Consider the following 115,343-nt stretch of genomic DNA (forward strand, 5'->3'; position numbering starts at 1 on the left):
CATTCAACAACGCCACTGTCGGACCGAACAGCTTCTCCGGCTGGCAGGCCATTCACGCCGAGGCTTCAGGTGGCGGCTACCGGGTATTGTGGAAGAATTCGGACGGAACTTACGGTGAATGGGTCACGGATTCCAATGGTGTATATGTCAGTTCCAACACCGTCCCTGACGTGGTCGCGGTCGAAACTTTCTATGGCTTTGATATCGATGGCAGTGGGACAGTGGGATACGGATTGCCCAAACTCGCTCGGTTTACTGAAGGCGATCAGAAAACGCCGATGGGCGAAGAAGTTTTGGGTGTGTCGGATTGGGATGAAACGGTCGATATTCTAAAGTTCGTCCCTGACCTTGAGGCTCCCGAAGACGTAGAAGACGACTACATACTGGTGAACTTGCATCAGGCTCAGGACGGGGCGCTTAACGTTTCCGAAGACTCATTGGCCGCCGTATTGAGTGGGAACTTGGACGTCAAGGATGACGAGGCCAGTCCGACACTTACACCCCATTTGGACGAAGACAGCTTTTGGATTTAAAGATCCTTTGGCGCTGGAGGCGGCCCGTTCGGTTAAACTGACGGTGCCGTTTCTGGCGTAGATCGGCGAATAGGTTTGCGATTTCGATCGGTGTCCCGGCCCTGCAGTCCCGCCTTGTCAGCTCTGTCAAACCAAACAGCAGAGTGAAAGCAAATCGCCAAGGTTTGAGCGGAGCCGTAGCAACATACCCTGCCGCCAGCAAGCAACCACCGGTGTTTCCAGGCAGTTCTGGCAACATCTTAAACCCATAGTGTGCCGCGTGAAGTTCCGCGATCGATCACGGTGATACTCCAAACATCTTTGCGAGGAGGTATTACTCGTTTGTCCTATTGGCCCTGATAGTCTGTGCGGTCGCGCTGCTGAAATGCGCGAATGCGCATCTTCTGGGCGGCCTGAATAGGTGCTCTCATTTCGATCTCGGGCGCTGATCCAGGCTTTGCAATCAGTCATCACCTGATGCGCATCGTGTGGGCCATCATTGGCGTATCCGTCGCCGACAACCTGACCTTGCGTTAGCCCAGACCTCGGAACTGGTCAGGTGCTTTGGGCCGCGACCGCATAGTTACTGTGCGTCGGAACCACCGCGTTCAAACGTTGAGACAGTCTTTGCGACGTTGGCCAAAAAGTGCTTCTTCCAGCCCGCTGTCTGCGGTTTCTTGCTCAAAAAAACATGTGCAAACTTGGCAATGCTGAACTAACTTTCTAAATGCGGCGATGCCTGTCCGAATGATGTGGATTGTAAACTGTGAAACCTCAACACCGCCTATCAGCGGCCCCTCGCCATGAATTGCGCAACGTGCGCAATCAGGGCATTGCCTTTCTGGCCTTGGCGTTTTTGTTCAGCATCTTCGTCAACCTGCTCATGCTGACAGGTCCGCTGTTCATGCTGCAAGTATATGATCGGGTTCTTGGTTCACGGGCAGTTGAAACTCTGACAGCACTGTTTTTGCTTGTTGCGTTGCTTTATGCGCTGATGGCTATGCTGGACTATGCACGCGGTCGCATCGTTGCCCGCTTTGGTGCACGGTTCCAGTCACAGCTGGATGAACGTGTGTTCGAAGCGACAATGCGTCGGTCTCTGGTGCCCAAGGTGCGATCGGCTCCGGCAACTGCACTGCGGGATCTCGAGGCCATTCGCACCTTGTGCTCTTCGCCCGTGTTGCTTGCAGTTATGGATATTCCTTGGACGCCTGTCTTCCTGGGGGCAATTTTCATTTTTCATCCACTGCTTGGCTGGTTGGCCGTTGCAAGTGGCGTGCTGCTTGTGGTGATCGCATTGCTCAACCAGGCCCTGACCAGCCGTAAGGTGGCCGAGGCACAATCCGCGGCGGCTCGGGCGAATGCCTTTTCCGAACACGCAAGGCAAGCAGCAGAGGTTGTGCGCTCTCAGGGAATGCAGGCGGACGTGACCAGGCGGTGGTTGAACCAGCGTTCCGAAGCTTTGCGTCAAAGCATTTCCGCCAGTGACTGGACTGGTAGCTTCACATCGCTGACGAAATCGCTTCGGCTTTTCCTGCAATCTGCCATGCTGGCTTTGGGCGCGTGGTTGGTACTACAAAACGAAATGACGCCCGGGGCGATGATTGCGGGCTCGATTCTCTTGGGACGTGCCTTGGCCCCGGTGGAACAGGCTGTCGGCCAATGGAGTTTGGTCGAACGGGCACGCACGGCCTGGAGTTCGTTGAACCGGTTTCTGGACCAGACGCCGCCAGAGGAACAGCGGATTCGTTTGCCGATCCCCAAATCCCAATTGGAAGCCAAATCCCTGACGGTAATCCCTCCGGGTGCCACTGCGCCAACACTGCGGAACGTTAACCTGAAACTGGAACCGGGAAAGGCGCTTGGTGTGATCGGGAAAAGTGGGTCGGGCAAGACGACCCTGGCCAAGGCTCTGCTTGGGCTTTGGAGACCGGCGGCTGGCGAGATCCGGTTGGGCGGCGCCACGTTGGACCAATACGATCCCAACGATCTGGGCAGCCATATAGGATACTTGCCGCAGCAGGTGACCCTGTTCAACGGAACCGTTGCTGAAAATATTGCGCGGATGTCGGAAAACCCGGATTCAGAAGCGGTGGTTGCGGCGGCCAAGAAGGCCAAGGCGCACGAACTGATCCTGTCATTGGAAAAGGGCTACGGCACTTTCCTTGAAGGCAATGACAGTCAGTTGTCGGGCGGTCAGAAACAGCGTATTGCGTTGGCCCGTGCGTTGTACGGCGACCCGGTCCTTCTCATTTTGGACGAGCCGAACTCGGCCCTCGACGCAGATGGCACCGAAGCTTTGAATGCTGCCGTGCGCGGCCTCAAGGAAGCGGGAAAGGCCGCCATCATCATGACGCACCGCCCGCAGGCCATTTCGGAATGTGACGATCTTGCTGTTGTGGAAAAAGGCCAGGTGGTGAGGTTTGGCAGTCGCGACGAGGTTCTGAACGCAATGGTCCAGAATGCGGGCGCGATTAAGCGCAAGCTTAGCCCCGTAGGTGAATAATGGCGAAAAAATCAACCAGGACACCCGTCCCCGTCTGGGGCATCAAAATACCTGCGCTGGTGGGATTTCTTGCCCTTGGCATTCTGGTCGGCGGGTTGGGTCTTTGGGCCGTGAAAACGCGGCTGGCCGGGGCAATTGTATCTTCGGGCGTCATCGAAGTTCAAAGCAACCGTCAGGTCGTTGAACATCCTGACGGCGGCGTGGTCGGCGAGATTTTCGTGCGCGACGGTGATACGGTTGCCTCGGGCGATTTGCTTTTGCGGTTGGATGACACATTTCTGTCTTCGGAACAGACGATCGTAGAATCTCAACTCTTTGATCTGCTGGCCCGCCGTGCCCGGCTGGAGGCCGAGCGGGATGGCCTGACATCCGAAGAATTGGCCGCGCGCCTGGCTGAGGTTCAAAAAGAATACGATATCGATCCGGACCTGATTGCAGGGCAACAGAACCTGTTCGATGCCCGGCTGGAAACGCTGTCCAAGCAGGACGAACAACTGCGCAAACAGTTGGTTCAGATAGAAAGCGAGATCGCAGGCACGCAGGCTCAGTTGGTCTCGTTGCGCCGCCAGACAGAGTTGATCGAGGCGGAGTTGAAGGATCAGCAAAGCCTGTTGAGCAGGGGTCTGACACAAAACAGCCGCGTGCTGGCGCTGCAACGCGAAGAAGCCAGTCTGATAGGCGAAATCGGCAAACTTGAAGCCTCCGTTGCGCGCCTGAAGGGACAGATTGCATCAACCGAGATCAAGATTGTCGAACTGACCGCGACCCGGCGGGAAGAAGCGATCACCACTTTGCGGGACGTTCAGGCGCAGGTGGCAGAGCTGTGGGAACGGCGCCTGTCCCTGGCGGAACGTCTGGCCAGGCTTGAAATTCGCGCACCTGTCAGCGGAACGGTTTACGGCAGTCAAGTTTTTGCCCTGCAATCGGTCATCCAGCCGGGCGAACCCATGATGTATGTGGTTCCGCAGGACACGCCGCTGTTGGTGGCAGCGCGGGTGGATGCGATCCATGTGGATCAGTTGCATGTCGGGCAATCCGTTGCCCTGCGCTTTCCGGCGTTCAATCAGCGCGAAACGCCCGAACTCGAAGGACAGGTCAACAATGTCTCGGCGGATACGTTCACGGATGAACAGTCCGGTTTCACCTTTTACCGCGCCGAAGTGGTGCTGAACGACGGTGAGATCGACCGGCTCAACGGCCAGGAGCTTTTGCCGGGTATGCCGGTTGAGACACTGATCAAGACCGACGAACGCACACCGTTGTCCTATCTTGTGAAACCGATGGCAGACTACTTCAACCGCGCGTTTCGCGAATGATGCGGACGCGGTTATCGCTGGATGACCGCGTTTTCCCATTCAGCCAGAAAACGGTGGCGTTTCAGCCTGTCCAGAAATGTCATGAGCCCCGGGTCCAGTCCAATCATTTCGCGATCGGTGCCAGTTTCGTGCGGGGCCAAGGGCGGCAAGGTAACGGGGTCGCCTACCCGTTTGGTTTGGTTGGAAATCAGGTGTTTGAGAAAAGACGTGGCGGCGTCCGGTTGCGGGGTGCCATTCAGCACCATGGCCGTGCGCATCATGGTCGTCTGAAAATCCGACGGCAGAATGATTTCCACCGTGTCCTTGCTTCCGGCGCGGGCTTCGGCGTAGCTGCCCAGAACGTTGTAAGCCACTGCAATCTCACCTTTGACGAGGTCATCGATCATATCCGCCGAACAACAGTACAGGCGTACGTCCAATCCACCCATCACCTCCATAAGCCGCCAATACGTCTCGGACGCGCGGGCATCCTGCGTTGCGAACAGATAACCCAGACCGGATTGACGGATGTCATAGGTGCCCACACGGCCCCTGAAATCATCGGGACGAAAACGAAGGATTTCGATTAGTTGTTGCCGGGTCTCGGGGATGGGGCCGCCGGCAAAGGCCGCGCGGTTAATCACGATTGTCGCCGGTTCCGATGTGAACGCGAACAGGCTTTGATGCCATTGGGCCCAGGATGGCAGCGGTATGTCGTCGATGATACGCCCGAAACCGTCGTTTGCCAGCTTCAGTTGCAGATCCATCGCGCTGGATATGACAACATCGAAGTCTTCCGGCGCGGCGCGGACTATTCGGTCGATATCTGCGGTGCCGGTCACCAGGTATTCGACAGAGATACCGGGGTTTTCTTCGATGAAACCCGCAATCAAGGGTTCGAACAGAAAGGTGTCCGTGCTTGAGATCACGCGTAGATGCGCCTCATTTGCCGAGGCGTTGAAAACCTGCCTGTCCTCCCAGGTTTGGGCGGCAACAACGACAGGAAGGCTGAAGAAAATCAAAGCGATAAGATAACGCACGCGCCGCCCTCCTGCCGATTGGTCAATTCCAGTGAGCCACCATGCGCAGATGCCACGTCCTGAACGATTGTAAGGCCCAATCCGGATCCGATGGTTCCGCTTGCGTTCTTCCCGCGCTCAAAACGGCGCGTCAAAGTGCCGATCTCGTCAGGAGGAAACCCCGGCCCAAGGTCTTTGACAATTATCTGAATGCGTGGCTCCGAAACAACCTCGATGCGTACGACACTGTCCGCTGGGGCATACTTCAGAGCGTTGTCGATCATGTTGCGCACAGCGTTTTGAATAAGAATCGGATCACCCGAGTAGGAAACCTTTGGATCGCCACTCAGGGAAAGCGACAAGTCCTTCATCTCGGCGATTGGCGTGAGACGCTGCACCAGATCACGGACCAAAGCATTGAGATCAATGTCTTCGCGCTCCAGATGATCGGCGCGGAACGTGATCATCGCATGATCCAGCAATTGCCCCGCCGCGCGCGAGCTTTCATCAATCGCCCGCACCATTGAGCGCAATGCTTCGCGATTTTCTTCCTTTTCAACCCTCTGCAACGTGGCATCGGCATAAGATCGAACGGTTGCCAAAGGGGTGCGCACCCGGTGGGCGGCTTCGGCGATGAAATCCTCCGATTGGCTCAATGACTGATCCAGTCGCCCCATCAAAGAATTCAATGACGCCACCAAAGGCGCCATTTCGCGGGGTACGGGCTTTTTGAACGGGCTCAGGTCCTGTGGACCGCGCCGGGTGACAGAGGTCGTAAGCCTGTTCAATTGGCCAATCGTGGACGAGGTGGCCCAGAACGACAGCGCAGCGGCAAGGGCAAAGAACCCGACGCCCAAAATCGCCGCGTTGCGTGAAATCTGGTCGAGAGTTTCCGCAAGCGCATCCTGTGTTTGGCCCAACGCGACCTCGATAACGGTTTGTTTGTTCAGGCCCACCAGGGTCCGCCGAGCACTGACCTGGCGTATGGTTTCACCCCTTATCCGACTGGTTTGAAAGCTCCACTTTCCGTCGAATTGCCCTGTGGCCGGCGGCAGATCTTCATATCCTGACAGAAACGCGCCATCCTGAAAAATCGCGTAAAAAACCCGGTCGTCGGACGGTGTGCTGAGCATGGCGAAGGCTGCATAGGGAATATCAACCTCCAACTGACCGTCGCGCAAGGCAGCCGCGTCCAGAATTGAGGTGACCGACGCCCCAAGGATGTTGTCCTGCCCTTGCTGCGCGACCTGTGCGGCATAGTTGCGAACCGCGATAAACAGAAGAAACGCCAATATCGCGGCACCACCGATCAAAGTCAGGACCAGCCTGTTCCGAAGCGATCCTGACACATAGGGATCAGGAGGGAGATCAGGAGGCATGATCCAGCCTGTATCCCAGTCCGCGAAGCGTGGTGATCTTCAAGTCCGACGGTTCAAGATGTTTGCGAAGGCGGCCAACGTAAACCTCGATTGCATTGTCCGAGACATCGTCATCATAAGAAAAAAGCCGGTCGGTCAGTTTCTGTTTCGAAAAAACCTGACCAGGCGCGCTGATGAACAGTTCCAGAAGGCGCAGTTCCCGGTTGCGCAACGAAACAGTCTCATCCCCTACGGTCAGATGACCTGCCAATGGATCAAAGATTATTCCGCCCACTTCAATCGTTGTCCGGGAATTCCCGGATTTGCGACGCAGAACGGCGCGGCAGCGGGCCTCAAGTTCGGCGTGGTCGAACGGTTTGGTGACATAGTCGTCGGCCCCCAGATCCAGCGAACCGATTCGATCCGAAACCTGGCTGCGTGCGGTCAAAACGATCACGGGTGTGTCCAGATGACCTGCGCGATGCCGTTTGAGAAAGTCGCGCCCGTCCCCATCCGGCAACATGATATCCAACAGAATAAGGTCGTATTCCTGAGTTTCGGTAAAGGCGGTCGCCTCGTCCAATTTAGACGCATGATCAACCACATGGCCGTCTAACCTCATGCGCGAACAGATGGCGTTCGCCAGATCAAGATTGTCTTCCACAAGAAGGAATTTCATGGGATTTTTGCTATTTTTCGTGCGTGACAGGTTGATGTCAGGTTGATGTGTTTTTGTTCCACCCAATCTGAGCCGCCATGCGGCTGGTTGTCAAATGGGAGGACATCATGACGACATTCACACTGGGCCGTCGCGCCCTGATCGCAGCTGTGGCCGCAATTGGCCTGACAGGGCCGGCTTCGGCTGATGGCCATCAGGTCGTGGACAGCATTCACTTTCTGATCCCCGGAGGCGCCGGTGGCGGCTGGGACGGAACCGCGCGCGGCACGGGCGAAGCGCTGACAAAAGCTGGCCTTGTCGGCACGGCGTCATACGAAAACATGTCGGGCGGCGGTGGTGGCAAAGCCATTGGATATCTGATTGAAAATGCCGACAGCAACCATGGCACTCTGATGGTGAATTCTACGCCGATCGTGATCCGCTCATTGACCGGTGTATTTCCTCACAACTTCCGCGATCTGACGCTGGTTTCGGGCACTATCGGCGACTATGCCGCGATCGTTGTAGGCAAAGACAGCCCGATCAACTCGATGGCGGATCTGCTTGCCGCTTTTGATGCGGACCCAGGCGGCACAGCGATCGGTGGCGGCTCGGTTCCCGGCGGCATGGACCATCTGGTCGCCGCGATGGTGATGGAAGCAGCGGGCAAGGATGCGCTTGGCGTGAAATACATCCCCTATGATGCGGGCGGCAAAGCCATGGCGGCCTTGCTGTCGGGCGAAATCGCCGCCTTGTCCACCGGTTTTTCGGAAGCGGTCGATCTGGCGAATGCGGGTGAAGTCAAGATTATCGGCGTGACATCCGATGAGCGCGTTGATGCGGCTCCTGACGCGATGACGATGAAGGAACAGGGTATTGATACCACTTTCGTGAACTGGCGCGGCTTCTTCGCGGCCCCCGGCCTGCCCGAAGAAAAACTGGCCGCCTACCAGGAAGCGATTGCCAAGATGTACGACACCCCGGAATGGGAAGAGGTTCGTGCACGCAATGGTTGGGTCAACATCCACAACTCGGGCGCAGATTTCCAGACGTTCCTGGAGCAGCAGGAACAGCAGATCGGCGATCTGATGAAAAAGCTGGGCTTCCTCTAAGTCCATTTTCGGCAGAGCGGATCCGCCGCTCTGCCTTCCCACGAACAGGAACAGGGAGGGCTCTCATGGCGCTGGATCGCTGGATCGCGCTCATTCTTCTGGGTGTGTGTTTGACATATGGCTACGCCGCCTGGTTCACGATGGACGGCAGCCTGCCCCCTTTCATGCAGAGAAACCCGATCTGGCCCAGCACCTTCCCCAAAGTGCTGTCGGTTCTGGGTGTCGTCACCACCACGATCATTTTGCTGGGCTTTGAAAAGGCGGAACCAAAGGAAGCCGATATCGATTACCGGCGGCTGGGGGAATACCACCTTGATCAAGCACTTATGTTGCTGGCCTTGATGGTGATTTACGCGCTTTGCCTGCGCCCTGTTGGGTTTCTGATCTCGACCTCGGCCTTTCTGATCCTCGGGTCTTTCATTCTGGGTGAGCGCAAATGGCACGTCATGCTACCCGTCGCGCTGATCGCCACAGGCGCGGTCTGGTATCTGGTTCAGGAAGTTCTTGGCATCTACATGCGCCCATTGCCGGGCATTTTCGGAGGCTGACATGCTCGAAGGACTTCTGATCGGTCTGCAAACGGCGTTTTCAATTCAAAACCTGCTGATGGTGATCGCAGGGTGCCTGATCGGCACGTTCATCGGCATGCTTCCGGGTCTTGGGCCGATGTCGATCATCGCCATCATGATCCCGGTCGCGATTTCCATGGGCGACCCGTCCGCAGCGCTGATCCTGCTGGCCGGAGTGTATTACGGCGCCATCTTTGGCGGTTCGACATCTTCGATCCTTCTCAACGCGCCGGGGGTCGCGGGCACTGTTGCGTCCAGTTTCGACGGCTATCCGATGGCCCGCCAGGGCAAAGCGGGCAAAGCGTTGACTGTTGCAGCTATTGCAAGTTTTGCCGGCGGTACGATCGGAGCCATTTTGTTGATGGTCTTTGCCCCTGCTCTGTCGTCGGTGGCACTGCTGTTCCACTCGGCCGAATATTTCGCGCTTATGGTCGTGGGCCTGTCGGCAATCGCAGCCTTCGCAGGCACCGGTCAAGTGGCCAAAGCCGTCATCATGACGCTACTTGGGTTGATCATGGCAACGGTCGGTGAAGGTGCATTGTTCAACCTGCCGCGTTTCACAATGGGTATCATGGATCTGCAATCGGGCTTTGGCTTCATCACGCTTGCCATGGCCATGTTCGCCCTGCCCGAAGCGCTGTTTCTGGTGCTCAAACCCAAAAACCTTCAGGGGGATGACGGCGAGATCAAGGACCTGCGCATCACAGGCAGTGAAGCCAAGGCCATCGCACCGGTGATCGGCCGCCAATCTGTACAGGGCTTCTTCATCGGGGTTCTGCCCGGTGCGGGGGCAACGATTGCCAGCTTCCTCGGCTACGCGGTCGAGCGCAACATTGCCCCGAAAGAGGAACAGGACGAATTCGGCAAAGGGTCAATAAAAGGTCTGGCTGCGCCCGAAACGGCGAACAACGCGGCATGTACCGGTTCTTTCGTGCCGCTGCTGACACTGGGCATTCCCGGGTCCGGCACCACCGCGATCCTGCTTGGCGCACTGATTGCCCTGAACGTGACACCCGGCCCACGGCTGATGCTGGACGAGCCGCAGATATTCTGGGCCGTCATCATGTCAATGTTCATTGGCAACCTTGTTCTGCTGATCCTGAACCTGCCGCTGATCCCATATATCGCAAAGGTTCTCTCGGTTCCGCGCAATTACCTGATCCCCTTCATTTTGTTCTTCACTCTGATGGGGGCCTATATCGGGCAGAACAATGCGACCGAGCTTTTGATTCTTGTTGGCTTCGGTGTTTGCGCCACGGCGTTGAAATTTGCCGACTACCCGCTTGCGCCGCTGCTGATCGGTTTCATCCTCGGGGGGATGATGGAGGACAACTTTGCCCGCTCGATGCAGCTCTATGACGGTATTGCTTTCATCTGGGAACGTCCAATGACGCTGGGTCTGCTTGTTGTCGCGGTGCTGCTGGTGCTGTTGCCCAGCTATCGCGCACGCCGCGCGCGTGCCCGGGCCGCAGGGGTTGCCGACGGTGACTGAGCCATTGGCAGGAATACGGGTTCTCGATCTGACGAATGTCCTCGCGGGTCCGTATTGCTGCTATCAACTGGCGCTCATGGGCGCCGAAGTGATCAAGGTCGAACGCCCTGACGGTGGCGACCTTGCCCGCGTTCTGGGTACTGATCCTGCCAGAAACAAGGCCGGTATGGGCGTCAGCTTTCTGGCGCAGAATGCTGAAAAGAAGTCTATCACGCTCAACATGAAATCAGAACGGGGCAAGGCGCTTCTGAAACGCCTTGTACAGACGGCCGACGTATTGGTAGAGAACTTTCGCCCCGGTGTGATGGATCGGCTTGGACTTGGGTATGGCGTCTTGCGCGATGTGAACCCCAGCCTGATTTACTGTGCTATAAGCGGGTTCGGTCAGGATGGCCCGCGCCGAGGCGATCCGGCCTATGACCAGATCGTGCAGGGTATCAGTGGCGTGATGTCTGTCACCGGCGGTCCTGACACCGCACCCTATCGCGTTGGCTATCCTTTGGCGGACACGATCGGTGGGGTGACGGCCGCTTTTGCAGTGTCCGCCGCCCTGAACGCGGATCCTCGCGGGGCCTATCTGGATGTGGCAATGTCCGAAGCCGTGATCTCGACAATGGGTTGGGTCGTGTCGAACTATCTGATCGCCGGTGCCATTCCCGGGGCCCATGGCAACGAAAACACGACGTCAGCGCCATCAGGAACATTTGCAACCTCTGACGCGCCCATCAACATTGCCGCCAACCGCGACGAACAGTGGCAGGCACTGGCCCGGCATCTGGGCCGGCAAGACCTGCTGGCCCACCCGGACTATGAAACGCGCGAAGACCGCAAGCGCAATCGCCACGCCCTGCGCGCGGCGCTGGAGGAGACCTTGCGGACCAGAGCGGCATCAGACTGGGTCAGCGAACTCAACGCAATCGGAGTGCCGGCCGGGCAGGTATTGACCGTGCCCGAGGCGCTTGATGACGAACAGCTTGCCGGTCGCGGCCTGATCGGGTCTTTGCGGGTGCAGGGCGAAGACATGAAACTTGCAGGCAGCCCTATTGTCAGGGACGGCGAACGGCAAATGCCCCAAACCGCGCCGCCTGAACTTGGGGCAGACAATAACGCGATCTGGTCTGAAATTGGGTTGTCCGGCGCGGAAATTGACGCTTTGAGCAAGGAAGGCATCATATGAGCGATGTGTCCGATTGGTGGACGACTTCCATCATCGATATGGAACCGGGCCGGATCGACCTGCGCGGAGAGCCGATTCAGAGTTTGATCGGACATCTCAGTTTCAGCGAGATGATCTGGTTCATAGTTCGTGGCGACCGACCATCTGGGGCGCATGCCCGGTTGTTCGAGGCCGCGCTGGTCGCCGCCGTGGACCACGGACCTCAGGCCCCTTCCATCGCAACGGCGCGCATGGCCGTGACCTGCGGGCTGCCCCTGAACAACGCGATGGCGAGCGCTGTGAACATGTTGGGGGATATTCACGGCGGGGCTGGCGAGCAAGCGGTTATGCTGTACCATTTCGTGGCGCAACATCCTGGCCGGTTGGATCAAACGCTGGACGAGTGGATCGAGCGTGAAGGAAAGATATTGCCGGGTTTTGGCCATCGTTTCCACACGCCAACGGATCCGCGCGCACCACGTCTGATGGCGTTGGTCCGTGATGCTGTGATGGACGGGGCTTGCGATGGTCAGTTCCTACAGATCGGGCAGGCGATCGAAGCAGAGTTGGCCCGGCGCAAGGGGAAGCCCGTTCCAATGAACATAGATGGTGCCACCGCGGTGATCTATGCCGAGTTGGGCTTTGCGCCCCCACTGGCACGCGGTCTGTTTTGCCTATCCAGATCTGTTGGCATTCTGGCCCATGCGTGGGAACAGATGCAGCAAGGCGGCCGGAACAAGGGACCGACCCCGCCTGCCTATCGCTGGACCTATGTCGAAACGTAGATCGCTAGGCAGTTCTGAGCCGTGGGCGTTTGGCCAACAGGTCAGCCGCCGCACGGGCAATGACCAGTTCTTCATTGGTCGGGATTGCCATCACCACGACGCGGGACAGATCGGTTGAAATGATCCGGTCATTGTCCGCATTTGCGTCAGGATTGAGCTCGATGCCCAGCCATCCCATCCCAGAGCACACCCGGTCACGCACCAGACGTGAGTTTTCTCCGATCCCACCGGTAAACACCAAGGCGTCGATACCGCCGAGAATGGCCGCCATCGCGCCAAGCTCGCGCCGGATACGGAAGGTGAAATAGCTGATCGCCTGTCGGCTTTCGCGTGTGTCCGCCTTTTCCAGAGTACGCATATCGTTGGACAGCCCGGACAGGCCCAACAGCCCAGATTTCCGGAACAACAGGTCTGAGATTTCGTCAGCGCTCAGCCCTTCCTGGTCCATCAGATACAGGACCACGCCGGGATCAAGTTGACCACAGCGTGACCCCATCGGCAGCCCGTCCAGTGCCGAAAACCCCATGGTCGATCCGACGGAACGCCCTCCAATCATCGCACACATCGATGCACCATTACCCAGATGGGCCACGACCACGCGCCCTTCGTGCAAAAGCGGCGCTGTCTTTGCCATGTGATCCGAAATGAATTCATAGCTGAGCCCGTGAAAGCCATAACGCCGAACACCTTTGTCGTAATACTCGCGCGGCAAGGCAAAAACGTCATTCTCCCACGGATGATTGCGGTGAAAGGCCGTATCGAAACAGGCGATCTGAACCGCATTCGGAAAACGTTCCATCGCGGCCCTGGCTCCGGCCAGATTGTGCGGCTGATGCAAAGGCGCGAATGGCGACAGCTTTTCCAGCTCTTGAATGGACGCCTTGGTCAATGGCACCGGAGCGTCGATGTCAGGTCCACCGTGGACAACACGATGCCCGACCGCAGTCACGTCGCTGTTTGGAAATGAGCGCGCAAGCAGGTTCAAAACCCAGTCCAGCGCTGCGGCGTGATCGCGTATTTCTCCGGCGGTACCGCTAGCAAGGACACTTCCGTCGGAAGACTTCGCCTTGACAAACGGCTCTGGCTCTCCAATCCTCTCGACCGCGCCGGTGCACACCATGATCGGATCGTCATCGGTCAGCTCGAACAGACCAAATTTCATGGAAGACGATCCAGCGTTCAGTGTCACGACATGTGTCATGCGGGTGCTCCGGTGCGCGGTAAGGAAAAGGCTTCGTGCAGTGCCGCCACGGCACAGGATGCCAGCCGGGCTTTGTCGTCATCGGCGCGGCTGGTCAAAATGATCGGAGCTTTGGCCCCCATGACCAGACCGGCCCCTTCTGCATTGGCGATATAGGTCAGCTGCTTGGCCATCATGTTCCCGGCATCCAGATTTGGCACCACCAGAATATCGGTTTTGCCCGCGACATCCGACACAATCCCCTTGGAACGCGCAGCCGCAAGGCTAACGGCATTGTCCATGGCAAGCGGGCCATCCACAAGCCCGCCCTTGATCTGACCGCGTTCCGCCATTTTCGACAGCAAAGCCGCATCAACCGAGGATCGGATCGCCGGATTGACGGTTTCGATGGCAGACAGAACACCCGCCCTGGGGTTTTCGATCCCCAGAGACAGGGCCAGGTCGATTGCGTTCTGGACAATATCAATCTTGGTTTCAAGGTCCGGCTCGATATTGATCGCCGCATCCGTCACCAACAAAGGTCTGGGTTGTCCGGGCACGTCCATGACAAAGACATGGGTAAAGCGGCGGCCGGTGCGCAGGCCGTTTTCACGCCTGAGCGCAGCCTTCAGCAATTCATCCGTATGCAGATGCCCTTTCATCAGCGCTTTCGCACGACCTTCTGCAACCAGGTCGACCGCCGCATGGGCCGCACCGACGTGATCCCTCTGCGGTATGATTTCAATCCCATCCAACGACGCTCCGATTTCGGCGGCCGCGTTCGCTATCTTGTCCGGGTCACCGATCAGAATGGGTGTGATGATCGTCTCATGCGCGGCCAGCAGCGCCCCACCCAAGGCATTGGGCTCTTCTGGGGCCACAACGGCAGTCGGCATGGGCGGCAGCGGGCGCACCTTTTCCAGCATGGCATCAAAGTGACGATGACGTTTCACCACCAGCCCGGGCAAATCCAACTCGGCGAACACCATCTCTTTCTCCGGCGCGATCACGACGGCCTGCCCGCTGACGATCACGGCACCGTCCGATGGGTGCGTAACGACCGTTTCAAAGACAACCTCCCGGTTTGGTCGCTTTTCCAGAACGGTGACTTTGGATACCAGCTCATCACCGGCATGCGCCCTTTCCACAAAATCAAATCGCTGCGATTTATAGAGCGTCCCTGCCCCCGGCAGAACGTTCCCCAAAACGGCCGAGATCAGGGCCCCCACGAACATGGCAGGGGCAACCGCTTCGTTGATGTGGTCGCCGTCGCCGTCTTCGCTGGCCAGATGAAGCGGATTGTGGTTGCCGGAATTGTTGGCGAACACATAGAAATCATCGACCGAGCACGTGCGGGCCAGCTCGGCAGTATCACCGACCTGAAGCTTGTCGTAAGGCGTGTTGTGGTACTGCATGAACTGTCGTTTCCATTTCGATCCGATTGGCGACGCTGAGAACTCTCTTGCTGATACCCAGTTCAGCGCGCAATGAAAACAACGCATGCCGGCTGCCCGTATCGGTCTGCACGCTATTTCCGGCGGGTAACGCCTTCATGTCGTTACGCCCGGATAATGTGCAGATTGCAGATCAAGCGCGCCGCTTTCCGCCGCCGCCCTGTTTGCGCATCGAAAGCCCGATCCGTTTTCTGGGTACATCCACCTCGACAACGCGCACTTTCACGACTTGCCCGGCCTTGACAACCTCGTGCGGGTCCTTGACGAAGCGGTCGGCCAACTGGCTGACGTGAACCAGACCGTCCTGATGAACGCCCACATCCACAAAGGCCCCAAAGGCCGCCACGTTTGTCACGGTGCCTTCAAGAACCATTCCGGGCTTCAGATCGGTTATCTCTTCGATGCCATCCGCGAAAGTGGCCGTGACAAAGCTGGGCCGGGGGTCTCGTCCGGGTTTCTCAAGCTCGGCAAAGATATCCAGAACCGTGGGCAGGCCGAAATCTTCGGTTACGAATTGTTGTGCCCGCAAGCCTTTCAAGGCCCCCTCATGGCCCATGATGTGCCTGATATCCCGCCCGCAGGCCGACACGACGCGGCGGGCGACTTCATAGGCTTCGGGGTGCACCGACGACGCATCAAGCGGTTCGGCGCCGTCCCTTACGCGAAGAAACCCGGCGCATTGTTCAAAGGCACGCGGCCCCAGCCCGGCAACGGACAACAGGTCCTTGCGCGATTGGAACGGCCCGTTCAGATCACGATGAGCGACGATGGCTTCGGCTTGCGCGGGGCCCAGCCCCGAAACACGCGCAAGCAAAGGTGCAGAGGCCGTGTTCAGGTCAACCCCGACCGCGTTCACGACATCCTCGATCGCGGAATCCAGGGATTGCGACAGGCGGTGCTGGTCAACGTCATGCTGATATTGCCCGACGCCGATGGATTTCGGTTCGATTTTGACCAGTTCTGCCAAAGGGTCCTGCAGCCTCCGGGCGATGGACACCGCCCCACGCAGCGAAACGTCCAGATCGGGAAACTCTCGTGCTGCCATCTCCGACGCGGAATAGACCGAAGCCCCGGCTTCGGACACTACCACCTTGGTCGGCGCTTTTACCGCCTTGGGGAGCAGAGCCAGCGTATCTGCAACCAACCGTTCGGTTTCCCGGCTCGCTGTTCCGTTTCCGATGGCGATCAGTTCGATCTGATGGGCCGAGATCAGATTCAGGATGGCAGCCTGCGCTCCGCGCAAATCGTTTTTGGGTTGAAAGGGATATAACGTGTCAGTGGCCACGACCTTGCCCGTTGCGTCAACCACCGCCGCTTTCACGCCGGTGCGGATGCCGGGATCGAGGCCCAAAGTGGCCTTGGCACCCGCCGGAGAAGCAAACAGCAAGTCTTTGAGGTTGCGTGAAAAGACCTGAATTGCCTCGTCCTGTGCCCGACTGCGTAGTTCGGCCATCAGTTCGACCATCATGGACAGCGAAAGCTTGACCCGCCATGTCCACCCGGCCACCTTGCGCAACCAGGCATCACCCGGTCCTTGGCCACGGGTCTGCAAATGCGCGGCCACGATGGATTCGGCCCGGGCTGCCCCGAACTCCGGTTCCGGCGCGATATCAAGTGAAACAATGCCCTCTTTTGACGCCCGCAGCATTGCCAATGCCCTATGCGACGGAACATCCGCCCATCGTTCGGAATGGTCAAAATAATCACTGAACTTGGCGCCTTCCTTTTCTTTCCCGTCGACAACCCTTGCACTGAGCAGCGCCTCGCGCTGCATGAAGGCCCGCAACTCACCCAGCAGAGTCGCATTTTCCGTCAATCGTTCAGTCAGAATGTCCCGCGCGCCGTTCAGCGCGTCACGAGGGGTGGCAACGGCCTCGCTCAGGTATGCCCCGGCCAGTGTTTCCGGGTCCGCATCGCGATCGGCCAGAATGGCTTCGACCAAAGGTTCCAGCCCGTTTTCACGCGCGATCATCGCCTTGGTGCGCCGCTTGGGCTTGTAAGGCAGATAGATGTCTTCCAGCTGTGCCTTGGTTTCTGCCCGAGCTATCGATTTACTCAGATCTTCGGTCAGCTTCCCCTGTTCTTTTATCGACTTCAGGATGGTTTCCCGCCGTGCCTCAAGCTCACGCAGATAGGTCAAACGCTCGGACAGAAGGCGCAATTGGGTGTCGTCCAACCCACCGGTTGCTTCTTTCCGATAGCGGGCGACAAAGGGAACCGTCGCTCCGTCGTCCAATAGATTGATCGCAGCACCGACCTGATCGGGACGTGCATTGATCTCGGTGGCTATGGTGCGGGCGATACGGTCCAAGGGGGCCTCCTGAAACGGCAGTGGAAGGGCTTCTTAACCAGCCGTTTCAGCAAGGGAAAGTCCCATGTGCCGGTCCGTCGAAAAGCATCGGCAAATAGCGACTGTTTTCGCGGCTATTCGACATGTCTGAGCCATCGGACGAAAACACGAGCCTGCAAGGGCCTCAGCCCCACGGCATCAGCCCGCAATACCCTGTGCGCGCGCCTACATTGTGCGCCATTTGCGCCAGCGTCGTCAGGTCAAAGACCGGCAGTTTCAGGTCTTCCTGAATGCGTTTTGCATAAGGCGGAAGATCCGTGCATTCCAATACCACAGAGCGTATTTCAGGTGTTTCGCGCTTCAGCCTGCGTGCAGCGTCCAGCACTTCGGCCTCGATCAGATCTGTGTCCATACGGGTGCGCGCGTTGCGCAGGATGACTTCCGCAAACTCACTGGTGTGTTCCAGACCCTGTACGGCCACCGGAACACCCCCCGCTCCAACGCCTTCGAAATGGCGTTGCGTCAGCGCTGACGAATCTGCTGTAATCACCCCGACCGGTGCGGTGGCCCCGGTCATGTGAAAGGCCAACGGCACCTGTATCAGGCTCGAAGCGAAGACAGGCACCGATACGGCCGCAGCCAACTCTTTTTGGAACAGGGCGAGAAACCCGCAACTTCCGGTAATGGCGCGCACGCCCTCAGCCTCAAGCCGTTGCGCGCCTTTTATGAAGGGGTTCAGAAGATCAGGCGTCGGATTGTTCAGCAGCGTAGGCACCGTGACGCCATCTATCATCTCGTACAGCACCGGGAATGGCAGGCTGGAAGGGTTCTTGATATGACCGGGAGGTTTGGGAAAATAGCTTTCCAAACACAAAACCCCGATAGAGGCTCCGCAGATATTCTGTCCACCCTGGTAGATTGGCATGACGGGGTAATCCTTCTTCGAAACGGTGGTTGTTGCGCGTCAAAATCGCGACAAGGCGAATGAATCCAATGGGATGTTGAGGCGTTGCCCTGACACCAGGTCAGCCACCAACTCACCTGTTTTGGGGGCCATCATCAAACCGTAATGGGAATGACCAAAGGCGGTGAACAGGCCCTTGTGTCCTTCAACCGGACCGATCGCAGGCAAACTGTCGGGAAAAGACGGGCGTCGGCCCATCCAGAACTGTGTATCCGTGGTGTTCAGATCCGGCATCATTGCGCGGGCCTGTGCGGTCAGAAGCGACTGTTTGCGTGGATCCGGCGGCGCGTCGATGCTGCCGAATTCGGCCGTGCCCGCCACACGCAGACCGTCCTGCATTGAACTGGCCACCACCTTGGCGTCCACGTCCATCACCGAGTTTTCCAGGCTGGCAGAGGGGGTCGGGAATTGGACATGGTATCCACGCTCGGCCACCAGTGGCACGGGCAAACCCAAAGGTTTCAGCAACCCGGCAGACCAAACCCCGGCGGCCAGCACGACAGTATCGGCGTGAAGCGCGCCGGCCGGCGAGGTCAAATGCCATTGTCCGTCTTCCATGCGCTTTAGTTCTTTGACTTCTGTCCGCACGAACTCGGCGCCTTGTTGACGGGCCTTGTCGGCCAAAACCGCACCGACCCGGCCAGGAGACGTGACCCGCGCCTGTCCCTTGATCAGGATCGCAGCCTTGAAATCTCGGGACAACGCAGGTTCGATCCGGCGCAATTCCGGTCCGTCGATCCGCTCTAGATGTCCGCCTTTTTCCTGCCGGATCAGATATCCCAGTTCTTTCAGGTCAGCCTGATCCGGGTTGCGAAACGCGTGGATATAGTTGGAATCAACAATAAGGTCTTCGTGCCCGGTATTTTGCAGATGTCTTCGGTACAGATCTATCGAAGGGCGGCACAGCACCTCCATTGCGTCCGAGATATTGCGTACGGATTTCACGCTTGAATTCTTCAGGAACCTCAGGCCCCAGGGTATCATCCTGGGCCAGTACGAAGGTCTGACGGTCAACGCGCTTTTCGGGTCCAACAGCATCCCGGGGATCGTTTTCCAGATACCCGGCGTGGCCTGTGGAATGACCGACCAGGGCGAGACGACACCGGCATTGCCGAACGATGTCTCCTGCCCCGGTTCTCCACGGTCGATCAGACGCACGGCAATACCGCGCTCCTGCAACGAGAGCGCACAGCACAGACCGACGATCCCGGCGCCGATGATGGTCACTTGTTCAGGCATGTCAGACCGTTGCTTGAAATCGGCTGCGGGCGATCACCTGTGTGACGATGACAGGAGACGCCACCGCCAATGCGATCAGGTCAGCCGTTAGCGTGGGCGCCACGAAGATAATCCCGGCAATGGCCATCAGGATGCGCGACACGAGGTTGAGTGGCTGCAACCAATACCCCACGACCGCTGCCGAAAGGGCGATGACACCGGCAATACAGCTGGCGGCGGTATAGGTGAATTCCCAAAGATCGAACCCGGTGGAAGACACGAACAGCAAAACCGGCGCATAGACGAACGCCATTGGCGCGATGACCTTGCCCAGTCCCAGCGTAAAGGCGGACAGCCCGGTGCGGAACGGGTTGGAATTCGCAATCGCCGCCGCCGCATAGGCCGACGTACAGACCGGAGGTGTGATCTCGGAGACCACGCCGTAATACAACACGAACAGATGGCTGGCGATGGGTGGAACCCCCAACTGCGCCAGCGCCGGCTGCGCCACCGAGACGAGCATGATGTACAGCGCCGTGGTCGGGATGCCGGCACCCATCAGGATGCAAACGATGGCAATGAAGACCAGCGAGATAAACAATTGCAGGTCTTCCATCGCAAACAATTGCCAGCTGCCGAACGAAATCATGTTGTAAAGGTCCGCGGCGAGGTTTCCTGCGCCCTGAGTAACCATGAACCCGATGCGGAAACCGATACCGGTTGTGTTGATCACACCAACGACGATACCTACCGCAGCGGCTGCAGCGCCCACGGCCAGAGAGTATTTCACACCCAACTCAACCGCTTGCAGCATCTCGGGCACTTCGATCCGTTTCTGCGGGTTCAGCGTGGCGATTACCGACAATCCGCACAGAATCGCCGTCATGGACAGGTCGAACCCACCGTCGGAGAACTTCCAAAGCACGAACGCAAGAAACGCCGCTGCGTAGATCAGTGTTGGCGGTTGCTTGATCCGCGACATGCCCGCGATCACCGCCAGAGATATGCCGCAGAAGGCCGACATGAAGGGCGTGTATCCAGTGAACAGAACCACCAGCAGACCGATCAGCGGCACGATATTGGCCCAACCCTCGGCCCAGACGGCCTTGAGCTGCGGCAATTGCTCTTTCGCCAGACCTTGCAGGTTCAGCTTGCGTGCCATCAGATGCACCACGGCAAAGACGCCGACATAGTGCAGGATCGCCGGAAAGATCGCTGCGATCACGATTGTGGTATAGGGCACCTCGAGGAACTCGGCCATGATGAAGGCCGCAGCACCCATGATGGGCGGAGTGATCTGACCACCGGCCGAAGACGCGGCCTCGACCCCGCCTGCAAAGTGACCGGGGTATCCAAGGCGCTTCATGTTGGGAATTGTCAGCGCGCCGGTCGAAACGGTGTTAGCCACCGAAGAGCCCGAGATCGTGCCGAAGAAGGCCGAGGATACCACCGACACTTTGGCCGGACCGCCCGTATAGCGACCCGCCAAAATGGTTGCGTTATCAATGAACAATTGTCCAAGCCCCGTTCGCTGAGCGATCACACCGAACAGGACAAAGTGGAACACGATGGTCGAAACGACCCAAAGCGTCACGCCGTAGATTCCTTCCTGCGGAAAGTACATTGACGATACGAAGGTTTTGAAGTTCACGCCCGGATGTTGCAGCAATCCGGGAAAATAGGGGCCCATCAGCGCGTATGAGATGAATACGCAGATGATCAGCGGCAATACCCAACCAAGCGTGCGGCGCGCAATGTCCAATACCAGAAGGATGATGATGACGCCGAGGATCACATCATAGATGTTTGGGTTGCCCATGCGGAAGGTTTGTTCCTCGATCCCCAGGAACGGGATGCCGCGCCAGGCGAAACCCACGTAAAGTGCGGCGATGATACCAAGCGCCATGAACACCAGATCATAAAGAGGGACGTTGCCGATGCGGAAGCGACTGACTTTGAGAGCATAGAGGCTTTTGGCCCCGACAATCGGGATCGTGGCGTAGACCAGAATGAACAGCAGAGCCAGATAGATGCCCATATGCCAGTGGTCGGCAGGCAGACCGAACCCAGCCGTGAAGAATTCGTAGAATGCAAAGATCAGGGCGACGACACGCAACACCTTGCCTGCCGTGGGCGTGACCTGCCGGACAGCGGCGCCTTCGTCGAACTGTTCTTCGATGGCCGCCAGTTCCTCGGCCGTCAGTTCGTGGTCATCAAGTTTCTGGGTCTCGGACATGATGGCCCCCCGATTTCGCATAATTCCAGAGTGCGGTGCCCCAAGAAGGGGCACCGACGACAGGTTTCAGTCAGGTGTGGTTATTGAAGAAGACCGGCTTCTTTATAGAATTTCTCGGCACCCGGATGCAGCGGAACACCCAGCGCCTCGACGCCGTCGAGCGCAGTGTCAGGCGTGATCTGCTTGCCCTTTGCGTGGCCGTTGTCCAGCAGCTTGCGCGTGTTGTCGTTCCACAGGGCCTTGGTCAGCTGATAGACCAGATCTTCGGACAGATCCGATGAAACAACCAGCATCGCGCTTACCGCGGGGGTCTTGGTTTCGGAATCGATGCCCTCATATACACCGCCCGGGATAGCGGACGGGATATAGGCAGGGATGATCTCGTTGATCTTTGCCAAATCTTCATCGCTGAAGGAATGCAGGTTCATGCCCTTGGTCGAAGACAGCTGCACCATTGCGGCAACCGGCCATCCTGCTGCGTAGAAATAGGCGTCCAGTTGGCCATCGGCCAGACGTTCGGCACTCTGGCTGTTGTTCAACTCGGCCTCATCCATGTTGTCACGGTTGACGCCCCAGGCTTCCAGCATTTGCAACACGGCCACCTGCGTGCCGGAACCAGCCTGAGCAATACCAACGCGCTTGCCTTTGAGATCACTCAGATCGTTGATCGTCTGGCCTGCGGGAAGAACCAGGTGCAGGTCTTCCGGGAACAGGTTTGCGACGATGCGCAGTTTCGGGTGGGGCTTGCCTTCAAACTTGCCCTCACCCAGATACATCGAACGGGTTACATCTGCCGCGGCCAGGCCGGCCTCAAGCTCGCCGTTTTGCACGGCGGCATTGTTGAAGACTGACGCCGTTGTCGACTGTGCGATCGCGATCAACCCGGGCACGCCGCATTGGCCGCCCTCTTCGCAGGGGCGTGAGCCCGGAGGGGCCGAAATTCCGTTGGCGATGGTCCCGCCGATCGGAAAATAAGTGCCGCCTGCACCGCCGGTGCCGATGCGGAAAAAGGTTGGGTCCTGTGCAAGCGCCGGTGCAGCCAATGCACCCGCCAAAGCCAAACCCGTCAGGCATTTCATCAATCTCATCGTAAGCTCCCAGTTGTGGATCATTGGATTCGGTTTGTCCGAATTCTGATCCGTTCAGCCTATGGAGTTTTAGCATAAATACAAATTTGTTATATTTAACAAAACGAAAGTTTCGCTTATATATTAAACATGAACCTTGCTCAATTGACCGTTTTTCGTGAGGTGATGGAAACCGGGTCCATCTCTCAAACCGCAAAGAAGCTGAACAGGACACAACCTGCTATCAGCCTGGCAATCAAGAACCTGGAAAGAAGTCTTGGACTGACCCTGTTCGAACGAAAAGGCCGGCGTCTGATCCCAGTGCCAGAGGCGCATTACCTGCTGGCCGAGACCACCGGAATACTGGACAGATTATCTACGGTTTCCAGCACGATGCACGGGCTTCTTAAAGGAAGTTCGGGCAATCTGAACATTGCCGCCATGCCGGGACCGTCCATTTTTGCCTTCCCGAATTTCATCAGCCGTTCAGTTGGCGGGAACCCGGACATCCGGGTTACGCTGTCGACCCGCAGTTCGCCACAGATAATGGAACTTGCAGGCACTCAGAACATTGATTTCGGGTTTGCTGATTTCGAACACCCGGTCGGAAAGAAGCCGCAATTCACGGCAGAGATCATCAGCGGAGACTGCTTTTGCGCAATGGATCGGGACAACCCGTTGGCGCAAGAAAAGGCCGTTACGATTTCGGATCTCGATGATGTGCCAATGGGTGGACTGTATGACACCCATCCTTTTCAGAAGAAAGTGCGACGCGCTTTTCAGATGGTTGCCGCCACTTACAAACCTAGTGTGACGTGCCAGTATTTTCTTCCGCTCATTCCGTTTGTTGGATCGGGGCAGTGCTGCTCGATTGTCGATCCGTTGACCGTTGCAACCGAACGGAAGCTGAACATCTCGCATGGCCGTGTGGTATTCCTGCCTTTCAAGGACCCCCTCAGATATGAATACGCCATCCTGTCGCCGGATCACCGTCCCCCGTCGCAATTGGCGCTGAAAATAAAAGCGGGATGGAAGGCGGAAGTTGTGTCGATGCTGGATCAGACCAACGCCAACCCGCGGACGGAAGACTTCTGAAAGACACCCGACCGCACTGCGAAATGGGCGACAACCGGAAGAACTCAGATGCCGCGCGCAACAGAGGCCTCCAGCGTCGATTTGAGCAGTTGCGGATCTATCGGTTTGTAAAATAGCGGCAGCTTTGCTTGTTTGCATTGCTGGACAAGCTCTTGTGATCGATTGGCTGAGATAATACAGCCGGGCAAATGCCCGAATTCATCCGTCAGGGCGCGCATGGCGTCCGTGCCTGTTTTTCCGTTGTTCAATTGATAGTCGGCGACAACAAAGTCTGGCAGGATGCCTATTTCGCGCAGAAGGCCAATCGCTTCGCTTTCGCTTTCGCATTCCAGAACCTCGACGCCCCAGGATTCGATGGTCATGGTCAACGCACCGCGCAGGTTTTCATCGTTTTCGATCAACAGAGCGACGGTGTTGCCCAGCACATTCGAGTTTGGTTTTTGTACCACTGAAGAGCAGAGAGAAACCTCTGGTTTCGCCCGGGCTAAAGGTATTTCGACCGAAAACCCCGTGCCCTTTCCAACTTCGGAAAACAGGTGGATGGGGTGTTGAAGCAACCCGCAGGCCCGCTCGACAATCGCAAGACCCAATCCCATGCCTTCGGCGGCGCTGGCATCTGAATGCAAACGCTGAAATTCCTGAAACACGATATCTCTTTGATCTGATGCTATGCCGATGCCCGTGTCCCAGACTTCCAAAGCAATTGCGTTCTTGCGATGCCTGACACCAACAAGAACTTTCCCGGTCTCGGTATACCGGATCGCGTTTGAAAGCAGGTTCTGCAATATCCGCCGAAGGTAACTGGCATCGCTTGTGACCCGAGCCTTTGTGTCAACAAAACGCAAACTCAAACCCTTGGCCTGGGCGACGGGCTTGAATGCGTCTTCCATCTGCAAGAAAAGCTCGCCCACCGACACCGTGGACAGATGCGCCTTGGCCCGCCCGGAATCCAGCTTTGAGATGTCCAGCAGGGCCTCGAGAATGTGTTCGACACTGTTCAGGGCGCTTTCTGCTTTTGCTGCAACGGTCCGGGCGGTGTCAGTGTCCAAACCGCTGCCCAGTGACGCAACATAGAGCTTTGCAGCAGACAGAGGTTGCAACAGGTCATGGCTGGCGGCGGCCACAAAACGCGATTTTGACGCGTTCGCCCGTTCAGCCTCGTTCAGCGCGTCCGCAAGTTCCATTGTGCGTGACGCCACACGTTGTTCCAGAAGCTCCTTGGCTTCATACAAGGCCTGCGCAGACCTCCGTTCCGCAGTTACATCGGTAAAGGAAATCACAAAGCCCCGATCGGGCATTTCCTGGGCAAAGACCGACAGGATTTTCGATCGCCCCCGATGCATCTGGAACTGAAGAGGGCGGCGATAGGTTGGTCGGCTGACCCAATCCAGCAGATCCGCCTCGGTTATGCCTTTCTGAAAGCTGATGTTGTCGCCCAGGCGATTGGACAGGGTTTCAAACCGCGTGCCCATCTGAAACTGAGTGATCGGTATGGCCAAAAGCTCGCTTGCGCGGGTGTTCCACCCGATCATGCGGTGCTTGTTGTCAAAGATGCAGACGCCCTGATCGATATGTTCAAGCGTGGCGCGGATCAGCCGCGCCTTATCGTCAAGAATGCGATCCCTTTCTTGCCGTTCGATCCGCATGATATCTGTCACGTCGGTTTGCAGGATCACGGTGCCCCCGTCTGGGGTGCGGTGTTCTGACACCTGCGTCCACCGATTGCCCGAAAGACGAACATTGAACACCACGTGGTCATCTGCGTGACGATCCAGACGGCTTTTGGCCCAGTCTTCTGGGGTCATTGTCTCTGGCAAGGACAGGAACCCGGATTGGCTGACCAGTTCCACGTAGTCGGCAAAGCGCAAGCCGGGGTTCAGCTGTTCCTGAATGTCGGGCATATGCATCCCGAACCGGCTGTTGCACAGCACCAGTTCTTCGTCACGATTGAACAGGGCAAAGCCTTCCTGCACCGTTTCGATCGCATTTGCCAAATCTGCGCGCGCCGCTTCGGTTTCCTTGTTGGCCTGCGCCAGCCTGGCGTTGGAGTCATTCAGAAGCTCAAGCGCACGCTCAAGGTCATCCGTACGGGCGCGGACCTCTTGTTCAAGCACCGCCGCCCGTTGGAACTGAGCATAAGCCGCGCCAGAGGCATTGGTGGATTCTTCGACCCGCCGCATCAGGGCTTCGGCGATTTTCCTAAGCTTCTCGTTCTGACGATCAAGTGAGTCCGAGGGGTCTGTGAGATGCTCGATCATACCTTACTCTTTCTCGGGCGGGTATATCGCCACGCCGGTCAGGGTCTGGTTCACATGGATCGAATTGAATTGCTCTCCATAGGTCGAGAAACCGACCACGTGATGGCGGGACAGGATGTCCGAGATCGCGTGCGTCTTCTGCTTTTGCTGGGCCTCCAGCCGACGAAGGATGCAGTCACAACCCAAAATGGTGTCGGGTTGCTGCTTCTCGGTCAACAGGCTGATTTCTTCCTGTAGATGTTCAACCATGTCCCGAGGTTCTGCCAGCGTCAGGACCAAGCCTTCGTCAATCGCCGAAAAAAAGACGAGATCGCCATTTCCCGCCACCTGCTGGATCGCGCGGACATGGTGTTGCCCGCCTATTTGCACAACGACTGGATGGGCCGCGAATGTGAATGTGGTGAGTTGTTCCGGGTCTTTGCCGAGAATACGGGCGTATTCGCGGGCAGCGGGTTCGGCATTGATTTCCTGAACGATGCGTTTTGCCGGGTCTGCCTTGGTCACGACCATGCGATGGGCGGTGGGCAGAAGGTGATCGGTCTTGAACACCTTGATCGGACACGGCGTGCGAACCTGCGTGAGTACGGCTGCGTTGCTTCTTGCCTGCCCCTGATACAGAACATATGTGCGCCCGAATTTGGTTCCATCCCCCGCCGAACCGCCGAACAATGGCACCGGTCCCAGCCCCACAGCCAATTCCGACGTCAGTTCATCTTCTTTTGTCGACAGCCCGTCAATCATCAGGAACGTGAATTCATGGCTCCAGTCGGGCGCGTTTACCATCATCGCATTTCTGTTGTGGATCATCTCTTTGATGATGCTGTCGGAATCGAATTCGTTCAGATCCGGAACAAGAACCGTGCGTATGTCAAAATGGGATTGCGGCAGGCCGATCGCGACGATCTGATCTTCGCAATACCCATTATCCGCCAGCTCTCCGGCGGTGGTGCAACCAACAATCGGGGTCGGCGCAAAGGCGCGTTCGGCATCCGCGATCACCACGGATGCATCGGCGTTCGGGCTGACAAAAAGAATGACAAGCGCAAGTGCGTCATCACCCAACTGGCGTTTGAGTGTCTCGATCGACTGCCCGGTGTCGTGGCGTGCAAAAGCCGTTTTGACGATGCCTGGCGTACGGGCCCGGGCTGTTGCCCACCCGACTGCTTGGTCCATCGTGCCTCCTCCCTAAAAGCGCGACGATGACGTGAGAGTATGACGCTTAGCCTTGGTCTTGCAAGACACTGGCAAAGGACGCTTTCTTGACGATCAGAACCGCCTGCGTGCGGCTTTGAACACCCAGTTTTCGCATTATTGCTGTCACGTGCGCTTTGACCGTCGTTTCCGCAATCGACAAGTCATAGGCGATTTGCTTGTTCAGTTTGCCTTCGCAGATCAGTTGCAGGATGCGCGCCTGCTGATTTGTCAGTGTCGCCAGTCGTTTTACGGCTTCGCCGTGTTCGTCCTCTTCCTCTGCGTCAATCAAAACACAGCCCTCCGGCACGAAAACGTCACCGGCATGCACTGTCTCGAATGCAGTGCGGAACACGTCGCGCTGACTGTGCTTGGGGACATAGCCTGATGCGCCGGCCTGTATCACCTGGCTGACAACGCGGTTATCCGTCAGCGACGACACCACGATCACCGGTGCGTCCGTGGAAGCCTTCAAGCGGATCAGACCTTCCAGACCGTCCACATCCGGCAAATTGAGATCCAGCATGACCGCATCGGGCTTCAGCCCACTTGCCAGCAGATCCAAGGCGTCCTCCAGTCGGTCTGCCGTATGGACTTCCCGGATCTGAGCCACACTTTGCAGGGTCATCGACAAGGCGTCGCAAAACAACGGATGGTCATCAACGATCAGAACGTTATCGAAGTCATTGCGCGCGGCGGATTCAGCAAACATCTGGTATAGCCTTTTGCATTCAAATGGTCTCCAGCCTAACCAATCCTAGCAACGAATGAAAACCACGCATACTGGCGGAAGGTCGTATAACAACGCGCACCCCGGATCAGGGGTACGCGTCAGGGTTTTGTCGGATCCCGGATCAGTTCACCGAAGCCAGTTCCTTTGGCAGGCGGAAGATCCACAAGGTACCACCCTGGTTCAGATAGTTGACCTTCTTGACCACATCACGCCCCAGAACGAGATCACCAAGTTGCCGGCCTTCGGAGATCTGTTGGGCCAAAAGGCCGCCCGGGCCATTCGCACCTATATCGAAACACGCCCCGACGATGGTGCGCTGGACGATTATACGGATCGGCTGAAAGAAATCCGTGACCTGCTGGCATCCATGGCCGACGGTGGAGAAGGTGATGCCGCAGCGCTTCAGTCGGATCTCAGCCAGATTGCCAGCACAGTGGAAACAGGATCGGGCGCCCTGTCGATGACAGCGTGGCCTTCCGCGAAGCTGTTTTGATCTCAGCCGGCAGCCCTGATTTCTCATAGGCGGCGAAACAACTCACAATTGGATTGTCTGCCGCGTAACAGGAAGGCAGACTGAGGCACATGATCGGACGCACGTTTTCTTTCTCCCTGTTGGCTGCCGCTCTTTCAACCGGAATGGCGATGGCCCGATGCGAGGATCGTGTGTCTCAACCCAAACCACAAAACGCCAGCCGGGATATCCTTGGCGCTGATCTCGATACCATCGTCGCGCGCGGCTATATCAAATTTGCGGCTTATGACGACTTTGCCCCGTGGTCCTATGAGAAAGACGGCAAGATACAGGGCGTGGATATCGACACCGGAACATTGATCGCCGAAGAGCTGGGTGTTGACGCGCGTTTCAATCTGGTGGCTGCCGGCGAAAACCTTGAGGCCAGGCTGACGCCGGAGCTTGACTTCAATACCCCACCCCTTCCCGGTTTTGCCGTCAGTTCATGGACCGCTGGCGTGGACGTTCATTTCGCCTATAGCGGCCTCAGCTATGCTGTTGACGACGCCATTTATGCGGCATTGCAGGACAGGCGCATCGCCGAAATCTCCAAACGTCGCGGCCTTACACATTCACCCCCTGCCCTGCGGTGACTACACCCAAGGTCTTATAGGCAAGGCTGCGGACACCGCGTAGCGTAACAAAAATATACTTGGAGAAGTGAAATGGAACTCAGTGACAGCCGCGTCATCGCCGCGCCGCGATCCAAAGTCTGGGCCTCGCTCTTGTCGGCAGAAGTTCTTAAGGAATGCGTGCCGGGATGTCAGGAGATGACAGGTTCGATCGAAGACGGGTTCGAGGCCACCGTCGTGCAAAAAGTAGGCCCGGTCAAAGCGACGTTCAAAGGCTCTGTAACCCTTTCTGATCTCGTGGAGCTTGAAAGCGTGAAGTTATCGGGTGAAGGTAAGGGAGGAGCCGCCGGATTTGCCAAAGGCGCGGCCGACGTCACCTTGTCGGATGCCCCCGAAGGCACACTGCTGACCTACGCGGTCGATGCACGCGTCGGTGGCAAACTGGCTCAGTTGGGGGGGCGCGTGATCGATGGGGTTGCCAGAAAAATGGCCGACCAGTTCTTTGAGAACTTTCAGAATGCGGTCGAACCTCAGGATGCGCCCGAGCCCGAAACCTCGGAAGAAGGCGAGTCCGGGGAAGAAAAGAAAGGTTGGATCAAGCGCGTGTTAGGCGGTTAATCCTTTGGAATTCAGGGAGGAGAAAGTCATGAAAATTTCCATGACCGTGAACGGCAAAGCCGTAAGCGGAGACGTCGAGGGCCGGACATTGCTGTCCGGTTTTCTGCGCGATCATCTGTCTTTGACGGGCACGCATGTGGGGTGTGACACTGCGCAATGCGGCGCTTGCGTGGTGCATGTGAATGGCGAAGCGGTGAAATCGTGCAACATGCTGGCTGCCGAAGCAGATGGGGCTGATGTCGGCACGATCGAAGGTCAGGCCAATTCGGATGGGTCGTTGAACGTGATCCAGCAGGCGTTTCAGGATCACCACGGTCTGCAATGCGGATTCTGCACTCCGGGCATGGTGATGAGCGCCGCCGCGCTGCTGAAAGAGAACCCGCGCCCGACCGAGGCCGAAATCCGGAAGTATCTGGAGGGCAACCTGTGCCGCTGTACCGGGTATCACAACATCGTCAAGGCGATCATGGCCGCATCCGGCCAGGACGTGGGCAGCATCGCTGCGGAATGATGCCGCTGCGGGCGTCGGAAGCACGCCCGTGGGATGAGTGAAGGATGCAGCAGCATCCGTTTATGGGAGGAGAACAAGCAATGCCCAAAGACAGTGGCATCGGAGCCAGTTCCAAGCGGCGCGAGGACGTGCGCTTTCTGACCGGAGCAGGCAATTATACCGACGACATCAACGTACATGGCCAGGCCTATGTGCATTTTCTGCGGTCCGACATCGCGCATGGCCGGATCAAATCCGTGGACACTTCGGCGGCCGAAGGCATGCCGGGTGTGGTCAAGGTGTTTACCGGCAAGGATTTCGAAGGCGTGGGCGGCATGCCCTGCGGCTGGGAAGTCACCGACAAGCACGGCGCGCCGATGCAAGAGCCGCCGCACCCCATTCTGGCGCAAGGCAAAGTGCGTCATGTGGGCGACCCGATCGCAGCCGTTGTGGCCGACAGCCTTGAGCAGGCCCGCGACGCGGCAGAGGCCATCGAAGTGGATATCGAGGAACTGCCCGCGGTGATCGAAATGAAGGCAGCCGCGCAGGATGGCGCGACGTTGGTCCATGACGATCTGAAGAACAACATCTGCTATGACTGGCAACTGGGTGAGGCGGACGATGCCAAGGTGAACGAGGTGTTTGCCAACGCCGCGCATGTCACCACGCTGGAGCTTGTGAACAACCGTCTGGTCGCCAACCCGATGGAACCGCGCGTGGCCGTGGCGGAATACAGTCGGGGCACGGATGAATACACGCTCTATACTACGTCGCAGAACCCGCATGTGATCCGGCTGCTGATGTGCGCCTTTGTGCTCGGCCTGCCCGAGCACAAGGTCCGCGTCGTGGCGCCGGATGTGGGCGGCGGTTTCGGCACCAAGATTTTCCACTATGCGGAAGAGGCATTCTGCACCTTCGCCGCCAAGGCCTGCAACCGCCCGGTCAAGTGGACGGCCAGCCGGTCCGAGGCGTTCATGTCGGATGCACAGGGCCGCGACCATGTCAGCAAGATCGAGCTGGCGCTGGATGCCGACAACAATTTCGTAGGCCTGCGTACCAACACTTACGCCAATCTGGGCGCGTATCTATCCACCTTCTCCAGCTCGGTCCCGACCTGGCTGCACGGCACGCTGATGGCGGGCAACTACAAGACGCCGGTCATTCAGGTGAACGTGAAGGCAATGTTCACCAATACGGTGCCGGTGGACGCCTATCGCGGCGCAGGCCGCCCCGAGGCGACGTACCAGCTGGAACGTGTGATCGACAAAGCCGCGCGCGAACTGGGTGCCGATCCGATCGCCCTGCGTCGACAGAACTTCATCACGCAGTTCCCCTACGACACGCCGGTGGCGCTGACCTATGACACCGGGGACTACAACGGAACGATGGACAAGCTTGAGGCCGCCGCCGATCTGGCAGGTTTTGCAGCGCGGCGCGCGCAAAGTGAAGCCAACGGCAAGCTTCGGGGTTTGGGCATTAACTGCTATATCGAGGCCTGCGGCATCGCGCCTTCCAACATTGTCGGCATGCTCGGGGCCCGAGCGGGCCTCTATGATGCAGCAACTGTTCGGGTTAATGCGACAGGCTCCATCAGCGTCATGGTCGGCGCGCACAGCCATGGACAGGGACACGAGACGGCCTTTCCGCAGGTGGTGGCCGACATGATCGGTATCGACGAGTCGATGGTCGAGATCGTACATGGCGATACCTCGAAAATCCCGTTCGGTATGGGCACATACGGTTCGCGTTCGCTGGCGGTCTGTGGCTCGGCCATGGTCAAGGCGACCGAAAAGGTGATCGACAAGGCCAAGAAGATCGCCGCCCACCTGCTGGAGGCATCCGAGGCCGATATCGAGCTCAAGGACGGTCAGTTCAGCGTTGCGGGTACTGATAAGTCAGTGGCCTGGGGCGATGTGACCCTGACGGCCTATGTCCCGCACAACTATCCGCTGGAAGTGGAGCCCGGATTGGAGGAAACCGCTTTCTATGATCCGGCCAACTTTACCTTCCCGGCAGGCGCCTATGCCTGCGAGGTCGAGGTCGATCCGGAAACCGGTCAGGTCAGCATCGAGAAATTCACTGCGGCGGATGATTTCGGCAACATCATCAATCCAATGATCGTGGATGGTCAGGTCCATGGCGGTATCGGTCAGGGCATCGGGCAGGCGCTGCTTGAGAACTGTGCCTATGACGAAAACGGCCAGCTGCTGAGTGCGTCCTTCATGGACTATGCGATGCCGCGTGCGGATGACGTGCCATTCTACGGCGTAGATCATTCCAGCCAGACACCATGTACGCACAATCCCTTGGGCGTAAAGGGCTGTGGCGAAGCCGGTGCGATCGGGTCGCCACCTGCGGTCGTCAACGCGGTTCTTGACGCGCTGAATTCGGGCGGCAAGGCGGTGGACCATATCGACATGCCGGTCAGCCCCTCGCGCGTTTGGGCGGCGATGAACGGTTGAGTGGAGAGAGCGGACCGGGGGCCGGCCCGTCGCCATTGGTTTCTCGGACCAATGACGCAACCAATAACGACCCCCGGGATATTTACAGCCAGATGAAGGGCGGATCCGCGCCTTTCGGAAAGGAAAGACGAAATGTACAGTTTCGAGTTTGAGAAACCCTCGACCATTGCTGATGCGGTTGCTGCACTGGCCGCCGAGGATGCGCAGGCGTTGGGGGGCGGACAGACGCTGATCCCAACATTGAAGCAACGGTTGGCGGCCCCGTCCAAGTTGGTGTCGGTCAGCGGAATTCCCGAGATGCAAGGCGTTTGCATCGAGGATGACGGATCGGTGTCGATCGGTGGCGCGACGCCCCACGCTGTCGTCGCCCGCGAGGCCGCAGGGTCGTATCCAGCGCTTGCAGCGCTGGCCGGTCAGATTGGCGATCCGGCAGTCCGCAACCGCGGGACGATTGGCGGCTCGGTTGCCAACAATGACCCTGCGGCCTGCTATCCGGCAGGCGTATTGGGATCAGGGGCGACTATCGTGACCAATACGCGCCAGATTGCCGCCGATGACTTTTTCCAGGGAATGTTCACGACAGCACTGGATGAGGGTGAAATCATCACATCAATCCGTTTCCCGGTACCGCAAGCCGCGAGCTACCGGAAATTCCTTCAGCCAGCGTCGCGTTTTGCGCTTGTTGGGGTCTACCTGGCTCGCTTTGCGGACGGCGTACGCGTCGCGGTTACCGGCGCGAGCGAGGACGGCGTTTTCCGGTGGTCCGAGGCTGAACAGGCGCTGAACAATGAGTTTCGCCCTGATGCCCTTATGGACCTGCGTGTAAACCCGGCAAACATGATTGCGGATCTGCATGGGAGCAAGGCGTATCGGGCGCATCTTGTTTCGGTCATGACCAAACGCGCGGTTGAAGACTGCTTGTAAAGAATTGGTCGGGAAAATCGAAAAGTCCCGGTGTTAACCGGGGCTTTTTATCCTTGCAGCGTCACCACTTTCCCATTGGGGCGTACACAGATCGCGATGCGCTCGCCGGCTGCCCGCGCAAGGGTCGCTGCTATTTCAGCCTCAGAAGCATGACAGAATGCCGTTGAAAGCGCGTCTGCCGTTGTAGCATCCGGTGCCTGGACACTGACCGTTGACCAAAGCGGAGCGTTTTCGCCCATCGGGTCGATTACGTGAGCACTGCCGGACCGCAGACGCATGGCGCCGGGACTGGACGTAGCGATGGCGCGGTCTTTCAAATGCGTGACTTCGACAGGTCCGTACACTGGATCCGAGACACCCAGCAGCCACTGATGGCTACTTGCATAATACTCTCCGATATTGACCAAAACCTTGCCCCACCCAGCCTTGCGCAAGGCGCGAACGACCAGATCGGTGGCGAAACTTTGAGCGATGCCGTTCAAGGTAAGCGCTAGTCCCTGCCCATAGCACTAAGGCGGCCCTGCAACCTAAGTTGCAACCGCAAGGAAATCGAACTTGGCGGGTGTAGCTGGCGGGTGATTCGGCCCTCGCCGGTCCGGTGTGCAAAATGTCACCACGTCAGCCAAGGGCGACGGACGTACGGGGTATTCGGCCGGTCGACAGGGGGCAGGTTTGGTTCGCCGATCAGTGCGGCTTTGGCCTCGGGGTGATATTGGGGTTTTTCACGTCAAAGGCGACGCTTTGCCAAATAAGAACAGGCCGCCCAGATGGGGCGGCCTGACCAGGTTTTATTTCTTTTGCCTACGCGTTACTCGGCTGCCTGCGTGCTGCTGGCAGAGTGCTTGTCACGCTGACTGTCGCGGAACAGCGCCTTGGCCAGCGATACGCACATCAGGCCCATCACCATGGTGAACGGAAGCGCACCGATGATCATGGCATTGCGCAGCGCGTCCATAGGGTTGTTTTCACCCGCCGCCAGGATCAGCGCACCGATCACTGCCGTCAGGATCACACCCCAGATGATGCGGTGCTTGATACCGGTTTCCTGGCTACCACCTGACATGATGGTGTTCATCACCAGAATACCCGAGTCCGCCGAGGTCACCAGGAAGGTCATGATCAGGATCACGCACATGACGTTCAGCATGGACAATAGCCCACCGTCGATCATGTAGGACAGTGTGGTGAACAGCTTGTTGGTGTTCGATGCACCGATGATCGCACCTTCTGCCGCGCCTGCCAGTTCCAGATCGATCGCTGTGCCGCCGAGAACGGTCATCCAGGCAAAACACACCAGTGCAGGTGCGAACACGCAGCCCAAGATGAACTCGCGAACGGTACGACCTTTGGAGATGCGCGCCAGGAACAGACCCACGAAGGGCGAGAACGCGATCCACCATGCCCAGTAGAAGGTGGTCCAGCCTGCCTGCCAGCCGAATTGACGACCTTGCTCACCCGCAGCATAAGCCGCGGCCAAGGTTGCTTCGTCCAACTCGGCTGCTGCACCTTCCAGACCGCTTTTGAAGCCGTCGAAGCTGCCCCAGGCGTTGGTCGCCCCACCCATCAGGTCTGCGGCATGTGCTTGCGCCTCGGCCGGCAGGGCCGCTGCGAATGCTTCGGCCGACAGCGGACCATAGGCGTTAAAGCTGAGTGACAGGAAGTGCAGGATGTAATCGACCATGGCAGTACCATAAGTGGTCATGGCAAACACAAACGAGCCGAAGACCACGAAAGTGCCCAACAAGATGATCGACAGCACCAGATTCAGGTTGGACAGGTACTTAACACCCCGGCCAACACCGGATACCGCCGAAATGATCGACAGGCCCATGATGACGACCAAGCCTGAAATCAGACCAACCTTGCTGGGGGTCGGCACCTCGCCACCCAAATCCATGATCCACTGCATGCCGGTGATCGCATAAAGTCCGTCGATGAACTGGCTGACGCCATAACCAATGGTTACGGACACACCGAGGATCGTCGCGACAACGCCCAAAACGTCGACCACGTGGCCGAAAAAGCCGTTGACGAAACGGCCAAACAGCGGAGTCAGCGCCGAGCGGATCGTCAAAGGCATGTCGCGTGTGTAAGCGTAGTAAGCCAACGACAGGCCGGTCACCACGTAGATCGCCCAAGCGTGGAAGCCATAGTGTAGAAAAGTGAAGCGGTAAGCCGATTGCAATGCCTCAGGTGTGTTACCTTCGACCGCGCCGGAAACGACAACCGGGTTAGATCCCCAAAGGCCCAGCGGTTCTGCTGTGGCGAAAACCATGAGCCCCACACCAAGACCGGCACCGAACATCATGGAAAACCATGAGAAGTTCGAAAACTCGGGCTTTTCCCCCGGCGTTCCCATGATCCGACGACCCGTGGACGGAATGATCGCAACAACGGCCAGGAAGAAGAAGAAAAAACCGACAATGACGATGTAGAAGCTGTTGAAGACCTCCAGCAACTGGCTGTTCAGGCTGCCCAATGTGCTGTTTGCATTCGCTGGGAAAACCAGGGCCCACAGGACCAGCCCGACCATGATGGCCTTGCTGATCAGGGCAATTGGGACGCTGTAGTTTTCATAGAATCCGGAATCAGCCGTTTCTATTTCAACGTCCGTGAAAGGTTCGGGTATCGACATATCGCGCGTTCCTCCTCGAGTGTGTCGTTTTTGTTCTTCTGAAAAAGTGCTGGAAAACATCGCGTTGCACGACGTGGACAATCATGCACGTTGCACAAACCGATGCTGAGTTGTGTTCAGCCCAAACTTGGGCTTGCAGTAATAACGCGTGCTCCCATTACGTCTCTTACTGCAAATTTCCTCCGATTACTTGCTGCCTGCTGTCATCACCGGTCCTGGTGGTAAGTCAGCCTGAGGTTGAATATCGTCGCAGCATCCAAAGTGGTTGTTGGGTTTCCAGTTTCGAAAAACCTATAGCAAGGGTGAGATGTTCTAACTTGAGAATCCGACACTTCGATCACATGAAGCGACCACCGAATTCACTCGATTGCGATGTTAGCGAGAACACTACGGCGACATGATTTGTTGTGACCACTGCGTCCTTCACAGCTTCAAGACCAGTTTATCGGACTTGGCCCGCGAAACGCAGGTGCACAGGAATTCGTGGCTTTCCTGCTCTTGCGGTGTGAGTATTCCGTCGCGGTGATCGACCTGCCCTGACACTACGTCAACAATGCATGACCCGCACAACCCTTCAGAGCAGCCGAAATCGACCTGCACGCCGTTGCTTTGCAATACTTCGAGAATGGTTTCCTCCTTTCCGACCGGGTAGACCGCTCCGGTTGACTGGATTTCGATCTGAAATTCCGCGTTTGGGTCGTGGTCGATGTCAGAAGCGGGTGCAAATCGTTCAAAATGGATTGCCCCGCCACGCAAGGATGCACCTGCTTCCAAAACAGCATTCAGCATCGGTTCAGGTCCGCAGGTATACACATCCGCACCGACGGGCATCGATTGCATGACCGATGCCAGATCAAACCTGCCGTCTGTGTCGTCGCAATGCAAATGATACCATTCCTCCAGCCCAAGGGACCTGAACTGCGCGTCCATCGCTGCAAATTCTTTCGATCTTACAAGGTAGTAGACCTGAAAATCCTGCCCGCGGTTCATCAGTTCCCGCGCCATTGCAACCAGCGGAGTCGCCCCGATGCCGCCTGCGATCAACGTGACATGCCGATCGTGGTTTTCGAGTTTGAAGTGATTCCGCGGCCCGCCGATTTCGACCATCGCCCCTTCTTGAAGCGCGTGCATGGCCACCGAGCCGCCACGCCCTTCATCTTCGCGTTTGACGGCGACATTGATTACACGGCCGTCCTGACTCCAGCTCCACAGTGAATACTGCCGCACCAGATCGTCGGCCAGATGGATATCGACATGTGCGCCGGGTTGAAGGCTTGTGAAGCGGCCGTTTTCGATTTCAAAGCAAAAATCGGACGTGTCCGGGCTCAGCCGTGTTTTGCGCACGAGGCGGGCAACTTGTGTATCCATCACACATCCTGTTCGTTCTCGGTCGACTTTGGTTCTGTACCCGATCGCAAACAGCAGGAAAAAACATAGATTTCAATTGCAAAATTTCTCACATTCGGATGAATGTAACTCACCTCTACCTTTTGAGCTACGCAGCACCCATGTCACGACGCCACTATAATCTTCCACCACTCACGACTTTGTCGGCCTTCGAGGCCGCCGCGCGGCATCTCAGCTTCAAAGAAGCGGCCGGCGAACTGTCGGTTACGCCAGGCGCTGTCAGCCACCAGATAAAAGCGCTGGAAAGTGAACTGGGTTCGGCGCTGTTCGTCAGAAAGCACAGGGGCGTAGAGCTGACCGAGGATGGCCAGGACCTGTTTGAAGTGCTCGGTTCGTCGTTCCGGCAGATATCGAAGGTGCTTGAAAAGATTCGCAGCGGCGATTCAGAAAATCCGGTGACGGTCGGGTCCACTACCGCAGTGGCGGCGTTGTGGCTTTCTCCGTCGGTCATCCGGTTCTGGCAAGACTACCCGCACGTAAAAGTGAACCAGATGGCGCAAGACAAGCCATTCTCGGACAGACCGGATATCGACTTTTTCATCCGTTACGGTCGTGACGTGAACTCGCAGCTGAACCATACTAAACTGTACCGTGATACTCTGACGCCGGTCTGTAGCCCCGAGATGGCCATGGAACTGAAGGGGGCAAGCCTTGAAGACCTGGTCGAACGTCGCCTGATCCACCTTGAAACGCAGGACAACACCTGGACCACTTGGCCGTCTTGGTTTCACGACCTCGGATATACCGGAGTTGTACCGGTGCAGTCGCGCGTAAACAGCTATGCGTTGGCGTTACAGTTGGCCCGGAAAGGGGCCGGGCTTGCATTGGGGTGGAAACGCTTGATCCAGCCCATGCTGACATCAGGAAAACTTGTTGCGCTGGAAGAATTCAGCCTCCCTGCCCCGAACAATTTTTACCTCGTCGGTCGCCCGGACGACCAACTGACAGAAGGTGCCCTGGCGCTGAAAAACTGGTTGCTGGATGAATTGTCCGGGGGTTCGGTTTAGTCTGCCTCAATCGGCCATGAGGTTTTTTGATATTGAATGAAGCCGGCTCGACCGGCCAATGGGAGTAACGTTCAACACATTCCGAATTACTCAGGAGCAACCGATGAACAAGCATTCAGCGCTTTCGTCTGTTCTGACCCCGGTAAACACCGCCAAGGGCCTGCCGAACGAGCATTATATCGATCCCGATGTCTTCGCCGAGGAACGGGAGGCGGTCCTGTTCGCGAACTGGTCGGGCATCGGTTTTGGCAAGGACATTCCCGAAGCGGGAGATGCCTTTCCGATCGACTTCCTCGGTGTGCCGCTTCTGATGGTGCGCGACCGTGACGGGCAGATCGGCGTTTTCCAGAACACCTGCCGCCATCGCGGAATGATTTTGGTCGACAAGCCGCAGAAAATCCGCGGCGCGATCCGATGCCCCTATCACAGCTGGTGTTACGGCCTGAATGGCGAACTGCGCACTGCGCCGCATGTCGGTGGCCCCGGACAGAACACACATGAAGATCTGGACTTTGCTGAACTGGGCCTGATCCGCATTCGTTCCTATGTCTGGCGCGACGTTGTCTTCGTAAATGTGGATGGCAACGCCCCGGAGTTCGAAGAGGTCCATCGCGAATTGATGGAACGCTGGAAAGATTTCGAACAGCCCATGTATCATGGCGGTGCCGGCGCGTCTGTCCGGCTCGAGCTGGAGTCGAACTGGAAACTGGCGGTCGAGAATTTCTGCGAAAGCTATCACCTGCCCTGGGTTCACCCGGGTCTCAACAGCTATTCGCGTCTGGAAGACCACTACAACATCAATGAACTGGGCAAGTATTCGGGTCAGGGCACCTACGTCTATCGCCAGTTTGAAGGTCAGAACGGCGAAAAACTGGATGACTTCCAGAATTTGAGCGAAAAGTGGAACGAAGGGGCGGAATACATCGTCGTGTACCCGAACACCTTGCTGGGTGTTCAGCGCGACCACGGATTCGCGTTCATCATTGATCCGATCACGCATGAGCGGTCGAACGAAAGGATCGAGCTGTACTACGCCAAAAAACCGGAAGACGCACCCGAGCACGAAGCGTTGCGCGCAAAGAACGCGCAGCTTTGGAAAACCGTTTTCGAAGAGGATGTGTTCGTGGTCGAGGGCATGCAGAAAGGCCGTCATGGTGTCAAATTCGACGGCGGCCGTTTCTCGCCCGCGATGGATGGCCCAACGCATTGTTTCCACCACTGGGTGGCCACTCAGATCGAAAAAGCCCGTGCCGAGGCATAGGCGGCTTTCCGGCCGGATCATGGGCCGAGGGCGCCACGGATGTATCCTGCTCGGTCATTTGCAATCAGGAACATCGCAGATGCAGGCGATGTTCCGCGATCGCGCAAAGACGCATGCGGATGCGTCTGATGGGTTCATCAAGGGCCGGTCCGCATCGTTAACGGCGCTGGGAAATCAGAACTCAGGCGCAAAAAGGTAGAAAGCGTATGATGATTACGTACAGACCAACACACGTCGCGTTTCCGGTAAGAGGCTGACCTTGGATCTGCAAGAACTCGACAAGCACCTGTTGCAGGCTCATGCGGATAATGATGTGCCTGCGCTGATCCGGCTGTACCACGAGGCAGCCGACCGGGCCGAGCAAAACCAGGATCTCGACGCTGCTTGTTTTTACCTTACACATGCGTTTGTGTTCGCGCTGGAATACGGCGCGCCCGAAGCGGATGAGTTGAACCGAAAACTATACGAGCGCGGCCGCGCCCATCGTTTGGTGTTCTGACGAAATCGGTGTAGTTGGGGTATCGTGCTGGCAAAGAGACAAAGCATGACCCATTTTACCTTTCTGTGCCTCGAAGATTTCCCGCTTGCTGCCTTGTCCATGGCCATCGACCCGCTGCGCGTGGCCAATGAGATCAGCCGCAGCGATGGTCTTGGCTGGACTGTCGTTTCGGAAGATGGGCAACAGATCATGTCCAGCTCACGCCTCAGCATCAACCCTGACAAGGCATTGTCCGAGGTGGAGGAAACTGACGTCGTGCTGGTCTTTGCCGGGGCCTCAGCCCGGTTGAAGGATCGCAAGGCTTCGGGCGGAGCGCTGCGGCGGCTTTTGTCCCGTGGCGCGCGGATCGGTTCGGTCAGCGGCTCACTTTTTGCGCTGGCGGAAGAAAAGTTCTTCGATGGTTACAGCTGTAGCGCGCATTTCTGCTATACTGCTGCTTTGAAGGAACAATTCGACAGGGTGAACCTGTGCGACACGCTCTATACGATAGATCGCAACCGAATGTCCTTTGCCGGGACTTCAGCGGTTTTTGAATTCATGCTGGGCGTGATTTCGGATGAGGTGTCCGATGCGGTTGCCGTCGAAACGGCCTGCTGGTTCCAATACGCGACTTTGCGTGATGCCGATACATTGCAGGTTTTGCCAGGCTACAGCAAAAATCAGACCCGCAATGCCCTGCCGCGCCCGGTTCGGCGGGCCATCGAGTTGTTTGCAAACAACATCGAAAACAAGATCTCGATCGAGCAGGTTTCGAAACGCGTTGGCATGTCCATCCGGCAATTGGAGCGGCATTTCAAGAAGGAAACCGGGATCAGCCCCGGAGGCTACTATCGCAGGCTGCGACTGGATGCGGCGCGGCAGAAACTGCTTTACACCGACCAGCCTTTGCAGGAAATCGCGCTTTCGGTCGGGTATGACAGCGCCAGCTCGTTTTCAAGCAACTATCGGCGCGAATTCGGTCTGCCGCCGACTCAGGAGCGCAAGGACCGAAGCCGCGGCGCCAGACACGCGGCTTTGTCCTTCGGGCACCGTCCTTCACAGGGCCCTGGCCACCTCGATCAGCATGTGGTGAACTGAAATCGCATAGCTGCGTGGCGCGTAGATCGAAAAATCCGTTCCCGCTTCATTGCAGCGCAGCAGGCATCCCACATGATGGATTGCGGTGCGGTTGAAGGCTCCGGCCTGCATCTGTTCGACATCCAGAACGGTCAGTCGTTGCAGCAAGCCTGTTGCACCCTGCCCGGTCATGTCGATGCGTGTAAACGCGTCCGACTGATCGGTCACCGACGCTATGCCGGCCAGCTCGGCTTCCATACACCTGGCCAGGTCCAACGGGCCTGCAAAAGCTTCTTCGCACAGGTACTGATCCGGGCCCAGCCAGTGCAGGCTGCTGGTTTCGCCCTTTTCCCACCGCCCCGCCTCAGGCGCCGGGATTCCGCAAACGGTTTGAAGTTTGGCTTTGACGGTTTCCTCCTGTCCCAACCGGGCCGAGACGGATGCCAGCGCCACATCCTCCCGTTCCTGAAAGGTCAGAGTTCCGACCACGTCCCGTTTGGGTTCACTGCCGCCAATGGCGGTCTTGGTAACAAAATCACGCACGGAGCCGTTCTCCTTCGGGGTCAACGAAATGCGCGCTGACAAGCGTCGCTTTGATGTTGGTGTCATCCACCGGGCTGACAATCTGCACGGTGTCGCCCAATCGCTGCGCCCCGCGTTTTACAAAGGCCAGGCCGATGCTGCTGGACAGGTGCGGCGAATAGGCAGCCGATGTGACATAGCCCAGATCGTTTTCCGGCAGGTGTGGCGCATCCTCGTCGAACACATGGCCGCCTGCCAGCACGGTATCGGCGTTGTTGACCGGCTGAATGCCGACCAAAGCCAGGCCATCCGGATCGGTCAGTGCTTCGCGTGCGCTGAGCGTCGCACCGATACTGTCTTTCTTGGCTGAGACCATGCGCCCCATGGCCAGATTGTGGGCGCTGGTGGTTCCGTTCAGTTCGTTTCCGGTGGCATGGCCCTTTTCAATCCGCAGAACGCCAAGCGCTTCGGTGCCATACGGCGTTACGCCAAAGGGCTCTCCAAGCGCCATCAGATGTCGGATCAGCGCGTCACCGTACCGGGTAGGCACAGCCAGCTCATAGGCCAACTCGCCCGAGAACGAGATGCGGAAAAGCCGCGCCGGGATCCCCCCGGCAATGGTCACCTCGCCACACGCCATAAAGGGAAAACCTTCGTTGCTGATGTCATGGCCGTCATCAACGACCTTTTGCAGCAACTCGCGGGATTTCGGGCCCGCTATGGCATATTGTGCCCAGGCGTCGGTGGTCGAAATCATCTGCACATCCATGTCCGGAAACAGGCATTGGCGCACGAACTCCATGTGGCGATAGACACCAACCGCGTTTGCGGTTGTGGTGGTGACCACAAAGTGATCCTCGGCCAGGCGGGCGGCGGTGCCGTCATCCATGGCAATACCGTCTTCGCGCAGCATCAGACCATAACGGGTCTTGCCCACCGGCAGTTTGGCAAAGCCGTTGCAATAGATCTTGTTGAGGAACTCTGCGGCATCCGCGCCCTGCACGTCGATTTTGCCCAGCGTGGTCACGTCGCAGACGCCGACACCGCTGCGTACGGCCAGAACCTCGCGATCCACGGATTCGCGCCAATGGGTCTCACCAGCCTTGGGGAACCATTGCGCACGCAGCCAGGGGCCCACCTCGACGAATACCGCGCCCTGTTCTTGGGCCCATTGGTGGCTGGGCGTCAGTCGCGTAGGTTTGAATTCTTTTCCGACCGAGCGCCCGGCCCAGGCCCCCATCGCCACGGGCGTGTACGGTGGCCGGAAGATGGTCGTGCCGGTTTCGGGAATGCTCTTGCCGGTGATCTCGGCCATCACGGCCAGCGCGCCGACATTCGCGGTTTTGCCCTGATCCGTCGCCATACCAAGGGTGGTATAGCGTTTCAGATGCTCGACACTGCGGAAGCCTTCCTGTTCGGCCAGTTTGACATCCTTGACGGTCACGTCATTCTGGAAATCCAGCCAGGCGCGGCCTTTGCCGGGCACATGCCACAACGGGGTGATACGGATCTCATCATCCTCGGCTTTCGGCAGGTTGACCGGACAGGCCCTGATCCCCAGGCCGTCAAGCGCCGCAAGTGCCGCATTGGTGCCCGAGGAGATCGCCCCGTGGCTGGTCAGGTTGCCCGCGGCGGCACCGGCGACAGCCATACCTTTCGGCAGCTCAGCCGGTGGGATGAAGGCTGCAAGCGGTTCGAACCATTGCGGGCGGCCGCGCTGATGGCATGTCAGCTGCACATTCGGATTCCACCCACCCGAAACGCCCAGACCGCTTACTTCGATGGGGCGGGTCTGACCATCGGCCATCTGCACGGTGATCGATTTCAGCCCCAAACGGCCCTGCGCGTTCGTGACCTGCGCCCCGGCCAGCAATTCACATTCGGCAATGCGCGGTGCATCGTGGCGCGGGTCGATCACGGCAACAACTTTGATCCCGGCTTTGATCAAATCCTGTGCGGCGCGGTGTCCTTCGTCATTGTTGGTGAAGATCGCCACGCGCTGGCCCGGTGTCGCAGCCCAGCGGTTTGCATAGGCCCGCATCGCGCCCGCCAGCATTATGCCCGGTCGGTCGTTGTTTTCGAAAGCAATCGGACGTTCGGTAGAGCCGGCACAAAGCACCGAGTGCTTCGCGTAGATGCGCCACAGAATCTGGCGCGGTTTCCCCGCCTCGGGCACCGCAAGGTGATCCGAGACCCGCTCAAGCGCGCCGTGAATGCCGTGATCATAGGCGCCGAACACGGTGGTGCGCGTCAGAAGGCGCACATTGTCCATCGACGCCAGCTCTCCCAGTGTCAGCGCGACCCAATCGGCATTCGAAATGCCCTCGAACCGATCACAGTCAGACAACAGACGCCCACCCATCCGGCTGTCTTCGTCCGCCAGAATGACCCGCGCGCCAGACCGCGCCGCCGTCAACGCCGCGATCAGGCCGGAAGGACCGGCGCCGATAACCAAGACATCGCAATGCAAATAGCCCTTGTCGTAGATATCCGGGTCGGCCTCCTGCGTCAGGCTGCCCAGACCGGCCGCCTTGCGGATCATCGGTTCATAGAGCTTTTCCCAGAACGCCTTGGGCCACATGAAGGTCTTGTAATAGAAACCCGCCGTCAAAAAGGGCGAAAGCCGATCATTGATCGACAGCGCATCGAAGGCGAGCGAGGGCCAGCGGTTCTGCGATGTCGCCTCGAGCCCATCGAACAGTTCGACCGTGGTCGCGCGTGTGTTGGGCTCCTGCCGGTTGCCCGTACCCAGCTCGACCAGCGCGTTGGGCTCTTCCGAGCCCGAGGCCAGCACACCGCGTGGACGGTGGTATTTGAACGAACGGCCAACCAACCGCACGTCATTGGCCAGCAGCGCCGAGGCCAGCGTATCACCCTTATAGCCTTCGTAGGATTTGCCATCGAAGGTAAAGCGCAGCTTTTTGGACCGGTCGATCAGACCGCCCTGCAAACGATTGTTCTGGGTCATTTTCCCCGTCCCGTCTTGCGGGCTACATCCCGCGCCAGTTCTGTTGCCAGAATTTCATGGGTCAGCGTGTCGCGTGTCACAACCAGCCACGAGCGGTCGCCCTGCTCGTGAAACCACAGCTCTCGGTGGGTTCCTGCCGGGTTCTCGCGCAGGTAGACATAGTCGTGAAACTCGGCGGCGGCCGTGTCGGATTGCCAGTCGGGCCGATTGATCAGGCTCGCGTCGCCCAGATAGGTGAATTCGGACGCGTCTCGCGGGCCAAGCAGTGGATGATTGATGATCATGTGCGGGCCTCCTCAGTGCAGGTTGGGCTGTGCGCCCACACCTTTTTCGTCAATCATCCGGCCGGTTCTGAACCGGTCCAGCCGATAGGCAGTTGCAACGTCATGCGGTCGGTCGGTGGCCATCAGATGCGCGAAACAAAAACCAGATGCTGGGGTTGCCTTGAAACCGCCGTAGCACCAGCCACCATTGAAATAGAGCCCTTCAATTCCGGTGTGATCTATGAACGGCGAACCATCCATCGACATATCCATCACGCCGCCCCACATCCGCAGCAGGCGCGCGCGGCCGATCATCGGCATCAGGGACATGCCGCCTTCGGCCACGTCCTCGACCACGGGCAGGTTGCCGCGTTGTGCATAGGTATTGTAGCCATCGATATCGCCGCCAAAGACCAGACCGCCCTTGTCCGATTGGCTGACATAGAAATGTCCGGCGCCATAAGTGATCACCCCGTCAAGCACCGGTTTCAGCCCTTCCGTCACAAAGGCCTGGAGCACGTGGCTTTCGATCGGCAGGCGCATCCCCGCCTGTGCCATCACGCGCCCGGAAGACCCGGCAACCGCCACGCCTACCTTCTTGGCGCCGATGTAACCCCGTGTGGTTTCAACACCCAGCAGTTTTCCGTTTTCGATGCGGAACCCGGTGACTTCGCAATTCTGGATGATGTCGACCCCCCGTTGATCCGCGGCACGGGCATAGCCCCAAGCGACACCGTCATGACGCGCCGTACCACCGCGACGATGCAACAGACCGCCCTTGATCGGAAAGCGCGCATCGTCAAAGCTCAGGAACGGATACATCGCACGAACGCCCTCTGCATCCAGCAGTTCCGCCCCAGAGCCGGTGAACATCATCGCGTTGCCACGACGACGATACGCGTCACGCTGCGCGTCCGTATGACAGAGGTTCAGAATACCGCGCTGACTGACCATCGCATTGTAGTTCAGGTCCTGTTCAAGATTTTCCCACAGTTTCAGCGACAGCTCATAGAATGGCTGGTTGCCATCCAACAGGTAATTGGCGCGAATGATCGTTGTATTGCGCCCGACGTTGCCGCCACCGATCCAGCCTTTTTCCAGAACCGCCACCTTGGCGGCGTTGTGTTCCCTGGCCAGATAGTATGCCGTCGCAAGGCCGTGACCGCCGCCGCCGATCACGATGAAATCATAGCTTGATTGAGGCTCGGGATCGCGCCAAGCCGGTGTCCAGCCCCGGTGCCCTTTCAAAACCTGCCGCATGATCGCGAGTGCCGAATACCGCATGAATATGTGTCCTTAACCCTCAGTGCGCCGAAGCATCATGTGCCGCCGGGAAAGCCCCAGTCACGACGTAATCCGTCACGGAGTTTATCGGTTGCGACAATTTTCAGGCCGGTATTCGGATTGATTGGCGCGCGATCGGGCAGTTTTCCGGGTGCCCACCATGACCGCGGCGTTGCAGTTGCAAGATAAATCGCATCGCACCTGTTGCGGGGATCAGAACCTCAACAATTCAATCGAATGCCCGGCGGGCAGGTCTTCGATCTCGGCCGGTATGATCGCCAACCCGTCTGCCTGCGCCAGCAAGGCAACACGTCCACTGTAGGAGGGCGCCATCAGACGTACATTGGGAAGGCCACGCGGCGAAGTGCCGTCAATCTGGACCGGACGATACTCCTGCCGACCCGCGCGACGCTGCACGGGTTCAGCCAGCACGGCCTGAACAGGTATCTGAGGTCTGTGGCACAAGCCTGCGCGCCGCGCCATCATCTGCGACCCGATTATCTGCCATGTCACATAAGCTGACACCGGGTTGCCGGGCAGACCAACGTAAAGAGCGCGCCCGCGCCGCCCGAACATGACCGGTTTACCGGGCTTCATCGCCACTTTCATGACATCGGTTTCACCGCCAATCGCGCTGAACAGCCGGGGCATGTGATCTTCATCCCCGACTGACACGCCCCCAGTCGTGACGATGAGGTCCGAGGCATCGCATGCCTCGCGCAGAACCTGTTCCAGACGGGTCGGGTCATCCTCGACCGGTCCCCGGTCGGTCAGTTCGATCCAGGGTTTTTGCAACAGCGCCAGCAGCATATAACGGTTCGAGTTGTAGATTTGGCCGGGGCCGAGGGGTTCGCCCGGTTGACGCAGTTCGCTGCCTGTCGAAAAGATCGTGACCTTCAGTTTTCGAAACACCAGGACCTCACCATACCCTGCGGATGCCAGGGCGGCCATCTCGCGCGGTCCAATTTGACAGCCCCGTCGCAGGACCGGACTCCCGGCACAAAGATCTTCCCCCGCACGCCGGATATGCTGGCCGGGTTTCGGGCGGCGGCTGAATCGAATCCTGTCGATCAGAAGATCGCAATCTTCCTGCATCAGCACGGCATCGAATTCAGGCGGCACCGGAGCGCCCGTGAAAATGCGCAAAGCGCTGCCTTCGGGGGCATCATGGTCGCCGCAGTCACCCGCAGCCACGCGCCCGGCGATGGGCAGCTCGAACACCGGCCCGTCACCCAGATCACCGGTGCGGATAGCATAGCCATCCATGGCCGAGTTGTCGAAGGCAGGCATATCGACCTTGCTAGCGCAATCCTCGGCCAGAACCCGGCCTATAGCCTGTTCCAGCGGCAAAATCTCGGTTTCGGTAACAGGATCGGCGACGGAAAGACCGCGCTCAAGGGCGTCCTCGACAGTCAGATACATGTGGGCGTGGCGGTCACAGGCACATCCATCAGCCATTTTGAGTCTCCGAAAGTATTAAGCGTCCTGCAAATCCCGGCTGTTTGGCCGGATCGGGATTGGGCAGGTCGGCCTTGAATCTTTCCAAATCCGAGCTGGGATCAGCAACGAACGGCAGCGTACCCATGCCATACCGTCCATGCGCGGCGCGACCTATGCCGTCATCGCCTTCTTGCTCGGACGACAAATCTGGCTCGGGTTGGCCGCAAAGCTCAGACACGCGCGCGCAGTCAGAGTTCATGCCAAAGGTGGACGTTACGGTGGGCAGCCCCGCCAACCTCTCGAAGCCCTCGGTATCCCCGGCAGGGATTGGTGCAGATAGCGTCAGCCAAGTGTTCATCCGTCCCTCCGGAGCTCAGGCCACCCGGCGGGAAACCCCCAGCAGGTTAGCCGAAACGCTGATCATCACCGGCAAAAGGACGCGATGGTTTTTGTCGCACGGTCCGGCCAGAAATTCCCGGCCAATGGACAGCAAGGCGGGTTTACTGTCATTGACATAGGTCATGATCCGCGTTCGGGCGCCCCATCAGGAAGGGCACATTGCCGCCTCTGTCGGTTCCGCAGGTATTGAAATCACAACCGCAGCGCTGGGCTGGCCCTTTGGTCGGTTTCGAAAGGAAAAAGGCCGGCTTGGTCGCGAAAAGTCGACAAGTGAAGGTGTCGGGATCTTTTTCAGCAGATCTTGACCGAATGCCAGACGTTCTTGACCGTCATGTAATTCTCAAGGCCTTCGGTTCCGCCTTCCCGACCATAGCCACTGGATTTCACGCCCCCAAAGGGCGTTTCCGGCATCGATGCTTCAAGCGTGTTGATCGACAGATTGCCGACCTCGACCTCGTCAATCAGACGGTCGATGTAATCCGCCCGATTGGTGAAAGCGTACCCCGCCAGCCCGTAGGGAATTGAATTCGCCAGATCGACCGCCTCATCCAGCGAAGCCACCGGGTTGATCACCGCAACCGGTCCAAACGGCTCTTCGCGCATGATCCGCGCCGCTTTAGGAACGTTCAATAACACCGTGGGTTCAAAGAAATATCCCCGCTCACCAAGCCGCGATCCCCCTGTGGCAAGCGTTGCCCCCTGTGCCACTGCGTCTTCAACCAGCTCTGACAAGGCTGGCACGCGCCGGTCGTTGGCCGTTGGGCCCATTTCAACGGTTGCGTCAAGCCCATTGCCGACAACCGTGACCTTGGCCCTTGCAACAAACCCGGCCGCATAGGCGTCAAAAATGCTCTCATGCGCGAAGAAACGGGTTGGCGAAGTGCAGACCTGACCGGCATTGCGCATTTTGCGGACCGCGCCTGAAACGGCCGCAGATTGCACATCCGTATCTTCGCAAACGATGACCGGCGCGTGGCCGCCCAGCTCCATGAGCACTCGGGTGTCGTGTTGGGCCGCCAAAGTGGTCAAATGACGCCCGATGGTTGTCGATCCGGTGAAGGCCACCAGGCGAACGGGGTCCTGCGGGATCAGATGGCCGGATATCTCGGATGGTTCACCGAACACCAAATTCAGAACCCCTGCTGGCAGACCGGCATCTTCGAACGCTTTTGCTATGTGCAAAGCGCCGGCAGGCGTTTCTTCTGCCGCTTTCAGGATCACCGAACAGCCCGAGGCCAAAGCACCGGCGATTTTCCGGGCAGGTTGGCTCATAGGGAAGTTCCACGGCGAAAATGCCGCAACAACACCGACAGGCTGGTGATGAACTGCAAATTTGTGACCCTGCGCCGCCGGAATGATCCTTCCATAGGTCCGCATCGCCTCGCCCGCATCCCATTCAAAGAACTCGGCGCCGCGAATGACCTCCAGCCGGGCCTGCTTCAGAGGCTTGCCATGTTCCAGAGTAATGGAATGCGCGATTTCTTCCTGCCGCTGACGCATGAGGGCTGCCGCCCGCAGGATCGTATCCGCACGTTCCCGCGGCGATGTGCGGCGCCACAGCCGAAAGCCCTCGACGGCCGCTTGCAGCGCGTCGTCCAGGTCTTTCACCGATGCGCAAGGCAATCGACCGAGTTCTTCCTCGGTTGCCGGGTTGACAACCGGGATATCGCGCCCGGTTTTTCGCCACGTGCCGCCAATGAACAGCCTGAGCTCTGGATACATGAAACCGGCGCCTCCATCTGCCTTGATTTTTTGATCGCGCGATGCCTCGCATGAGTTCAAGCGCATTGCGCGAATACGGATATCAAATTGGCGAATATCTGGTCTGTCTGCTCTGCGCCGCCCGATGCAGGGCCGTTTTGAAAGCGCGCCCCGCAGGCGACAGATCGTCGTCGGCACGGAAGGACACTCCAATCGGCCCCTGCCCGAAAGGAACCTCCCAGGCGAGCTGGGCAAGATGGTTGTTTTCGATATCCTGGACGACGACCTCGGCAGGCATAAGGCCGATCAGGTCGCGGGATTGCAGCAGCGCCCGGTTCGTCAGGTAGGACACGGATTCAATGGCGACCGGTGGCACATATTGCTGTTGGCCGACGAAAAAATGATCCGCCTGACGTCGCAACGTGGTCTCTTGCGGGGGAAGAATCCAGCCAAACGGCTTGGTTTGCGCAAAGGTCACGGCGTCCCGCCCTGCCAGCGGGTGTTGAGGGCCGACAATGGCCAATATCCGATCCTCGAACAGTTTTTCCTGTCGAATCTTGTCGCGATGCCGGTGCGACGGCAGGCGTCCTACAACCATGTCGATCTCACCCGACAGCAGCCGGGGCATGAGCACCTCGTTGGTCCCTTCGCTGATCTTGACTGCAACGTTCGGGCGGTCTTTCAGCAGCAGTTCGATGGCGGCGGGTAGCAGGCTGGTTGACGCCGCAAGCAACGTGCCCACCACGACACGGCCGGAATTTCCTTCGTTCAGATCGTCCAGTTCCTGCGCGGCGTTGGAAACCTGAGCAAATATCAGCTTCCCGTGACGTATGAGAGTTTCGCCAAAAACCGTTGGCACAACGCCTCGGTTGGTGCGCGTGAACAGCTTGACTTCGAAATCCAGTTCAAGATCCTGAATCATCTTGGTTGCCGCTGGCTGAGACATTCCCAGCTCACGCGCGGCATTCTGAATGTTCCCATGCGCGCCAACTGCAACCAGCAGACGCAGCTGTCGCAGCTTCAGGCGGGTCAAGGCGCGGTCAACGATGCGAGAGTGGCGTCCAACCATGGCTACAGAACAATCGGCTTGCAAAGCTGATCCAGCTTGGACAGCACGCTCATGGCCGCAAGCGCCGAGCTTCGCGGGTTGTCGGGCAGCGCGGTGCCGCTGATCCGGAACTGAAACGTGCCGAAATCGCCTTCGGCCTCGACCTCGTGAATGTTCTTGTGGATCGTCGGATCGGCGATCAGACGAACCTGTGTGTTATCGAACCCCACACCCGCCAAGGCGACGGCGGCGGCGACATTTGCGTTCTTGGGGTAAGCCAGCGCCGCCTCTCGTGCGGAACCCTGAAAATGGGTTTCAGCCGCGGTGATGTTGCCGAGGTCAAGACTGTGTTCGGCAAGTGATCCCTTCCATCCCGCCGGCGGCTTGCGCCCCACATATGTGACGGATTTGAGCGGCCCGACCGCTGCGGCGCTGAGACAGTCCAGCCCGCCTATGGCACCGCTTGCCAGATGCAGCCGCGCCCCGCCCTTTCGCGCGGCCCTGTCCAGCCGGTCACTGACCTGCTGATCCGCAAGTGCGCCGGCAGAGACACTGATGATATCCAGCCCTCGTGCCAGAATGTCCGGACCCAAACCGGCCAATGCCTCGTGCCCCGCGCAATCCAGAACCATTTCGATCCCGGCCGGCAGGTCATCAACCGAACCGACTGACTTGGGCGATTTTGGATCAACGCGGTGTGGTCTGACCAGAATGGCTGCCAATTCATGCCCATGTTCTGGCAACATGCGCTGCACAAACTGCGCGATTGCGCCGGTTCCGATGACTGCGATCTTCATGTCTGGACCCTAGACCAGCATTGAAAAAATCTGAATTGGTAAGTTGGTGGTATATTTTTTTCAGATATCCATTTCCCTGAAATGGCACTGGACCGACCCGCCTGGTGTGTTTTGTTCCTGTTGAAGCCACGGGGACCACGTTGGAAATGAAATACTCAAAACACGACGCGAAGGCCTATGCACGCGAACATATGACTGGGATATGGGCAGCGGCACTGAACCCGTTCAATGATGACCTGTCTCTGGATGAATCGGGACTGCGCGCCAACATCCGCCATTGGATCGACGATCTGGATATTCAGGGCCTCTTCGTCGCCGGCAAACAGGGCGAATTTTTTTCAATGAGCATCGAAGAGCGCAAGCGCAACTTCGAAATTGCCGTTGACGAATGCGCGGGCAAAGCCGGAGTAATTGTCTCGGTTTCGGATCAGAACATGAATACGGCCTTTGAACTGGCCCACCACGCTCAGAATTGCGGTGCCGACTACATCGTACTTCACGCCCCGGTTCTGAGTTTCGTACAGGATCGTGGCGAGGTCTTGTACCAGTATTACAAGCGCTTCTGCGATGAGTTGGATATCGGCATCGCCATGTGGAGCCATCCTGACAGCGGCTATTTGATGCAACCTGAAGAATGCGCCCGCATTGCGGATTTGCCGAATATCGTAGCCATTAAGTATTCGGTTCCGCGTGAGATGTACGTGAAGCTGACCCATATGGTGGGCGACAGGATCCACGTCTCGACCTCGGCCGAACATGAATGGCTGGACAACATACTGGAACTGGACTGGAAGCTGTATCTCTGTTCGTCCCCGCCCTATCAGTTGCAAAGCAAGGTCGATCAGCGGATGAACGAATACACGCGCCTGGCCCTTGCGGGACAGGCCGATGAAGCGCGGCGTGTCTTTGACAGCCTGAACCCTGTCCGCGATGCGATGAAACGCACACGTCCTGCGGGCAAACCCACTGCATTCGGAAAATACTGGCAAGAGTTGCTGGGTCAGGTCGGTGGCCGTGTGCGCCCGCCGATGCTGGAACTGACCGACGCGGAAAAAGCGATCATTCGCAAAGCATTTGATGAAAGCGGGCTGCGCGTCTGAGCCGGGTGAGGCCTGGCAGTATAAGGAAATCGGATAGCGAGATGCTGATAATTTCTTTGCGGTTGTGGAAAAACGCGCCAAACTTTCCGGGATAGGGAGTGGGACATGTCAAAACTGAAAGCGTTCAACTTTAAGGCCTGGATCGACGAGCATCGCCATCTGCTCAAGCCGCCCGTAGGGAATCGTCAGGTTTGGGAAGACGCCGATCTGATGGTCACTGTTGTGGGTGGTCCGAACAAGAGAACCGATTACCACGATGATCCGGTTGAAGAATTCTTCTACCAGCTTGAAGGCGACATGGTGCTGAAAATCTATGACGGAGAGGAGTTCTATGATGTTCCGATCCGTGAAGGCGAGGTTTTCCTTCTGCCTCCGCATGTGCGCCATTCACCACAGCGCCCTCAGGAAGGCTCGATCGGGCTTGTGATTGAACCCAAGCGCCAGACCGGAGAGCTGGACGCCATCGAATGGTATTGCTTTGAATGCGGATCACTGGTGCATCGAGCGGAAATGCAGCTAAAGTCCATCGTTGATGACCTGCCTCCGGTTTATCAGAAGTTCTATGCCTCGGAACAAGACCGCACCTGCCCCAATTGTCAGGCTGTGCACCCGGGAAAGGAACCGCCCGAGGGCTGGGTCACGTTGTAAAACAAGATCAAACAGGGGAAGTAATGAGACATTTCGCAAAAATCGCCGCCTCTGCGGCTGCGTTGGCACTGGCGTCCGTGGCCGCTCACGCCGAAGAGTTTCGGTTGGGTCTGATCACGCCGCCACCGCATATCTGGACCAAAGCCGCCGAAGCGTTTGGGGCCGAGTTGAATGAGGCCAGTGGTGGCGCGCATTCGGTATCGGTCTTCCCGGCCCGCCAGTTGGGGAACGAGGCCGAAATGCTGCAACAATTGCAGACCGGCGCGTTGGACATGGCTTTCATGACCGTGGCTGAAGTTTCGAACCGCGCGCCCGAGTTGGGGGCATTCTATGCGCCCTATCTGGCAGATGACATTGGGCACGCGGGGCGCATCCTGCGATCTGATACGGCCAAATCCATGCTGGAACCCTTGCCGGGGCAGGTTGGTGTCGTTGGACTGGGATATGGGATGGCCGGATTGCGCCAGATCGTCAGCCGGGGCGAGGTTTCCTCCGCCGAAGACCTATCGGGCCTGAAACTGCGGATCACGCCCTTCACACCGATCCTGGATTTCTACAACGCGGTAGGCGCAGCACCCACGCCCATGCCCTTGCCTGCCGTCTATGATGCGCTGGCCAATGGTCAGGTCGACGCCATCGACATGGACGCCGAGCTGATCTGGGTTCTGAAATATTATGAACACGCCGACACGATCGTGCAGTCGGATCACATGATGTTCCCGATGGTCGGGCTGGTATCGGCCAAGGTCTGGGCTGGTTTGTCTGAAGAAGACCGCGCGATGATCGCGGAACTCATGGCCAAGCATGTCGACAGCACCATTGATGCCTACGTTGAAAACGATGCCAAATGGCTGGAGCAGATCGAGGGCACTGGCAAAGCCTACAAAAAGGTTGATGCCTCGTTCTTTGGCGACGCGATCGAAGAGTGGAACGGGATCTGGTCCCAGAAAACCTCTTCCCTTGACGCTTTGCGGCAGACTGCGGCAGAAACAAAATAACGAAAACGGCATGACGAAAGGGGCGCAGCTCGATCCTGCGCCCTTTTTCACGGGAGAGCAGCGATGTTGTATCGGCTGTCGGCAGGCTTGGCGCGGGTCGAGTTGTGGTGCGCTGCCTTTCTGGCAGTCTGCATAACGGCTCTGATTTTGTTGAATGTCGTGACGCGAACGGCGGGCAACGCCCTGTTCTGGGTTGATGAGCTGGCGATCTACGCGATGGTCTGGATGACTTTTCTGGGCGCGTCTTCCGCATTGCACCATCGCAGCTCGGTGTCGATCTCCATCGTTTCCGACAACGTGCCCGAACGCGCGAAACCATTGATCCGCAAGGGTGTGGACGTGGTCGTGTTTGCTTTTTCCCTTGCGATGCTGTGGTTCTGCTGGCGCTGGTTCCTTCCGCTGGACATCGCCAGCAGCGGATTTGACGTGGCGGCGTTTCAAGGTCAGACATTCAATTTCATCTACGCCGAGCCAACGCTGACCCTGGGCCTGCCAAAGTATCTGTTCTGGTTGGTGATGTGGCTTTTCGCACTGGGCGCGACACTGCATTCCACCATGCATCTGCTGAGCCCCCCGGGCAAAGGGGCACAGCCATGAGCCCCATCGTCTTTCTGGCCACTCTACTTCTGTCCGTGCCCGTGGCGATCGTGCTGGCGATCACGGCCATCTGGTACATCTGGGAAAGCGGCAACACGGTTCTTTATGACAGCTTCGCGCAGAAAATGTTCGGCGGTCTTGAGAATTACGGCCTGCTGGCAATTCCTCTGTTCATGTTGACCGGAGAATTGATGAACGAAGGCGGCATGACCCGGCGCCTTGTCGCGCTGGCCCGGGTATTTGTCGGCGGGTTTCGTGGCGGGCTGGCCTATATCAACTTGCTGGCAAACATGTTCATGGCGGCCATCATCGGGTCTGCGACGGCGCAGATCGCGGTGATGTCGCGCGCCATGGTCCCCGCGATGGAGGAGGAGGGCTATGACAAGGGTTTCGCCGCTGCCACGACGGCCGCGGGCGGGCTGCTGGCTCCGGTCATCCCGCCGTCGATGATGTTTGTCATCTTCGGTGTTCTGGCTCAGATCCCGATTGGTGACATGTTCATTGCAGGAATCCTGCCCGGTTTGATCCTTGCCGGGGCTTTTGCATCGGTCATCACACTGATCGGGTGGTGGCAAAACTTTCCGAAGGGGCATTGGATGACGCTTGCCGAAGCCGTCCAGGCCTTGATCAGCGCGGCCCCTGCCCTGCTGATCCCGATGTCGATCATAGGCGGCATTCTGTTCGGGATCGCCACACCGACCGAATCCGCCGCAATCGCGTCCCTGATCGCGTTTCTGGTGGGCTGGTTGGTCTACGGGGACCTGAAGCCGAGCAACCTGGCACAGATGTTCAAACGCACGGCAGCCAATGCGTCGATGATCCTGTTCATGATCGCGGCCGCCAGCGTGTTCGGCTGGGTCATCATCTATGAGGAAATACCACAGCAACTGGCTGGGTTGATCACCTCGGTCACTTCGGACCCGTTCGTGTTCCTGCTGATCGTAAACCTTGCGCTTTTGCTGGTTGGAATGGTGATCGATGGCATCGCCGCGATCATCCTGATCACTCCGATCCTGCTGCCGATTGCAACCGGTTCATACGATATCAGCCCCTATCAGTTCGGCATTGTTGCTTGCCTGAACCTTGTGCTTGGGCTGCTGACGCCCCCGGTCGGGATCGGATTGTACATCGCCTCATCCATGAGCGGCACATCGCCCGGTTCAATCCTGAAATCGCTTTGGCCTTTCCTGATCGCGGTAACTTTGGTGTTGCTTCTGCTCAGCTATTACCCAAGCCTGTCAACGCTGCTGATTTGAACCAGATACGTTTGCAGGCGCATTCCGTCGCAGACATGACGCCGGAAATCTCGCTCTACTTAACGGCGCCCGTCAGCTAAGCTGGTCTGAACATGCCAATTGGTCACAAAAAGGACAATCATGCTGCTCGACACTCCGATCTGCGATTTCGGTTGGAACGCCCCGGACTTCACGCTCAAAGACCCGAACGGTCGGGCCTTCAAGATGTCCGATCACCTGCAAAACGGGTTGCTGATCGCCTTCATCTGCAATCATTGCCCTTATGTCAAAACGATCACGGACCGGCTTGCGCAGGACACGGACCTGCTGATGTCCAAGGGGATCGGCGTGTTGGCGGTCATGTCGAACGACTATCGCGACTACGCCGAAGATTCGCCGCCAAACATGTTGGAATTCGCACGGCAGAACGGCTTCAACTTTCCATATCTCGTGGACGAGGATCAATCCGTAGGAAAGGCTTATGGTGCTGTCTGCACTCCGGATTTCTTCGGTTTGAATACGGATGGAAAGTTGCAGTACCGGGGCCGTCTGGACAATCTGGGTCGCGGCAAGACAGGCAAGCGTGAACCAGAATTGGTCAATGCGATGCTGCAAATTGCCGAGACCGGGCAAGGCCCCCAAGATCAGACACCCTCAATGGGATGTTCGATCAAATGGACCCGAGGCTAGGCCATGGGGATCACGTCACTGGATCATGTCAATCTGCGCACCACGCGTTTGGACGAGATGATCGAATGGTACTGCAACGTGCTGGGGATGCGGGTCGGGCCACGCCCACCCTTCCCCTTTCCCGGAGCCTGGCTTTATGTCGAAGAAAACGCCTTCGTGCATCTGGTCGGTGTCGAAGCCGAGGCCACGGGTTCGGACGCAGACCTGAAGCTTGAGCATTTCGCTTTTTCGGCGACAGGGTTAGATCGGTTCGAAGCGCATCTCAAAACAAATGGCGTCTCCTATCGCCGTGTGGAACTGACGGCAATCGACACCGTTCAGTTGAACGTCTGGGATCCGGACGGCAATCACATTCACATCGATTTTCGGACCGGCGAATAGAGATGGCAGGCTCCGATACCGTTTCGCGCAATGAAATTTCCTCACCCTAAAATTGAACACTTGACCGGAATTCGCGGGTCGTCCTTGATAGGGTGGTGTTTTCCCGGACTGCGCCCGGGGCTGGTCCTTTCAACCAGAGGGAAATAGGGAATGCTTGGATCGGCCTGGTCGGGGCCATGCATGGTGGTCAAATGGCTGACATAGATGAATGGCTGATCCGAAACGGCTTGTCCAAATATGTCAACGCCTTCTCCCGGCACGAGGTCGAACTGGGTGATCTGCCGGAACTGAGCGACGATGACCTTGTCACGATCGGCCTGCCCCTTGGACCCAGGCGCCGCTTTCTGAAAGCAATACGGGATGAAATCGGGCGGCCTGCGGGATCACATCGCGCGCATCAGGAACCCAACATCATTGCAGAGCGCAGACAGCTGACGGTCATGTTCATCGATCTTGTTGGATCGACGGCGATATCGCAAAAGCTGGATCCTGAAGATCTGGCCGAGGTTCTGAGGCTGTTCAAAGAGACCTGCGCCGCTGCGGTCGCCGCTTTTGACGGGCATATCGCCAGTTACTACGGCGACGGCATCATGGTGTTTTTTGGCTTTCCGCACGCGCATGAAGACGACCCGGAACGCGCCATTCATGCAGGTCTTAGGATCGTTCGCGAAGTTCCGGAAATCCGCACGCATGCACATCTTGAAGTCCGCATAGGGATCGCGACCGGCCTGGTTGTCGTCGGTGACCTGCGGGGAGAGAAGATGTTCGAGGATGGAACCGCCATGGGCGAGACCCCGAACCTTGCCGCACGGCTTCAATCGATGGCTGATCCTGGGACAATGATCGTCGCGCCGACGACACGGGAGTTGGCGGGTGATGCGTTCGAATTTGTGCGCCGTGGCACGTTTCAATTGAAAGGCTTTGCCAAAGAGGTCGAAGCCTGGCAGGTCACCGGCACGCGCCAGACTCTCAGCCGTTTTCTTGCGGCAGACGACGCCCGGATGAGTTCATTGGTCGGGCGCGCGCAGGAGCATGAAACCCTTCAAAGCAAGTGGAAGCTGGCCCGTCAGGGTCAAGGTCAGGTGGTGCTGGTCTCGGGCGAGGCGGGCATAGGAAAGTCCAGGCTGATCGAAGAGCTTCGCCGCACGATCCCGGACGCAAAACACCGACAGCTTCGATTTCAGTGTTCGCCCTTTCATGACGCAAGCGCGTTGTACCCGATCATTCGCCAGCTTGAAAACGCGGCCGAACTGCGGGTAGGTGACAGTGCGGACGAAAAAATGAACAAGATCCACGGCGTTCTGGGCGATCCTTCTGATGGGTCACTGAAACTGGCTGCGGCACTGTTGTCGGTCCCGTTTGAAGACAGGCTTGGCCCACTGGATCTGACCCCTGAGCAGATCATGAAGCAGACGCTGGACATGCTGGTCAATCATGTGATCGGCCTGGCGCAGGAAACCCCGACCCTGTTGCTGTTTGAAGATGCACATTGGATCGATCCAACGACAAAGACTCTGCTTGATCAGCTTGTAACCCGGATAGAGGACGCGCGCCTGCTGATGGTCATGAGCTATCGGACAGGCTTTGATCCGGACTGGCCACAATCGCACAACCTGATGCACGTCGCGCTTCAACAACTGGATTTCGCGCAAGTCAAAGAGATCGTGAACGATGTTGCCAAGGGCAAGACCGTCCCGGGCGAAGTTCACCGTCTGATTGCCGCCAGATCCAACGGTGTCCCGCTTTTCGTAGAGGAGGTGACGAAGGATCTGCTGGAATCCGATCTTCTGACCGAACGCGCCGACGCCTATACGATCGACCGGTCCACGCCATCACCCACTGTGCCGAAAACACTGCATGACGCGTTGATGGCTCGTCTTGATCGACTGAGCTCGGCCAAGGAAGTGGCACAGATCGGCGCTGTCATTGGCCCGCAATTCTCTTATCCGATGATTGCAAGCGTGTCCCGCTTTGATGAACGGGCGTTACGTTCCGGTCTGGATTTGCTGGTGGATGCCGGGATCGTGATCGTTTCAGACTCAGAGCCCGAGGAAACGTTCAGTTATCGTCACGCTCTCATTCGCGACACCGCTTACAACAGTCTGCTGAAACGCGAGAGGCGAACGCTGCATGCGCGTGTGGTCCAAGCACTGAACTCTGCCTCGTTGCGCGAAAACTCTGCCGGTCCGGAAATTCTGGCTCATCACTACACGATGGCAGATATGCCGGACGAAGCGATAGAACACTGGTATCTGGCCGGGCAACGTGCCGTTGAACGCTCGGCCGGGATTGAAGCAGCCACTCAGTTGGGGCGTGCGTTGGCGTTGCTTGAACAGCAGGAAGACTCGGTTGACCGCGACCGCATGGAAACCAAGATCCAGACATTGCGGGCCGGCGTTCTGCGCTCGACCGCTGGCATCGCGGCCGATGAAACGGGGGCGGTGTATGCCCGGATCCGCGACCTGTGCAATCGGCTGGGCGAAACCGAACAATTGTTCCCTGTGCTCAATGGTCTCTATGCGTATCATCTGGTCCGCGGCGAATACGACCTTGCCAAGGACGTCGCGGCGCAGTTGCTGGACCTGTCCAAGCTGACCGACGAAACGCATCACATAATGATTGCCCATCGGGCCATGGGTGCCGTCTTGTTGCATATCGGGCAGCAGGACGCCGCCTATGCACATCTGCGACAAGCGTTGCGCTTGTATGATCCTCAGCAGCACAGCCGTCTTGCCTATGTCTACGGCACGGATCATGCCGCCATTACATCCTGCTTCCTGAGCATGACGGTCTGGTTGCGCGGAGAACCGGACCGCGCGCTCGAGATCCAGCATCAGGCGATCTCGGCAGCGCAGAAACTCAATCACGCTCATAGCCTGGCACAGACCCTGACATATCTGTGTATGCTACACCTGTTGCGGCGTGAACCTGAACATGTTTACGACGTTGCCGCGCGCCTTGAGGAACTGGCGACCAAACACACCTTCCCCTTCATGACACTGACGGCGAATGTCTGGCGGTGTTGGGCGGACGCGCAGATCAAGCCAGGCCCGGAAACGATCCGAGCAATGCGCGACGCGTCCGAAGCCTGGTGGGCCAGCGGGGCCGGAAACTACAAGCCGGTGTTCCTGACGGCCCTTGCCGAAGCGTCATTGAAGGCGAACGACCCGAAGGCGGCTCAGCGCCTGCTGGATGAAGCCCGTGAACAGCAGGTTCTGACCAATGAAGCCTGGGCTCAGCCCGAGACGGATCGGATACAGGCGTTGGTGCGGTCCATGGACACTGCCGCAGATGATCTGTTCACGGAGGCTCTGGAAACCGCACGCAAACAGCAGGCAATAATGTTCGAACTGCGCACAGCGGTGGATTACGTGCAAACTTGCGACCGCTTTGGCTGCTCACCGGCCTCGCCGCCTGATCTTGGAAAGATTCTGGCTATGATTGTTGGCGGCGCGCAGACCCGCGATGTCGCGCGGGCCATGTCTTTGCTCAATCAATCGAAAGTGTCGTAGGGTACTTACCCGGCCAGTTCGGCGGGCAGCACCCTTCCATCCATCCTGTCGCCCCGCAGGACCACAGGCGCAAAGCTTCGCTGCGTCAACTTGGTTGCAACTCGTCCTGATATCCGAACAACGCAGGTTGACCGCCCGTGTGCAGCAGAACAACTTTCTGGCCTTTTTCGATGGCACCTTGTTCAAGCAGCGCAAGAAGCCCTGCAAAGGTTTTGGCGGAATAAACAGGGTCAAGAAAGATGCCCTCGGAGCGCGCCATCAGGGTCAACGCCTCGCGGGTTGCGCGACCGATCCGCCCATATCCGGGCGCCAAGGCGCCGTCCCAGGTATAGATGTCTTCCATGACCAAAGCAGGGTCGAAACCCATCATGGTCGCCAATCGCCCCAGGACGTTTTGCAGTCGCGCGTGCTGCTGGTTTTGATCGCGACGCACGCATATGCCGTAGACAGGCGCAGTCTGTCCGACCAAACGCAATCCGGCCAGGAACCCACCATGGGTTGCCCCGCTTCCCGACGGCACCACTGCGGCGTCGAATTCGCTGATCTGAGTATGCAACTCGGCCGCACCCGCCACATAGCCCAATGCCCCCAGCGGAGGGTGATCTATGCCCAGATGGATCACGTATGGCTTCCGACCCATGGCAACCAGTTCCTCGGCGCGTTCGTGAAGAGCGCCGTCCGCGCCCGCCTCGTCCTCACCCTTGGGATAGCCAATATGTTCCGCCCCCAGAAGCTGTGCCAGAAGAACATTCCCGGATCGATGGTAGTACTCTCCCATATTCGTCACGCGGTCTTCCAATTGAAGAACGGATGACATTCCCAGCTTTGCCGCCGCAGCTGCCGCGGTGCGCACGAAATTGGATTGCACGGCACCTGTGATCAGGATGGTGTCCGCCCGCTGCCTCAGCGCCTCGCCCATATAAAATTCCAGCTGGCGGGTCTTGTTTCCGCCGAAGCTGAGCCCGGTTAGGTCGTCGCGCTTGATCCACAGGTCCAGCCCCAGTTGGTCAGAAAGACGCTCAAGCCGTTCGACCGGTGTGACCGATGTCATCAACCTTGCGCGGGGATAGTTTGAAAGCGCTGCGTCTATCATGGACCAGGTGCCCCTTCATTTTCATGCAAAAGACTCGTGCCGATGGATGGCACTGCTGATCAGGATAGTGAGGTTTAGGAAAGCGTGGAAGACAGCCGGTCACGCGCAAAAGCGCCCGACTGAAGCCCCCATTGGAGCTGCCAGTTTCGGATCACGGGTTTTCCGTGAAATTGCAGCGCCGAAGGGTCCGGCCGCCGGTGATCAATCACCTCTCGCTGGTGTCGCTTTCGGCGTAGTTGCGCAAATCGTCCATGTCAGCGATATCCGCGTGGTTCCTGTTGATCTTGACGCCAACGGGTTTCAACCGCGAAAACGCGCGGCTCAGGCTTTCGGGCTTCATCCCAAGACGTCCGGCGATCAGCATCTTGTCGTAAGGCAGTTCCACCTCGCAGCGACCGGAATCGCGATCGCACAGGTTCAACAGAAACTCTGCAACGCGTTGCGCCCCGGTTTGCGCTTTCAATTGCTCCAGCTGCGCCACCAGAGCATGCAGATGCGTGAACGTCGCAGCCAGAATTGAAACGCCGATTTCCGGGTCTTCTTTCATGAGTGACAGCAGCACCGGGCTGGGAATGTGCATCACTTCACAGGCTGAGACGGCTTCGGCGGACACGGGATACGGCACGTTGCGCAGCGCAACGGCCTCACCAAAGCTTTCTCCGCGGGTGAAAACGCTCACCACCGCTTCCGCCCCGGTCGGAGAGATACGGAACAGCTTGACCCAACCCGCCAGCACGACGTGCACGGCCTTGGCTTCTTCCTCTTGCAGAAAGATCGTCTCGCCACGGTCATATTGCCGCCAAATCGCTTGCCGCAGCAAAGTATCCACATGCTGATCCGGCAGGCTGCGCAGAAGCAGAGACTGCCGCGCAATCGCCTTTTGTGCCTCGTGTGACATGAAGGCACTCCCTTCTTCATCCAGTCCGGGCGATGGCCCGGGATATCATCCCCAATGCCCTGCTATGCCAAAGCCGGCGTGGCAGTGCCAGTCTTTTTCTTGACGATCAACTTGACAATTGTCATGTCACGGGGCCCGTCGCTGCCCTAGGGTCGGTTCACAGCCAGTTATCCGGGGAGCATGTCAGATGGATTTCGAGCGATTTTTCAGCCAGAGCCTCGACGCTTTGAAAGATGAAGGGAACTATCGGGTTTTCATCGACTTGCAGCGACGTTGCGGAGCCTTCCCGAACGCACGCCAGACCGATGGTTCGATCCAGCGGGATGTACGTATCTGGTGCTCGAATGACTACCTTGGAATGGGGCAACACCCTGCGGTCATCAACGCCATGCACGATGCGCTGGAGCGTTGTGGCGCCGGTGCGGGCGGAACGCGCAACATCTCGGGCACTACGCATGACCACGTGCTGCTTGAGGCAGAGTTGGCAGATCTCCATGGCAAAGAGGCCGCTTTGCTGTTCACCTCGGGCTATGTATCAAACTGGGCCGCTCTGGGAACGCTGGCTGCGAAGATCCCCGGTCTGATCGTTTTCTCTGATGCGCTGAACCATGCCTCGATGATCGAAGGCATCCGCCACTCACGGGCGCAGAAGGTGATATGGAAACATAACGATCTTGCGGATCTGGAGGCCAAACTGGCCGACGCCGACCCCGACGCGCCCAAGATGATCGCCTTTGAGTCCGTTTATTCCATGGATGGTGATATCGCGCCGATCAAGGAAATCTGCGACTTGGCCGACAAATACGGCGCGATGACCTATCTGGATGAGGTTCACGCCGTCGGCCTCTATGGCCCGCGCGGTGGTGGCATTGCCGAGCGTGAGGGCCTGATGGATCGCTTGACCGTGATCGAAGGCACGCTGGGCAAGGCCTTCGGCGTGGTTGGTGGGTACATCGCAGCCTCGGCGGCGCTGTGCGATTTCGTTCGCAGCTTTGCCAGCGGCTTCATCTTCACCACGGCCCTGCCACCTTCGATCGCGGCCGGTGCTGCCGCATCTATCCGGCATCTGAAGCAGTCAAGCGCCGAGCGTGATCTGCAAAAGGCCCGTGTGGATCAGGTGCGCGCCCGTCTGGATGCGGAAGGGATACCGCATCTGCCGAACCCCAGCCATATCATCCCGGTGATGGTGGGCGACCCGGTGAAGTGCAAGTTCATCTCGGATACGCTTCTTGAAGAATTCGGCATCTACATTCAGCCGATCAACTATCCCACTGTCCCCAAGGGCACCGAACGTTTGCGGATCACGCCGTCACCGGTTCACACAGATGAGGATATCGATCATCTGGTCGGTGCCTTGTCGGCGCTCTGGCAACGTTGTCAGATCGCGCGGATCCCACAGGCCGCTCAGTAATCAGGGCCCCCCTTTGATTGATTTATGCCGCCTCTCGGGGCGGCATTTTTTTGCCTCAGACTAGATAGAGCGCAAAGATCACAACGGAAAATCCCGTCAACACCATGGTGAACCCACGCAGCCAGCTTTGGCTGTTCTCCAAATCCAGGTAGTGTTTCAGGATCACGCGGGCCTTGATCAGCGCCAGCAGCAGGATACCGCCGGCAATGATTGCAGATGGAGCGCCAATCAAGGTCAGCAGCGCGGATCCCACGCTGAGGGCCAAGAGCGCAAGCCACGCCCGGGTCAGAGAGTTCGGCGACCTCTGGCGAGAACTGTTGGTCAAAGATGAAGGTTGGGCCATCCGACTATCCCAGCAGATAGATCACTGGAAACAGCATGATCCAGACCAGGTCCACCATGTGCCAGAACTGCGCGCCCGCTTCGACGCTACTGGGGTCGTCGCACCAGGCCACCAGCAACAGAATTCCAACCCCGGCCAGCACATGCGCGGCATGAAAGCCGGTCAGCATATAGTAGAACAAAAAGAATGGATGCGTTTCGTATCCTATCCCCTGAGACGCCTTGTCGGCATATTCCGCACCCTTGATGATCAGGAACACGACACCCAGAAGCGCCGCAAGGATCAACGCCAATCGGGCCCGCAAACGTTGCATGTTCCGCCGCCAATGCAGCGCCTGTGCGGCCAGATAGCCGGATGTCACCAATACCGCGGTGTTCAAGGCCGCACCCGTGCGATGCAGATGCGACTGCGCCTCGGCAAAGCCCGCCGGATCGGTCAGACGCACCCCCATGAAGGCGATCATCCCCGCGCCAAAAACCAGCAGTTCCGAAATGATCAGAACCCACATCAGGAACTCGCCCGGCAGTTCGTCGATCAGAGAGGCATCACTCATGCGCCGACCAACTGGCGATAGATCTGCGGCAGGGCCATGGTCAGGCGATGCGGATCTGGGATGACGGCGAAACCGCCCTGCCCGAACATGCGCGGAAACCAGCTTTTGCCGGTTTTATCGATGGTGACGCCGAACACTGACTGTCCGGCCCGGCGCGCCTCGCGTATGGCCATGCAGGTATCTTCGATACCGTGGCGCCCCTCGTAGTGATCCAGGTCGTTTGGCTTGCCATCGGTGATGACCAGCAGCAATCGGCGCTTGCGGGACTGGCTGGCCAGATCTGCGGAACAGTGCCGGATTGCCGCGCCCAACCTTGTATAATGTCCGGGGCGCAGCGACGCGATGCGCTGTTCAACTTTGGTTGCCATCGGTTCGTCAAACCGTTTGCAACGTTGCACATAGACGCGCTGACGCTTGAGGGAGCTGAACGCATGAATGGCGAAATCGTCACCACAAGCGTTGAGGCCCCACGCCAAGGCCGCCAGCGCCTCGCGTTCGATATCGATCACGGCACGCCCCGTGACCGCGCTTTCGGTGGATCGGCTGACATCCAGCAGGATCGACACCGCCAGATCGCGGGCCTCGGGGCGGGATTGCATCCAGACGCGTTCCGTCCCTTCACCATTTGCGCAGCGGTCAACCTGCGCCCGAACGGCGGCTTCCATATCCAGCTGGTCACCGTCCAGATGGCCCCGGGTCATCACGCGCCCCGGGCGCAGCGCCTCGAATTGGCGCTTGACGGCGCGAATGCGGCGCGCAGCGGCCGGATCCTTGCCGAACTCGGCGGCATCGTCGCGGATATCGGCTTCCGAAAGCAGAACGTTCACATGATCCGGCAGGTATTGACCCGTCCGCACGTCCCATTCGGGATATAGAATACGGCCTGACAGGCGTTCGCGGTTGACGTCTTCGGGCGCCAGATCAAGGTGAAGCTTCAACTTGGTAGGCGGCGCCTTGGAAATCTGGCCAAGACCGATCTCTTCCTGATCGTCAGCCGCCTTCTTGGCGTTGTCGGGATCGTCGTCATCGATGCGACGGTTGATATTCAGAAACTCGGCCCAACTGAGGATGGCTTCGAACTTGTGCAGAATGAAACTGTCGCTGCGCTCGGCCTGATCCGATTTGCGGCGCCGGGCACGGTGTGTCTTTTCGCCGGATTCCTCTGGCGGGCCTTCGGTATCGGGGTTTTCAACCTCGTTGTGTTCCGAGAACCCAACTGCCCGCAACTCCGGCCACAGGGGAACCGGACGCATCGGCTGATAGCCGCGCGGTGCGATCAGGTCGTCGTCAAGTGCCAGAAGGTGCTCGGCCTGATTCGACAGGGGCTTGGGATCGCCCAGCATATGACGGATCAGTTCTTCAACCGCGGCCTCGGCAGGCGGCAGGCTGGGGATGTCGCGCTGAAACAGCACGCCCTTGCACAGCTCGGTATACAGCGGACGCAAGCCAGGCGCATCGTCCAGAGTCGCCTCGACCATATGCCGGGCGGCGATCAAGGCACGCAGGTCGGCACGCAGTGGATCATCTTCGTCAATTCGGGTTCCGGCATGGGCGGCGGCGGCGGCCAACCAGACATAGAGCGCGCCGTTTGCCTCGCGTGCGGGGAATACGGCCAGACGGTCGGGCAGACGCAAAACCTCTCCGTCGAACGAGGCGCGCGGCATCAATTCCACTTCGGTTGCAAGTTTGCGGCGCCAACTCAGGCGGTGACGCGAAACCTCGGGTGAGACCGGGCGCAATTCAACGCCCGGACTACCCCCAAGCCCTCGAAAGAGGACTGCCAGCCGCCCCGCGACCTCGGAAAGGTCGACCGCGGCTCCAACATGCACCTGGGGTGCATCGAGGCGGCTGGCAAGGGTGTGCCACAGTTTCCCGATCGTTTCTTCGGGTTCCCATGGCTCAAAGTCGATCCTGACCATCGCCGGCCTCACCCAAAGACGGCGGTGACAAGATCGAGGAGCCCGCGTTTGATATCCTCGTCATCGGTCAGAGGTTCGATCATGGCGGCAAGGATGGCGCGGTCGGTGGACATGCCCTGCGCGATCAGCGTCGCGGCATAGACGACCAGCCGGGTGGACACGCCCTCCTCGAGGTCCTGACCCTTGAGCCCGCGCAGCTTGCCCGCCAGCCGTACCAGCGGCTTGCAGCGTTCCAGCGGCAGGCCGCTTTCCTGCGCGACCACTTCGGCTTCCATCTGAGGTGAGGGAAAGTCGAATTCCAGCGAGATGAACCGCTGCCGGGTCGAGGGTTTGAGGGTTTTCAGGATATTCTGATAGCCGGGGTTGTAGGACGCCACCAGCATGAAACCGGGCGCGGCCTCAAGCTCTTCGCCGGTGCGGTCGATCGGCAGGATGCGCCGGTCGTCGGTCAGTGGGTGCAGCACCACGGTCACGTCCTTGCGCGCCTCGACCACCTCATCCAGATAGCAGATCGCACCTTCGCGCACCGCGCGGGTCAGAGGGCCATCGACCCAGACGGTTTCGCCGCCCTTCAGCAAGTAGCGCCCGATCAGGTCGGCGGCAGCCAAATCGTCGTGGCAGGCCACTGTATAAAGCGGGCGGCCAAGTTTCGCAGCCATATGGGCCACAAACCGGGTCTTGCCGCAGCCCGTCGGGCCTTTCAGCAGAACCGGCAGGTCGTTTTTGTAAGCGGTGGTGAAGACATCGCATTCATCGCCCTGGGCGAGGTAGAAGGGGGCGTTTGCCGCCCCCTCTTTCAGGTTCATGGAGCCATCCATATCCATCACTCCGCAGGGGTTTCAGCTGCGCCGGGTTCAATGACCTCTTTGCGGGGAACCCAGATCGAATAGATGAACAGCAGCGCCCCAAGGACAACGACCAGACCAGAGCCAAGACGCATCCAGTAGAAGATCGCGATCTGGTCCTGTACGTCCATGAAGTAGTCTCCGACCACGCGCTGCATGTGTGTCTGCACGGTGCCTCCGAAGGTCAACACGAAGGTCATAAAGACCATGCCGCTGGTCATCAGCCAGAACGAGCCCATGTTCAGAACCTGATTATAGGGATCACGGTTCTTCAGGATCGGCATCGCATAGCTGAAGATCGCCAGATTGAGGCAGACATAGGCGCCGTAGAAGGCCAGGTGGCCGTGGGCTGCGGTGATCTGCGTGCCGTGGGTGTAATAGTTCACCCCGTGCAGCGTGTGCAGGAAGCCCCAGACACCGGCACCGAAGAAAGCCAGCGTAGCACAGCCCAGCGACCACAGCAGCGCGGCCTTGTTGGGGTGGTCACGACGGCCCTTCCAGACCATGACGAAGGCAAAGGCCATCATCGCAAAGAACGGGATCACCTCGAGGCTCGAGAAGATCGAACCGATCCACTGCCAGTATGCAGGCGTGCCGATCCAGTAATAGTGGTGACCTGTGCCAAGGATGCCCGAGAACAGTGCGGCGGCAACGATGACATAGAGCCATTTCTCGACGATCTCACGGTCCACACCGGTCAGCTTCAGCATCAGGTAGGCCAGGATCGAGGCCATGATCAGCTCCCACACACCTTCGACCCACAGGTGGACGACATACCACCAGTATTGCTTGTCCAGCGACAGGTTGCCCGGGTTGTAGAAGGCGAACAGGAACAGCAGCGCCAGACCCCAAAGGCCCAGAAGCAGGATGTTGGTAATGGCTGTCTTCTTGCCTTTCAGAACGGTCATCGACACGTTGTAAAGGAAGATCAATGCAGCCACGACGATACCGGCCTTGACCCATTTGGGCTGTTCCAGGAACTCGCGCCCCTCTTTGCCCAGCAGCCAGTTGCCTTCGAACAGGTTGAAGACATAGGTGACGACCACGCCCAACGTGCCGACAACAAGGATGATCAGTTGCAGATAGGCAAGCTTGGGCGAGTGGATCTCGCGCTCGGCTTCTTCCGGGATCAGGAAGTAGGCCGCACCAAAGAAACCCAGGATCAGCCAGACGATCAGAGAGTTGGTGTGCAGCATCCGCACGATGTTGAACGGCAGAAGCTCACTCAGGAAATTGGGGAATACATAGATGAAACCGGCCAGAAGGCCGCCGATCACCTGTATCGCGAACAACGCCATGGCTACCGCAAAGTAGGCATAGGCGATTTTTTGGGATTCGTATTTCATTGTTTCGTTCCCTTTCTCAGCCTGCCTCGTTGGGCGGCCAGCCCTGCGCGTCGATGTTGTCCGTCCAGATCAGGAAGTTGGTCAGGTCACGGAGTTCTTCGTCGCTGAGGTTGAAATTGGGCATTTGCCGACGACCGGGAATGCCGGTCGGTTGTGCTTCCATCCAGCCCTTGAGGGATTCAAAGGCTGATTCCGGGTCGTCCAGCACGCCCCAGCGGGTCATCACGTTGCCGACTTCCGGAGCAAAGTAGGCCCCTTCACCCAGAATCGAATGACAGTTCACACACGCGTGTTTTTCCCAGACATGCTTGCCCCGGACCACACTGTCATCCAGCTTTGCGGCATTTTCGGAATTGACGATATACCAGTGGGAATGGGCCGAAAGGGCCAGAAAGATGAGAATGAAGAACAGTGACCCGCCATAAAAAATATTGCGGGCCATGCTCTTTGTCATGACGTCTCGCATTGCGCTCTCCTTTGCGCAGATTAGCTAGTGTCTGCAACATGACGGGCGGGACGCGGGAGTGCCTTAACGAAAGTCAAGACTTCTCAAGTATGCTCTGGAACGAGGTCGGATGCCTGACAAACAGCAAGAACCACGAAAAAGCCTGGGGTTCGCCTTGATATCTGAACCAATCGTGAGGAATGTCGCGTCGACATTTTAGTATAGCGGAGTTATCCAAGCGCTTGAGAGAACAAGTGTAAATTCCGTGTCAAAGAGTGATGGGTTAAAATGGCAAACTATTCCTATATCGGTTATACGCCCGGCGTAATCACGGTGAATACGATTGGGCCGGATACGGTTACATTGGATGTCAATTTTGATCCTGACACGGATCGTCGTTTATTCAGCGTGACAGACGCAGCCGGTGGGTTTATTCAAAACGGCGGCGGACCACCCATTGTCGATACTGGCGATGTTTTCAACGGCGACCGCTTCGACAACGAAGACGGCGATGATCTGACGCAAACCGGCACCATCACCACCCTTGATGGCTCGACCACCTTTCTTAGTGGCCCAATTTACTTGGAAGAATCCTATATTCTGTCCAAACCAGGCGGGGGTACGATTACAGTTTATCGTGTGGAAGTTGACGGAACTTTGGGTGGTTACATAACCTCTGAACCCCTTGTGCCCGGCACGACATACTCGATGAACATCGTGAATGTTACGCCGACCAATGCTCCTGACACAACTGATCCGACCACTATCATTGACGTGCCGTGCTTCGTAGCCGGAACGTTGATAATGACTCCAAGAGGTCCGAGGCCCATCGAGGATTTGAAGGTGGGTGACGCGGTCGTCACCGCCGACAACGGACCGCAACACATACGCTGGATCGGCACGCGACATCTGGATCAGGCGGCGCTTTGCGCCCGTCCCAGGCTGAAGCCCATCCGGATCGAGGCCGGTTCACTGGGCGATCACTTGCCCCAGCGTGATCTTTTCGTGTCACCGCAACACCGTATGCTGGTCCGGTCGCCGATTGCCGTCAGAATGTTCGACGCCGAAGAGGTTCTTGTTCCTGCTCACATTCTTGTCGGCGTGCCCGGCATTTCAATCGCTGATGACACCCGTGCTGTGACCTATGTCCATCTTTTGTTCGACCGTCACGAGATCATCTATGCGGAAGGCGCACCTTCCGAAAGCCTGCTCACCGGTGCGCAGGCCTTGTCCAGTGTTCACCCGAACGCACGGGCGGAAATTCTTGAATTGTTCCCTGAATTGGATCAGCGCAATTACGTTCCGCTGGCCGCACGACGGATACCGGAAAAAGGGAAACGCGCTCGTGCCTTGGTCCATCGTCATATCAAGAATGAGCGGCCTTTGATCGCTGAACGATAAGCGCCGCCCGAACAGGCGTCAGGTCTGTTGCACGGCGCGGGGGCCGGTCAGGGCAGGCCACATGGCAAACAGATACAGCCCCATTGCCGCGATCCAAAATCCATCCGCTGTCAGCATCGCCGTCATATACCCACCTGTCATGTCGGATCCCAGCCAACGCACAAGCGCTGCAACCGCCATCAAACCATAGGCAATCGCCATGGGCCTTGGCGCGACAAGGGGGCGACCGCTGTGGCCCAAGGCGGCGCGGCTCATTACGGCAAGGGTCATGCCACCAACGCAACCAATGCCCAGAACGTGGAGCGCGCCGATCTCATTTCCCATCCCGATGGCCGCCAACCCCCAGAGAATCAGACCCAGCGCCAGCATCCCGAGACCCAGATGCAGCGCGACCAGGATAGGTTGACGCAAGGCCCAGCCTGTTCTCCAACGCGCCATGCGCATCAGTTGAACACAGCCCATCACCAATGCAACGGCCCCCGCAACAGGCCCGACATCAAGTGCAAGCACAAGCAGGGGCAGCAACAGCGCCAGAATCATCGTCGCCCTGTCCAGCCTGGCCACGGATACCGGCCACGATGCTTCGGGTTGACCCGCTCTTTTCATAGCATTCCGTGTAAAAGCCGGCGTAATCCGGCCACCCAGGATCGCGATCATCGAACACAAGGTCAAAAGCCCGGCCCGGATACCGGTGTTCAGCGTATCCACCGTGACCCCCATCCATTCCAAATGAACCATAACGTTCGAGGCCAACATCAGAACAAGAAGATACAGAAACACCATATTCTGGGGCTTGGGCCGACGAACCAGTTGACTGGCAATCTTCAGCGCCAGAATGGGAACAAAGCTCAGGTCCACAACCGCGACGAACAGGGGTGGCAACACTCCGGAAAACCAGACCGCCAGACGCCCGGCCATCCAGATCAATGCGACAAGCGTGATAAAGCGGGCCCGCGCCTCGGGCGCACCGGTCCAGTTCGGCACGGCGGTCAGAAAAAAACCCCCCAGGGCGGCCGTTGCATACCCGAAAATCATCTCATGCGCGTGCCACATCACCGGGGGCATCGCGTAACTCTGTTCCATGTAGGGCATCAGCCCGTCGAGTGACGCCAACCATACGCCCCACGCGACTCCTGCAAACATACCGTAAAGACCCGCCGAAAGAAAAAAGACCCGAAACCCTTCACTGAAAACACGCGCGATTACAGCTGTCATGCCTGCTCTCCATAGCTTTTCCCGCCGTTGAACAATGTGTAGTGCCCGCATGACCCGGCGCCCTTAACCAAAATCAAGACTGGGCTTAAACATGTGTGAGAAACACAAGATTTATTGGGGGTTTTGATCTGTGTTTTCTTTCCAAAGTGCTTTGTCTGCACCCTTGCCGTTGACTTTGGTCAAGGATGACATCCACGTGATGTTTCACTCTCGACACCGCCTCACCACGCATATGGAGAGTGATCATGTCACTTGGAATCAGCTACAACAAACCCGGCCGCGCCTTAGGGGTCGGATTGGCAATGTTGTTGGGCAGCGTCGCTGCTCCGACCTTCGCCGAAGAGCCAACTTTGAGCGAAGAAGCCTTTGAATCGTCTAAACAGCTCTATTTCGAACAATGCGCAGGCTGCCACGGCGTATTGCGCAAAGGGGCCACGGGTAAAAACCTGGAACCGCATTGGAAGAAGACCGCAGCCGACGGCACTGTAACCGAAGGCGGCACCTTGCAACTGGGGCAGGAACGCCTTGAAAAGATTATCGCCTGGGGAACCGAAGGCGGCATGAACAACTTCTCGGACATCATGACCGAGCAGGAAATCAAGGATATGGCGACCTACATCATGATGGAGCCGCCAAAACCACCTGAAATGTCGCTGGAACAGATGATGGCGACGCGTAAGGTCTACGTCGAAGAAGAGGACTATCCGACCGAGCCGCTGCACGGCCGCAACTGGGAAAACTTCTTTGTCGTCATCGAACGTGACGTAGGCAAGGTGGCCGTGATCGACGGCGACACCAAAGAGGTGCTGACCCACATCCCCACTGGCTACGCAGTGCACGTTCTGAAAGCGTCCGAACACCACAGCCTGACCGAGCCGGAACACCCCGGCCGCTTCTGGTACACAATGGGTCGCGACGGCAAGATGACCAAGATCGACCTTTGGCAGACGCCGGACAAGATGTTGGTATCCGAAGTCAAGATTGCATATGACGCCCGTGACGTCGCCGTTTCCGGCGATGGTAAATACGTCATCGGTGGTGGCTACTGGCCGCCGCACTTTGCTATCGTTGACGCGAAGACCATGGAACCGGTTAAGGTCGTATCGACCCGCGGCGTGAACGTCGACGGTGAGTATGTGGAAGAAGCCCGTGTGGCAGCCATCTACACCACTCCGAATGAACCCACCTGGATCGTTGCAGTGAAAGAGCTGGGACAGTTGTGGCAAGTCGATTACACCGATCTGGACAACCTTCGGATCGACAAGATCGACAGCGCCAAGTTCCTGCATGACGGGTTCTTCGATCCGACAGGCCGGTATTTCCAGATCGCCGCAAACGCGTCGAACAAGATGGTGGTTGTCGATACCGAAACCCACAAGCTTGAGGCGATGATCGACACAGCCGCGCTGCCGCACCCTGGTCCGGGCGCCAACTGGGTCGACCCGAACTGTGGACCTGTGGCGGGCACAACCCACCTTGGTGTCGGCACCGTGACCGTTTGGGGCAACGATCCTGAAAACCGTCCAGATGACGCCTGGAAAGTCTGCTACGAAGTGGAAACCGACGGCCCCGGCCTGTTCGTCCGCACCCACCCGAACTCGGATTACATCTGGGCTGACCAGACCAAGCATCCGGAACCGGAAGTGCAGCAATCCGTGCAGGTCATTTCGAAAGAAACCGGCGAAATCGTGAAGACGATCCAGATCACTGAAGACGAAGGCAGCGCCGCTGTTCACTTCGAATTCAACGCTGACGGGACCGAGGTCTGGGTTTCCAAGTGGAACCTGTCAGACTCGAAGGAACCCAATGGTCAGATCGTGATCTTCGACGCGAAGACGCTGGAAGAAATCGGCCGCATCGATGGGCTTTATGCCCCGACCGGCAAGTTCAACGTCTACAACCGGTCGAACCACGTCACCTGACGAGGTCAGGACGACCACAGGAAAGGGCGGGCCCCTCGCCCGCCCTTTCCCTGTTTGAGTCATCAGCCAAACTCACCGGCCTGCCACCAAGGGCCAGACAATACAGCCAAAACGGAGCCCGGATATGACCTCCGAACCGGAAAAGAAAAAACCGATCTGGCGCCGGTATTTCCTATGGGGAATGCCTGTGGCCGGTATCGCCGGGGCCTTTGCCGCCGGCATCATCTTCTGGGGCGGGTTCAACACCGCAATGGAAGCCACGAACACCAAGGAATTCTGCATCTCATGTCACGAGATGCGAGATTTTGTCTACGAAGAATATACCGGCACGATCCATGACGTGAACCGTTCGGGTGTGGGGGCTGTCTGTTCCGACTGCCACGTTCCCAAAGACTGGACACATAAGATGATCCGTAAGATCAAGGCGTCCAAAGAGCTGTATGGCAAGATGGTCGGTACCATCAACACCCGTGAAAAGTTCGAGGCCAAACGTGTACATCTGGCCATGAACGAATGGGAGCGGATGAAGGCCACAGACTCGCGCGAATGCCGCAACTGTCACGATTTCGAATCGATGATGCCCGAATTCCAGAAACCACGCGCCCGTCAGCAGCACCTCAATGCGATGACTGTCGGACAGACCTGTATCGACTGCCACAAGGGGATTGCACACTCGGATGCACGCGACCGGGCGGACGAAGAGTATCTGGAAAAGCTTGAAGCACCGAACCCGGACTTCATCCGGCCCATCCCTCCGGAATATTTGGCCAGTCTCGAAAAGATCGAAGCCAAAGAGGCCGCTGAAGCAGAAGCAGAAAAAGCCGCCAAAAAGGCTCAGCAAGAGGCCGTTCAAGCCCAGATCGCAGCGGCTGTTGACGCTGCTTTGGAAGAAGAACGCGCAAAAACCTCCGGCGAGGACGCCGCAGCGCCCTCTGGCGGAGCAAGCGACGTTGCGCCCAACATCGACTGGAACGCAGTGGCCGCGGCGGATCTGAAACTCTTCTACCCCGGACAGGCCTCGTTTGAATGGGTCCAGAACGGCAAGTTCCATGGTGGCGCGCGCCCCCTGACCAAAGGCGGGGATCAGTGCACCACCTGTCACGCCAAGGAACTGGACACCATCGGCAACAAGATCGTTGCGGGTGGAGATCTGGAACCGACCCCGATTCCGGGCAAACGCGGTGTCATCGACGCAACCGTTCAGGCGGCGCATGACGACGAAAACCTGTACATTCGCCTGCAATGGCCGGACGCGGGTCACAACCCTGTCCCGTTCGTCGATGGCGGCAAGATGGACCCGGACAACCAGATCAAGGTTGCCATGATGATTACCGGCACTGGTATCGAGCTGGGCGATCAGGTGGGATGCTGGGCTTCGTGCCACGCCGACAACACCTATATGCCTTTTGCGCCCGAAGCAGATGCGATCGCCGCCAATGCGGATGTTGCTGGCCGCCTCAATGCCACGGACACCATTACCAAATACATCAGCGAAAGCCGCACGGATGTTGAGGTCAAAGGTCGCCGCGGCAAGGCCCTGGGGGGCTGGGACAAGCTGAAGGCCGAGGAACAGATCGAGCAGTATCTGGCCGACGGCACCTATCTTGACCTGATGCGTGTCTACGCCGACGGAAGCGCCACCAATGGCTATCTGTTGGAGCAGCGCGTGGTCAATGATGGTGAAATCGCCGCATCGGCCGAACTGTCCGGTGGCATGTGGACCGTGGTGTTTACGCGCCCCCTGAATTCGGGCGCGCCCGGTGATGTGCCATTGGAGGCAGGCAAGACCTATACCGTTGGCTTTGCCATCCACGACGATTTTACCGCCGCACGGTTCCACCACGTGACGCTGAATACCAGCCTGGCGCTGGATGATGACAGCGCGTTCATCAACGTGGTCAAACAATGACGGATCGGGGCCGGGTCAACCGGCCCCGGCCATTTTTGGAAAGGAGACATGGACCATGAAACCCCAACGCCTTCTTCCTGCGCTGCTGCTTCTGGCCGCGCCCGCCTGGGCGGACGAGACCGCCGAAATCTGTGCCGAGGCCGAAGAGCGCTATGTCGAGTTGTTCGGTCAGCCTTCGTCGGCCGTCGAAGACGCCGAAGTGGTGCTGATGTACAAATACAATTTTTGCCCATCCGAATTGACGGTGAAGGCAGGCACAACTGTCCGGTGGGTGAATGTCGACAAACGCACCAGCCATTCCGTTCTGTTGAAGGATGGCAGCCAACCTGAAAGTGATCGCCTGTTCCCCGAGGAATCTGTTGAACTGACCTTTCTCAAGCCCGGCCCACAGGACTATCTGTGCGGCCCGCATTGGGAGACACAGAACATGATCGGAATGATCACCGTCGAACCCTGAAACAGGGCACAATACAGGCAAGATGAAGGAGCCCGGGCGCAAATCCCGCGCTCCTTAACTTATGTCAAGGAGGTTGGTTTTCGATTGGGCCAATCTTCCCCCATGACACGCCCGGCTCACCCAGCAACGTCTTGCAAACGCAACGGATCTGCATGGGATACCGGGTCTCGAAGACTTTCAGACCAAGCGAGTTTGCACATGAGCGGTAAGGTTTTTCTGATTGGCGCAGGCCCCGGCGATCCCGAGCTGATGACCCTGCGCGCACTGCGGTTGCTGCGAGAAGCGGATGTCGTGGTTTATGACCGGCTGGTGTCCGCCGACATTCTGAACTTGCACGCGGAAGGCGCCAGGCTGATCCCTGTCGGCAAGGCCCCCAAATGCCACACCGTTCCGCAGGACCGCATCAACGAAATACTGCTTGAAGAAGCCAGCGCAGGTCGCACGGTCGCCCGGCTGAAGGGCGGCGACCCCATGATCTTTGGTCGCGGTTCGGAAGAGGCTGCCTATCTGATGGCCCGCGGTGTCGCTGTCGAATACGCACCGGGCATCACGGCGGCCCAGGGGGCGTCTTGTTCGACGGGTGTGCCGCTGACCCATCGCGGGCTGGCGACTTCGGTTCAATATGTCACCGGACATCGGCAGGCCGACAAAGTACTGGATCTGGACTGGAAACGTCTTGCCGATCCGGACTCGACACTGGTGGTCTATATGGGCGTTGCCAACATCGGTCAGATCGCCATGGGGTTGATGACCGAAAACCTGCCGGGCTCGACGCCGGTTCTGGCGGTGGGCAAGGCCACGACACCTGATGAGCGTCGTCTAGTGTCACGGCTTGACCAACTGGCCACGGATGTGCGCGCAGCCGACCTGAAGGCGCCGACGCTGTTTATCATTGGCAAGGTGGTTTCGCTTTATGCCGAACGGCCTGTGGCCGAGCTTCTGGAACAGGCCCATGGCTAAGCTGGGAAGACGAGATCAGGGGATTGTCCCAACATGCACAGACAGATCGCCGGGGCGCTCGGGGTGGGCGGCGCAAACCTGTCTGACCATTGCGGTTCTGGCCGCGACCTCTGCTTTCGCGGCGGATGTCATCGATCCCGATACCCTGAAAAGACTTGTGCATCAGGATTGCGGTTCCTGTCACGGCCTGTCCCTGAAGGGCGGTCTTGGTCCCGATCTGCGCAGTGAGACACTTGAACACTACGACGCGGATGTTTTGACCAGCGTCATCCTTGACGGCATCCCCGACACCGCGATGCCCCCATGGCGGCCCCTGATCAGTGAAGAAGAGGCCGAATGGATCGCCCGTTACCTGCTGGAACAGGAGGCACAATGAAACACTTCATTCTTGGCCTTGCAGCCACATTGATGATGACTACAGCGCAGGCTGAACCGACCGCGACAGGCGACCTTGGCCTAGTCATCGAACGCGCCAAGGGCTCGGTGCTTCTTGTGGATCAATCCGACCGTGCAGCTCTGGCCCGGATCGAGGGATTGGGTGATCTGTCGCATGCGTCTTTGGTCTATTCGCCCGATGAACGGTTTGCCTATGTGTTTGGCCGCGACGGCGGGCTGACCAAGATCGACATCGTGACCCGCCAGATCGTGAACCGCGTCGTGCAGGCCGGCAACGCCATCGGCGGGGCAATTTCGGACGATGGCAAGCTTGTGGCCGTGTCGAATTACGAACCCGGTGGCGTGCGCGTGTTCGATGCGGACACGCTTGAGATGGTCGCTGACATCCCGACCGACAGCAAAACCATCGGTCTGGTCGATGCGCCCGGTCGGCGGTTCGTTTTCACGATGTGGGACACTGGGGAAACCTGGATTGCCGATTTCGCAAAAGGCACACCAGAGATCACCAAGATCCCGGACATGGGCAAGAACCCCTATGACGCGCTGATCACTGCCAATGGCCGCACCTATATCACCGGTCTGTTTGGCGAGGACGGCCTGACCGCGCTGGATCTGTGGGCCGAAACCCCCGAACCGATCCGCGTTCTGCCCGATTACGGGCGTGGTCAGGAAGAAATGCCAGTCTACAAGATGCCTCATCTGGAAGGCTGGGCGCTGACGGGCCGCGAGTTCGTTTTGCCCGCTGTCGGCCATCACGAGGTTCTGTGGATCGACGCCGACACTCTGACCGAAACGGGGAGGACCAAAACCCACGGGCAACCGGTCTTTGCCATGGCCCGTCCCGATGGGCGGCAGGTTTGGGTGAATTTCGCCCACCCGCTGAATGACACCATTCAGGTGATCGACAGTGTTAGCAAACAGATCATCCACGAATTCAAACCCGGCCCGGCGGTATTGCACATGGAGTTCACGCCACGCGGGCATGAAGTCTGGATCAGCGTGCGCGATGCCAACAAGGTCATGGTCTACGACACGCACAGTTTTGAAAAACTGCGCGAGATCGACGCGGACAGCCCGTCCGGCATCTTCTTCACCGCCCGTGCGCACAGAACGGGACTGTAACCGATGCGACATATCACGGACCCGATCGACCGCCGCCTGCTGGACGAATTTCAGCGCGACTTCCCGATCACCGATAGACCGTTCCAGATGTTGGGTAACGCACTCGGGCTGGACGAAGCCGAAGTCATTCATCGCTTGTCCCGGATGCGCGCCACGGGCCGCATTACACGGGTTGGCGCCACCATCACGCCCGGCGCGGTGACGGCCAGCACCCTGGCTGCCGTGGCGGCTCCGGAAGATCGGTTGGAGGAGGTCGCCGCCCTGATCGATGCCGAGCCCGGGGTGAACCACAATTATCAACGCGAAGACGCTTGGAACCTGTGGTTTGTCGCGACCGGGCCGGACCGCGCGCATGTCAACGATACCCTGGCGCGGATCAGTCGATCCACCGGATTGCAGGTGCTGGACCTGCGGCTGGTACGCCCTTTCAACGTGGATCTTGGTTTTCGCATGACTGGCGGAGCCAAAAACGTACCCAAGGCACGAAAGGTCGATGCATCCGTCATGCGCGAGGGCGATCGCTGCCTGCTACAGTCTCTGAGTTCCGGGCTATCTTTGGTCTCAGAACCCTATGCTGCTCTGGCTCGTTCGCTGAAACGGGATGTGACAGACTTGATGGGGCGGGTCGATGCCCTGCATGCCGCCGGAATAATCTCGCGGCTCGGCGTCATTGTGCGTCACCGGGCGCTTGGCTGGTCGGCCAATGCGATGGTGGTCTGGGACCTGCCGGCAGAACAGATTGAAACCGCTGGGCCAGCTTTGGCCGCCTTCCCGGGGGTGACCTTGTGCTATGAGCGGAATCCGGTTCGCGATGTCTGGCCATATCGCCTGTATTCCATGATCCACGCCCGCACACGCAAAGAGGCTTTGGACGTTCTGGCCGGTGCAATTGCATTGCCCGAATTGGCCGGAGCACGGAACAAGGTCCTGTTCTCAACCCGCTGTTTCAAACAGACCGGCGCGCTGATTCAGGCAAAGGAGGTCGCCGCATGACGCTGGACCAAACGGATCGGGCGATCCTGAATCGTATGCAAGAGGATCTGCCGCTTACTTCACACCCTTACGCAACCGTCGCCGCAGAGCTTGGCCTGTCCGAGGCGGAATTGCTGTCGCGTCTGAGCCGCATGAAAGATGACCGCGTCATCACGCGCTTCGGTCCGTTTTTCGACGCCGCGGCCATGGGTGGGGCTTTCTGCCTTTGCGCAATGGCCGTTCCAGACGAAGAATTCGAAACCGTCCTGACCAAAGTCAATGCACATCCCGAAGTGGCACATAACTATGAACGCACGCATCGGCTGAACATGTGGTTCGTGCTGGCCACCGAAACACCCGAGGGGATCGAGGCCACCGCCGATGCCATCGAACGGGAAACGGGAGTCAATGTTCTCCGTTTCCCCAAACTTCAGGAATTTTTCATCGGCTTCCGGGTGGCGGCATGATCGACGCAACAGACAGACAGATTATCGAGTCGCTCCAAGGGGGACTACCGCTGGTGGCCGCACCCTATGCGCAGGTCGCTGCCGACTTGGGCCTGACCGAGGCCGCCCTGCTGGACCGGCTTGCCGCGCTGAAGGCGCGCGGGGTGATCCGACGGATCGCAGCAGCGCCCAACCATTACAAGCTGGGCATGACATCTAACGGCATGACTGTCTGGGATGTGCAGGATGACCTGATCACAGAACTGGGCGCTCATATCGGGGCACTGCCTTTCGTCACCCATTGCTATGAACGGCCCCGCGCCCTGCCCGACTGGCCCTACAACCTGTTCGCCATGGTCCACGGCAGCTCGCGCGACGAGGTCGAAGACAAACGCGGCCAGATCGCCGCGATTCTGGGATCGGCCTGCCGCGGCAGCGATATCCTCTATTCCACGCGCATCCTGAAAAAGACCGGACTGCGCCTGAAACAGAAAGGCTGAAACATGTTCCGCCTGACCGAATACATGCATCAGCTGGTCAAGCCGACTCCGGTGCGCAAACGGCGCCCCGGCCCGGTAAAGCCGGTTGTGATCTGGAATCTGACGCGGCGCTGCAACCTGAAGTGCCGCCATTGCTACACCGTCTCGGCGGATGTGGCGTTCCCGGGTGAGCTCAGCCATGAGCAAGCCATGGTAACCCTTGAGGATCTGGGCCAGTTTCGCGTCCCGGCCCTGATCCTCTCGGGTGGGGAACCGCTGGATCGGTTCGATTTCTTCGACATTGCAAAACGCGCCCGTGATCTGGTGCCAATGCTGGCCTTGTCGACCAACGGGACCCGGATCTATGACGAAACCGCCGATATGATAGCGGATGTGGGCTTCAACTATGTCGGCATCTCGCTGGACGGGATCGGAGCGACGAATGACTGGTTTCGCGGCGTCGAGGGCGCTTTTGCGGACGCACTGCGCGGCGTGCGAGAGTGTAAAAAGCGCGGCATCAAGGTTGGCCTGCGGTTCTGCCTGACCGAAGGAACGCAACATCACTTGCCTGACTTGCTGAGCCTTTGTGATGATGAAGGTGTCGACAAGTTCTACCTGTCGCATCTTGTCTATGCGGGGCGCGGCGACAAGAACCGGGGCGAAGATGCCGCGCATCAGCGCACGCGCAAGGGCCTGGATCTGTTGCTGGAACGCGCCTGGGAAGCCGCATCGGGCGGTCGTCCGCTGGATATCGTGACCGGGAACAATGACGCTGATGCCGGATATTTCCTAAACTGGATTCGCACGCATTTCGACGCCGACAAGGCTGCACATGTGCGTGCGCACCTGGCCGCGTGGGGTGGAAACTCAAGTGGTTTGGGTGTTGCCAATATCGACAATCTCGGCCGGGTCCATCCGGACACTTACTGGTCCGATTACACGGTGGGCAACGTAAAGACCAAATCGTTTTCCGAACTCTGGACCAGCGATGATCCGATGCTTGCCATGCTCCGCACCCGCCCACGCCCGCTGAAGGGGCGCTGCGGAGCCTGCGAACTCAAGGACGTGTGCGGCGGCAATACCCGCATCCGCGCCCTGCAATTGACCGGTGATCCCTGGGCCGAGGATCCGGCCTGTTACCTGTCCAACCAGGAAATCGGTGTGGATGATGCAGGGGAACGCCTTCAGGTCACACCGTTTCGGGGGAAAAGCCATGATCCGGCACATCAGTTCTTTTAAGACACTCACATTCGGTACTTTGTGCTCGGTGTTGCTGGCGGGCACCGCCTGGGCGGATGCCCAATCGGATTACGCCGAACATTGCGCCTCATGCCACGGCGAGAATCGTCTGGGCGGGGTTGGCCCCGCGCTGATCCCTGAAACGCTCAAACGCATGCGGGGTCCCCGGGTTGCTGCGGTAATCGCGGAAGGGCGCGCGGCGACACAGATGCCGGCCTTCTCGCACGAGCTGGATGCCCTGCAAATCGAAGAGCTGGCGGGTTGGTTGAAATCGCCGTTGGAATCCGACCCCGAATGGGGCGAGGCCCAGATATTGGCCAGCCGGACGCTGGACAAGGAATATGTACCGGCGGATGCGCCTGTCTGGGACAGCGACCCGATGAACATCACCTTGGTGGTGGAAACCGGCGATCACCATGTCAGCGTTCTGGACGGCGACACGTTCGAGGTTCTGGACCGGTTCGAAACCCCCTTCGCGGTGCATGGCGGCCCCAAGTTCAGCCCGGATGGGCGGTATGTCTTCATCATGTCGCGCGACGGGTGGGTCCAGAAGTACGACATCTGGGCGCTGAAACAGGTGGGCCGTGTGCGTGCCGGCTTGAACAGCCGCAACATCGCCATGTCGGGCGATGGCAAATGGGTGGCCGTGGCGAATTACCTGCCCAACAGCCTGACGGTGTTGTCCACCGAAGACCTTTCCGTCGCAAAGGTCATCGAGGTCAAAAGCAAGACGGGCCTGCCCAGCCGCGTCTCTGCGGTCTACCAGGCCCCCCCGCGGGAAAGCTTTGTTTTGGCACTGAAGGATGTACCCGAAATTTGGGAAGTGTTCTACGGCGCCAATCCCCCGCAATCCGGGCTTGGTCATGATTTCCGCATCGAAGGTCAGTTCAAGAACCCTGATCCTTTCCCTGTGCGCAAGATCACCACGGCTGACTATCTGGACGACTTCTTTTTCGACCAGAGTTATGAATATGTCATGGGGGCGTCCCGCGATGGCAAGGGCGGGCAAGTGATTGATCTGGTGATCGGTCACAAGGTGGCCGATCTGGATTTGCCCGGAATGCCGCATCTGGGCTCGGGGATCACATGGAAACACGGCGATACGACCGTGATGGCCACGCCGCACCTGACAGACGGCGCCGTGTCGGTGATCGACATGCAAAGCTGGGAAACCGTCAAACGGATCAAGACCGAAGGCCCCGGTTTCTTCATGCGCAGCCATGAGAATTCGCCTTATGTCTGGGCAGACGTTTTCTTTGGCCCCAACAAGGACGCGATGCACGTCATCGACAAGCAAAGCCTTGAAATCATGAAAACACTGCGCCCTTCGCCGGGCAAGACCGTGGCCCATGTCGAGTTCACCAGAGATGGCAGCCACGCACTGGTTTCGATCTGGGAAGATGACGGCGCGGTGATCGTCTATGACGCGCAGACGCTGGAAGAAATCCGCCGCCTGCCGATGCGCAAACCTTCGGGGAAATACAATGTCTGGAACAAGATCACCTTCTCGGAAGGAACCAGCCACTGAGGGGAAATGGCCGGTTTGGAAACTGGCCATTCTGCTGTATCCGGCCACGGCGTTGACCGTTGCCATCAACCTGTTTTTGCTCGGGCTTATCCTGCACAGCGTCGGGTTCGGCGCAATTGAACCGGTGCCGGCGATCATCTGGTCGATTCCGCTGGGCATTCCTGCGGCATGGCTGGCCGGTCGGTGGCTGCGCGGATTGATGGACGAGGCCGACGGGTAGGTGCAAATTTTCAGGCACCTGACCTAAGTCAAGTCTTCGCCTGGAAGAATCCCCTAAGTTTTTGAAAAGAACGCCGAGCTGGATTCTCAATGCCTACCGTCCGCCCCCCGCATAGCCTGTTTGATCGCGTGTCCCGCGCGGTGTGCGGTTTGGTGGGTGTTTTCCTGTTGCTTTTGCAGATGCTTGGCCCGGTGCTGGCGAGTCCCGGGGACAGCATGTGGATCGAGATCTGCTCGGAGGCAGGGGCGGTCTGGGTTGAAGTGGGCCTTGAGGAAGGCACTGATGACCCGACCGCGCCTTGCCCGAAATGCGCCGATTGCGCGCTGTGCGCGGTGACAACGGGAGCCCCGCTGCCGGATCTGCCGCTGCTGATGCAATCCGAAAATGTACGGATAGTACCCGCTGCAATCGGGGATCTGTGCATTTTGTACAACTCAAGGCGACTGTGGCCCGAAACCCGAGGGCCCCCGATCGCGACCCAAGAAGAATTTGAACGCGCCCTGCGCGCGTCCGTGGCGTCCACCCTAGCACTCGGAGGTGCGCCGTGGTCGTAAGTCGCGCAATCCATTTCCTGCTGGCTTTCGCTCTGTCCTGCCTGATGGCGATCAGCGCCCATGCCGACAGCCTGGCCAGTTTCCTGCCCGACATCGAACCTGCCGATCTGGCCCCCGGCGCCGATGCCTTTGGCCCGGTGCGCGATGACGTCAAGGTCGCCCCCGTCCTGAAGGGCGGCGAGACCGTTGCCTGGGCATTCCTGACCTCGGACTTTGTTGGCACGACGGGTTATTCCGGAAAACCGATCCACGTCGTTGCCGCCATCGATAACGACGCTTTGTTGACCGGTGTGCAACTGGTCAAGCACTCGGAACCCATCGTGCTGATCGGCATCCCCAATTCCCGCATGGTTGAATTGACCGAAGGCTATGCGGGCCTTGACCTGAAGGTTGAAGCCAAAACCGGGGGTGAGGGGCACGACCTCGACATCATCTCGGGCGCGACGGTCACGATCATGGTGATCGACGACAGCCTTGTGCGTAGCGGTATCAAGGTGGCGCGTGCATTGGGTCTGGGCGGCCTGTCACCGTTGCAGGCCGACGGGCCAAGGCGCGAAGTCGATATGGCGCAGAATGCGGTCTATGACTGGTCGACCCTTTCGGGTGACGGCTCGATCCGGCGGCTGACGCTGGATGTCGGGCAGGTCAATGCCGCCTTCGAGGCCACCGGAGACCAGCGCGCGATCAAGCGCCCGGAACCGGGCGAACCGGATCACACTTTCATCGACATGCATATGGCGCTTGTCTCGGTTCCGTCGATCGGCAAGTCACTGCTGGGCGACGCCGAGTACCAGAACCTCGTGAACTGGTTGGACGAGGGCGAACAGGCCATTCTGGTGCTGGGGCGCGGTGCCTACAGCTTCAAGGGGTCAGGCTATGTGCGCGGCGGGATTTTCGATCGGATCCAGTTGATCCAGGGCGACAACTCGGTCCGTTTTTTCGACAAACAGCAAGTACGCCTTGGCAAGGTTGCAGCCCCGGATGCACCCAGTTTCACGGAGCTGGACATCTTCAAGATCCCCGCCGATGCCGAGTTCGACCCGACCGAGCCGTTCCGCCTGCAACTGCTGGTACAGCGTGCCGTGGGTGCTGTTGAGAAAACCTTTCTGACATTCGATCTGGGCTACAAACTGCCCGACCGTTACCTGCTGCCCGTCGCAGCCCCAAAGATTGTCGACGATGCGACCGGCGAAGCCGCCGCCAAGGCTGCCCTGTGGCAGCGCATCTGGAAGGATCGCACCGTCGAAATCGCCGTTCTTGGCGTCATGCTGCTGGTCCTGACCGCGACGTTCTTCTTCCAGTTCCATGCGACGATGAATGCGCGGGTCTTCTACTGGTTCCGCATCGGCTACCTGACAATGACCCTGTTTTTCATCGGCTGGTACGCCAACGCGCAGCTGAGCGTGGTGAACCTGATGGCACTGGCGGGCAGCCTGCGCACAGGATTCTCGTGGGATGCGTTCCTGCTGGACCCGCTGGTGTTCATCCAATGGTTCGCCGTTGCCGCCGCACTGTTGTTCTGGGGTCGCGGGGCCTATTGCGGATGGCTGTGCCCGTTCGGCGCGTTGCAGGAATTGACCAACAAGATCGCGCGCGCGCTGAAAGTGCCGCAATGGACGCTGCCCTGGGGTCTGAACGAACGCCTGTGGCCCGCGAAATACATGATCTTTCTGGGTCTTTTCGGGCTCAGCTTCATCTCGATCCCGTTGGCCGAGAAATATGCCGAGGTCGAGCCGTTCAAAACGGCGATCATTCTGAAATTCATGCGCGACTGGCCTTTCGTGGTCTTTGCGCTGGCCCTGCTGGGGATCGGGCTGTTCATCGAACGGTTCTATTGCCGCTATCTCTGCCCGCTGGGCGGAGCACTGGCGATCCCTGCCCGTATTCGCATGTTCGACTGGCTGCGCCGCTACAAGGATTGCGGCACGCCCTGTCAGACCTGTGCCAATGAATGCCCCGTTCAGGCGATCCACCCCACCGGTGAGATCAATCCGAACGAGTGCGTCACCTGCCTGCATTGTCAGGTGCTCTACCAGTCCGAGGACAAATGTCCCGTCGTTATCCGCCAGCTGAAACGGCGGGCCAAGACAGGATCGGTCCAGATGAAGACCCCGCTCGGACAACCACCGGCGAACCATCCGAACGCCAAACCGCAATCCGTTTCCTAAAAGGAGGAACGAACATGTCGGAACATGACAACAAACTAACCGTCACACGCCGTGGGATGCTGGGTGCAACAGCAACCGGTGCCGTGCTGGCCGGGACCGGTCTGGGCTCGACCCTGATGACCGCGAAACAGGCGAGCGCCGCGGCCAATGCCAATCTCGAACCGGGCGAACTGGACGAGTATTACGGTTTCTGGTCCTCGGGTCAGACCGGCGAGCTGCGCATTCTGGGCTTTCCGTCCATGCGCGAGCTGATGCGGGTGCCGGTGTTCAACCGCTGCTCGGCCACGGGCTGGGGTCAGACCAACGAGTCACTGAAGATCATGACCGAAGGGTTGCTGCCTGAAACCAAGGAGTTTCTCGCCAAGCGCGGCATGAAGACCTATGACAATGGCGACCTTCACCACCCGCACATGTCGTTCACCGACGGCACTTATGACGGCCGTTACCTGTTCATGAACGACAAGGCCAACACCCGCGTCGCGCGTGTGCGCTGTGACGTGATGAAATGCGACAAGATCACCGAGATCCCGAACGCCAAGGCGATCCACGGTCTGCGTCCGCAGAAATTCCCGCGCACCGGCTATGTCTTTGCCAATGGTGAAGATGAAACACCGCTGGTCAACGATGGCAGCGTGCTGGACGATCCGTCGCTATACGTGAACATCTTCACCGCGCTGGACGGCGACACCATGGAAGTGGCATGGCAGGTGATCGTGTCGGGCAACCTCGACAACACCGATTGCGACTATCAGGGCAAATACGCCTTCTCGACCTCGTACAACTCAGAAATGGGCATGAACCTGGCCGAGATGACCGAGAACGAGCTGGACCACGTCGTCGTCTTCAACATCGCCGAGATCGAAAAAGGCATCGAAGCCGGCGATTATCAGGAGCTGAAAGGCGTAAAGGTTCTGGACGGGCGCAAGGGTCAGAACAAGAAATACACCCGTTACATTCCGATCCCGAACTCTCCGCACGGCATCAACACCGCGCCAGACGGCAAGCACGTCTGCATCAACGGCAAGCTGTCGCCGACCGTCTCGATCATGGACGTCACCAAGCTGGACGCCCTGTTCGAAAGCGATGCCGACCCGCGCTCGTGCATCGTGGGTGAGCCGCAGCTGGGCCTTGGCCCGCTTCACACCGCCTATGACGGTCAGGGCAACGCCTTCACCACGCTGTTCCTGGACAGCCAGATCGTGAAGTGGAACATCGACAAGGCCATCCGCGCCTACAACGGCGAGGACGTGGACCCGATCATCTCGAAGGTCGACGTGCACTATCAGCCGGGTCACAACTCCACCTCCATGGGTGAAACCAAGGAAGCCGATGGCAAGTGGCTGATTTCGATGAACAAGTTCTCGAAAGACCGCTTCCTGAACGTGGGTCCTCTGAAACCCGAGAACGAACAGCTGATCGACATTTCGTCGGATGAGATGAAAGTGGTGCATGACGGCCCGACCTTTGCCGAGCCGCACGACTCGATCATCGTTCGCAGCGACATCGTGAACCCGGTCAACGTCTGGGATCGCAACGATGTTACCTGGGAAGACGCCCGCAAACAGGCCGAAGCCGATGGCATCGATCTGGAAGAAGGCGCGGAAGAACCGATCCGGGACGGCAACAAGGTGCGGGTCTACATGACCTCGCAGGCGCCGACCTTCAGCCTTGAGAAGTTCACCGTCAAACAGGGCGACGAGGTCACGGTTTACATCACCAACCTCGATGACGTGGACGACGTGACCCACGGCTTCTGCCTCGGCAACTACGGCATCGCGATGGAAGTCGCACCGATGGCAACCGCTTCGGTCACCTTCACCGCCGACCGTCCGGGCGTGCACTGGTTCTATTGCCAGTGGTTCTGCCATGCGCTGCACATGGAAATGCGCGGCCGGATGCTGGTCGAACCGCAAGGAGCCTGACCCATGCGCTGGCCCCTGCTCATACCGCTCCTGCTCGGCTCGCCCCTTTGGGCGGCGGATTGGGATGTGCCCAACCGGGCGGGGGCCATCAATGAAGTACTGGCTCAGGCGGCGGACGGAGATACTCTCCGCCTGAGCCCCGGTGTTTATGCCGAACATCTGATTCTGGACCGGCCCGTCACCATCGACGGGCTGGGACAGGCCACCATTGACGGGCAAGGCACCGGCAGCGTCATCACCGTGACCGGCCCGGGCGTGACCGTGCGCGGCCTGACAGTGATCGGCTCGGGTTCAAGCCATGACGGGATCGACAGTGGCATCCAGCTGACCAAGACGGCCCGCGCGCCGGTGGTCGAAGACAATGTGCTGCTGGGCAATCTTTACGGCATCGACATTCATGGTGCCAAGGACAGCATCGTGCGTGGCAACCGGATCGAAGGACGTCAGGACCAGCGGATGAATGACCGTGGCAATGGCGTTTATGTCTGGAATGCACCCGGTGCGCGGGTTGAGGACAATGATATCCGCTATGGGCGCGACGGAATCTTTGTGAACTCGTCCAAGAAGAATACCTTTACCGGCAACCTGTTCCGCGATCTGCGCTTTGCCGTGCATTACATGTATGCCGATAATTCGGTGGTCAGCGACAATGTCTCGATCGGCAACGATCTGGGCTATGCGGTGATGTTCACGACCAATGTGAAGGTCGCAGACAACGTCTCGATCGGTGACCGTGAACATGGCGTGATGCTGAACTATGCCAACAAGAGTCAGATCACCGGTAACGTGGTGATCGGTGCCAAGGAAAAGTGCACCTTCCTTTATAACTCCAACAAGAACGAATTCACCGACAACTGGTTCCAGGGATGCGGCATCGGAATCCATTTCACCGCCGGCAGCGAACGCAACCGCATCGTTGGCAATTCCTTCATCGGGAACCGGACACAGGTGAAATACGTCTCGACCAAATGGGTCGAGTGGTCCGAAGACGGGCGCGGCAACTACTGGTCCGATTTTGCCGCCTATGATGTGGATGGCAACGGCATTGCCGATGCCCCCTATCGCCCCAATGACTCGATGGACCATGTGTTGTGGACCCAACCCGCAGCCAAACTGCTGCTCGGCTCTCCTGCCGTGCAGCTGGTGCGCTGGTCACAATCCGCCTTTCCGGCACTGTTGCCCGGTGGCGTGATTGACAGCAATCCATTGATGCAACCCCTTGAACCCCCAGCTATGGAAAAGGTGCCTCATGACGGATAAGGCCCTGATTATTGACCATGTCAGCAAGGACCGTGGCAAAACCCGCGTTCTTGACGATATCACCCTGTCACTTGCCCCCGGTCAGCGCGTTGCGCTGCTGGGCCATAACGGCGCAGGCAAGTCGACCCTGATCAAATCCATCCTTGGCCTGACGCCGATCCAAGGCGGAGCAATTCGGATCGGAGACGCCACCCCCGGCAGCGCCCAGGCGCGGCGGGAAACGGCCTATCTGCCCGAGGCGGTATCCTTCCACCCGGCCCTGACCGGGCGCGAGCAACTGACCCTGTTTGCAAAATTGTCCGGCACCAGGGCGGATGTGGCCGGTCTGCTGGAGCGCGTAGGTCTGAGCGATGCCCTGGACCGCCGGATCGGCACCTATTCCAAAGGAATGCGGCAACGTCTGGGTCTGGCACAGGTTCTGCTGGGCCAGCCGAAAGTGGCTTTGCTGGATGAACCCACCAGTGGGTTGGACCCGATCTCGCGCCAGGACCTCTATGCCATCATCGACGAGCTGGCCGCGCAGGGCACCGCCGTGCTGATCGCCAGCCATGCCTTGACCGAGGTCGAGGCCCGCACCGACCGCATCGCAATCATGCGCAAAGGCCGGATGGTCGCCGATGACACGCTCAACAACCTGTCGGCCCTTGCAGGCCTGCCGATCCGTCTGAAAGTACGTGCAAGCGCCAACGCCGACGTGCTGGCCGCCGAATTGGGCGGCAGCCGGATCAACGGCGCTTCGGTCGAGCTGCTGTGTTCCCCCGCCGACAAGATGGAGGCCCTGCGCCGGATCGCCGGATTGGGCGATGCCGTGGCGGATGTGGAAATGACCCCGCCCAAGCTGGAAGACCTCTATCGACATTATGCACAGGAGGAGAGGCCATGACCCGCTTCCTCGCCATTACTCGTACCGAAATGCTGATCCTTCGCCGCAATCGCTGGCTGCTGGTGGCGACGCTGATCATGGTGCTGTTCGCGCTGGCCCTGACCTTTGCAGGCAGCGCACCAACCGGCACACTGGGTGTCGATATGCTGACCGTTTCAGTTGCCTCGATGACCACCCTGTCGGTCTATCTCGCACCGCTATTGGCGCTGATGATTTCGTTCGACGCCATCGCCGGCGACGTGGACCGGGGCAGCCTGTCACTGCTGCTGTCCTACCCCGCCGGGCGCGGAGAAATCCTGTTGGGCAAGTTCACCGCCCATCTTGCAGCGCTGGCCTTTGCCATGACGGTCGGTTTCGGTACCGCCGGCGCGGTGGCGGCCTTCTTTGGCGGTGCCGGGCCGGAAAGCCTGATGGCGTTGGTCCGTCTCATCCTCACATCCATCCTTCTGGGCGCCGTGTTTCTGGCGCTGGGATACCTGCTGTCTGCCCTGGCTAAGGGGGCTACGGCGGCGGCAGGTCTGTCGGCCGGGCTCTGGCTGGTTTTTGTCGTCCTCTATGATCTGGGCCTGTTGGGGGCCGTCGTCATGGACAAGGGCGGCACCTTTACCCAATCCGTCTTTCCATGGGTGATGGTGGCCAACCCGGCCGACGCATTCCGTCTGTGGAACATCGCCGCAACGGAAGGCGTGGCCATGGCATCCGGCATGACCGGGGCGGCACAGGCCTTGCCCATCTGGGCCGCGCCTGCATCGCTGCTGATCTGGCCGGTGATCGGCTTTGCCCTGGCGCGGCTTGCATTCCGGAGGGTCGAGCCATGAAACCCCTCGTCCTGATTGCCTTGATCGCGTTGGCGGCCTGCAAGGAAGACCTGGCCGAGGCCCCCGATCCGGTGGATCTGACCCCGGACGCGCTGAGCTATTTCTGCCAGATGAACATCGCCGAACATGGCGGCCCCAAGGGGCAGATCCATCTGGAAGGATATCCCGCACCGCTGTTCTTTGCGCAGGTGCGCGACATGGTGGCATACCTCAAAAGCCCTGAACGTGATGCCGACATCACAGCCGTCTATGTCAGCGACATGGGTATTGCGCCAAGTTGGCGGCAGCCGGGTATCTCGAACTGGATCGCCGCGGATGGCGCGACCTTTGTTGTCGGCGCCAATGTGGCAGGTGGCATGGGCGCCCGCGAAGTGGTGCCTTTTGCCGATCCTGCCGATGCTCAGGCATTCATTGAGATCTACGGCGGAACGGCACTGGGCCTGCCGGACATTCCGGACACCGAAGTGCTTGGCCCTGTCGATCTTGAACTGTCGTTGGAGACCCCCGTATGACCGCCTTGTCGCGCCGCCGATTTCTGATCATCTCAGCCGCTTGTGCTGCGGCCACACCACTTTCGGCCTCGGACGCGCGCTGGCACGGGACCGCGCTGGGTGCCACCGCCAGCCTGCGCCTGGTGGGCCTGACGGACGCCGAAGCTGCACCCATCATGGCCGCCATGGAGACCGAGATTGCCCGGCTGGAAGACATCTTCAGCCTGTATCGTCCGCAATCGCAGCTCAGCCGGTTGAATCGCGATGGTGTGCTGACGGCGCCCGCTCCTGAATTGTTGAACGTGCTAAGCCTCAGCTCAGCGCTGCATCAGGCATCGGGTGGCGCATTTGATCCGAGCATTCAACCCGTGTGGACGGCATTGGCTGCGGGTGCGCGCCCGGATGATCTGGTTGAAGTTCAGCAGGCGATAGGCTGGGAAAAGGTAATTTATGACGCCTCGGCCATTCGCCTTCCGGTGCCCGGAAAATCGGCGCTGACGTTGAACGGTATAGCGCAGGGCGCGATCACCGACCGGATCGCCGACCTGCTGCGTGCTCATGGTCTGCGTGATGTTCTGGTCAATATGGGAGAGGTTGCCGCCCTGGGTGCGCGTGGTGACGGTGCGCCCTGGAATGTTGGATTGGCGGCGCCGGACCAAACGGTTCTGAAGCGGATTGAATTGAACGATCGGGCAGTGGCGACATCTTCAACGCTGGCGACTCAGATCAGCCAGGGAGTCGGACACATCATTACCTTGGATGGGCCTTCAAGCCGCGACAGGACCGTTTCGGTTTCTGCCCCGAAAGCGGCAATTGCGGATGGGTTGTCCACTGCACTTTGCGCGGCATCCGCCGGCAGAGCCAAAGAGATCCTGGAGTTCTTCCCCGACGCCCGTATCGAATTGAACGTTTAATGAAGAATTACAAATCTCAGACCGAACAAAAAAAAATAAAAAAAAGTATGATATAGGTCAATTCGTGCGCTGCTTAAGGCAGCTAGGAAGTAAGGACGCGAACCTATCAATCCAATTTCGAGTCGCCAGCTATGAGCCAGATGACCAGCAGACGCGCTTTTCTAAGCGCGCGTGTCCTGCGGGAGGACCCAGATGCGATCCGTCCGCCGGGTGCAGTTGCAACTGGCTTCAGCGATCTATGCACGCGTTGCGATGACTGCGCCGCGGCTTGTCCTGAAGACATCATCACATTCGACGATGCCGGTTTCCCCGTTCTGGACCTGTCCGCAGGCGGTTGCACCTTGTGTGGTGACTGCGCTGACATTTGTCCGACCCCGGCGTTGCTGTCGGAACGTGTTGCCGAATGGCCATGGCGCGCACGAATCGATGACACAAGCTGCCTGTCGACGAACGGCGTAAGCTGCCGCCTGTGTCAGGACAATTGCGAACAGGATGCCATCCGCTTTCGCCTGCAACTGGGCGGACGCGCGGAACCAGCGCTTGAAACAGAAACCTGCATCGGCTGCGGAAGTTGTTCCGCCGCCTGCCCCACTGGGGCGATCGTGATGCACCGCCCCGCCCCACTACACCCGGAGGTGAACCAATGAATATTTGTGGCTGTCTGGTCCACATCGCCCCCGATTACACCGATACCGCACGCGCGGCGATGGCCGAAACCCAGGGCGTCGAGCTTCATGCCGAAGCCGAGGACGGCCGTTTCGTAGTTGTTGTCGAGGATACGGCCGACAGGCTGGCCTCGGACACCATCATGGATCTGCACCAGATCCCCGGAGTGATCTCACTGTCACTGACTTATCACCATTTCGAAGATCTCGCGGAGACGGCTCCGCGTCCTGATGCTCCAAGCCAACCGTCCAGCAGGAGGCCCATGCAATGACCATCTCTGAATCCCGTCGTACATTTCTGAAAGCGTCCGCAGCGGCAGCCACTGCCTCGGCTGCGGGCATTCCCATGGCCGCAGGCCAGGCCAACGCCCAGGTCGGCGCGCCCGATATTCGCTGGGACAAGGCTGCCTGCCGGTTCTGCGGTACGGGCTGTTCGGTTCTGGTGGGCACCAAGGACGGCCGCGTGGTGGCCACGCAAGGCGACCCAGACGCACCGGTGAACCGGGGCCTGAATTGTATCAAGGGCTATTTCCTGTCCAAGATCATGTACGGCAAAGACCGCCTGACCACACCGCTTTTGCGCAAGACCAACGGTCAGTATGACAAGAATGGCGAGTTCGAACCGGTCAGCTGGGATGAAGCCTTTGATGTGATGGCCGCCAAATGGAAAGAGGCCCTTGCCAAGAAAGGCCCGACCAGCGTGGGGATGTTCGGGTCGGGGCAGTGGACGGTCTGGGAAGGCTATGCCGCCGCCAAGATGATGAAGGCCGGGTTCCGGTCGAACAACATTGATCCCAATGCGCGTCACTGCATGGCCTCGGCCGTGGTTGGTTTCATGCGCACTTTCGGCATTGACGAACCTATGGGGTGCTATGACGACCTTGAGCACGCCGATACCTTCGTGCTGTGGGGATCGAACATGGCCGAGATGCACCCGATCCTGTGGTCGCGCCTGACCGACACCCGCCTGACGAAGCCGGGTTGCGAAGTGCATGTGCTGTCGACTTTCGAGCACCGCTCGTTCGAGCTGGCCGACAACGGCATGGTCTTTGCGCCGCAAACCGATCTGGCAATCCTGAACTATATCGCGAACTACATCATCCAGAATGGCGCGGTGAACGAAGAGTTCGTCAAGAACCACGTCAACATCACCAAAACCGCCACCGATATCGGTTACGGCCTGCGGGACAACAACCCCCTGCAACAAGAGGCTGAAAACCCGAACTCGGGCAAGTTGGAGCCGATCAGCTTCGAGGAATATGCCGAAGCCGTTTCGAAATACACGCTGGAATACACCTCGGAACTGTCCGGTGTTCCGGCTGACAAGCTGGAGCGTCTGGCCAAGCAATATGCCGACCCCAACCGCAAGGTGATGAGCCTGTGGACCATGGGCTTCAACCAACATACCCGCGGGTCCTGGGTGAACTCGCTGATGTACAACGTGCACCTGCTGGTGGGCAAGATTTCGGAACCCGGCAACTCACCCTTCTCGCTGACCGGTCAGCCGTCGGCCTGCGGTACGGCGCGCGAGGTAGGCACCTTTGCGCACCGCCTGCCCGCCGACATGGTGGTGATGAACGAAAAGCACCGCGAGATCTGCGAAACCGCATGGAACGTGCCCGCCGGCACCATTCCTGACAAGCCGGGTTTCCACGCCGTGCTGCAACATCGCAAGCTGAAGGATGGCGACCTGAACGCTTATTGGGTTCAGTGCACCAACAACATGCAGGCTGCACCGAACATCAACGAGGAAGGCTATCCCGGCTATCGCAACCCGGAAAACTTCATCACTGTTTCAGACCCCTACCCGACGGTCACTGCGGTTTCCGCTGACCTGATCCTGCCCACCGCCATGTGGGTCGAGAAGGAAGGCGCCTATGGCAACGCCGAGCGCCGCACCCAGTTCTGGCGGCAACAGGTCAAGGCCCCGGGCGAGGCCAAATCGGACCTGTGGCAGGTGATGGAGTTCTCGAAACGCTTCACCGTCGAAGAGGTTTGGGGCGAAGAATTGCTGGCCACCATGCCCGAGCATCGTGGCAAGACCATGTATGACGTCCTGTTTGCAAATGGCAGCGTCGACAAGTTCCCGCTGTCGGAAACCGCCGAAGGCTTTGACAACGACGAATCCGAGCATTTCGGCTTTTACGTGCAGAAAGGTCTGTTCGAAGAGTACGCCAACTTCGGGCGCGGCCATGCGCATGATCTGGCACCATTCGAAACCTACCACCAGGCCCGCGGTCTGCGCTGGCCGGTCGTGGATGGCAAGGAAACGCTCTATCGTTTCCGCGAAGGCTATGACCCCTACGTGTCCGAGGGTGCCGGCGTGGAATTCTATGGCCACAAGGATGGCAAGGCCAAGATCATCTTCGCGCCCTATGAACCTGCCGCAGAAGAGCCGGATGCGGAATTCGATCTGTGGCTGTGCACCGGTCGCGTGCTGGAACACTGGCATTCAGGGTCGATGACACGCCGGGTGCCGGAACTGCACCGCGCCTATCCCGCTGCCGTGGTCTACATGCATCCGCAGGACGCAAAGGATCGGGGTTTGCGTCGGGGCCAGGAGATTGTTCTGTCGACCCGCCGCGGCGAGGTTACCAGCCGTGTCGAAACACGGGGTCGGAACAAGGTGCCGCGCGGTCTGGTCTTTATGCCGTGGTTCGATGAGCACCAGCTGACCAACAAGCTGACGCTGGACGCAACCTGCCCGCTGTCGAAAGAGACCGACTTCAAGAAGTGCGCCTGCAAGGTTGAGCGCGCGTAACCAGCAAGAATCATACGGGTCGTTCCCATGTCTCTTGTCGATAAACCCCTTTCGCCGCAGCGGCGCCGGTTCCTGCAGGACTCGGCGCGGGCGGCGGGCGGCTGCGTGGTCGCCGGATCGTTGCTGGCCTATCTGGCCCGCGACGCCCGCGCCCTGCCCGCCGATGCCTTGCGCCCGCCCGGCGCATTGCCCGAGAAGGAGTTCCTGTCGGCCTGCATCCGTTGCGGTTTATGCGTGCGGGACTGCCCGTACGATACCCTGAAACTGGCCGAGCTCGGCTCGGATGCGGTGGCGACGGGAACACCATTCTTCACCGCCCGGGATGTTCCCTGCGAAATGTGCGACGACATTCCGTGTGTCGCCGCATGTCCAACAGGGGCGCTGGACCCCGGGCTGGAGAATATCGACGATGCCGAGATGGGTGTTGCCGTTCTGGTCGATCAGGAAAACTGCCTGAATTTCCTCGGTCTGCGCTGCGACGTCTGCTATCGCGTCTGCCCCGTCATTGACGAGGCGATCACTTTGGAGACGGCGCACAATACCCGATCGGGTCATCATGCTTTGTTCATTCCCACCGTTCATGCCGAACGCTGTACCGGTTGTGGTATGTGCGAGAAAAGCTGTGTTCTGCCCGAGGCCGCGATCAAGGTTCTGCCTGCCCGGCTGGCGCGCGGCAGTTCGGCCGAGCATTACCGCAAGGGTTGGGAGGAAAAGGCCGCCAAAGGCGCGCCGGTGGTCGAGGGGATCATCGATCTGCCGGATCGTTTGCCCGGACCGGGAACCGACAATCTTGCCGCGCCCGGCGGTTTTGCCCCTGAATATGATCTGCCGGGGGTGGGGCAATGAGTACTCGCACGCACATGCCCGTCGGTCAGGAGGCCGTTGAAGGCAAAGGCTGGATCGGGGCGCATCGCTTTTTGCTGATGCGCCGCGCAAGCCAGCTGTTATTTCTGGTTCTGTTTCTGCTGGGCCCGTGGTTCGGCATCTGGATTGTCGAGGGCACTTTGGCGGGGTCACTGACGCTGGGCGTGCTGCCGTTGACCGATCCGTTCATCCTGTTGCAAAGCTTCGTTGCAGGTCATTGGCCCGAAATGACCGCGCTGATCGGTGGGCTGATCGTTCTGGTGGTCTATGCCCTGATTGGTGGCCGTGTCTATTGTTCCTGGGTCTGCCCAATAAACCCGGTGACAGACGCGGCCAACTGGGTGCATCGCAAACTGGACCTGCCGAAAGGCTGGCAACCCAAGCGCGGCACCCGGCTGTGGATTCTGGCAACCGTGCTGCTGGCCTCGGGCCTGAGCGGTGTGATCGCTTGGGAGCTGGTCAACCCGATCACCATGCTGCATCGCGGGCTGGTATTCGGCATGGGCTTTGTCTGGGCCATGATCGCGGCCATCTTCGTGTTTGACGTTTTCGTCTCACGCCATGGCTGGTGCGGTCATTTGTGCCCGGTGGGCGCGTTCTACGGGCTGATCGGGTCGAAAAGCCTGCTGCGGGTCAGTGCCGCCAATCGCACGGCCTGTGATGACTGTATGGATTGTTATGCGGTCTGTCCTGAAAATCAGGTGATCTCACCCGCGCTGAAAGGCAAGCCGGGAAGCTCGCCCCTGATCCTGTCACCTGACTGCACAAACTGCGGACGCTGCGTCGATGTCTGCGCAGTCGACGTCTTCAACTTTACTCACCGGTTCGACGACCATGTCGTTCAACCTTCCGATCCAGTTGCCGCGCCTGAGCCGCGCGCTGCCAGACCTATCTAGGGGAGTGCCAAGATGAAAAGATCAATCGTTACAGGCGGAATTGCCCTTCTACCCGTAGTGTTGCTGAGCGGATGGGCCTTTGCCCAGTCCGCTCAAGTCGAAACCCTGCGGGGCGCGGACGTAGACGAGCCGATCCCTTTGGATCAGATTCACAAAAATGTCGAAGGACGGATGCAACGTAATTATCGCCAGCAGCCACCGCTGATTCCGCATTCGATCGAGCAATATCAGATTGATGTGCGCACCAATCAGTGCCTGTCCTGCCATGACTGGTCCAAGGCAGGTGAGCGTAACGCACCGACCCTTTCAATGACACACTATCTGGATCGCGAAGGCCGCGAATTGGACCGCGTCGCCGGGACCCGTTATTTCTGCAACCAATGTCACGTTCCGCAGGCGGACGCGCCGCCGCTTGTTGAAAACGTGTTCCAGCCCTCGACCGGCAACTGATCCAAAACAAGACTGAAAGGAGCACCGACATGGCAGACTCCCCCGAAAAACGCGGCTTTCTGGGTCGCCTTTGGAACGCGATCTGGACGCCGGCGGTAATGTTCAGCTCGGGCTTTCTGATCCTTGCCGGATTTCTGGCCGGTATCCTGTTCTGGGGCGGATTTCACTGGACCCTGGAACTGACCAACACCGAAGAGTTCTGCGTCTCGTGTCACACGATGGAAACGAACCTGGGTGAGTATCGCGAGACGATCCACTACAACAACCACTCCGGCGTGCGTGCGATCTGCTCAGACTGCCACGTTCCGGATGAGTGGAACCACAAGATCAAAGCCAAGATCATGGCCGTGAAGGACGTCTATCATGAACTGGTGGGCACCATCAGCACACCCGAGAAATACGAGGATCACCGCCTGGCGATGGCCTCGGCCGTCTGGAAGAAAATGAAAGCGTCTGACAGCCGCGAGTGCCGCAACTGTCACAACTTTGACTACATGGACTTCACCATTCAGGAAACACGCGCCGCGTCGGAACACCAACGCGCCATCGACAATGGTATGACCTGTATCGATTGCCACCAGGGTATCGCCCACAGCCTGCCACCCAACTATTTGGAAACATACGAAAAGGTGACTGCTGCATTGGAAGATGAAGTTGTGCAGGAGCACGCTGCCGCGGGTGACGACATCCGCGATTTCCTGAACAACAGCTCGAATTGATGTGGGGGCAGAGATGTTAGAGTTACTTGGAACCATCGGTGGCAACGTCCTGAGCTTGCCCGGCATACTCGGTCTGGCGTTGGGCATGATGACCCGCAAGCTGTGGCTGGGCGCGGCATTGGGCGGCGCAGTCGGTGTATTCGAGACGCTGGTTTTCGCAGGCTTCCGGTTTGCGCATGTAGAGCCACTGGAACTGATCATCGCTATTGTGGTTGGCGTCTGTGCAGGAAGCCTCGGCACTGTCATTCGCATCAAGGGCGCAACAGCCTGAAACACGGCCGGTTTCACCGTTTCGGTGGAACCGGCTAGTTACATCGGACCGAGCAGTGTCGTCACCAAGTCAATGACTGTTTTCATGTGATTTCACGCCCGCGATCACCAATTCCGCATCTCCGGGCAAGGATCGAAAGGCTGCGGGCAATGTGCGATCGGTGATGAGCACATCCTTTTCCGCCAACCCGGGCAGGCGCAAAGCCGGGCTGGTCTGGGCCTCGTTGAATTTTGTTGAATCAACCGCCATGAAGGTCTGGTCAGCAATATCAGACATCGCGCGGGCCATATCAGCCTCGCATTGATCATAGACCATGAAGCCCTTGCTGGGATGCACCAGTGACGCCGACAAAATGGCCGTCCGGGCCGAGAACCCTGCAATGACGTCATAGGCGGCGCGGTCGAAAGCGGCGCCGTCGTGGTTGCGCAACTGCGTTCCCGCCATGAAGACCCTGTTGCCCTCTTCCATCGACAACGTGGCGGCGATGAAGGCCGAGTTTGTCACCACCGTGAGGTTTTTGCGCGTGCGAAGTGCCTGAGCAATGAAGCCCGAGGTCGAACCCGTGTCGATGGCAATGGCCGAACCGTCCGGTATCCGCCCCGCAACGGCGTCGGCAATCGCGACTTTGGCGGCACGGTTCTGCGCCATGCGGGCCAGAAACGGAGGATCCAGCACATTTTGAGTGCTGACCAATGCACCATGCACCTTGGACAGGCTGCCCTTGGCGACCATCGGCTTCACGATTCGCCTTACGGTCTGGTCCGACACTTTGAGAATGCGCGCCAATTCCATGACCGAAATTCGCCCATGCAGGTTTACCGTGCTGAGAATGTCTTGCTCGTATTTCGACATGAAGCGCCGCGATATTTGTTGATTTCATCAGGTTACTTGCAAGGTTGACGCTGTTCAAGCGACTTACTTCAACACATTTCAAACATTTTTGTTGCTTTTTGTTGTTTTGCGACTTTTGATGACGACATGTCATTTGAAATGGGTGGACGCATGACAACGCATTCGGTCAGACATCTCGTCATCGGCGGGGGCATCATCGGATGCTCCATCGCGTATCACCTCGCACGGTCCGGTGAGACGGATGTTGTTCTTCTGGAAAGGGCGTCCCTGACCGAGGGGGCCACCTGGCATGCGGCGGGGCTTGTCGGGCAGTTGCGGTCATCGCGCAACACGACGCGGATGCTGAAACGGTCCGTGGTGCTGTATGATCGTCTGGCCGAAGAAACCGGGATGGAATTCGACTGGAAGAAAGTCGGAAGCCTGCGCCTGGCGGCAAGCAAAGAGCGGCTTCTGGAAGCAAAGCGCCTGGCGACAATGGCCCGCAGCTTTGATCTGGAGATGGAAATAATCTCGGCCGCAGAAGCCAAGGCGCTTTTCCCCTATGTCGACGCGAAAGGGTTGGAAGGCGCGGCCTTCATCCCCTCGGACGGTCATGTCGATCCCGCAGGCTTGTGTCAGGCAATCGCATCCGGCGCCCGGATGCACGGTGCCCGGATCCGCCAATCCGTAGAGGTCACCGATTTTGAAATCCATAACGATCGCATCACCAAAGTGATGACATCGGAAGGGGATTATGAAGCGGACACCGTCGTTCTGGCCGCCGGAATGTGGAGTCGCGAGCTGGCCGCGAAACTCGGGGTCGTTGTCCCGGCCTGCGCTGTCGAGCATCAATACATCGTAACTGAACCCCTGCCCGACGCCGATCTTGTAAAACGCCTGCCAACCCTGCGGGATCCCGAGCGGCTGGTGTATTACAAACCGGATGCAGGCGGGAGGCTTGTGATCGGCGGGTATGAGGACAACACGCTGCCATTCGGCGACAGGGGTATTCCGGGCGCGTTTGTCCGGCAGCTTTTGCCGGACAACCTGGAGCGGTTTGCCCCCCTTGCCGAACTGGCAGGTCAGGTTACGCCGGTCGCCAACACGGTTGGAATCCGGCAGGTGATCAACGGCCCCATCCCTTATTCCGCGGATGGCGATTTTGTCATGGGATGGGCGCCTGAACTGCGAAACCTGATGCTGGCGACCGGATTTCTGTACGGCATCGCGGCAGGTGGTGGCGCAGGAGAGATGATCGCGGAGTGGATTGTAGAAGGCCGCCCGAGCCTTGATCTGTGGCCTCTGGACGTGCGCCGGTTCGGTCCGCATCACGCCACGCGCGCCTTCATGTATCCTCGCGCGGTCGAGCATTACGCGCATCACTACAAGATGCGATATCCGGGGCAGGAGGCGGAAACGGCCAGAAACCTGCGCCTGTCGCCCCTGCATGAGCGGCTGAAACAACATGGCGCGGTGTTCGGGTCAAAAAATGGCTGGGAGCGACCGCTCTGGTTCGCTCCGGCCGGTGTAGAGCCGGTGGATCAGTTGGATTTCCTGTCGCCGGGTTGGAAAACCTATGCCGAACAGGAACATAAGGCCGCGCGCGACGGGGTCGTTCTGATCGATCAAACCAGTTTCTCAAAGTTCGAACTGATCGGCCCCGGCGCACTGGAAGCCCTTCAAAACCTTGCCGTTTCAAATATGGACAAACCGGATGGCACGGTGATCTACACCCAATTGTGCAATGATCGCGGGGGCGTTGAAGCCGATATCACCGTCACCCGATTGGGGCGGGACCATTTTTACATCGTCACCGGGTCCGGATTCGGCGTGCATGACGCGGATTGGATCCGACGTCACCTGCCCCGCGATGGGCGCGCGCAGCTGATCGAAATGACGTCGGCACGCGCCGTCATCAACATTTGCGGCCCCAAGGCACGGGATGTGATGCAGGCCATCGCGGAAGAAGACGTCTCGAACCATGCGTTTCCCTTTGCAACGGCCCGAGAGATCACCTTGGGAACGGCAAAGGTTCGCGCGATCCGCATAGGTTACATCGGAGAGCTGGGATGGGAGTTACATATCCCGACCGAGTTCGCCCTGCATGTCTATGACTTGCTTTGGCAGGCCGGTCAGAGCCATGGCATCCGCGACATCGGCTACCGCACGATCGAGTCCTTGCGGCTGGAAAAAGGCTATCTTTACTGGAGCGCCGACATCACCCCCGACTATTCGCCAATCGAAGCGGGCCTTGGCGCGCGGGTCCATCTGAAATCCAAACAGGGCTTCATCGGGCGACCGGTGCTGGAGGCGCAGAAAGCGACCGGCCCCGAGCGGCAGCTCTGCACGTTCATCACCGATGAGCGGCTGCCGATCACCGGAGGGGAGACCATATTGCATTCCGGCAAAACAGTCTCGCTGGCGTGCAGTGGTGGCTATGGGTTTACCGTCGGCAAGACCATCCTCTACGGTTATCTGCCTGCGGGATTGGCTGGTGGATCAGAATTCGAAGTGGAGGTGTTCGGAGAGCGTCACCCCATCCAGCGTGTGGACGGGCCGCTTTACGACCCGGCAAACAGCCGTTTGAAAGCCTGAGGGAGAGAGTGATGCAAAACGAGCCGAAACTTGAGATCATGCAGGCCCTTCGCAACGTGGCGGGGTTTGACAGCCTTGCCGAGGCGGATCTTCGCACCAACCGGCTAGGCGGGTTGACCAATCTGGTTTACCGCGTCGAAGGCGGGCCGAGGACGGTGATCGTGCGCATCCCCGGCGAGGGCACCGAAGCCTATATCGACCGCGCGGTCGAAATCCACAATGCGCAGGTGGCGGCAAAAGCCGGGATCGGCCCCGAAGTTCTGTGGGCAGACGCGTCATCCGGCGTGATGATCAGTGATTGCGTACCCGACATCGTCACGATGACACCCGAGATGTTTGCGACGCGTCCCGGGTCTGCCGCCCGTGCGGGTAAGGCGCTGAGGCAGCTTCATGATGCCCCCGAGCCGTTCAAGTTTCGGTTCGAGCTGTTTTCGATGATCAACGACTACATGAAGGTGCTTGCGGACAAAAACGCTACCCTGCCAGAGGGTTACGCGGACGTCGTGGCCGAGGCGGCCCCGATCCGCGAGGTACTGCGGGACAAACCCGGGACATTGGTCCCGAGCCACTGCGACCCTCTGTGCGAGAATTTTCTGGATGACGGCCAGCGCATGTGGATCGTGGATTACGAGTATTCAGGCATGAACGATGCCCTTTGGGATCTGGGTGATCTGTCGGTCGAAGCCGGGCTGAACGACGAACAGGAACAGGAAATGTTGACCGCCTATTTCGGAAACCCGCCGAGCGAGGCTCAGATCGGGCGCATGGTGATCTATAAAGCCATGTGCGACCTGCTGTGGACGCTGTGGGGATTGATCCAGCATGCGGATGAAAACCCCGCCGAAGACTTCTGGGCCTATGCCACCAACCGGTTCGAGCGGTGCAAGTCCCTGATGCTGGCTCCGTCCTTTGCGGCCCATGTGAAAGCCGTGGCCGAGGAATAGGGTTTCATCCACGGCCGGATCCGCCCTGGATACCGGATGTTTTCTGCCTCGTCTCAGATCTTTGAGCCGCTTTCCATGGAGCCGGGATGCCCGGGCAGAACGGGCCGGGCAAAATACGGGATGCGCCTGGAGCTTAGATGTTTCCATTCGAAGCACGTTCGGGCGTCGGCTTCTTGCTGGTGCTCGGGTTGAGTCTGCCTTTCTGCCCGGTATCTCATGTCGGCCACGGCACTTTTGCACGTCTGTCAGCCTTGACGTGACGTCAGGCGCAGACCGGCATATCTGGTCGTTCGGCCGCCCTGAAACCTTGCCAGCAAAGTCAACTTGAGACTTGAACCTTATGATTTCCAAGGAAATGCGCGTGACGACGTGGAAATTCTGAAGTAAACCGGTCAATCAATGTAACAAGTTAACAGTGCCGCCTGTTCCTGCTATGGATTCAGCATGAATACCTCTCTACTTTTGGATTATACATATACATTATGTATATGTATTAAGGGGAAAACAGGGGGACAGTTATGGAAGGAGTCGCAAGACAATGACGCGAGTCCTTGAGGCATCACCACGCATTTCAAAAGTCCTTCATCTGGCAGATCTGAATGACTATGCCACTCTGTTTCAGAGAGAGGGCGTAGACGACGAGATTCTGGACGAATTGACGGATCAGGAACTGCGTGATCTCGGGTTGACGGTTGGTGAAAGGAAGCGCTTTCGAAAGGCGCAGGCCAGGCTGAAATCGCAGGAAGCGTCGAAGCGGCCCGAAGTCCAGTCCAAGGCCGAGCGGCGGCAGCTGACTTTGGTTTTCTGCGATCTTGTGGGGTCGACCCGGCTGGCTCAGCGATATGATCCGGAAGACCTGATGCAGATCATGAACCTGTATCTGGATACGGCGATCGGCACCCTGAAGCAGCACGGCTGCCATCTGGCCTATCGGCAGGGCGACGGCATCATGGTGTATTTCGGATACCCCAAGGCCATGGAAGATGATGCCGAACGGGCCGTACGAGCCGTATTGGAGACCATCGAGGCCGTTCAGAACCTTGAAAACGAGTTTGGAGAAAAGCTCGACCTGCGCGCAGGCATTGCGACCGGTATGGTTGTCGTGGGGGTCGTTTCTTCGAAAAGCCTGGGGTCTCAGGACTTTCTGGTGGGTGAAACGGCGAATCTTGCATCCCGCCTTCAGGGGCTGGCCGAACCGGGTGAAGTGATCATTTCTTCAGAAACCTGGAGGCTGACCCAGGGTGCCTTTGAATTCGAACCACGTGGCAGCCACGAGCTGAAAGGCTTTGACAATCAGCGCAAAGTCTATCGCGTGGTTTCGGAAATCATATCCACCAGCCGGTTCGACGCGCGGGTGGGTCAATCTGCGGTCGATCTTGTCGCCCGGCATGACGATCTTTCAACCCTGACCCGGCTTTGGAACGAAGCGCAGGAAGGCTCGGGCCGGCTGGCGCTTGTCGGGGGGGCTGCGGGAATCGGCAAGTCGAGGCTGATCAAGTCACTGTCTGAATCAATAGGGGTCAAACCCTTTACATTGCAGTGCATCCCGCACCTGACCAGTCTTCCGCTGCACCCGATTGTCGGAGAATTGAGGCGCGTTTCGGGCGACAAATCAAATGAAAGTATCCGGGCGGCGATTTCGGACTTCGTGCAATCGGCCTCTCGGCTGAGTGACGCGGACTTGCCCGTTCTTCTGGATCTGGCAGGTATCGAGACCGGCGCCCCGTCAGAATCCGACCCGCTGAAGAAGGCGCGCAAATCCCTTGACGTGATACTGCGCAGTCTGGGCAGCCTGTGTGACAGGCGCGGCACGTTGTTGTTGGTGGTCGAAGACGTTCATTGGGCCGATGCGACCACGTTGGATGTACTGGATGCGCTTGCATCCGCCTTGAGCAACTTTCCGGTTCTGGTGGTTCTGTCGCACCGACCTGAATACGAACCTCCGGAACATTTCGAAAGCCGAGCCGCGCGCATTGATCTGTCTCCGCTTGGCAATACCGAGGCATCCGAACTGGTCCGGCGCGTGGCCGAGCCGTACAGCCTGCCTGTCATCCTGATCAGGCAGATCATCGAGAAGGCGGATGGCGTGCCGCTGTATATCGAAGAAATGACAAAGGCGGTTCTGGACCAGCTGCCCCAGGATGCCCCGATCAACGCCGAGGTTCTGGATGCGCTGAGCGTCCCGGCCACCCTTCAGGACTCGCTGATGTCGCGTCTTGACCGGATGGAACATGCCAAACCAGTCGCCCAGCTCGGATCGGTCATCGGGCGCAGTTTCACCGCTCAGATGATCCACGCGGTGGCGCATGAAGACATGGATGTGGAAAGCGCTCTCATGCAGCTTATGGCGGCTGGCGTCGTGCTGATCACCAGCGATTCAGGGTCGGCCACATACACATTCAACCACGCGCTGGTTCAGGATACGGCCTATAATTCCTTGCTGCGGGAAGACCGGCAGAAGGTTCATCTGAAAATCGCCCAAGCACTGCTGGACGGTCACAAGGCATTCGGAACCCCGGCCCCCGATACCGTCGCGCATCACTGCGATCTTGGCGGATTGAAGGATGAAGCCGTCGCCAATTGGGTCACGGCAGGTGAAGTGGCGTTGTCCCGACTGGCGAACCTGCCCGCGATCTCCGCTTTCCGGGCCGCCCTGCGCAACATCGGAACCATGAAGGACAACGCGGATCGCGACGGTTTCGAACTCCGGGTTCAGATGAACATTCTGCCCGCCTATATGGCGATCTACGGATGGTCGTCCGATCAGGTCGGCGAAACTGCCGCCCGGGCGATGGAACTGGCCCAGTCTTTGGGCGACGGCGAGACGCTTTTTGCCGCAACCTTCTGCCGTTGGACCCATTTCTTTGTTGCCGGTCAGATGAACCGAGCGATGGAAATGGGGCAGGCGCTGGACATGATGGCCGGCATGTCCGAAGACCCCGTCGCCAACGTGCTTGCGGCACGGGCGCTGAGCTTTACGCATTACTTCCGCGGGGAATTTGCGGAATGCGAACAACAGCTGGAGCGCGCATTCGCCCTGATCACACCCGAGCTGGATATGGCCATGATGCCCATGACCCAGTCTTCCACGGCCGCGTCATTGCTGGCCATTCAGGGATGCCTGCTGTGGCAGCAAGGAAAGTTCGAAAAAGCCGAGGCCGCGCGTCTGGAATCCATCGAGGTCAGCAGGGCGCTGAACCACGCACCCAACCTTGTCTACGTCATGGGCGCTTGCAGCATGTTCCTGCCCTATGCGGGGGAATGGGACCGGCTTGACGTGACGATGAAAGAAGCCAGAAAAATCGCGGATGAGGAAGGGTTTCTTTACCTTCATGCGATGCAGGACATCTATATGGGCCTCGCGCAGGCTGGAAAGGGCGACATCGCAGGTGTTCCGGAACGCATCGAGACATGCATGAACCTGATTTCCAAATCTGGTGGAAACTTTACTTTTCCTCAGAATCAGATTGTTCTGTCTGAGTTGATGATTGATCACGGAGATGTTGATCAGGCTTTGGACCGGCTGGAAACCGTCTGCATACCCGGCTGGGAGCGCGGCGAGACGTTGAACAAACCTGAATATCACCGTGTGCGAGCAAAGGCTTATGCCGCAAAGGGGGACTTGGACGCTGCAATCAGCGAGGCGGAGCAAGCGCTTTCGCTTGCCCGGGATTGCCGTGGAGTTGTTCAGGAGCAGCGGGCCCGCGATCTGCTGGACAGATTGAAAGAAGAAAAATGAACAAGATTGACTGCCCCGCCGAATTGGGCAGCAGCACCGAGAGGGATTTGCAATGACCGATGCATTGGATTGGAATGAAGATCAGTGGAGCGCCGTGAAAAAGGCCGTCCATGATGAGGCGCTTCGCGCCCGGGTGGCCGCCAGTTTCCTGCCGCTGTACGGACCGCTGCCCGCTGACACGCAATCCGTCCCGCTGAACAAGCTGGATCTGGTGGACAATTCATCTGGTGCATCCAAACAACGTCTTGACGTGAACGATTATGATACGCTGCGCCTTACCACCGTATCGGTGAACGTGTACCTGAAAGGCGCACAGGTGGCTGATCCGGAACTGACGGCGGCTCAGATCATGTTCCGCCGAGCGGCCGCCGTTGTGGCACGGGTAGAGGATGACATCGTTTTCAACGGTCAACCCGGCACCGGACAGGCCCCCAAACACGCCGGCGGCGCGCCCGACTCATTGCCGCAGATCTATACGATCAGCGGCGGTGGCAAATATCCGGGATTGCTTGAAGCGGGCGAAGGCAAAACCAAATCCACGTCCAAAAAGAACTATAGCGGAACCGATGTTTTCGAGGCCGTCGTCGAGGGCATCAGCGCGCTGGAAACGCATGGCTATCTGGGCCCCTATGCCTGTGTGATGGGCAACGGTCTGTTCCGTGCGGTCACGACCCCGCTGCCGAATTCGATGGTGCTGCCACGTGACAGCATTCTCCCGTTCCTGGACGGGCCGTTGCTGCGTTCCAGCACCCTGCCCCCGGACAAGGCAGTGCTTGTGTCCCTGCTGGGTGCACCGGTTGAAATCGTCGTGCCCTCGGATATCGCCGTGAAGTATCTGCAAACCTCTGCCGAGGGCGAGCACGTCTTCCGCGTGCAGCAGAAGTTCCATCTCAGGATCAAGGAAGCTAAGGCCGTCCGCACCATAACCTGTTGACCGGAGATCGGGTCGTGCGCGAGTTTTCAGATCGGGGCGTGACGCTACGTTGGTCCGAGGCGATCAACGCAGACGGTCTCAGTCGGGTGTTGGTGGAAGCCGGTCCATCCGTGTCGTCGCATGACACGCTACGTCTGATCTGTTCGGAAGATGGCGGCCCCGAGCGTGCCATTCGCGGGTGGCCCTTGTTGCGGGACCCACAAACCGGGTTTCAACAATTCGCAGCCGTTCTGCCGTCAGTCAAACAGGAAAAAACTTTGTCCTGGCGCCCGGTGCTGACGTCGGGAGGGCGCGAGTATGACCCCGGGCCCGAAAAAGCAGTTCAACCTGCCGCGCCGGAACCGACAAAAACCGCAGTGACGTCGCCGGTACTGGAACATGTTGCCAAATTTGTGGTGCCGTTCGATAGCAGCTTTCACCCCTCGGGCGAGACGCCGGACGGGATTTGGCTGCATTTCGCCATCAAAGAAGGGGGCACCGTCGAAGGCCCGCATCTGAAAGGGGTGATCGAACCGATCGGAGGAGACTGGATGCGCGTGCGGCCCGATGGTGTGGGGCTGCTTCATGCAAAGGCACTTATAAGACCGTCCATCGGACAAGCTCCGATCCTGTTCGAAGATACGGGTGTGTGTGACTTCGGCCCGGACGGATATGCGGCATTGTCCAAGGGCAATCTGCCCGCTTCGGCTCCGGTACGGCTTGCACCGCGTTACCTGACCTCGAATCCGCATTTCAGCTGGATGAATCGGGTGCAGGGTTTTGGCATTGGCGAAGCCAGCCTGTCAGACATAACCCTGCGCTTTGACGTCTATTCCGCGAAAGGAATTTCCGATGCCTGACAAGGTTGTCATTCTTGGGGGAGGCGTGGCTGGCATGAGCGCCGCGCACGAACTGATTGAACGAGGGTTCGAGGTAGAAGTCCACGAACGCCAGCTGATCCCCGGCGGCAAGGCCCGCAGCATTCCCGTGATGAAGGGTGAAGGGGATCATGGCTCGAAAGCGAAACACATCAAGGCGCTGGAAAAATGGGCCGAGATGGATGGGGCCAATTATCCGCCCGGCGTGAAACGCCCCTGGCTGCCCGGTGAACATGGGTTCAGGTTCTTTCCGAACTTTTATCGGCATATCACCGACACGATGGCCCGCACGCCGTATTACGACAAGGGCACATGCTTTGACAATCTGGTCCCGACCACGCAAGTTCTGGTCAGCCAGTTCGACAAGCCCGGCATCATTGTCCCGGAACGGTTCCCCCGCACGCTCAAGGATGTTGCGGATGCCTTCAAGACCATTGCCTTCGCGCTTTCGCCGAGGGACCAGATTGCGTATGAGGATGTCGAACATTTTGTTGCCTGCATGTGGCGGATCGCGACGTCCTGCAAGGAACGCCGGTTTGACGAATATGAACGGATCGGTTGGTGGGATTTCATCGGCGCGCAGGACCGTTCGGAAGCCTATCAGAAGTTCCTTGCCATCGGCCTGACCCGTTCATTGGTGGCCGCCAAGGCCACGACGGCAAGCACGAAGACAGTGGGGGACATTGCGGTTCAGCTTCAGCTGGGTATCGCCACGCCCGAACCCCACTGCAACAGGCTGCTGAACGGGCCCACCAATCTTGTCTGGATTCAACCGTGGCTGGATTACCTGACAAGCAAGGGGGTCGTGTACAATTTTGACTCCAAAGTCACCGGAATCGAGTGCCGGAACGGCAAGATCGTCGGCGCAACGGTCGAACAGGATGGCGAAGAAAAGCAGGTCACGGGGGATTGGTTCATCAGCGCCATGCCGATTGAACGCATGGCACCGCTTGTGACCCCGGAAATGATGGCGGTTGACCCCGCACTTGCCAAATTGCCTTTGCTGGCCGATGACGTGCAATGGATGAACGGCATTCAGTTCTATCTGACCAAGGATGTCGAGCTGACCCACGGCCACGTCATTTTCATCGACAGCCCATGGGCTTTGACGGCTGTGTCGCAAAAACAGTTCTGGCCGGGGATCAACTTCGATAACTGGGCCGAAGGAAAGACCAAAGGCCTGCTGTCAATCGATATCTCCGAATGGGACAAGCCGGGGTTGAACGGAAAAACCGCGCGCGATTGCAGCCGGGAAGAGATCGCAAAAGAGGTTTGGGAACAGCTCAAGCGCAGCATCAACGTGGATGGCCAAACCATTCTGCGGGACGAGGATATGCATTACTGGTTCCTCGATCCTGATATCGTTCAAGACCCGAACGACCCCAAGCGTCAAAGCAATGTCGAACCCTTGTTGGTCAACCGTATCAACAGCTGGCGCTTGCGCCCGGATGCGGCCACGCTCATCCCGAATTTCTTCCTGGCATCGGATTACGTCCGCACTTTTACCGACCTTGCCACGATGGAAGGGGCGAACGAGGCCGCGCGTCGGGCCGTCAACGCCATTCTTCAACGCAGTGGATCGGATGCCGAGCCCTGCCAGATCTGGGACCTGCATGAACCCGACATCCTGAAACCGCTGCGCGCCTATGATTACGCCCGCTATCAGGCTGGCCTTCCGTGGGACAATCGGTTCGCGGTTGCGGTCGAAGCCGCGCTGAAAATGGGTCAGGACACGGCAGGAGTTGATCGTGGCGGTGATGGCCCTCTTGCCGCCATAGGCGAACCGGCGGCGGAATATTCAAAACCCGGCGGCATCACCGAGGAGCCAGCCGTTGCCGAAGCGCTTCGAATGATCTGCCCCCCGAAAGAGCTGTTCGACCTCATCGCGAATTACGAGCCCACCGCGGATCTGCCGATCCCGGGGGATGAGCTGGCGGAAGATGTCGCGTATGATCTGGGTCGGGACAGGGGTCAATCAGGTGCCTTGTCCAGGGCGTTGCCAATTTCGGATGCACCGCTTTCTGCGTTTGGCGGCGGTCCGGAACGATCCGGCGCGCGGGAAGACAAAAGTCGCGTGATCATCACCCAGAAGGGCTGAGCCTGTGAAATCCGGAACCGCGCATTTGGATCCTGCGGCAAAACAGGATTTTCTGAAAACCCTGACCTTTTACGGGGATCAGGCGCGCGAAACGCTTTTGGGCCTGTTGCCGACGGGTGAGCCTCAGGCTTATCTGTATGGCCCGATGCGCGATTACATCGAAACCTCGGGCAAGGGCCTGAGGCCCGCCCTGCTGTTGGCCACATGCGAAGCCTTCGGCGGAAACAGCGAGAATGCAAGGGTCTCGGCCGCAGTTCTAGAGCTGCTGCATAACGCTTTTCTGATCCATGACGACATCGAAGATCAAAGCGATTTCCGGCGCGGGCGCGAATGTATGCACAAGCGGCTTGGGGTTCCCCTGGCGATCAATACCGGCGACGGGATGCAATCGCTTGCCCTGCGTCTGCTGCGTCAGAACTTGGGGCCGTTGGGCCCGGAAACCGGTATGCGCGTGGTGGATGAGTTCGACCATCTGTTGCAGCAATCCATCGAAGGTCAGGCGCTGGAGCTTGGCTGGATCCGCGACAACCGTTTGAACGTCGATGCATCAGATTATCTGAGGATGTGTCTGAAAAAGACCTGCTGGTACAGTTTCATTCACCCGATGCGCATCGGGGCCCTGATTGCGCGGCCACATGATGTCGCGTCCGGCGCGCTGAATCTGGATGATTTCAACGCCTTCGGCTTTTTCCTAGGTGCAGCGTTTCAGATTCAGGACGACGTCTTGAATCTCGTCGGCTCACAGGACAGTTACGGCAAGGAAATCGGCGGCGACATCTATGAAGGCAAACGCACGCTGATGCTGGGCCAGCTTGGCCTGAAGGCGGAAGAGCCTGAACAGGCACGGTTGGCCGAGATGTTGTCAAACCCACGCGATGCCCGGTCGACGCAAGATGTCGCCTGGGTGCTGGAGCGCATGAGCCATTACGGCAGCATCCGCTATGCGCAGGACGCAGCGAATGATCTGCTGGCCGCGGCCCGTAATGAGTTCGCGCGGGTGTTCGCGGGCGCAGAAGACGGGCCGCGCGCGTTTCTGGGACAGTTCATGGACTATCTGGTGACCCGTCAGGTCTGAGCGCCCGCCACCTCGAAAATCACCACAACCGAGGTCTGGTCCGTTCCGGTACAGGCGATCCGACCGTGATATTCACCGGGTTCGGAGAGGTCGGGTATGGTCACCGCAACAGCAACATCCGTTGCTTCCCCCGGCTCAAGCTGGATTTGTGGCGGGATCACACTGATGCGGCTCGCCGGCAGAATGTCGCCGTTCGGATTGGTCAGATCGCCCGGTTCGAACTGCATCTGAACAGGGGCCGCGCCTTCCGGTGCTTCAAAGGACAGCAGAATGGTGGCGGTGCTGCCGGGATGGCAGGATTTGCGACACCTGAACGGACCGTCCAGATGTTGCCGCGGGCTCCGCTCTGTTTCGAGCACGCGGCGCGCAATATCGGAAATCGGTTGATCGTCGAGCTGCGGCGCAATCGGGCTGACCGCCCGAGATGCACTAACATATGGTTTTCGTTCGAAATACGGCATGCCTAAATGTGCACGTGCCGTGCGGATCAGTAAATGGTAAATTCACGCTCTGCGATCACGGGAAACGTCTGCCTATTTCCCTTTCCAGACCGGGTCTCTTTTCTCGGCAAAGGCGCGCGCGCCTTCCAGCTGATCTTCGCTGGCATAGAGAACGTCCACGGTTCTGAGCTGACGCTTGGTGATGCGGTTCATGGCATCCTGAAACTTGGCATCTTCGGCATCGCGTACGATTTCCTTGATCGCGGCATAAACCAGGGGCGGTCCCGAGGCCAACAACCGGGCCAGTTCCCAGGCACGGTCCATCAGTTGATCCGAGGTGACGATCTCGTTCACCAACCCCCAGCGATTGGCTTCCTCGGCGTCGAACCAACGGCCCGTAAGCAGCAACTCCATCGCGATGTGGTAAGGGATGCGCTTGGGCAGTTTGACGCTGGCCGCATCCGCGACAGTCCCCGAGCGGATTTCCGGCAGGGCGAACGTGGCGTGATCGGCGGCAAGGATCATGTCGGCTGACAGGGCCAACTCCAGCCCGCCGCCACAGGCGATGCCGTTGATGGCCGCGATCACGGGCTTGTTCAGGTCGCGCAGCTCTTGCAAGCCGCCGAACCCTCCGACGCCATAGTCCCCGTCTACCGCATCCCCGTCGGCGGCTGCTTTCAGGTCCCAGCCGGGGCAAAAGAACTTCTCTCCGCCGCCCGTCAGAATGGCCACGCGCAGCCCTGGATCGTCGCGAAACGCGGCGAACACCTCACCCATCCTGCAGCTGGTGACAAGATCGATGGCGTTGGCCTTGGGCCGGTCCAGCGTCACCTCAAGGATCGCTCCGTCGCGGCGGGTTTTGATCGGGTCCATATCTCAGGCCTTTCTTATCAGTGCATCCACGGCAACGGCCTTGTCCGGCGTGCACAGGAGCGGGTTAATCTCGACCTCGCCAAGCGTGTCGGCATTTTGCATGACATAGGCCTGAACGGCGTCGACTGCGGCGATGATTGCATCCATATCAGCCGCCCGTTGGCCGCGATAGCCTGCCAAAAGCGGGGCAATTTTCAATTTGCCAAGCGCGGCACGGATGTCCTCGGGCGTGCTTGGCACCAGCACTGACGCCGTGTCGCTCAGGATTTCGGTCAGCACGCCCCCCGCCCCCAATGTCAGGACAAACCCATGCGCCGGGTCACGGACGACACCGACCAGCAATTCAGCAACGGTTCCGGTGATCATCTCTTCGATCAGGATGCTATCTGTGCCAATTTCGGCTGCGACATCGGCCACGTCCTCGGCCTTGATGCCCAGCCGAACAGCGCCGTGTTCGGATTTATGCGCAAGCCCAACACCTTTCACGGCAAAGGGGGCTTCCATGTCCTGCACGGCCGAATGGGCCTCTGCCGGGCCGCAAACCGTGCGGCTTTGCGGAACGTGCAGGCCGCATTCGGCCAGCGCCCCTTTCGATTCGCCTTCGGTCAGGGTTTGGGTCGCCTCAGCCTTTCCAGGCAACCAGACAGGATGTGCGGACGGTGGCGAAATCTGACCCGCAGCGCGCGTGGCCGCCAGCGCTTCGCGCAATCCCATGAATGGAACGACACCACCGGCCATCAGGTCTTGGGCGACGTCTTCAGGCAGAAGTTCAGGCAGCGTCGCAACAATCGCAAACCGGGCGCCGGTTTCAGCACGCACTTTCAACGCAGCTCGGGTCGCGCAACTCCAGTCGGTCGGATCCGTCGTCGGATAGTCGACGATCGAGAACGTCAGGTCGATGTCGTCACCCGTCATGCCCGACCAGGCCTGTGCCATCGCCTCTTCGTCGCGCCAGATATACGTGTGATAATCCAGCGGGTTGTTCACAGCGACCATAGGGCCAAGCGCGTCACGCAAGCGCGCCCTTTT

Annotated in this window: 103 protein-coding genes and 1 pseudogene (1 of these 104 running past the window's edge); 64 read left to right on the top strand and 40 right to left on the bottom strand. The window is 58.7% G+C overall.

Annotated elements, in window-relative coordinates:
• The 3 genes from GS620_RS18975 to GS620_RS18985 form a co-directional block, all read left to right on the top strand.
• Window positions 1-533: hypothetical protein (locus GS620_RS18975; protein WP_216597955.1), on the top strand; the 533-nt coding region annotated here is incomplete at its 5' end.
• Window positions 534-1,278: 745 nt separating this feature from the next.
• Window positions 1,279-3,018: a type I secretion system permease/ATPase gene (locus GS620_RS18980; RefSeq protein ID WP_371809830.1), complete on the top strand. Its 1,740-nt coding sequence runs from the start codon at window positions 1,279-1,281 to the stop codon at window positions 3,016-3,018.
• Window positions 3,018-4,334, top strand: coding sequence for an HlyD family type I secretion periplasmic adaptor subunit (locus GS620_RS18985; RefSeq protein WP_171617412.1), 1,317 nt, complete (start codon window positions 3,018-3,020; stop codon window positions 4,332-4,334). The genes GS620_RS18980 and GS620_RS18985 overlap by 1 nt, the downstream gene beginning before the upstream one ends.
• Window positions 4,335-4,345: 11 nt before the next feature.
• On the opposite strand, the gene GS620_RS18990 is transcribed toward GS620_RS18985, so the two are convergent.
• From GS620_RS18990 to GS620_RS19000, 3 genes are read right to left on the bottom strand one after another with little or no spacing between them, the layout of a single operon-like run.
• A complete protein-coding gene (locus tag GS620_RS18990) occupies window positions 4,346-5,353 on the bottom strand; it encodes a substrate-binding domain-containing protein (RefSeq protein ID WP_171617413.1) in 1,008 nt (335 codons plus the stop codon).
• Window positions 5,332-6,711 carry a sensor histidine kinase gene (locus GS620_RS18995; protein WP_171617414.1) on the bottom strand — a complete coding sequence of 460 codons (1,380 nt, stop codon included), beginning with the start codon at window positions 6,709-6,711 and terminating at the stop codon, window positions 5,332-5,334. Before GS620_RS18995 ends, GS620_RS18990 begins: the two co-directional genes overlap by 22 nt.
• On the bottom strand, window positions 6,701-7,369 hold the full coding sequence (locus GS620_RS19000; protein ID WP_171169676.1) for a response regulator transcription factor: 669 nt from the start codon (window positions 7,367-7,369) through the stop codon (window positions 6,701-6,703). Before GS620_RS19000 ends, GS620_RS18995 begins: the two co-directional genes overlap by 11 nt.
• Window positions 7,370-7,476: 107 nt before the next feature.
• Between GS620_RS19000 and GS620_RS19005 the strand changes: the two genes are divergently transcribed.
• The 5 genes from GS620_RS19005 to GS620_RS19025 all read left to right on the top strand — a co-directional run bounded on the left by GS620_RS19005 (window position 7,477) and on the right by GS620_RS19025 (window position 12,462).
• On the top strand, window positions 7,477-8,460 hold the full coding sequence (locus GS620_RS19005) for a tripartite tricarboxylate transporter substrate binding protein (RefSeq protein WP_171617415.1): 984 nt from the start codon (window positions 7,477-7,479) through the stop codon (window positions 8,458-8,460).
• 65 nt (window positions 8,461-8,525) lie between these two features.
• Entirely contained in the window at window positions 8,526-9,008 is a 483-nt protein-coding gene (locus GS620_RS19010) for a tripartite tricarboxylate transporter TctB family protein (RefSeq protein ID WP_152460311.1), read from the top strand.
• Between the two features lies 1 nt (window position 9,009).
• The gene (locus GS620_RS19015) at window positions 9,010-10,521 is read left to right on the top strand and encodes a tripartite tricarboxylate transporter permease (RefSeq protein WP_152460312.1); all 1,512 of its coding nucleotides are present in this window, start codon (window positions 9,010-9,012) and stop codon (window positions 10,519-10,521) included.
• The gene (locus GS620_RS19020; protein WP_171617416.1) at window positions 10,514-11,698 is read left to right on the top strand and encodes a CoA transferase; all 1,185 of its coding nucleotides are present in this window, start codon (window positions 10,514-10,516) and stop codon (window positions 11,696-11,698) included. Before GS620_RS19015 ends, GS620_RS19020 begins: the two co-directional genes overlap by 8 nt.
• Entirely contained in the window at window positions 11,695-12,462 is a 768-nt protein-coding gene (locus GS620_RS19025; protein ID WP_171205160.1) for a citryl-CoA lyase, read from the top strand. Before GS620_RS19020 ends, GS620_RS19025 begins: the two co-directional genes overlap by 4 nt.
• Before the next feature lie 4 nt (window positions 12,463-12,466).
• Here the strand turns inward: GS620_RS19025 and GS620_RS19030 are convergent, their stop codons facing one another.
• The 7 genes from GS620_RS19030 to GS620_RS19060 form a co-directional block, all read right to left on the bottom strand.
• Window positions 12,467-13,663, bottom strand: a complete 1,197-nt coding sequence (locus GS620_RS19030) for an acetate/propionate family kinase (protein ID WP_171617417.1) — start codon at window positions 13,661-13,663, stop codon at window positions 12,467-12,469.
• A complete protein-coding gene (locus GS620_RS19035) occupies window positions 13,660-15,057 on the bottom strand; it encodes a bifunctional enoyl-CoA hydratase/phosphate acetyltransferase (protein WP_171617418.1) in 1,398 nt (465 codons plus the stop codon). Before GS620_RS19035 ends, GS620_RS19030 begins: the two co-directional genes overlap by 4 nt.
• Before the next feature lie 172 nt (window positions 15,058-15,229).
• Window positions 15,230-17,407, bottom strand: a complete 2,178-nt coding sequence (locus GS620_RS19040) for a Tex family protein (RefSeq protein ID WP_171617419.1) — start codon at window positions 17,405-17,407, stop codon at window positions 15,230-15,232.
• A gap of 163 nt (window positions 17,408-17,570) precedes the next feature.
• Entirely contained in the window at window positions 17,571-18,311 is a 741-nt protein-coding gene (locus tag GS620_RS19045) for an aspartate/glutamate racemase family protein (protein ID WP_171169686.1), read from the bottom strand.
• A gap of 39 nt (window positions 18,312-18,350) precedes the next feature.
• A complete protein-coding gene (locus GS620_RS19050; RefSeq protein ID WP_171119316.1) occupies window positions 18,351-19,589 on the bottom strand; it encodes an FAD-binding oxidoreductase in 1,239 nt (412 codons plus the stop codon).
• A 1-nt stretch (window position 19,590) separates the two neighbouring features.
• On the bottom strand, window positions 19,591-21,804 hold the full coding sequence (locus GS620_RS19055) for a TRAP transporter fused permease subunit (RefSeq protein ID WP_171169690.1): 2,214 nt from the start codon (window positions 21,802-21,804) through the stop codon (window positions 19,591-19,593).
• Window positions 21,805-21,884: 80 nt separating this feature from the next.
• A complete protein-coding gene (locus GS620_RS19060) occupies window positions 21,885-22,892 on the bottom strand; it encodes a TAXI family TRAP transporter solute-binding subunit (RefSeq protein WP_171119318.1) in 1,008 nt (335 codons plus the stop codon).
• A 144-nt stretch (window positions 22,893-23,036) separates the two neighbouring features.
• On the opposite strand from GS620_RS19060, the gene GS620_RS19065 reads away from it, so the two are divergent.
• Window positions 23,037-23,966, top strand: coding sequence for a LysR family transcriptional regulator (locus tag GS620_RS19065; RefSeq protein WP_253283993.1), 930 nt, complete (start codon window positions 23,037-23,039; stop codon window positions 23,964-23,966).
• A 44-nt stretch (window positions 23,967-24,010) separates the two neighbouring features.
• Here the strand turns inward: GS620_RS19065 and GS620_RS19070 are convergent, their stop codons facing one another.
• The 4 genes from GS620_RS19070 to GS620_RS19085 form a co-directional block, all read right to left on the bottom strand.
• Window positions 24,011-26,224, bottom strand: a complete 2,214-nt coding sequence (locus GS620_RS19070; RefSeq protein ID WP_171617421.1) for a PAS-domain containing protein — start codon at window positions 26,222-26,224, stop codon at window positions 24,011-24,013.
• Between the two features lie 3 nt (window positions 26,225-26,227).
• Window positions 26,228-27,397: an FIST N-terminal domain-containing protein gene (locus GS620_RS19075; protein WP_171617422.1), complete on the bottom strand. Its 1,170-nt coding sequence runs from the start codon at window positions 27,395-27,397 to the stop codon at window positions 26,228-26,230.
• A 46-nt stretch (window positions 27,398-27,443) separates the two neighbouring features.
• A complete protein-coding gene (locus GS620_RS19080; protein ID WP_171617423.1) occupies window positions 27,444-28,127 on the bottom strand; it encodes a response regulator transcription factor in 684 nt (227 codons plus the stop codon).
• Between the two features lie 142 nt (window positions 28,128-28,269).
• The gene (locus tag GS620_RS19085) at window positions 28,270-28,410 is read right to left on the bottom strand and encodes a hypothetical protein (protein ID WP_171232055.1); all 141 of its coding nucleotides are present in this window, start codon (window positions 28,408-28,410) and stop codon (window positions 28,270-28,272) included.
• Here GS620_RS19085 and GS620_RS19090 point away from each other — a divergent pair.
• The 6 genes from GS620_RS19090 to GS620_RS19115 all read left to right on the top strand — a co-directional run bounded on the left by GS620_RS19090 (window position 28,402) and on the right by GS620_RS19115 (window position 33,725).
• Window positions 28,402-28,641 (top strand): hypothetical protein, encoded by a 240-nt coding sequence (locus tag GS620_RS19090; RefSeq protein ID WP_216597957.1) that lies wholly within the window; start codon window positions 28,402-28,404, stop codon window positions 28,639-28,641. The genes GS620_RS19085 and GS620_RS19090 overlap by 9 nt on opposite strands.
• An 89-nt stretch (window positions 28,642-28,730) precedes the next feature.
• Window positions 28,731-29,252 carry a transporter substrate-binding domain-containing protein gene (locus GS620_RS19095; protein WP_171617424.1) on the top strand — a complete coding sequence of 174 codons (522 nt, stop codon included), beginning with the start codon at window positions 28,731-28,733 and terminating at the stop codon, window positions 29,250-29,252.
• Window positions 29,253-29,324: 72 nt separating this feature from the next.
• On the top strand, window positions 29,325-29,849 hold the full coding sequence (locus GS620_RS19100) for a CoxG family protein (protein WP_171617425.1): 525 nt from the start codon (window positions 29,325-29,327) through the stop codon (window positions 29,847-29,849).
• Between the two features lie 28 nt (window positions 29,850-29,877).
• Window positions 29,878-30,360: a (2Fe-2S)-binding protein gene (locus tag GS620_RS19105; RefSeq protein ID WP_171205170.1), complete on the top strand. Its 483-nt coding sequence runs from the start codon at window positions 29,878-29,880 to the stop codon at window positions 30,358-30,360.
• 80 nt (window positions 30,361-30,440) lie between these two features.
• Window positions 30,441-32,801 (top strand): xanthine dehydrogenase family protein molybdopterin-binding subunit, encoded by a 2,361-nt coding sequence (locus tag GS620_RS19110; RefSeq protein WP_152460329.1) that lies wholly within the window; start codon window positions 30,441-30,443, stop codon window positions 32,799-32,801.
• 132 nt (window positions 32,802-32,933) lie between these two features.
• Window positions 32,934-33,725: a xanthine dehydrogenase family protein subunit M gene (locus tag GS620_RS19115; protein ID WP_171617426.1), complete on the top strand. Its 792-nt coding sequence runs from the start codon at window positions 32,934-32,936 to the stop codon at window positions 33,723-33,725.
• Window positions 33,726-33,772: 47 nt separating this feature from the next.
• On the opposite strand, the pseudogene GS620_RS19120 reads toward GS620_RS19115, so the two are convergent.
• The 3 genes and pseudogenes from GS620_RS19120 to GS620_RS19130 all read right to left on the bottom strand — a co-directional run.
• A pseudogene (locus tag GS620_RS19120) lies at window positions 33,773-34,210 on the bottom strand (FAD:protein FMN transferase); the annotation flags it as partial.
• A gap of 323 nt (window positions 34,211-34,533) precedes the next feature.
• Complete coding sequence (locus GS620_RS19125; RefSeq protein WP_152460331.1) at window positions 34,534-36,360, bottom strand: BCCT family transporter; 1,827 nt, start codon at window positions 36,358-36,360, stop codon at window positions 34,534-34,536.
• 423 nt (window positions 36,361-36,783) lie between these two features.
• Window positions 36,784-37,728: a PDR/VanB family oxidoreductase gene (locus GS620_RS19130; RefSeq protein WP_171617428.1), complete on the bottom strand. Its 945-nt coding sequence runs from the start codon at window positions 37,726-37,728 to the stop codon at window positions 36,784-36,786.
• 140 nt (window positions 37,729-37,868) lie between these two features.
• Between GS620_RS19130 and GS620_RS19135 the strand changes: the two genes are divergently transcribed.
• From GS620_RS19135 to GS620_RS19150, 4 genes are all read left to right on the top strand, one after another.
• Window positions 37,869-38,774 (top strand): LysR substrate-binding domain-containing protein, encoded by a 906-nt coding sequence (locus GS620_RS19135; protein ID WP_171205174.1) that lies wholly within the window; start codon window positions 37,869-37,871, stop codon window positions 38,772-38,774.
• Window positions 38,775-38,877: 103 nt separating this feature from the next.
• Complete coding sequence (locus GS620_RS19140; RefSeq protein ID WP_152460334.1) at window positions 38,878-40,035, top strand: aromatic ring-hydroxylating dioxygenase subunit alpha; 1,158 nt, start codon at window positions 38,878-38,880, stop codon at window positions 40,033-40,035.
• A 259-nt stretch (window positions 40,036-40,294) separates the two neighbouring features.
• Window positions 40,295-40,534 (top strand): hypothetical protein, encoded by a 240-nt coding sequence (locus tag GS620_RS19145; protein WP_171119331.1) that lies wholly within the window; start codon window positions 40,295-40,297, stop codon window positions 40,532-40,534.
• Window positions 40,535-40,579: 45 nt separating this feature from the next.
• Window positions 40,580-41,611 carry a GlxA family transcriptional regulator gene (locus tag GS620_RS19150; RefSeq protein ID WP_171119332.1) on the top strand — a complete coding sequence of 344 codons (1,032 nt, stop codon included), beginning with the start codon at window positions 40,580-40,582 and terminating at the stop codon, window positions 41,609-41,611.
• On the opposite strand, the gene GS620_RS19155 is transcribed toward GS620_RS19150, so the two are convergent.
• From GS620_RS19155 to GS620_RS19200, 10 genes are all read right to left on the bottom strand, one after another.
• The gene (locus GS620_RS19155; protein WP_171119333.1) at window positions 41,570-42,133 is read right to left on the bottom strand and encodes a sarcosine oxidase subunit gamma; all 564 of its coding nucleotides are present in this window, start codon (window positions 42,131-42,133) and stop codon (window positions 41,570-41,572) included. The genes GS620_RS19150 and GS620_RS19155 overlap by 42 nt on opposite strands.
• On the bottom strand, window positions 42,126-45,080 hold the full coding sequence (locus GS620_RS19160; RefSeq protein ID WP_171617429.1) for a sarcosine oxidase subunit alpha family protein: 2,955 nt from the start codon (window positions 45,078-45,080) through the stop codon (window positions 42,126-42,128). The genes GS620_RS19155 and GS620_RS19160 overlap by 8 nt, the downstream gene beginning before the upstream one ends.
• Window positions 45,077-45,364: a sarcosine oxidase subunit delta gene (locus tag GS620_RS19165; protein ID WP_171364392.1), complete on the bottom strand. Its 288-nt coding sequence runs from the start codon at window positions 45,362-45,364 to the stop codon at window positions 45,077-45,079. The genes GS620_RS19160 and GS620_RS19165 overlap by 4 nt, the downstream gene beginning before the upstream one ends.
• Before the next feature lie 12 nt (window positions 45,365-45,376).
• Window positions 45,377-46,627 (bottom strand): sarcosine oxidase subunit beta family protein, encoded by a 1,251-nt coding sequence (locus GS620_RS19170; RefSeq protein ID WP_171169725.1) that lies wholly within the window; start codon window positions 46,625-46,627, stop codon window positions 45,377-45,379.
• Window positions 46,628-46,840: 213 nt separating this feature from the next.
• On the bottom strand, window positions 46,841-48,085 hold the full coding sequence (glp, locus tag GS620_RS19175) for a gephyrin-like molybdotransferase Glp (RefSeq protein ID WP_171617430.1): 1,245 nt from the start codon (window positions 48,083-48,085) through the stop codon (window positions 46,841-46,843).
• Window positions 48,078-48,425: a hypothetical protein gene (locus GS620_RS19180; protein WP_171617431.1), complete on the bottom strand. Its 348-nt coding sequence runs from the start codon at window positions 48,423-48,425 to the stop codon at window positions 48,078-48,080. The genes glp and GS620_RS19180 overlap by 8 nt, the downstream gene beginning before the upstream one ends.
• A gap of 15 nt (window positions 48,426-48,440) precedes the next feature.
• Entirely contained in the window at window positions 48,441-48,590 is a 150-nt protein-coding gene (locus GS620_RS19185; protein WP_171617432.1) for a hypothetical protein, read from the bottom strand.
• 167 nt (window positions 48,591-48,757) lie between these two features.
• Window positions 48,758-50,188, bottom strand: a complete 1,431-nt coding sequence (locus GS620_RS19190; RefSeq protein WP_171617433.1) for an NAD-dependent succinate-semialdehyde dehydrogenase — start codon at window positions 50,186-50,188, stop codon at window positions 48,758-48,760.
• 82 nt (window positions 50,189-50,270) lie between these two features.
• Window positions 50,271-51,236, bottom strand: coding sequence for a LysR substrate-binding domain-containing protein (locus GS620_RS19195; RefSeq protein ID WP_171617434.1), 966 nt, complete (start codon window positions 51,234-51,236; stop codon window positions 50,271-50,273).
• Window positions 51,237-51,238: 2 nt separating this feature from the next.
• Window positions 51,239-52,012 carry an aspartate dehydrogenase gene (locus GS620_RS19200; protein ID WP_171364395.1) on the bottom strand — a complete coding sequence of 258 codons (774 nt, stop codon included), beginning with the start codon at window positions 52,010-52,012 and terminating at the stop codon, window positions 51,239-51,241.
• 146 nt (window positions 52,013-52,158) lie between these two features.
• Between GS620_RS19200 and GS620_RS19205 the strand changes: the two genes are divergently transcribed.
• From GS620_RS19205 to GS620_RS19240, 8 genes are all read left to right on the top strand, one after another.
• Complete coding sequence (locus GS620_RS19205; RefSeq protein WP_171205184.1) at window positions 52,159-53,112, top strand: dihydrodipicolinate synthase family protein; 954 nt, start codon at window positions 52,159-52,161, stop codon at window positions 53,110-53,112.
• A gap of 105 nt (window positions 53,113-53,217) precedes the next feature.
• Window positions 53,218-53,760 carry a 3-hydroxyanthranilate 3,4-dioxygenase gene (locus GS620_RS19210; protein WP_152460347.1) on the top strand — a complete coding sequence of 181 codons (543 nt, stop codon included), beginning with the start codon at window positions 53,218-53,220 and terminating at the stop codon, window positions 53,758-53,760.
• A 23-nt stretch (window positions 53,761-53,783) separates the two neighbouring features.
• Window positions 53,784-54,758, top strand: coding sequence for a TRAP transporter substrate-binding protein (locus GS620_RS19215; protein WP_171169737.1), 975 nt, complete (start codon window positions 53,784-53,786; stop codon window positions 54,756-54,758).
• Between the two features lie 63 nt (window positions 54,759-54,821).
• Window positions 54,822-55,355, top strand: coding sequence for a TRAP transporter small permease (locus GS620_RS19220; RefSeq protein ID WP_171205185.1), 534 nt, complete (start codon window positions 54,822-54,824; stop codon window positions 55,353-55,355).
• Window positions 55,352-56,611: a TRAP transporter large permease gene (locus GS620_RS19225; RefSeq protein WP_171617435.1), complete on the top strand. Its 1,260-nt coding sequence runs from the start codon at window positions 55,352-55,354 to the stop codon at window positions 56,609-56,611. Before GS620_RS19220 ends, GS620_RS19225 begins: the two co-directional genes overlap by 4 nt.
• Before the next feature lie 120 nt (window positions 56,612-56,731).
• Complete coding sequence (locus tag GS620_RS19230; RefSeq protein ID WP_171617436.1) at window positions 56,732-57,280, top strand: thioredoxin family protein; 549 nt, start codon at window positions 56,732-56,734, stop codon at window positions 57,278-57,280.
• 3 nt (window positions 57,281-57,283) lie between these two features.
• Entirely contained in the window at window positions 57,284-57,661 is a 378-nt protein-coding gene (locus GS620_RS19235; RefSeq protein WP_152460352.1) for a VOC family protein, read from the top strand.
• A gap of 191 nt (window positions 57,662-57,852) precedes the next feature.
• Window positions 57,853-61,173: an AAA family ATPase gene (locus GS620_RS19240; protein ID WP_171617437.1), complete on the top strand. Its 3,321-nt coding sequence runs from the start codon at window positions 57,853-57,855 to the stop codon at window positions 61,171-61,173.
• Window positions 61,174-61,258: 85 nt separating this feature from the next.
• Here GS620_RS19240 and GS620_RS19245 read toward each other — a convergent pair whose 3' ends face one another.
• Window positions 61,259-62,266 carry a D-cysteine desulfhydrase family protein gene (locus tag GS620_RS19245; protein WP_171617438.1) on the bottom strand — a complete coding sequence of 336 codons (1,008 nt, stop codon included), beginning with the start codon at window positions 62,264-62,266 and terminating at the stop codon, window positions 61,259-61,261.
• Window positions 62,267-62,471: 205 nt separating this feature from the next.
• Complete coding sequence (locus GS620_RS19250) at window positions 62,472-63,164, bottom strand: Crp/Fnr family transcriptional regulator (RefSeq protein WP_152460355.1); 693 nt, start codon at window positions 63,162-63,164, stop codon at window positions 62,472-62,474.
• A gap of 187 nt (window positions 63,165-63,351) precedes the next feature.
• Here GS620_RS19250 and hemA point away from each other — a divergent pair, with 187 nt between their 5' ends.
• The gene (hemA, locus tag GS620_RS19255) at window positions 63,352-64,575 is read left to right on the top strand and encodes a 5-aminolevulinate synthase (RefSeq protein ID WP_171617439.1); all 1,224 of its coding nucleotides are present in this window, start codon (window positions 63,352-63,354) and stop codon (window positions 64,573-64,575) included.
• A gap of 55 nt (window positions 64,576-64,630) precedes the next feature.
• Here hemA and GS620_RS19260 read toward each other — a convergent pair whose 3' ends face one another.
• From GS620_RS19260 to GS620_RS19285, 6 genes are read right to left on the bottom strand one after another with little or no spacing between them, the layout of a single operon-like run.
• Window positions 64,631-64,918, bottom strand: a complete 288-nt coding sequence (locus GS620_RS19260; RefSeq protein ID WP_171617440.1) for a cytochrome C oxidase subunit IV family protein — start codon at window positions 64,916-64,918, stop codon at window positions 64,631-64,633.
• A gap of 4 nt (window positions 64,919-64,922) precedes the next feature.
• The gene (locus GS620_RS19265; RefSeq protein ID WP_171617441.1) at window positions 64,923-65,471 is read right to left on the bottom strand and encodes a cytochrome c oxidase subunit 3; all 549 of its coding nucleotides are present in this window, start codon (window positions 65,469-65,471) and stop codon (window positions 64,923-64,925) included.
• The gene (locus tag GS620_RS19270) at window positions 65,468-67,390 is read right to left on the bottom strand and encodes a nitric oxide reductase activation protein NorD (RefSeq protein WP_171617442.1); all 1,923 of its coding nucleotides are present in this window, start codon (window positions 67,388-67,390) and stop codon (window positions 65,468-65,470) included. The genes GS620_RS19265 and GS620_RS19270 overlap by 4 nt, the downstream gene beginning before the upstream one ends.
• An 8-nt stretch (window positions 67,391-67,398) precedes the next feature.
• Window positions 67,399-68,208: a CbbQ/NirQ/NorQ/GpvN family protein gene (locus GS620_RS19275; protein WP_371809831.1), complete on the bottom strand. Its 810-nt coding sequence runs from the start codon at window positions 68,206-68,208 to the stop codon at window positions 67,399-67,401.
• Between the two features lie 5 nt (window positions 68,209-68,213).
• Window positions 68,214-69,581: a cbb3-type cytochrome c oxidase subunit I gene (locus GS620_RS19280; protein WP_171617443.1), complete on the bottom strand. Its 1,368-nt coding sequence runs from the start codon at window positions 69,579-69,581 to the stop codon at window positions 68,214-68,216.
• A 16-nt stretch (window positions 69,582-69,597) separates the two neighbouring features.
• Entirely contained in the window at window positions 69,598-70,047 is a 450-nt protein-coding gene (locus tag GS620_RS19285; RefSeq protein ID WP_152460362.1) for a cytochrome c, read from the bottom strand.
• 267 nt (window positions 70,048-70,314) lie between these two features.
• Here GS620_RS19285 and GS620_RS22110 point away from each other — a divergent pair, with 267 nt between their 5' ends.
• Window positions 70,315-71,427, top strand: coding sequence for a Hint domain-containing protein (locus tag GS620_RS22110; RefSeq protein WP_253283535.1), 1,113 nt, complete (start codon window positions 70,315-70,317; stop codon window positions 71,425-71,427).
• Between the two features lie 18 nt (window positions 71,428-71,445).
• Here the strand turns inward: GS620_RS22110 and GS620_RS19295 are convergent, their stop codons facing one another.
• On the bottom strand, window positions 71,446-72,642 hold the full coding sequence (locus tag GS620_RS19295) for an NnrS family protein (RefSeq protein ID WP_171617444.1): 1,197 nt from the start codon (window positions 72,640-72,642) through the stop codon (window positions 71,446-71,448).
• A 245-nt stretch (window positions 72,643-72,887) separates the two neighbouring features.
• On the opposite strand from GS620_RS19295, the gene GS620_RS19300 reads away from it, so the two are divergent.
• The 28 genes from GS620_RS19300 to GS620_RS19435 all read left to right on the top strand — a co-directional run bounded on the left by GS620_RS19300 (window position 72,888) and on the right by GS620_RS19435 (window position 99,928).
• Window positions 72,888-74,564, top strand: a complete 1,677-nt coding sequence (locus GS620_RS19300; protein ID WP_152460364.1) for a cytochrome D1 domain-containing protein — start codon at window positions 72,888-72,890, stop codon at window positions 74,562-74,564.
• A 124-nt stretch (window positions 74,565-74,688) separates the two neighbouring features.
• The gene (locus GS620_RS19305; protein ID WP_171617445.1) at window positions 74,689-76,473 is read left to right on the top strand and encodes a NapC/NirT family cytochrome c; all 1,785 of its coding nucleotides are present in this window, start codon (window positions 74,689-74,691) and stop codon (window positions 76,471-76,473) included.
• Window positions 76,474-76,528: 55 nt separating this feature from the next.
• A complete protein-coding gene (locus GS620_RS19310) occupies window positions 76,529-76,930 on the top strand; it encodes a plastocyanin/azurin family copper-binding protein (protein WP_171617446.1) in 402 nt (133 codons plus the stop codon).
• Window positions 76,931-77,128: 198 nt separating this feature from the next.
• Window positions 77,129-77,890 (top strand): uroporphyrinogen-III C-methyltransferase, encoded by a 762-nt coding sequence (gene cobA, locus GS620_RS19315; RefSeq protein ID WP_171617447.1) that lies wholly within the window; start codon window positions 77,129-77,131, stop codon window positions 77,888-77,890.
• Complete coding sequence (locus GS620_RS19320; protein WP_171617448.1) at window positions 77,883-78,266, top strand: cytochrome c; 384 nt, start codon at window positions 77,883-77,885, stop codon at window positions 78,264-78,266. The genes cobA and GS620_RS19320 overlap by 8 nt, the downstream gene beginning before the upstream one ends.
• A complete protein-coding gene (locus tag GS620_RS19325; protein WP_171617449.1) occupies window positions 78,263-79,408 on the top strand; it encodes a cytochrome D1 domain-containing protein in 1,146 nt (381 codons plus the stop codon). Before GS620_RS19320 ends, GS620_RS19325 begins: the two co-directional genes overlap by 4 nt.
• Before the next feature lie 3 nt (window positions 79,409-79,411).
• Complete coding sequence (locus tag GS620_RS19330) at window positions 79,412-80,401, top strand: AsnC family transcriptional regulator (protein ID WP_171617450.1); 990 nt, start codon at window positions 79,412-79,414, stop codon at window positions 80,399-80,401.
• Window positions 80,398-80,847 carry an Lrp/AsnC family transcriptional regulator gene (locus GS620_RS19335; RefSeq protein ID WP_171617451.1) on the top strand — a complete coding sequence of 150 codons (450 nt, stop codon included), beginning with the start codon at window positions 80,398-80,400 and terminating at the stop codon, window positions 80,845-80,847. The genes GS620_RS19330 and GS620_RS19335 overlap by 4 nt, the downstream gene beginning before the upstream one ends.
• Window positions 80,844-81,326 (top strand): AsnC family transcriptional regulator, encoded by a 483-nt coding sequence (locus tag GS620_RS19340; protein ID WP_171205198.1) that lies wholly within the window; start codon window positions 80,844-80,846, stop codon window positions 81,324-81,326. Before GS620_RS19335 ends, GS620_RS19340 begins: the two co-directional genes overlap by 4 nt.
• A gap of 3 nt (window positions 81,327-81,329) precedes the next feature.
• The gene (gene nirJ / locus GS620_RS19345) at window positions 81,330-82,544 is read left to right on the top strand and encodes a heme d1 biosynthesis radical SAM protein NirJ (protein WP_171228842.1); all 1,215 of its coding nucleotides are present in this window, start codon (window positions 81,330-81,332) and stop codon (window positions 82,542-82,544) included.
• Window positions 82,519-84,072, top strand: a complete 1,554-nt coding sequence (locus GS620_RS19350) for a nitrite reductase (RefSeq protein WP_171617452.1) — start codon at window positions 82,519-82,521, stop codon at window positions 84,070-84,072. Before nirJ ends, GS620_RS19350 begins: the two co-directional genes overlap by 26 nt.
• The gene (locus GS620_RS19355; RefSeq protein ID WP_171119362.1) at window positions 84,029-84,292 is read left to right on the top strand and encodes a hypothetical protein; all 264 of its coding nucleotides are present in this window, start codon (window positions 84,029-84,031) and stop codon (window positions 84,290-84,292) included. Before GS620_RS19350 ends, GS620_RS19355 begins: the two co-directional genes overlap by 44 nt.
• 89 nt (window positions 84,293-84,381) lie before the next feature.
• Window positions 84,382-84,846 carry a DUF2946 family protein gene (locus GS620_RS19360; RefSeq protein WP_216597959.1) on the top strand — a complete coding sequence of 155 codons (465 nt, stop codon included), beginning with the start codon at window positions 84,382-84,384 and terminating at the stop codon, window positions 84,844-84,846.
• Window positions 84,847-84,890: 44 nt separating this feature from the next.
• A complete protein-coding gene (locus GS620_RS19365; protein ID WP_216597963.1) occupies window positions 84,891-87,014 on the top strand; it encodes a NosR/NirI family protein in 2,124 nt (707 codons plus the stop codon).
• Window positions 87,015-87,028: 14 nt separating this feature from the next.
• Window positions 87,029-88,936: a TAT-dependent nitrous-oxide reductase gene (gene nosZ, locus GS620_RS19370; RefSeq protein WP_171617454.1), complete on the top strand. Its 1,908-nt coding sequence runs from the start codon at window positions 87,029-87,031 to the stop codon at window positions 88,934-88,936.
• A gap of 3 nt (window positions 88,937-88,939) precedes the next feature.
• Window positions 88,940-90,196: a nitrous oxide reductase family maturation protein NosD gene (locus GS620_RS19375; protein ID WP_171617455.1), complete on the top strand. Its 1,257-nt coding sequence runs from the start codon at window positions 88,940-88,942 to the stop codon at window positions 90,194-90,196.
• Entirely contained in the window at window positions 90,186-91,079 is an 894-nt protein-coding gene (locus tag GS620_RS19380; protein WP_171617456.1) for an ABC transporter ATP-binding protein, read from the top strand. Before GS620_RS19375 ends, GS620_RS19380 begins: the two co-directional genes overlap by 11 nt.
• The gene (locus GS620_RS19385) at window positions 91,076-91,897 is read left to right on the top strand and encodes an ABC transporter permease (RefSeq protein ID WP_171119368.1); all 822 of its coding nucleotides are present in this window, start codon (window positions 91,076-91,078) and stop codon (window positions 91,895-91,897) included. Before GS620_RS19380 ends, GS620_RS19385 begins: the two co-directional genes overlap by 4 nt.
• Window positions 91,894-92,409: a nitrous oxide reductase accessory protein NosL gene (locus GS620_RS19390; protein ID WP_171119369.1), complete on the top strand. Its 516-nt coding sequence runs from the start codon at window positions 91,894-91,896 to the stop codon at window positions 92,407-92,409. Before GS620_RS19385 ends, GS620_RS19390 begins: the two co-directional genes overlap by 4 nt.
• On the top strand, window positions 92,406-93,302 hold the full coding sequence (locus GS620_RS19395) for an FAD:protein FMN transferase (protein ID WP_171617457.1): 897 nt from the start codon (window positions 92,406-92,408) through the stop codon (window positions 93,300-93,302). Before GS620_RS19390 ends, GS620_RS19395 begins: the two co-directional genes overlap by 4 nt.
• A 140-nt stretch (window positions 93,303-93,442) precedes the next feature.
• Window positions 93,443-93,949, top strand: a complete 507-nt coding sequence (gene napF, locus GS620_RS19400; protein WP_253283994.1) for a ferredoxin-type protein NapF — start codon at window positions 93,443-93,445, stop codon at window positions 93,947-93,949.
• On the top strand, window positions 93,946-94,239 hold the full coding sequence (locus GS620_RS19405) for a chaperone NapD (RefSeq protein WP_171169787.1): 294 nt from the start codon (window positions 93,946-93,948) through the stop codon (window positions 94,237-94,239). The genes napF and GS620_RS19405 overlap by 4 nt, the downstream gene beginning before the upstream one ends.
• Entirely contained in the window at window positions 94,236-96,728 is a 2,493-nt protein-coding gene (gene napA / locus GS620_RS19410; protein ID WP_171617459.1) for a nitrate reductase catalytic subunit NapA, read from the top strand. Before GS620_RS19405 ends, napA begins: the two co-directional genes overlap by 4 nt.
• A 27-nt stretch (window positions 96,729-96,755) precedes the next feature.
• Complete coding sequence (napG, locus tag GS620_RS19415; protein ID WP_152460386.1) at window positions 96,756-97,574, top strand: ferredoxin-type protein NapG; 819 nt, start codon at window positions 96,756-96,758, stop codon at window positions 97,572-97,574.
• Window positions 97,571-98,488, top strand: a complete 918-nt coding sequence (napH, locus tag GS620_RS19420; RefSeq protein ID WP_171617460.1) for a quinol dehydrogenase ferredoxin subunit NapH — start codon at window positions 97,571-97,573, stop codon at window positions 98,486-98,488. The genes napG and napH overlap by 4 nt, the downstream gene beginning before the upstream one ends.
• 12 nt (window positions 98,489-98,500) lie before the next feature.
• On the top strand, window positions 98,501-98,938 hold the full coding sequence (locus GS620_RS19425; protein ID WP_152460388.1) for a nitrate reductase cytochrome c-type subunit: 438 nt from the start codon (window positions 98,501-98,503) through the stop codon (window positions 98,936-98,938).
• A 29-nt stretch (window positions 98,939-98,967) separates the two neighbouring features.
• Window positions 98,968-99,657: a NapC/NirT family cytochrome c gene (locus GS620_RS19430; protein ID WP_152460389.1), complete on the top strand. Its 690-nt coding sequence runs from the start codon at window positions 98,968-98,970 to the stop codon at window positions 99,655-99,657.
• A gap of 13 nt (window positions 99,658-99,670) precedes the next feature.
• Window positions 99,671-99,928, top strand: a complete 258-nt coding sequence (locus GS620_RS19435) for a hypothetical protein (RefSeq protein WP_171617461.1) — start codon at window positions 99,671-99,673, stop codon at window positions 99,926-99,928.
• Window positions 99,929-99,997: 69 nt separating this feature from the next.
• Here GS620_RS19435 and GS620_RS19440 read toward each other — a convergent pair whose 3' ends face one another.
• On the bottom strand, window positions 99,998-100,780 hold the full coding sequence (locus GS620_RS19440; RefSeq protein ID WP_171617462.1) for a DeoR/GlpR family DNA-binding transcription regulator: 783 nt from the start codon (window positions 100,778-100,780) through the stop codon (window positions 99,998-100,000).
• A 126-nt stretch (window positions 100,781-100,906) separates the two neighbouring features.
• Here GS620_RS19440 and GS620_RS19445 point away from each other — a divergent pair, with 126 nt between their 5' ends.
• The 7 genes from GS620_RS19445 to GS620_RS19475 all read left to right on the top strand — a co-directional run bounded on the left by GS620_RS19445 (window position 100,907) and on the right by GS620_RS19475 (window position 113,001).
• Complete coding sequence (locus GS620_RS19445; RefSeq protein WP_253283995.1) at window positions 100,907-103,354, top strand: FAD-dependent oxidoreductase; 2,448 nt, start codon at window positions 100,907-100,909, stop codon at window positions 103,352-103,354.
• A gap of 11 nt (window positions 103,355-103,365) precedes the next feature.
• Entirely contained in the window at window positions 103,366-104,298 is a 933-nt protein-coding gene (locus GS620_RS19450; protein ID WP_171617463.1) for a choline/ethanolamine kinase family protein, read from the top strand.
• A gap of 538 nt (window positions 104,299-104,836) precedes the next feature.
• A complete protein-coding gene (locus tag GS620_RS19455; protein WP_171617464.1) occupies window positions 104,837-108,037 on the top strand; it encodes an adenylate/guanylate cyclase domain-containing protein in 3,201 nt (1,066 codons plus the stop codon).
• A 52-nt stretch (window positions 108,038-108,089) separates the two neighbouring features.
• On the top strand, window positions 108,090-108,971 hold the full coding sequence (locus tag GS620_RS19460; protein WP_171617465.1) for an encapsulin: 882 nt from the start codon (window positions 108,090-108,092) through the stop codon (window positions 108,969-108,971).
• Window positions 108,972-108,985: 14 nt separating this feature from the next.
• Window positions 108,986-109,810 carry a DUF3237 domain-containing protein gene (locus GS620_RS19465; RefSeq protein ID WP_171617466.1) on the top strand — a complete coding sequence of 275 codons (825 nt, stop codon included), beginning with the start codon at window positions 108,986-108,988 and terminating at the stop codon, window positions 109,808-109,810.
• On the top strand, window positions 109,803-111,926 hold the full coding sequence (locus GS620_RS19470) for an FAD-dependent oxidoreductase (RefSeq protein ID WP_171617467.1): 2,124 nt from the start codon (window positions 109,803-109,805) through the stop codon (window positions 111,924-111,926). Before GS620_RS19465 ends, GS620_RS19470 begins: the two co-directional genes overlap by 8 nt.
• A 4-nt stretch (window positions 111,927-111,930) precedes the next feature.
• Window positions 111,931-113,001: a polyprenyl synthetase family protein gene (locus GS620_RS19475; RefSeq protein WP_171205218.1), complete on the top strand. Its 1,071-nt coding sequence runs from the start codon at window positions 111,931-111,933 to the stop codon at window positions 112,999-113,001.
• Here GS620_RS19475 and GS620_RS19480 read toward each other — a convergent pair.
• From GS620_RS19480 to GS620_RS19490, 3 genes are all read right to left on the bottom strand, one after another.
• A complete protein-coding gene (locus GS620_RS19480) occupies window positions 112,992-113,462 on the bottom strand; it encodes a hypothetical protein (RefSeq protein ID WP_171617468.1) in 471 nt (156 codons plus the stop codon). The genes GS620_RS19475 and GS620_RS19480 overlap by 10 nt on opposite strands.
• Before the next feature lie 72 nt (window positions 113,463-113,534).
• On the bottom strand, window positions 113,535-114,314 hold the full coding sequence (locus GS620_RS19485) for a carnitinyl-CoA dehydratase (protein WP_171617469.1): 780 nt from the start codon (window positions 114,312-114,314) through the stop codon (window positions 113,535-113,537).
• A 3-nt stretch (window positions 114,315-114,317) separates the two neighbouring features.
• Window positions 114,318-115,343 carry the 3' portion of an acetate--CoA ligase family protein gene (locus GS620_RS19490; RefSeq protein ID WP_171617470.1) on the bottom strand. It continues 990 nt past the right edge of the window, so 1,026 of the gene's 2,016 nt are visible here — the last part of the coding sequence; its start codon lies off the right edge, out of view; it ends in the stop codon at window positions 114,318-114,320.

The organism is Ruegeria sp. HKCCD6428, from assembly GCF_013110595.1.
GTDB lineage: Bacteria > Pseudomonadota > Alphaproteobacteria > Rhodobacterales > Rhodobacteraceae > Ruegeria.

Excerpts from the sequence above, each read along its gene's own strand:
- GS620_RS18985 (WP_171617412.1), top strand. The coding sequence starts at position 3,018 with ATGGCGAAAAAATCAACCAGGACACCCGTCCCCGTCTGGGGCATCAAA.
- GS620_RS18995 (WP_171617414.1), bottom strand. The coding sequence starts at position 6,711 with ATGCCTCCTGATCTCCCTCCTGATCCCTATGTGTCAGGATCGCTTCGG.
- GS620_RS19000 (WP_171169676.1), bottom strand. The coding sequence starts at position 7,369 with ATGAAATTCCTTCTTGTGGAAGACAATCTTGATCTGGCGAACGCCATC.
- GS620_RS19005 (WP_171617415.1), top strand. The coding sequence starts at position 7,477 with ATGACGACATTCACACTGGGCCGTCGCGCCCTGATCGCAGCTGTGGCC.
- GS620_RS19010 (WP_152460311.1), top strand. The coding sequence starts at position 8,526 with ATGGCGCTGGATCGCTGGATCGCGCTCATTCTTCTGGGTGTGTGTTTG.
- GS620_RS19015 (WP_152460312.1), top strand. The coding sequence starts at position 9,010 with ATGCTCGAAGGACTTCTGATCGGTCTGCAAACGGCGTTTTCAATTCAA.
- GS620_RS19025 (WP_171205160.1), top strand. The coding sequence starts at position 11,695 with ATGAGCGATGTGTCCGATTGGTGGACGACTTCCATCATCGATATGGAA.
- GS620_RS19030 (WP_171617417.1), bottom strand. The coding sequence starts at position 13,663 with ATGACACATGTCGTGACACTGAACGCTGGATCGTCTTCCATGAAATTT.
- GS620_RS19035 (WP_171617418.1), bottom strand. The coding sequence starts at position 15,057 with ATGCAGTACCACAACACGCCTTACGACAAGCTTCAGGTCGGTGATACT.
- GS620_RS19045 (WP_171169686.1), bottom strand. The coding sequence starts at position 18,311 with ATGCCAATCTACCAGGGTGGACAGAATATCTGCGGAGCCTCTATCGGG.
- GS620_RS19050 (WP_171119316.1), bottom strand. The coding sequence starts at position 19,589 with ATGCCTGAACAAGTGACCATCATCGGCGCCGGGATCGTCGGTCTGTGC.
- GS620_RS19055 (WP_171169690.1), bottom strand. The coding sequence starts at position 21,804 with ATGTCCGAGACCCAGAAACTTGATGACCACGAACTGACGGCCGAGGAA.
- GS620_RS19060 (WP_171119318.1), bottom strand. The coding sequence starts at position 22,892 with ATGAGATTGATGAAATGCCTGACGGGTTTGGCTTTGGCGGGTGCATTG.
- GS620_RS19070 (WP_171617421.1), bottom strand. The coding sequence starts at position 26,224 with ATGATCGAGCATCTCACAGACCCCTCGGACTCACTTGATCGTCAGAAC.
- GS620_RS19075 (WP_171617422.1), bottom strand. The coding sequence starts at position 27,397 with ATGGACCAAGCAGTCGGGTGGGCAACAGCCCGGGCCCGTACGCCAGGC.
- GS620_RS19080 (WP_171617423.1), bottom strand. The coding sequence starts at position 28,127 with ATGTTTGCTGAATCCGCCGCGCGCAATGACTTCGATAACGTTCTGATC.
- GS620_RS19095 (WP_171617424.1), top strand. The coding sequence starts at position 28,731 with ATGATCGGACGCACGTTTTCTTTCTCCCTGTTGGCTGCCGCTCTTTCA.
- GS620_RS19100 (WP_171617425.1), top strand. The coding sequence starts at position 29,325 with ATGGAACTCAGTGACAGCCGCGTCATCGCCGCGCCGCGATCCAAAGTC.
- GS620_RS19105 (WP_171205170.1), top strand. The coding sequence starts at position 29,878 with ATGAAAATTTCCATGACCGTGAACGGCAAAGCCGTAAGCGGAGACGTC.
- GS620_RS19110 (WP_152460329.1), top strand. The coding sequence starts at position 30,441 with ATGCCCAAAGACAGTGGCATCGGAGCCAGTTCCAAGCGGCGCGAGGAC.
- GS620_RS19115 (WP_171617426.1), top strand. The coding sequence starts at position 32,934 with ATGTACAGTTTCGAGTTTGAGAAACCCTCGACCATTGCTGATGCGGTT.
- GS620_RS19125 (WP_152460331.1), bottom strand. The coding sequence starts at position 36,360 with ATGTCGATACCCGAACCTTTCACGGACGTTGAAATAGAAACGGCTGAT.
- GS620_RS19130 (WP_171617428.1), bottom strand. The coding sequence starts at position 37,728 with ATGGATACACAAGTTGCCCGCCTCGTGCGCAAAACACGGCTGAGCCCG.
- GS620_RS19135 (WP_171205174.1), top strand. The coding sequence starts at position 37,869 with ATGTCACGACGCCACTATAATCTTCCACCACTCACGACTTTGTCGGCC.
- GS620_RS19140 (WP_152460334.1), top strand. The coding sequence starts at position 38,878 with ATGAACAAGCATTCAGCGCTTTCGTCTGTTCTGACCCCGGTAAACACC.
- GS620_RS19150 (WP_171119332.1), top strand. The coding sequence starts at position 40,580 with ATGACCCATTTTACCTTTCTGTGCCTCGAAGATTTCCCGCTTGCTGCC.
- GS620_RS19160 (WP_171617429.1), bottom strand. The coding sequence starts at position 45,080 with ATGACCCAGAACAATCGTTTGCAGGGCGGTCTGATCGACCGGTCCAAA.
- GS620_RS19165 (WP_171364392.1), bottom strand. The coding sequence starts at position 45,364 with ATGATCATCAATCATCCACTGCTTGGCCCGCGAGACGCGTCCGAATTC.
- GS620_RS19170 (WP_171169725.1), bottom strand. The coding sequence starts at position 46,627 with ATGCGGTATTCGGCACTCGCGATCATGCGGCAGGTTTTGAAAGGGCAC.
- glp (WP_171617430.1), bottom strand. The coding sequence starts at position 48,085 with ATGGCTGATGGATGTGCCTGTGACCGCCACGCCCACATGTATCTGACT.
- GS620_RS19180 (WP_171617431.1), bottom strand. The coding sequence starts at position 48,425 with ATGAACACTTGGCTGACGCTATCTGCACCAATCCCTGCCGGGGATACC.
- GS620_RS19185 (WP_171617432.1), bottom strand. The coding sequence starts at position 48,590 with ATGACCTATGTCAATGACAGTAAACCCGCCTTGCTGTCCATTGGCCGG.
- GS620_RS19190 (WP_171617433.1), bottom strand. The coding sequence starts at position 50,188 with ATGTATCCAGAGCTCAGGCTGTTCATTGGCGGCACGTGGCGAAAAACC.
- GS620_RS19195 (WP_171617434.1), bottom strand. The coding sequence starts at position 51,236 with ATGGTTGGACGCCACTCTCGCATCGTTGACCGCGCCTTGACCCGCCTG.
- GS620_RS19200 (WP_171364395.1), bottom strand. The coding sequence starts at position 52,012 with ATGAAGATCGCAGTCATCGGAACCGGCGCAATCGCGCAGTTTGTGCAG.
- GS620_RS19205 (WP_171205184.1), top strand. The coding sequence starts at position 52,159 with ATGAAATACTCAAAACACGACGCGAAGGCCTATGCACGCGAACATATG.
- GS620_RS19210 (WP_152460347.1), top strand. The coding sequence starts at position 53,218 with ATGTCAAAACTGAAAGCGTTCAACTTTAAGGCCTGGATCGACGAGCAT.
- GS620_RS19215 (WP_171169737.1), top strand. The coding sequence starts at position 53,784 with ATGAGACATTTCGCAAAAATCGCCGCCTCTGCGGCTGCGTTGGCACTG.
- GS620_RS19220 (WP_171205185.1), top strand. The coding sequence starts at position 54,822 with ATGTTGTATCGGCTGTCGGCAGGCTTGGCGCGGGTCGAGTTGTGGTGC.
- GS620_RS19225 (WP_171617435.1), top strand. The coding sequence starts at position 55,352 with ATGAGCCCCATCGTCTTTCTGGCCACTCTACTTCTGTCCGTGCCCGTG.
- GS620_RS19230 (WP_171617436.1), top strand. The coding sequence starts at position 56,732 with ATGCTGCTCGACACTCCGATCTGCGATTTCGGTTGGAACGCCCCGGAC.
- GS620_RS19235 (WP_152460352.1), top strand. The coding sequence starts at position 57,284 with ATGGGGATCACGTCACTGGATCATGTCAATCTGCGCACCACGCGTTTG.
- GS620_RS19240 (WP_171617437.1), top strand. The coding sequence starts at position 57,853 with ATGGCTGACATAGATGAATGGCTGATCCGAAACGGCTTGTCCAAATAT.
- GS620_RS19245 (WP_171617438.1), bottom strand. The coding sequence starts at position 62,266 with ATGATAGACGCAGCGCTTTCAAACTATCCCCGCGCAAGGTTGATGACA.
- GS620_RS19250 (WP_152460355.1), bottom strand. The coding sequence starts at position 63,164 with ATGTCACACGAGGCACAAAAGGCGATTGCGCGGCAGTCTCTGCTTCTG.
- hemA (WP_171617439.1), top strand. The coding sequence starts at position 63,352 with ATGGATTTCGAGCGATTTTTCAGCCAGAGCCTCGACGCTTTGAAAGAT.
- GS620_RS19260 (WP_171617440.1), bottom strand. The coding sequence starts at position 64,918 with ATGGCCCAACCTTCATCTTTGACCAACAGTTCTCGCCAGAGGTCGCCG.
- GS620_RS19265 (WP_171617441.1), bottom strand. The coding sequence starts at position 65,471 with ATGAGTGATGCCTCTCTGATCGACGAACTGCCGGGCGAGTTCCTGATG.
- GS620_RS19270 (WP_171617442.1), bottom strand. The coding sequence starts at position 67,390 with ATGGTCAGGATCGACTTTGAGCCATGGGAACCCGAAGAAACGATCGGG.
- GS620_RS19275 (WP_371809831.1), bottom strand. The coding sequence starts at position 68,208 with ATGGATGGCTCCATGAACCTGAAAGAGGGGGCGGCAAACGCCCCCTTC.
- GS620_RS19280 (WP_171617443.1), bottom strand. The coding sequence starts at position 69,581 with ATGAAATACGAATCCCAAAAAATCGCCTATGCCTACTTTGCGGTAGCC.
- GS620_RS19285 (WP_152460362.1), bottom strand. The coding sequence starts at position 70,047 with ATGCGAGACGTCATGACAAAGAGCATGGCCCGCAATATTTTTTATGGC.
- GS620_RS22110 (WP_253283535.1), top strand. The coding sequence starts at position 70,315 with ATGGCAAACTATTCCTATATCGGTTATACGCCCGGCGTAATCACGGTG.
- GS620_RS19295 (WP_171617444.1), bottom strand. The coding sequence starts at position 72,642 with ATGACAGCTGTAATCGCGCGTGTTTTCAGTGAAGGGTTTCGGGTCTTT.
- GS620_RS19300 (WP_152460364.1), top strand. The coding sequence starts at position 72,888 with ATGTCACTTGGAATCAGCTACAACAAACCCGGCCGCGCCTTAGGGGTC.
- GS620_RS19305 (WP_171617445.1), top strand. The coding sequence starts at position 74,689 with ATGACCTCCGAACCGGAAAAGAAAAAACCGATCTGGCGCCGGTATTTC.
- GS620_RS19310 (WP_171617446.1), top strand. The coding sequence starts at position 76,529 with ATGAAACCCCAACGCCTTCTTCCTGCGCTGCTGCTTCTGGCCGCGCCC.
- cobA (WP_171617447.1), top strand. The coding sequence starts at position 77,129 with ATGAGCGGTAAGGTTTTTCTGATTGGCGCAGGCCCCGGCGATCCCGAG.
- GS620_RS19320 (WP_171617448.1), top strand. The coding sequence starts at position 77,883 with ATGGCTAAGCTGGGAAGACGAGATCAGGGGATTGTCCCAACATGCACA.
- GS620_RS19325 (WP_171617449.1), top strand. The coding sequence starts at position 78,263 with ATGAAACACTTCATTCTTGGCCTTGCAGCCACATTGATGATGACTACA.
- GS620_RS19330 (WP_171617450.1), top strand. The coding sequence starts at position 79,412 with ATGCGACATATCACGGACCCGATCGACCGCCGCCTGCTGGACGAATTT.
- GS620_RS19335 (WP_171617451.1), top strand. The coding sequence starts at position 80,398 with ATGACGCTGGACCAAACGGATCGGGCGATCCTGAATCGTATGCAAGAG.
- GS620_RS19340 (WP_171205198.1), top strand. The coding sequence starts at position 80,844 with ATGATCGACGCAACAGACAGACAGATTATCGAGTCGCTCCAAGGGGGA.
- nirJ (WP_171228842.1), top strand. The coding sequence starts at position 81,330 with ATGTTCCGCCTGACCGAATACATGCATCAGCTGGTCAAGCCGACTCCG.
- GS620_RS19350 (WP_171617452.1), top strand. The coding sequence starts at position 82,519 with ATGATCCGGCACATCAGTTCTTTTAAGACACTCACATTCGGTACTTTG.
- GS620_RS19355 (WP_171119362.1), top strand. The coding sequence starts at position 84,029 with ATGTCTGGAACAAGATCACCTTCTCGGAAGGAACCAGCCACTGAGGGG.
- GS620_RS19360 (WP_216597959.1), top strand. The coding sequence starts at position 84,382 with ATGCCTACCGTCCGCCCCCCGCATAGCCTGTTTGATCGCGTGTCCCGC.
- GS620_RS19365 (WP_216597963.1), top strand. The coding sequence starts at position 84,891 with ATGGCGATCAGCGCCCATGCCGACAGCCTGGCCAGTTTCCTGCCCGAC.
- nosZ (WP_171617454.1), top strand. The coding sequence starts at position 87,029 with ATGTCGGAACATGACAACAAACTAACCGTCACACGCCGTGGGATGCTG.
- GS620_RS19375 (WP_171617455.1), top strand. The coding sequence starts at position 88,940 with ATGCGCTGGCCCCTGCTCATACCGCTCCTGCTCGGCTCGCCCCTTTGG.
- GS620_RS19380 (WP_171617456.1), top strand. The coding sequence starts at position 90,186 with ATGACGGATAAGGCCCTGATTATTGACCATGTCAGCAAGGACCGTGGC.
- GS620_RS19385 (WP_171119368.1), top strand. The coding sequence starts at position 91,076 with ATGACCCGCTTCCTCGCCATTACTCGTACCGAAATGCTGATCCTTCGC.
- GS620_RS19390 (WP_171119369.1), top strand. The coding sequence starts at position 91,894 with ATGAAACCCCTCGTCCTGATTGCCTTGATCGCGTTGGCGGCCTGCAAG.
- GS620_RS19395 (WP_171617457.1), top strand. The coding sequence starts at position 92,406 with ATGACCGCCTTGTCGCGCCGCCGATTTCTGATCATCTCAGCCGCTTGT.
- napF (WP_253283994.1), top strand. The coding sequence starts at position 93,443 with ATGACCAGCAGACGCGCTTTTCTAAGCGCGCGTGTCCTGCGGGAGGAC.
- GS620_RS19405 (WP_171169787.1), top strand. The coding sequence starts at position 93,946 with ATGAATATTTGTGGCTGTCTGGTCCACATCGCCCCCGATTACACCGAT.
- napA (WP_171617459.1), top strand. The coding sequence starts at position 94,236 with ATGACCATCTCTGAATCCCGTCGTACATTTCTGAAAGCGTCCGCAGCG.
- napG (WP_152460386.1), top strand. The coding sequence starts at position 96,756 with ATGTCTCTTGTCGATAAACCCCTTTCGCCGCAGCGGCGCCGGTTCCTG.
- napH (WP_171617460.1), top strand. The coding sequence starts at position 97,571 with ATGAGTACTCGCACGCACATGCCCGTCGGTCAGGAGGCCGTTGAAGGC.
- GS620_RS19425 (WP_152460388.1), top strand. The coding sequence starts at position 98,501 with ATGAAAAGATCAATCGTTACAGGCGGAATTGCCCTTCTACCCGTAGTG.
- GS620_RS19430 (WP_152460389.1), top strand. The coding sequence starts at position 98,968 with ATGGCAGACTCCCCCGAAAAACGCGGCTTTCTGGGTCGCCTTTGGAAC.
- GS620_RS19435 (WP_171617461.1), top strand. The coding sequence starts at position 99,671 with ATGTTAGAGTTACTTGGAACCATCGGTGGCAACGTCCTGAGCTTGCCC.
- GS620_RS19440 (WP_171617462.1), bottom strand. The coding sequence starts at position 100,780 with ATGTCGAAATACGAGCAAGACATTCTCAGCACGGTAAACCTGCATGGG.
- GS620_RS19445 (WP_253283995.1), top strand. The coding sequence starts at position 100,907 with ATGTCATTTGAAATGGGTGGACGCATGACAACGCATTCGGTCAGACAT.
- GS620_RS19450 (WP_171617463.1), top strand. The coding sequence starts at position 103,366 with ATGCAAAACGAGCCGAAACTTGAGATCATGCAGGCCCTTCGCAACGTG.
- GS620_RS19455 (WP_171617464.1), top strand. The coding sequence starts at position 104,837 with ATGACGCGAGTCCTTGAGGCATCACCACGCATTTCAAAAGTCCTTCAT.
- GS620_RS19460 (WP_171617465.1), top strand. The coding sequence starts at position 108,090 with ATGACCGATGCATTGGATTGGAATGAAGATCAGTGGAGCGCCGTGAAA.
- GS620_RS19470 (WP_171617467.1), top strand. The coding sequence starts at position 109,803 with ATGCCTGACAAGGTTGTCATTCTTGGGGGAGGCGTGGCTGGCATGAGC.
- GS620_RS19480 (WP_171617468.1), bottom strand. The coding sequence starts at position 113,462 with ATGCCGTATTTCGAACGAAAACCATATGTTAGTGCATCTCGGGCGGTC.
- GS620_RS19485 (WP_171617469.1), bottom strand. The coding sequence starts at position 114,314 with ATGGACCCGATCAAAACCCGCCGCGACGGAGCGATCCTTGAGGTGACG.